Origin of the sequence: Pseudomonas sp. GV071 (assembly GCF_003050835.1) — a bacterium.
Taxonomy (GTDB): domain Bacteria; phylum Pseudomonadota; class Gammaproteobacteria; order Pseudomonadales; family Pseudomonadaceae; genus Aquipseudomonas.
The window spans coordinates 114,682-230,024 of record NZ_QAOJ01000001.1 but is presented as its reverse complement, the minus strand read 5'-3'; the positions used below and the strand labels follow the sequence as shown (position 1 = coordinate 230,024).

Sequence of the window (115,343 nt, the reverse complement as noted above, 5' to 3'; positions counted from 1 at the left end):
CCCGACTCCTCACTGACCCGATGCGGCACCTGCATGCGCTGCAACAGTTCGACAAAGCCGGCCAGGTTCACGCTCACCGGCAACCGCAACACTTCAACGGGATTCATCGCGCTATCACTCAATGGGCAGCTCCGGGCGCTCAACGTCCACCCAGGCAAATTTATTCGGGTCGATGCGGCTTTCCTGGTCCATCCGGTATGCCACCAGCCGACCGTACAGCACGGCGCTGTAGTCCAGGCACGCCAGGTTGGGGCGGATCGGCGCCGGGCGGCCTTTGCGCCAGTAGTGGCCGACGAACAGCGGCGGCTCTTTCGGGCCGTAGCGCAGCAGTTCGGTTTTCTCCCGCGGGGTCAGCGGCGTGCGCGCCACGGCGTCGGGCAAGGCGTCGGGCTGGAAGACGATATCGCCATAGGTCTGCGGATCTTCTTCCCAGAACTTGGTGCGAAAGAAGGCGCGGGTGTAGCCGTCGTCGCTGGTCAGGGTCAGGCCGTCCGGCAGGCGCATGTCGGTGCCGCGCAGCAGGCGGCTGAATACCCGGCTGGCGAAGCTGCCGGACACCGCGGCGTCCTGCACAAAGGCTTCGTCCACCCGGCCATCCGGGTGCAAGGTGCGCAGCGAGTCGATCAAGCCGGCATCCCAGCAGGCATGCACGACGCGGAAATGACCGGCGTCGATAAACAGCGGCAGCTCGTAGAACCAGCGCTGGAATTCGCGCCACTCGTGGGGGTAGGCATCGAATTGAGCCAGGCTCTGGGTAATCAGACGGGCGTTGCGCGGCGTGTGCTCGCGAACGAACTGGCGGCCACTGCCGGGCGGCGCCGGGGTGCTCCAGCCGAGCGCGTCGAATTCATGATTGCCCATGATGCACAGCGCCTGTCCGGCGTCGACCATGTCGTGGACGATGTGCAGCGCCTCGCGAATACGCGGGCCACGGTCGACGATATCGCCGAGGAAAATCGCCATCCGCCGCGGGTGGCGCCACACGCCGCCGCGGCGCTGGTAACCGAGGCCATCAAGCAGGCGCGCGAGGGTGTGCGCACAGCCGTGCACATCACCGATCAGGTCATAACCGCGCGCCGGGTCGAGTTCCATCAGTCGTTCCCGCCTCCGAGCCGACTGCCCCAACCCAGCTTGGTCCGGCAGACCTCGTAGTAGTTATGGTCGAGCGGGTGAATCAGGCGCAGCTTCTGCGGTTTCTTGCTGACGATCAGGGTGTCGCCAGGGGCGCAGGTGAAATGGTTCTGGCCGTCGCAGGACACCTGCGGATAAATCTGCATGTCCTTGGAGGCGACGATTTTCAGCTCGCTGTTGCCGTCGACCACAATCGGCCGACTGGACAGGGTGTGCGGGTACATCGGCACCACCACAATGGCGTCGAGCTTGGGGTGCATGATCGGCCCGCCGGCGGACAAGGCGTAGGCCGTGGAGCCGGTCGGGGTGGCGACGATCAGGCCGTCGGCTTTCTGACTGCAGACGAACTGGCCATCGATGTGCAACTCGAACTCGATCATCCGCGTCGACTTGCCGGGGTGCAGCACCACGTCGTTCAGCGCATCGCCCTGGCCTATCACTTCGGCATGGCGGCGTACTTCGGCTTGCAGCAGGAAGCGGTTCTCCACCAGGAACTGGCCATCGAGCACTTCGGCTACCTTCGTCTCCAACTCATCGGGGCGAATATCAGTGAGAAAGCCCAGGCTGCCGCGGTTGATCCCCAGCACCGGCACATTGAACTGCGCCAGGGCGCGGGCGGCGCCGAGCATGCTGCCGTCGCCGCCGACCACGATCACCAGATCACAGGCTTCGCCCAGGCTCTTGCGCGAGGAAGTCTGCAGGCCGTGGCCGGGCAACACTTCGGCAATGGTGTCCTCAAGGATCACGTGGAGCTGACGCTCGATAAGCAGTTTTTTCAGGCGGCGGATGGTGTCCAGCACCTGGGAACTGCCCAAGCGGCCGATGATGCCGATATTGCGAAATTGCTCCATGAGGCTCCTGGGAGACGCTGGCAGAAATAAGAAAAAGCGCTCTCGATGCAGAGAGGGCCAGACAGGCCGATTTCGGTGAACGGGGCAATTATGGGCGAAAGGCGCCAAGCAAACCAAGGCGCACATTGCCCGAGCTAACCGCTATGCTCGCAGAATGACGCTTTTTCCCACCCTCAGCGCCCTGCCCCAGCACCTGCATCAGCCGGCCGTACGTGATCTGGCGTGGGTGCTGTTGTCACCGCCCCTGCTCGACCCCGCAGTTTGCCCGCAGCGCCACCCGCTGACGGCCAGCGCCTGGGTAGCGGCCCCCGAGCAACTGGCCGACTGGCTGTACGCCCTCGACCGTGACCCGACCCCACTCAGCGCCTGGCTCGCGCAGCACAGCATTCGCCGCCTGGGTCTGTACTACGAACGCTTGTGGCAGTTCGCCCTGATGGCCGCACCCGGAGTGCAATTGCTGGCCGCCAACCTGGCAATTCGTCAGGGTGGGCACACCCTCGGCGAGCTGGATTTGCTGCTGCAAGACGATGACGGCGTGCACCACCAGGAGCTGGCGATCAAGCTCTACCTCGGCCCGCAGCAAGGCGATGGCAGCAACGCTCACGAGTGGCTGGGGCCCGGCAGCCAGGACCGCCTGGCGCGCAAGCTTGAGCATCTGTTGAACCACCAATTACCACTCTCGGCACGGCCCGAAGCGCAGGCTGCGTTGGCGCAGTTGGGTATCACGCAGGTGCAGCCGCAGCTGTGGTTGGCGGGCTATCTGTTTTATCCGTGGCCGGGATTTAGTCAGCCGCCGGCCGGCGCACTGAACGAGCATTTGCGCGGGCGTTGGCTGCATCGCAAAGACTGGCCGGCGTTGCAGAATGGCCGCGGGCACTGGCAGCCCATTCCCCGGCAAACCTGGCTGGCGCCGGCGCGGGAACAGGATCAGACGCTGTGGACGACTGAGCGTTTTACCCAGTGGCTGGATGAGCTGGAGCCCGATGCGCAGGCGCAATTGTTGGTGCGCTTTGAGCGAGACGAGGAAGGGGCGTGGCAGGAGGTAGAGCGGGTGTTTTTGGTGGCCGATGCCTGGCCGCAGTGGAATGGCCAACGGTATGCGTGACAGCTAAAACGCTGGACCGCCGCCTACGTGAGAAAGACGAGAGTAAACCTGAAAACCTCCGTCGTCCCAGCGCAGGCTGGGACCCAGAATAAGCCAGGAGAACGCATTTCCACCCGACATACTGAATTCCAGCCTGCGCTGGAATGACGGTGTCTGGTGCAGAAGTCTCCGTCGTCCGAGTGCAGGCGGCGGACCGACGATTCAGGATTCAGAATATCGGAACCGTCGCAGATCCGGTGCTATCGACTACGCTCGGTCCTCCCCCCCGACCGCGCCAAATACCCCGACCCACTCTCACACAACAGCCCATCGCGCATCACCGCCGGCAAGGCATTCAGGCCATCGCGCAAGGCGTAGGCGTTGTAGCCCAGCTGCGAGAGCAGAAACACCGCACTGGTGGCGCGGTTGCCGCTGTCGCAGTAGCACAGGTAGGTGCGGGTTTTATCCAGCAACCGCGCTTTGAGACGCAGCAGTTGCAGCGGCATGTTCAGCGATTGGAGGGCGTGGGCCCGCTCGTATTCTTCCTGCAAGCGCACGTCCAGCCATTGCGCGCCGCCGGACAGCAAACGCGCGGCTTCGCCAAACGACACCTCGTCAACAATCGGCGCCTTGAGCAAGGCGAAAAAGTCCTGGCGATCCAGGCGCAGCACCACGCCGTCTTCGAGCATGGTCACGGTGGCATTGCGCGGCTGGTCGGCCAGCAGTGCTTCCTCACCAAAACAGGCACCCACTTCCAGCTCGGCCAACACCTGACGGTCGCTGCCGGCGCTGCGGATCACTTCGGCACGCCCGCTGTTGAGGAAGAAGCAGCAATCGCCCGCCTCGCCTTCACTGAGCACGGTGCTGCCGGCTTTCAATTCGATGCGCTGCAGGCGGTCGAGCATGGCGCGCACGTTGGGGGACGGCACCTTGGCGAACAGCGGGTTTTCCAGCAGCCGCTCCAGCCATTCGACATCGCCGCCGCGCTGACCCAGTTCCAGCAACAGGTCCTGGTAGGCCAGGCGCCAGGTCAACAAGCGAGTCAGGGTGGCGCTGTCGAGAATCAGCAGGCTGATGTCGGTAAGCGCACGGGCTTCGTGCAGCCGCGGCAGGCTGGGTGACAACGGATGGCAGCTGGCTTCGCTGCCGGCCTGCAAGCGCGTTTGCTGCCCGTCGACGGTGGTCAGCAACAGCTCGCCGGCCAACAGGTAATAGGTCAGGCGCGCCTGATCGCCGGGGCGAAACAGCAACTGCCCGGCCAGCATCGGCTGCGGCACCAGTTGGCTGCGCAGTTCACGCCATTGCTGCTCGGACAACACATTGAGCGGCGTCAGACTGCGCAGTTGCTCAAGGTTAAGGGGGTCACTCATGGAAATGGTCAGACTCCAACGGCAAGCCCGGCGTCCCGCCAGGGTGCGCAATGTTCAGGTGAGTGGCCCGACGCCCCTGCAGACCGCCCGTATGGACGAACAGCAGGCGCGTGCCGCGAGCCACGTTACCGGCCACCACGTATAGGCGCAACGCCATTAGTGCCTTACCGGTATAAATCGCTTCAAGCGGCACCTCGCTGCCTACCTCCACCTGCTCGACAAACGTCGTCAGCGCTGTATCGACCTTAGCAAAACCACCACGGCTCGCCTCCAGCAAGCGATACCCCTGATCGTTTTCTCCAGCCAGCTCGAAGATCGCCCGCAGGTTATCTTCCACGCCATGCCCCGCCGGCACCGCCGCTGCCCCATAGACCAGCCGCCGCCCGGCCTCGGCCAGCACCAGCCCGGCCAGGGTGGTGCCGGTACCGACGGCCAGCCACCAGGCGTCGAAATCGTCCCAGCCGATGCTGGCCAATTGCGCCTCAGCCATCTCGCGCAACGCCATGCAACCGCGCGCTCCAGGCAAGCCGCCACCGCCCTCGGGCACAGGGTAGAAATTGGGATAACGCGCTAACCAGGGTTGCCAGAAATCAGCCTGGTGGCGCTGGCGATAGCCGCCATAGCCGAGCCAATGCAGCTGCATACCCCAAGCGTGCAGGTCGCGAACAGTGGGCGTGTCTTGCGGCTCGCCGCGCAGCAGGCCGACGGTGGCGAAGCCAAAGCGTTTACCGGCGGCGGCCAGGGCGTGCAGGTGATTGGAGTGGGCCCCGCCAAGGCTGATCACGCCGGCAGCGCAGGCCGCTTCGGCGGCGTGCAGGTGATGCTGCAACTTGAACCACTTGTTGCCACTGATCAGCGGGTCGATCAGGTCCAGGCGCAACACCGCCACCTCAACGCCGGTCTCCTCCAGCCAGGGCATTACCAGGCGCTGTAGAGGCGCCTGGGGAGACCAGGACGGCAGGCTGAGCGGCAAGGTTTAGCTGACGGTACGCAGGCGTGCGCCGGTTTTGTGCCGCGCGCAGCAGTTGGAGTCGCCAATGACAAAACGGCTAGGGGAATCGATACGATCCAGAGGAATGCCGCAACGGTCGCCATTAGGCAGGCTGGCATCGCAGCTGGGTTTTTCGTAATGGGCCAGCCACTGGCGGTACTGCGGCTCAGCGACAAAACACTTGGCGGCCGCGTAGGCCATGGGGTTGTCCTGGTAGCGGGCGATGTCTTGCAGCGGAATGGTCAGGTGCCCGGCGCCTGGGTGGTACACCACAAACACCACGCCGAGTTTCGACAGGCGCTCGAGAATCTGTTCGCCCCCCTGGCTGGCAAAGGCGTCGCGCTCCTGCTTGAGGCGCTCAACTTCCTGCTCAAGCTGGGTGTCCAGTTCATTGCGGTACGCCAGCTCGACATCACGAATGGCGATCTGCTCTTTGTACTCGACCACCGCGGAGGCGATGCGCGCCTGCAACTCGCTGTCGAACTGGGCGCGCAGAATGTCGGTTTCGGTGCGGCCGTGGCGTTCGATGGCGCGCAGTTGCTCGGTCATTTCTTCGCGGTTTTTCTGGAAGGTGTCGGCCTGGGCAGCGAGTTGGCCCTTGAGACTGACGTTCAGTTCTTCCTGTTGGCGCAGGGCCTGGTGCAGGGTCTGGATCTGCGCCAGCATTTTCTGCGTGTCTTCGGCGCCGGCCAGTTTGAGCTTGGCCAACTCCTCTTCGTATTGCTGGGTCTGGCTGCTGATGCGCAGGCGCTGCTGCTTGATCAGTTGGGCGGTTTTCAGCCGGTGTTCCTGCTCGATCTTTTCTGCCAGTTGCTCGGCGGCCTCTTTGCCTGGGTCCGGCGCGTGCCACTGGTCTTCCGGGGCCAACTGCAGGCGCTCGGTAGAAACACTCTGGCCGAGGTCATCTTCGACCAACAGGCCCAACTGGTTACGTTTGACGGTATCGCGCAGCAGCACCAGGTCGTTCTGGCCGGGCACCAGGCTTGGGTCCCACAGGTGCATCTGGTGCCAGGACACCGGGCACTGGCTGCGGCAAGCCAGGCGGATGGGACCGGCACCCAAGTCAGGGCCACGGCCGGAGCGTTCGGCGAGGTGACGCAGGGGAATGTTCCAGCCGCTATCAGGCGAGCCGCGTTCATCAAAATCGAGGAAGAAGAACACCGCCGCGCGCACTAGCAGACGGGGGTTGATCAGCACGTAGGCGACACGCATTTGCTGATCGCGAAATTCCGGCATATTGACCACGCCGTCGAGCAAGGCCTCGAACTCGGGAAACAGCATTTCCTTGCAGATACCGCGTTCACTGAAGAACACCACGGCCTCAACCATTTGCGGCTTGATCTGCATGCTCATCAACGAACCCCTAAGCCAAACACGGCGAGCTATCGCGCTTACGAATACGCTCGAATTTTTCTGCGCGCACAGCGAGAAAGTAGGCGTATTCCTACATTTGGCTCAAGTCTAGGGTAAAAAGGACCGACGGCAATGTGACTGGGTTGGCAGTCACCCGTGGTCAGCGCCCTGGAATCGGGCGCTGGGGTGAAACTGTGACGGAATTGGTACAACAGTCAACTTTTGTTATTCAGCCGGGAACTTTTGCAGTTCAGGCTGGCGCTTTGGCCAGAAATGGCGCCAACCGCTTGCCCATCTCCTCCCCGAGCGCCTGCAGGCCGCTCATGGGGCGAATCATCACTTCGAAGTCGACAATCTTGCCGTCGCTGTTGAACTGCACCATGTCGATGCCCTTGAGCTGACGGTCGCCCACTGTGGCACTGAACTCCAGCACCACGCTCTGGCCATCGGCGCTGACCAGTTGGCGGTGGTATTCGAAGTTCTCGAACACCTGAATCACCGTGTTCAGAATCAGATTGACCATTTGCGCGCCCTCATACGGTTTGTAGGCCATAGGCGAACGGAACACCGCTTTCGGGTCGAGCAACTCAGGCAAGGCCTTGAGGCTTTTGCTGCTGATCATCGAATGCCACTGCTCAAGGGTGGCGGTGACGGCGGGGTTGGAACTCAAAGCGGAACTGGTCATGGCAACTCCTTTGTTGTTGTTTTTGCCTTTATAAAACCGACAACTCGGTCGAGAGCTTCTGGGCTAAGGCCAGGCAAGGCGCCCCGGAGCTTTTAAGCGCAGCGTACTGCAGTACGCGAGCATTAAAAGCGAGGACGCAACGCCGCCTGGCCGACGACAAGGAGCTCGGTTAGTTACAGCGAAGCAGCCAGACGCGAACCTTGATTAATGGCGCGCTTGGCATCCAGTTCGGCCGCCACATCAGCACCACCAATCAGGTGCACCAATTGCCCAGCCGCTTCCAGACCTTCCTGCAACTCACGCAGCGGGTCCTGGCCGGCGCAGACGATGATGGTGTCCACCGGCAGCACTTGCGGCTCGCCTTCGCCGATGCGGATGTGCAGGCCGGCGTCGTCCACGCTGAGGTACTCGACGCTGTTGAGCATCTGCACGTTCTTGTTTTTCAGGCCGGTGCGGTGGATCCAGCCGGTGGTTTTACCCAGACCGTCGCCGACTTTGGATTTCTTGCGCTGCAGCAGGAACACCTGACGCGCCGGTGCATGTACTTCAGCCTTAATGCCAGCGATACCGCCACGGGCTTCCAGAGCCTTGTCGATGCCCCACTCTTTCCAGAACGCATCGCGGTCCTGGCTGGTGGCTTCGCCTTGGTGAACGACGAATTCCGACACGTCGAAACCGATACCGCCGGCGCCGATCACGGCCACGCTCTGGCCAACCGGTTTGCGCTGCAGAATGGCGTCCAGGTAGCTGATCACTTTCGGGTTGTCGATGCCCGGAATCGCCGGGGTACGCGGGGCGATACCGGTGGCCAGGATGATTTCGTCGAAGCCACCTTTAACCAGGTCATCCACGCTGACGCGGGTGTTCAGTTGCAGATCAACGCCGGTGGTTTGCAACTTGCGGCCAAAGTAGCGAATGGTTTCGTAGAACTCTTCTTTACCGGGCACACGCTTGGCGACGTTGAACTGGCCGCCGATTTCGCTGGCCGAGTCGAACAGGGTCACGCTGTGGCCACGCTCGGCGGCCACGGTGGCAGCCGACAGACCGGCAGGGCCGGCGCCGACCACGGCGATTTTCTTCACCGCGGTAGTCGGGATGTAGTTCAGCTCGGTTTCGTGGCAGGCGCGTGGGTTGACCAGGCAGCTGGTGAGTTTGCCGCCGAAGGTGTGGTCCAGGCAGGCCTGGTTGCAACCGATGCAGGTGTTGATTTCGTCGCTACGGCCTTCAGCAGCCTTGTTGACGAACTCCGGGTCGGCGAGGAACGGACGGGCCATCGAGACCATGTCGGCATCACCGTCGGCCAGCACTTGTTCCGCCACTTCCGGAGTATTGATGCGGTTGGTGGTGATCAGCGGAATGCTCACTTCGCCGCGCAGCTTGGCGGTGACCTTGGTGAACGCCGCACGTGGCACCTTGGTGGCGATGGTCGGGATCCGCGCTTCGTGCCAACCGATACCGGTGTTGATGATGGTGGCGCCGGCTTTTTCGATGGCTTTGGCCAGGGTGACGATTTCGTCCCAGGTGCTGCCGCCTTCCACCAGGTCGAGCATCGACAGGCGATAGATGATGATGAAGTTCGGACCTACCGCTTCACGCACTCGGCGGACAATTTCTACCGACAGGCGCATGCGGTTTTCGTAGCTGCCACCCCAGCGGTCGGTGCGCTGGTTGGTGTGGGCGGCGAGGAACTGGTTAATGAAGTAACCCTCGGAGCCCATGATTTCCACGCCGTCGTACTCGGCAACCTGCGCCAAGGATGAGCAGGTGACGAAGTCGGCGATCTGCTTTTCGATGCCCTCTTCGTCCAGCTCGTGCGGCTTGAACGGGTTGATCGGCGCCTGGATGGCGCTCGGCGCTACCGATTTCGGGCTGTAGGCATAACGGCCGGCGTGGAGGATCTGCATGCAGATCTTGCCGCCCGCCTCGTGCACAGCACGGGTGACGATGCGGTGGTTGTCGGCTTCTTCCTGGGTGCTCAGCTTGGCGGCACCGGCGTACACGCCGCCTTCCACGTTCGGGCCGATACCGCCGGTGACCATCAGGCCGACGCCACCCAGGGCGCGCTCGGCGAAGTAGGCGGCCATGCGTTCGAAGCCGCCCGGCTTCTCTTCCAGCCCGGTGTGCATGGAACCCATCAGGGTGCGGTTACGCAGGGTGGTGAAACCCAGGTCCAACGGGGCCAACAGGTGCGGGAATTGAGCGGCGGTCATAGATAGCTCCACATCGAACGGTTAATGCACGGAATGCCAGCCACCTCAAGCGGGTGGCGGTCAGTTATGGGCTGAACGATAAAGAGGGCGCCGCGCCCCCTCAATGATCCAAAGTGACAAGTTATTGATCCAACTGCGCAGCACGACTTGGCAAGCGATCATCGGCGCCCTACCCTTACACCCTCATTCCGCACTCCCATGACCATGCGCAGACTACTTGGCAACACCTTGGCCGCTATCGTCGTCATCCTGCTCGGCGCCTATGCGCTGTGGACCGACATCCCCACCGACGCCCATTACCTCTCCGACCTGCGCAGCCACGTGGCGCTCAACCAGGGCCAGCCTGGCGACAAGGGCAACCTGCTGGGCATCCAGCCGGAGATGTTTTCCGGCGACTACCACAGCACCGACCTGCTGCGTCTGAAGCTCGCCGCCTACCTGCACAAGGCCCGCGATGAAGGCCTGCTGAATGGCAAAACAGTGGCCGTACTGCCGGAACATATAGGTACCTGGCTGGTGATCAGCGGCGAAAAGGCCGAGGTCTATCAGGCGCAGACCATCGACAGCGCCATGGCTTGGTTGGCCGCCAGCAACCCGCTGAAACTGGGTCGCGCGCTGCTCTCGGCCAAGGGTGAAGACCGCCTGCAGGACGCCCTGCTGCGAATGAAAGGCGACGCCATGGCCCGCGACTACCAAGCGGTGTTCGGCGGCCTGGCCAAGGATTTCGGCATCACCCTGGTGGCCGGCTCCATCGTGCTGCCCGAGCCTCGGGTGGAGAACGGCCAGTTAGTGGTCGGCGATGGCCCGCTGTACAACGTCAGCCTGGTGTTCGGCAGCGATGGCGCACCGCTGGGCCAGCCGCAGCGCAAGGTCTATCCGATTCGCGATGAGCAGGTGTTTATCGCCGCCGCGCCAGCCAGCGCGCTGCAGGTGGTCGACACCCCGGCCGGGCGTCTGGGCGTGCTGATCTGCGCCGACAGCTGGTACCCCGCCGGCTATGCCGAACTGGGCAAACAGGGCGTGCAACTGCTCGTCGTGCCAGCCTTTCTTACCGGCAATGGCAACTGGTCGAAACCCTGGGGCGGCTATAACGGCGCGCCAACCCCGGACGATGTCGCCGTGCAACCCGGAGCGGTTACCGAAGGCCAGGCCTGGCAGCAGTTGGCAATGGCCAACCGCTTGCGCAGCAGTGGCGCGCAGGCTGGGCTGACGGTGTTTATGCGCGGGCAACTGTGGAACCTGGGCAGTGACGGGCAGAGCCTGTTGGCCACCGAGCAAAACGTCAGCCTGGTCAACGACGCCGGTGGTCATGGTGGCCGCCTGCTGAACATCTGGCTGTAACCGATGAAACCGGTGCGTGTACGGCTAGGCGACCTGTCGGTAGGTTTTGTGCATGGCCTGGACGACGCCCTACGCCACGCCGGGCAAGACCCCGAGCCGCTGCTGGAACAATACGGCCTGGACAGCGCCCGCCTGGCCGAGCCGCGGGCGCGCCTGTCGATTCCGCGCTATATGCGCCTGGGCCATGCCGCCATTCAACTCAGCGGCGAACCGGGACTGGGCCTGAGCATGGGGGTGTTTACCCGCCTCAGCCAGGTTGGCCTGGCCGGTGTCACCGCCGCCCAGGCACCCAATGTGCGCGAGGCGGCACGAGCACTGATTCGCTTCGAACCCCTGTACGCCTACAACTATCGCGGCCAGTCGAGTTTCCATGAAGACGCCCGTGGCGCCTGGCTGCGCTTCTATTCCATCAGCCCGTACAACGCCTACAACCGCTTTGTGGTCGACTCGGTGCTGGCTGGTTGGGCAGCGCAACTGGGAGCACTGGCCGGTCAGAAACTGGCAGTGGAAAAGGTCGACATCGAATTCCCCGCCACCAGCTACGCCGAACACTACAGCGCGCTTTTCGGCTGCCCGGTGGAGTTCGCCAGCAGCACTAACCAACTGCGCCTGAACCAGGCCACCCTCGCCCTGCGCAACCCCGAGCACTGCCCGAGCACCTGGCGCCACTTGCTGGAAATCTGCGAGCGCGAGCTAGACCAACTGACCCGCACCCGCAGCCTGCGCGAGCGCATCAGCCAATTGCTCGGCCCGCTGTTGAATGGCCGCGAACCCGACCTCGAAGAAGTCGCCGCGCGCCTGCAGCTGCCTACCTGGACCCTGCGGCGCAAACTCGCCGAAGAAGGCACCCAATACCGCGCCATCCTCAACGACACCCGCCGCGACCTGGCCATGGCCTATATCCGTGACACGGAATTGGCCTTTGGCGAGATTGCCTACTTGTTGGGGTTTGCCTCGGCAGAGGCGTTTCAGCGCGCGTTCAAGCGCTGGGCGGGCAAGACGCCAGGGGAGTTTCGGCGGGAACAGCGCAAGGCAGGATAAACCGCGGCGTGGCGACAAACAGGCTTTTAAGGCCTCTTCGGAGTTTCGTGGCTAGAGCCACGCAAGTCCACACTCACAGCTCGGTGGCGTCTTCGATCAGCTCTGCCGGCTCGTCTTGCTCCGCTGCGCGGTATTCCAGAAGCTCTTCCTGGTATTCGTCCATTTGCTTGTGCTCGCTCATGTGCTTGTCGTTTGGGTCTGCGGCCAAGCCTAAAACCCGCAGATGAACAACAGATGAACGAAGCACTCAGGCCACACTTTAAAAAGCGCAGGCAATAAAAAACCCTTGGTTCTTGCGAACCAAGGGTTTCGTATATGGCGCAGCGGACGGGACTCGAACCCGCGACCCCCGGCGTGACAGGCCGGTATTCTAACCGACTGAACTACCGCTGCGTGTCGGTGGACTTGCGTCCGGTACAGCATGAAACGTTCTAGCGTCTGACCTTCAAGCCCTGGTTGGCTTTCCGATCTCAGGCCCGACTAGGTCGTACCTGGCAAATAATGGCGCAGCGGACGGGACTCGAACCCGCGACCCCCGGCGTGACAGGCCGGTATTCTAACCGACTGAACTACCGCTGCGCGTCGGTGGACTTTCGTCCGGTTTCACAAGTGGTGGGTGATGACGGGATCGAACCGCCGACCCTCTGCTTGTAAGGCAGATGCTCTCCCAGCTGAGCTAATCACCCCTTGCTTGCGAGGCGCGAAATTTACGCGGGGGACACACCTAAGTCAACACCCCATATAGAAATTTTCTTAAATTAACGGTTTTTTCTGTTTGCCCGCTTCGCCAGGCTGAATGGCGATCGCTGTGGGGGGTTGCGCGTTTAAGTGAAAAAGCTCCGATTAGCCGCGATGCTTTTACTGCGCCACCCGCAAGGTCAACCGTGACGTCACCAGGCCTTCTTCATTACGGTCTAGCCCCGCTTCATCAATACGCACACCCTGCGCTTCCAGCTCATTGAACCAGCGCAGCAACAGGTTGAACGCCACCGGCTGCAGGCTGACCTGCAGGCTGCCATCGCCCTGATTGTCGATGCGCTCGATGGTCAGTTGCGCGGCAGCGGCGCTGGTGGTGACCAGGCCTTGCAGTTGCTCGGGAGCAATGCTGCTGGTCGGCCGTTCCACCAACGCCCGGGCCTGCGGCGCCTTGGCTTGCAGGTAGCCGCTGAGCTCCAGTTGCTGGGCCAGCGCTTCGCGGGCGTTGTGCAGACGGTGTTGAGCCGGTTGCCAGAAGCTGATGTACAGCAGCGCACCGACGATGCACAGCAGCATCAGGGCCAACGCCATTCGTTCGCGCGGCACCAGGGTGTTCCAGCGTCGCTGCAGCGGCGAGCGTTGCCAGCGTTCGAGCAACTGGCCTTTGAGCATTGTCGTGTTCATCCCTGCCCTCCTACGACTAAACGGGCGCTGACGCCGCTGTCTTCACGGCTGGCCGAGCCCAGTTGCACGGCCAGGCCTGCGTCTGCCAAGCGTTGGCGCAGGCGTTCCAGCGCGGCGAAGTCGGGCGCCTGCAGTTGCAGCGCCAGATCGCCGCGAATGTCGCTGAAGTCGAGCTGCTGCACGCGCACCAAGCCGCCATCGGCCTGCACGGCGGTACTGGCCAGCTCCATCAAAGCCAGGAGCCGGCTCTTGCCGCCCGCCGCCCCTTGGCTCAAGTGCTCGTCCAGCTGATGGCGCAGGTTGATCAACTTGCTGTCCTGGGGAAACAGCTCGCGGTACAGGTCATTGTTGGCAGCCGCGATGGCATCGCTTTTGTGTTGCAGCTGCCAGGCCTGGGCCAGGTTGAATCCCCATTGCAGCACCAGCCACAGGCCGACCAGGCCAAGCACCGGGCGCCAGCGTTTCAACCCCTGGCTTTCTTCGCGACTGGCCAACTCGCCCTGAGCCAGGTTGCAAGCGCCGGTCTGGCTGGCCAGCCACAGATAGGGATCGTCTTCGCGTTGCGCGGTTTCGATGCCTTCGGGCAGCACTTGGCCAGGTGGTGCCACGGCGTGCAGCGGCAACGGGCATTGCCCGGCCAGCGCCGGCCAATCGTCGGTGGCCATGGCCAGGCGCGTCGCCAGTTGGCCGCCGAGCAGCCAGCGCTCGCCCAGCCAGCACAGTTGCGTGCCCTGCTCCGGCAGCAGGTCGGCGTCGATCTGAATGCTCTCCGGCGGCATACCCGGGCACAGCGCCAACCAGCCTTGCAGCCAACTCTGGCGCACGGCATAGATGCGGTGGCGACCATCGGCCAGCGGCGAGCCCAAGGCCAGGTGGAACAGCTCCACCTCTTCGGCCAACAGCTCCTCAACCGCGAAGGGCAATGCCTGGCGCAACCAGCGCGCCTTTTGCGTCGGCAACTGTACGGCGCAGGCAGTGATCGCCTCCACCGGCACGATCAGCCGCCACGGCCCGTCCAACTCAGCCAGCGCATTAGCCAGCAGCGGCTGGTCATGTACGCCGCCGCGCACGCGGTCGACCACCAGGCTGTCGTCGACCGTCACGGCCGCCGCTGCAGGCAGAAATAGTGTTACCAGGCTCATGGTGCCTGCTCCTTGTTTGCCGTTCCTTGCCCGTACTGGACCCAACCCTCTTGCCCCAGGTCACGTGCCAACACCCTCACCCGCCCTTGCTCATCACGCTGTACATCACTGACCAGCACTTGCCGGCGATCGCCGATGCGCACTTCGCTGATCACTTGAAAATACTGGGTACCCACCGTCAATCCCTGCCCCTCTATACCGAAACCGGCCAGTGCCGGCTGGCTATTGAAGGCCTCCACCGTGGCAAAGCCCTTGGCGCCGCGCGCCTGAATAATGCCCTGGGCGAGATCCGGGGTCAGGCCATCCGCCAGGCAGGACAACACCATCGCCCCGGCCGTGTTGACGTTGAGGCCGACGTCCGCCGGCAACGCGCTGACGTAGGGCAGCAGACGCCGGTAATCGACCTCGGTCATGCCCAACAGTAACCGTAGCTCGGAGATGTCCTGCAGGCGTCGGTTGGCGGTGCGGTACGCCGGTTTGGCCAGCAAGTATTGATTGTCTTCGGCGCCATCGCCGCCCGTGGGTTCCTGATCGCTGTCGAGCCAGTCCACCAGCCGTTCGGCGTAGGGCTCGACGATACCCAGGCGCAGCAGCAAGCGGCGAAAGCGCGCCACCGCCTGGTCGTTGACCTGCTCCTGATTCACCAGGCTATTGAGGTTGAAGCGGCCGCTGGGGTCTTCAATGCGCACATTGAGCACCCCGCCTTCATCCAGGGTGAAGGGTTGCAGCGGTTTGGCCCAGGCTTCGCTGAGGTGGTCCACCGGCTGGCGCGGGTCACCGCGGCGCAGGTCTTGTTTGAGCAGGGCTTTGGCCAGAGTTTCGCCGCCCAGGGCGTAATGCCAGGCTTGGCGCACATCCAGCAGGTTGGCACTGCTGCGAATGGAAACTTGCTGACGGGCGATCATCCCGGCGCAGACCACGGTCACCACCGCCACCACCAGCAGCACGGTGATCAGGGCCACACCCTGCTGACGTCTCATTGCTGCACCTGCCCGGCGTTATCGCCGTTGTTCTGCCCGTCGCCCGATTCCGGTGTCTGGCCGTCGCCTGGCTTGCTGTCCTTGGCACCATCGGGCAAACGCAGCACACGCCGCAGTTGGCCATAACGGCGGTGTTCGAGCACCAGTTCGACGGCTCGGGGCAAGCGCTCAAAACGCTCTTTGGCGGTGCCATCGGTGGGCGGCCAACTGGCTAGCCATTGGCCTTGGCGGTCCATGTAACGCAAGGTGAATGAGGTCACTCCGTCGAGCACCGCTTGCACCTGCGGCTTACTGTCTTGGGCCTGGTCGAGCACGTTCCAGTAACGGCGCTGCCACTGCTCACCACTGAGTTTCCAGCGCACCCGCAGCAAACGCGAACGCGGCGCGCCCATGGGGTTGCGCCAGCCGCTGCGGGTGAACTCCAGGGCCGTGTCGTCGCCGTCTTCGCCGATCAATGCCGGGCGGTCCTCGCCAAAGGGGTCGCGGGTCGGGCGCGGTACCACCTGCAGCACGTCACGCTCGAACGCGGCCATGGCGCGCACCACTTCGCGCAGTTGCTGCTCGTGTTCACGGGTGGCGCCGTCGGCCTGCATCACGCTGCTGAGCATACGGTAGGTAGCCAGCGCCAACAGGGCGAAGATGGCCACGGCAATCAGCAACTCCAGCAAAGTAAAACCGCGCTGAGGCCTCATTGCTCGACCCCAAGCGGCTCGGTGCTGACAAAGCCGACCAGGGTGACCACCGCACGGTCTTTGATGGTGCCGCCACGACCACGCTCATCGCGCCCGGCCACCCAGACGGTGACGCGGCGCATGGTCGGCTCGCTGGTATTTTCCACCGTGCTCTGCCACTGCCATTGGCGGTTGGCGAAGTCCACCTGGCCCTGCTGATCGCCATCGCCAGGTGGGCTAGGCGCCAGCTGCATCTCACTCAATTGGTTGTCGGCAATCCACATCGCCAGGGTCTTGTCTTCCAGACGTGCGGCGGTCTGCAAGCTGCGGGCGCTGACGCCGAGCACACTGGCGGCGACCAGGGCGAAAATTGCCAGGGCCACCAGCACCTCCAGCAAGGTAAAGCCGCCCAGGCGCTTCATTTCACTGCCTGCTTGGCATCGGCGGCTTCCACTTTGGGCAGGCGAAAACCGTCACTGCTCATTTGCAACCGCGCGCCCTGTGGGCGTTTCTCGGCCAGTTGCAGCCGAAACGGGCTGAGCTCACCGCTGGACAGAATCAACAGTTGCGGGCTGCGCTGGGCGCCCTTCTGCCCTTCTTCCTCAGCGTCAGGGCTGGGCAACTTCAGCGCATTACCTTCCAGCTCCAAGGTCAGCACGGCCCAGGCCGGCAGCGCGTGGGGATTTTTGTCCAGCGCCTGCCAGCTGTTCTTCGCCGCGTCATAGCGCAGCACCTGGTAGGAGGTGGTATCGAACCACAGGCCATATTCGCGGTTATCCAGCACGGCCTCATCTGCCAGCACACCGATCAGCCCCGTCAGCCGCTCGGCTTCATTGCGCAGTTCCCGCGAGGGGCCGGCAATACCGCTGCTGAGCACGGCCAGGCCGATCACTACGCCGAGAATCACCAGCACCACCATGATTTCGATCAGGGTGAAGCCGGCTTGCGTTCGGGGCCGCACGCGTATCACTGATCCCAGTTACCGATATCGGCGTCGTTGTCGCTGCCGCCTTCCTTGCCGTCGGCGCCAAACGAGTACAAATCGAACGGGCCTTTGCTGCCCGGCGCCAGGTATTGATACGGGTTGCCCCACGGGTCGATCGGCAAACGCTTGAGGTAGCCGTCGGCGTTCCAGTTTTTAGCTGCCGGATTGCCGGTGGGCTTTTTCACCAGAGCTTCGAGACCCTGCTGGGTGTTGGGGTAGGTGTGGTTGTCGAGCTTGTACATGTCCAGGGCCGCGCTGATGCCTTTCACATCGCCCTTGGCCACGGTGATCTTGGCCTGGTCCGGACGGCTCATCACTTGCGGCACGATGAGCGCGGCGAGGATGCCGAGAATCACCACCACCACCATGATCTCAATCAGGGTGAAACCCGACTGTCGACGTCCTGTATTCATGGCTATCTGTTGCATGGTCATCACCCCACTAATTGGTTCAAGGACAGAATCGGTAGAAGAATCGCCAGCACGATGAGCAGCACCACAACGCCCATGAATACCAGCATGAAAGGTTCGAACAGGCCGACCATCAGCGCGATCTGCGCGGCCAGGTCGCCCTCCTGATTACGCGCGGTGCGGGCCAGCATCTGGTCCAGTTCGCCGGAGCGCTCACCGCTGGCGATCATGTGCAGCATCATCGGCGGGAACTGCCCGCTGGCCTCCAGCGCACGGGTCAGGCTGCCGCCCTCACGCACCTTCTGCGCGGCCAGCACCACGTCGGCGCGAATCACCCGGTTGGAAATCACCTGGGCGCCAATGCTCAGCGCCTCCACCAGCGGCACACCGCTGCGGGTGAGAATCGCCAGGGTCGAGGCAAACCGTGCGCAGTCGGTGGCGCGCACCAGGCGCCCAACCAGCGGTAGGCGCAATTGAAAGGCATGCCAGCGGCGTTTGACCTTGTCATCGCGCAACGCCCAGCGCGCGGTAAAACCACCGGCCACCGCCAGCAGTACAAACAACCAGCCCCAGTGTTTCACCCCATCACTCAACGCAATCAGGCCACGGGTGAGAGCCGGCAGGGTCTGCCCGGAATCAATGAACACGCGCACCACATCGGGCACCACGTAACCGAGCAAAAAGCCGACGATGATCAGCGAAGTGACCATCAGCACCAGCGGATACAGCAGCGCCAATTGCACCTTTTGCCGCGACTGTTGGCGCTGCTCGGTGTAATCGGCCAGTTGCTCCAGCACCGGCCCCAGATGCCCGGCGTGCTCACCGGCAGCGACCGTGGCGCGGTACAGTTCGGGAAATGCGGCGGGAAACTCCTTCAGCGCAGCGGCCAGGCTATGGCCTTCCAGCACCCTTGCGCGTACCGCCAGCAACATCGCTTGCACCCGCGGCGCCGAGGCCTGGGCGGCAGCCGCGCGTAAGGCTTCCTCAATCGGCAAAGCAGCCTGGATCAGGGTCGCCAGTTGCCGGGTAAGCATCGCCAGATCACGTGCCGACAGGCCGCGAACAAAGGTGAAGTGACCGTCATTGCTGGCTTGCTCGCGCGTGCGGGTGGCATTGACCTGCAGCGGCGCCAGCTGTTTGTCGCGCAGCATTTGCCGCACCTGACGGGCGCTGTCGGCCTCCATCACGCCTTTTTGCTGGCGCCCTGCTTGGTCCAGGGCAAGGTATTCGTAAGCCGCCATCAGAATGTGCCCAACGGTTTGACTGTGCGGACGGGCTCAAGCGCCATCAACGTCTGTCGCCCCTACGTTGGTGTTGAGTCGGCGAGGCCGAAGATAGTTCGCGCCGCTGAGCGCCCGTGCTCGGCGCTTCGTCTTCACGGGTCACGCGCAGCACTTCTTCCAGGCTGGTGATGCCCTCGAGCACCTTGCGCCGGCCATCGTCACGAATGCTCGGGCCGTTGCCGCGGGCATGACGGGTCATTTCCTGTTCACCGGCGCCGCTGTGCACCAGGGTGCGCATGTGGTCATCGAAGACCACCAACTCATAGATACCGGTACGGCCGCGATAGCCCTGCTGTTTGCATTCCGGGCAGCCACGGGCGTGGTGAATCACCGGCATCTCGCCGCTGCGCACGCCGAGCACCTGGGCCTCGGCTTCAGTCACCGGCAAACCTTCCTTGCAGTGCGGACACAGCACCCGCACCAGACGCTGGGCCAATACCCCGAGCAAAGAGGAAGACAGCAGGAACGGCTCGACGCCCATGTCGACCAGGCGGGTGACGGCGCCAATCGCACTGTTGGTGTGCAGAGTCGACAGTACCAAGTGCCCGGTCAGCGAGGCCTGCACGGCGATCTGCGCGGTTTCCGCGTCACGGATTTCGCCGACCATCACCACGTCCGGGTCTTGCCGCAGAATGGCGCGCAAGCCGCGGGCGAAGGTCATGTCGACCTTGGTGTTGACCTGGGTCTGGCCGATGCCCTCAAGGTGGTATTCGATCGGGTCTTCAACAGTAAGGATGTTGCGCGTGCGGTCATTGAGGCTGACCAGGCTGGCGTACAGAGTGGTGGTCTTGCCCGAACCGGTTGGCCCGGTGACCAGAATGATGCCGTGCGGCTTGCGCACGCTGGCTTCCATCATCTGGCAATCGCGGCTGGACATGCCCAGGTGCTGCAAGCTCAGGCGCCCTGCCTGCTTGTCGAGCAGTCGCAACACCACCCGTTCGCCGTTGGCTGAGGGCAAGGTGGACACCCGCACGTCCACCTCGCGGCCACCTACCCGCAGGGAAATACGGCCATCCTGGGGCACTCGTTTTTCGGCGATGTCCAGGCGCGCCATGACTTTGATCCGCGATACCAACAAGGCAGCCAGCTCGCGCTTGGGCTCCAGCACTTCACGCAATACGCCGTCGACGCGAAAGCGCACGACCAAACGTTTTTCAAAGGTTTCGAGGTGAATATCCGAGGCGTTTTCTTTGATCGACTCGCCGAGGATGGCATTGATCAGGCGAATGATCGGCGCATCATCTTCCTGCTCCATCAGGTCTTCGGTTTCCGGCACCTGGTCAGCCAGGGCGGCCAGGTCCAGGCGCCCGCCGATGTCTTCGGCCAGTTGCATGGAGGCCGAGTCATGTTGATAGGCCGAGGCCATGGCTTGGTCGAAGGCGGCGGGGGTGAGCGCGCGCAGCGGCAGGCGGCGGCCTACAAAACGTTGCGCTTCGGCCAACGCCACCATGTCCACGGCGGGGCGGAAGCCCAGGCACACCAGGTCCTGATCGAGCATCAGCACCACACCATTGCGCTTGGCATAGCTGAACGGCAAACGACGTGGCAGCGTTTCCACCGGAGACACATTCATCTGTAACCCAACCCTGGCATCGTAATGGCGCCTCATGTTCAAGATTAAGGATGACGATTGCACGCCATGCCGCTGTTTTTTTATTGTTTTTGCGCGTTACGGCTCGAAGAACCCGCAGCGGGCGCTATCTTTACCATACTGCCGAAAAAACACAGCGCCCCCCAGAAAAAACAGAATAGGACTACCGGGCAAAGTGGATGCTAAAAAACATGTGGCTGCTCTATGATCGGCCGCCAGCAAATCCGACAGTAGCGAGTAATTTCTTTGTCCGTGCCCGAGACCCTACGTAGGCTGCTACATAACGCCCCGACACTGCTGGGCGTGTTGTTGATCCTGCTAATCAGCCTGAGTTTCGCCACACAAACCATCGATTGGTTACAGCTCAATCGCAGCCACGCTACTGTTCCGGCCAGCGACACCAACGAATCGGCCGCCGCCCCGGCGCTGGACAGCATTCAAACCCTGTTCGGCCCCGCCCGCGTCAGCCAGAGCGCCGCCCCACCTGCTACCACCCTGCGCCTGACCTTGCGCGGCAGCTTCGTGCACAGCGATGCGAAGAGCTCCAGCGCGATCATTCAACGCGAGGGCAGCAAGCCATTACGCTTTGCCATCGGCAGTGAAATCGACAAAGGCATTCGCCTGCACGCGGTTTACCGCGACCGGGTGGAGATCGAGCGTAACGGCCGCCTGGAAACCTTGATGTTCAACAAGCGCAAAGGCAGCCCCGGCGGCAACCAGCCGATCAATGAAAGTGCGGTGGACGAGCTGTCCACCTTGCAACAACAGGATGAACAGCAATTGCGTGACCGCATGGAGGCGTTGCGCCAACAGATGGAAAGCGCTGGCGGCCAGCCCGAAGCCCCTACAGAACAGGAGCCGGTGTATGAAGCCGAGCCCCCGGCTGCGCCGCAATCAACCGACCCCCTTCCTACTGACCCGTCTACGGAAAGCGACTAAGCCGATGCCATCAACCCTTACACGCCTGAGCCTCGCCCTGCTCGCCTGCAGCCTGCTTGGCCTCAGCGTCACCGCCAGCGCGGCCATCACCCCGGCGCCCGCCAGTGCCGGGCAGGAGCAGCAGGACCAGGAGCGTTGGACGATCAACCTCAAGGATGCCGACATCGGCGAGTTCATCGACCAGATCGCCGATATCACCGGCGAAACCTTTGTGGTCGATCCGCGGGTGAAGGGCCAGGTCAATGTCGTTTCCAAGGCGCCGCTGTCGCTCAGCGAAATCTATCAGCTGTTCCTTTCGGTGATGGCCACCCACGGGTTCAGCGTGATTACCCAGGGCGACCAGGCACGCATCGTGCCCAATGCCGAGGCCAAGGCCGACGCCGACAGCGGCCGCTCAGCGCCGGACCGCTTGGAAACCCGCTTGATTCAGGTACAGCACGGCAACGTCGCCGAACTGATTCCGCTTATTCGCCCATTGATTCCGCAATACGGCCACCTGGCTGCAGTGACCTCGGCCAATGCCCTGATCATCAGTGACCGCAGCGCCAACATCGCCCGCATCGAGGACCTGATCCATCAACTGGACCAAAAAGGTGACAACGATTACAGCGTGGTCAATCTGCAGTACGCCTGGGTGACCGATGCGGCTGAAGCCATCAACGCCAGCCTCGCCCGTGGCGGCCAGGCCAAAGGCGCCTCCGGCGGCACCCAGGTGATCGCCGACACCCGCACCAACCGCCTGGTTCTGCTCGGCCCTCCAGCCGCCCGCGCACGCATGATCGGCCTGGCCAAATCCCTCGACACCCCGAGCAGCCGCTCCGCCAATACCCGAGTGATTCGCCTGCGCCACAACGATGCGAAAACCCTCGCCACCGTACTCGGGGAGATTTCCGAAGGCATCAAGAACCCAGCCGGCGGCACCGCCGAAGCCGGCGGTGGCAAGCCACAGAACATCCTGATTCGCGCCGACGAGAGCCTCAACGCCCTGGTGTTATTGGCTGAACCGGACACCGTGGCGATGCTTGAAGAGATCGTCCGTCAACTGGATGTGCCGCGTGCGCAGGTGATGGTGGAAGCCGCCATCGTCGAGATTTCCGGCGATATCACCGACGCCCTCGGTGTGCAGTGGGCGGTAGATGCGCGCGGCGACAGCGGCGGCCTGGGTGGGGTGAACTTCAACAACACCGGGCTTTCAGTCGGCTCGGTGTTGCAGGCGATTCAGGATGAAACCGTTCCGGAAAGCCTTCCCGACGGCGCCATCATCGGCATCGGCAGCAAGAACTTCGGCGCACTGATTACCGCGCTGTCGGCCAACAGCAAAAGCAACCTGCTATCGACCCCCAGCCTGCTGACCCTGGACAACCAGAAAGCGGAAATTCTGGTGGGCCAGAACGTACCGTTCCAGACCGGCTCCTACAGCACCAGTGGGACCACCAACGGCACCACCAACCCCTTTACCACCATTGAACGCAAAGATATCGGCGTAACCCTCAAGGTCACCCCACATATCAACGACGGCGCTTCATTGCGCCTTGAGATCGAACAGGAGATTTCCTCGATCGCGCCGAGTGCGACCATTTCCGCACAAGCGGTGGACCTGATCACCAATAAACGCTCGATCAAAAGCACCATCCTGGCCGAGGATGGCCAGGTCATCGTGCTGGGCGGCCTGATTCAGGACGACGTCACTATGACCGACTCCAAGGTGCCATTACTTGGCGACATTCCCTGGCTGGGCCGCTTGTTCCGCTCCACCAAGGAATCCCATACCAAACGCAATTTGATGGTATTTCTGCGCCCGAGCGTGATCCGCGACAGTGCCGGCCTGGCGGCTTTGTCCGGGAAAAAATACAGCGATATCCGCGTGCTCGGCGGCGCCGACGACAGCGCACGGCCAAGTATCCTGCCGCAGAAGCCGGGGCAGTTGTTTGATGGTCAGGGGGATTCGGCGATCGATTTGCGGCCGCAATAAAACGCACACCGCGCAGGGCGAACATCCGCTTGCGGATATCCGCCACGTGTCCAGCGAATCGGCGGATATCGCCAAGGCGATATTCGCCCTACGCGTAAATCATCTTTCTGGTCATACCGCCGTCAACAACGAACTCCTGACCGGTGATAAACCCGGCACTCGCCGACAACAACCAGGCCACTTGCGCCGCCACATCTTCCACGCTGCCCACCCGGCCTGCCGGGTGCTGGTCGTGGTCGGCGTCGCTCAGCGGTGCCGCGCGGCGCTCATTGGGATCACGCGAATCGATCCAGCCCGGGCTCACCGCATTGACGCGAATATCCGGGCCCAGGCTGACGGCCAGCGCATGGGTCAGTGACAGCAAACCGCCCTTGCTCGCCGAATAGGCTTCGGTATCGGGTTCGGCCTGGTGGGCACGGGTGGAGGTGATGTTGACGATCGCGCCGTAATGGGCACGCAGGTACGGCGCGCAATGCTTGGCCAGCAACAGCGGCCCTGTGAGGTTGACCGCCAGCACCCGGTTCCACTGCGCCAGATCGAGGCTGTCCAGCGGCGGGTTGTGCGCCTCGGCGATGGCAGCGTTGTTGATCAGCGCATCCAGCCGACCGAACTGCCCGAGCACCTGGGCGACACCTTCTACCACCTGGCTCTCCTGGCTGACATCCATGGCCACGAACCAGGCATTCTCACCCAGCGCCTTGGCCACTTTGCCGCCGCGCTCACGCTCGGTATCGGCCAGCACCACCTGCCAGCCCTCGGCGATCAGCCAGGCGGCGATGCCCAAGCCGATGCCGCGTGCGGCGCCCGTGACCAGGGCAACTTTGCCGTTGCTGGCCAGCGGGCGATCCACTTCAAGCTCAATCACAGCGCAGCGAGACCACGCGCCAGGTCGGCCTGGATGTCCTGCACTTCTTCCAGACCGACCGCGACGCGGATCAGGCTGTCGCGAATACCCGCCGAAGCCCGCTCAGCCGGGGTCAGACGACCATGGGAGGTGGTGCTCGGGTGGGTAATGGTCGACTTGCTGTCGCCCAGGTTGGCGGTGATCGACAGCAAGCGGGTGGCGTCGATAAAGCGCCAGGCACCCTCTTTGCCGCCCTTCACTTCGAAGCTCACCACCGCGCCGAATGCGCGCTGCTGACGCTTGGCCAGTTCATGCTGCGGGTGGCTGGGCAAACCGGCGTAGTGGACTTTCTCGATGCCCGGTTGCTGCTCCAGCCACTCAGCCAATTGCTGCGCGCTGGCACAGTGTGCCTGCATGCGGATACGCAGCGTTTCCAGGCCTTTGAGGAACACCCAGGCGTTGAACGGGCTCATGGTCGGGCCAACGGTGCGAACGAAACCGACGATCTCGTTCATCAGCACCGAACTGCCGGCTACCACGCCACCCAGGCAACGACCCTGGCCGTCGATGAATTTGGTCGCCGAGTGCACGACCACGTCGGCACCAAGGGCCAGCGGCTTTTGCAGCACCGGGGTGCAGAAGCAGTTGTCGACCACCAGCTTGGCGCCATGGGCGTGGGCCACTTGCGCCAACGCGGCGATGTCCACCAGTTCGGCCAACGGGTTGGACGGCGATTCAACGAAGAACAGCTTGGTGTTCGGCTTGCACGCCTCCCCCCAACCGGCGACGTTGGTCAGCTCGACATAGTCGACCTGCACACCGAAGCGCTTGAGGTATTTTTCGAACAGGCTGATGGTCGAGCCGAACACACTGCGCGACACCAATACATGGTCGCCGGCGCTGCAAAAGGCCATGACCACACCCATGATCGCCGACATGCCGGAAGCGGTAGCCACCGCCTGCTCGGCGCCTTCGAGGGCGGCCAGGCGCTCTTCGAAGGTACGCACGGTGGGGTTGGTGTAACGCGAATAGACGTTGCCCGGCACTTCACCCGAAAACCGCGCGGCGGCATCGGCAGCGGTGCGGAACACGTAGCTGGAGGTGAAGAACATCGCTTCGCCATGCTCGCCTTCTGGCGTGCGGTGCTGCCCGGCGCGTACCGCCAGGGTGTCGAAACCTACGCCTTCGAGGTCACTGTCCAGCCGGCCGGCATCCCATTCCTGCGTCATGCCCTTTCTCCATCAAATTCAGTAGCACTGGAAACGTTCAGCCCGCCGAAGCGGGCTGCAGTCATCAATCTAGCGTGATCAGTTGTTGTACAGGTCGATGATCGCGCTGACTACGTTGGTCTTCAGCTTCGACGAGTCGTTACGCGCCTGCTCGATCTTGTTCAGGTACGCCTCGTTGACGTCGCCAGTGACGTACTTGCCGTCGAACACCGCGCAGTCGAAGTTATCGATCTTGATCTTGCCGCCGCCGACCGCGTCGATCAGGTCGTTGAGGTCCTGGTACACCAGCCAGTCGGCGCCGATCAGCTCGGCCACTTCCTCGGTGGTGCGGTTGTGGGCGATCAGCTCGTGGGCGCTCGGCATGTCGATGCCATACACGTTCGGGTAACGCACGGCCGGTGCGGCCGAGCAGAAGTACACATTCTTCGCCCCGGCCTCGCGGGCCATCTGGATGATCTGCTTGCAGGTGGTGCCGCGCACGATGGAGTCGTCCACCAGCATCACGTTCTTGCCGCGGAACTCCAGCTCGATGGCGTTGAGCTTCTGCCGTACCGATTTTTTCCGGGCAGCCTGGCCAGGCATGATAAAGGTGCGACCGATGTAGCGGTTCTTGACGAAACCTTCGCGGAATTTCACGCCCAGGTGGTTGGCCAGTTCCAGCGCCGAGGTGCGGCTGGTGTCTGGAATCGGGATGACTACATCGATGTCGTGATCCGGGCGCTCGCGCAGAATCTTGTCAGCGAGCTTCTCACCCATGCGCAGGCGCGCTTTATAGACCGAGATGCCGTCCATGATCGAATCCGGACGTGCCAGGTACACGTGCTCGAAGATGCACGGAGCGTACTTCGGGTTGGTGGCGCACTGGCGGGTGGAGATCTTGCCTTCTTCGGTGATGTATACCGCTTCGCCTGGCGCCAGGTCGCGGATCAGGGTGAAGCCGAGCACGTCGAGCGAGACGCTTTCGGAGGCGATCATGTATTCCACGCCTTCATCGGTATGACGCTGGCCGAATACGATCGGACGGATGCCGTTAGGGTCACGGAAACCGACGATGCCGTAGCCAGTAACCATAGCGACTACCGCGTAACCACCGGAGCAGCGTTTGTGCACATCGGTGACCGCGGCGAACACGTCGTCTTCGGTGGGCTGCAGCTTGCCGCGTACCGCCAGCTCGTGGGCGAACACGTTGAGCAGCACTTCGGAATCGGAGTTGGTGTTGACGTGGCGCAGGTCAGACTCGTAGATCTCCTTGGCCAGCTGCTCGACGTTGGTCAGGTTGCCGTTGTGCGCCAGGGTGATGCCGTACGGCGAGTTGACGTAGAACGGCTGCGCCTCGGCGGAGGTGGAGCTGCCGGCAGTCGGGTAACGCACGTGGCCGATGCCCATGTGGCCGACCAGGCGCTGCATATGACGCTGGTGAAACACATCGCGCACCAGACCATTGTCTTTGCGCAGAAACAACCGGCCATCATGGCTGGTGACGATACCGGCAGCGTCCTGGCCGCGATGCTGGAGTACGGTAAGCGCGTCATACAGCGCCTGATTGACGTTCGACTTACCGACGATGCCGACGATGCCACACATGCGACCAACCCCTATCTAGTTAACTGCGGAAACTACTGCGCTCGGTTACGCCGCGTTGAAAGCAGATTCAAAATGCTCATTGGCTACAGCCAACTGCGCTTTTTCATCTGCTTTCGCCTTGCCTAACCTTCGCTCGCTACGTTTCTAAATTACGGACAACTACAACGACTTCGGCTGCAGAACGTTTTTAAACGACAACTCTGCCGGGCCACTCACACCGCTGGCCAGCCATTGGCTGGCCAGGGTCAGAATCATGTTTTTCGACCAGTCGGCGACGATCAGAAAATGCGGGACCAGCACCGACTGTTGCCACCAGGCGTCCTGGGTCACCGGGGCCAGGCTGAGCAGCCCGACCACCAACACCACCAGCAAACCGCCGCGAGCGGCACCAAAGACCATGCCCAGCACGCGATCAGTGCCCGATAGTCCGGTAACCCGCACCAACTCGCTAATAAGAAAATTAAATAGGGCACCCACTAATAATGTGGCTACGAAAAGAATGGCACAGCCGGCGATAACGCGAGCGGAGGGGGTGTCGATGTAATCCACCAGGTGCTGGGACAGCGCGCCGCCAAACATCCAGGCGACGACCCCAGCGATAATCCAGGTGACCAGCGACAGGGCCTCTTTGACGAAGCCGCGGCTCAAGCTGATCAAACTGGAAATCACGATAACGGCGATGATCGCCCAATCGACCCAGGTAAATGGCACGTTGCAGGCCTACCGACGGAAGAGGCGCGGGATTTTAGCAGAGCGTTCGGCAAGGAGTAACCCGCGATTTATCGAACTCGGGTTTATTCATGGCCGGCGGGCTGAAAAGCTTCGCGGCTGAAGCCGCTCCTACGAGATAGCACAATCCGTAGGAACGGCCGGGCGGCGCTCCGCTTTAGCCGCGATGCGTTCGACAGCCAATCAGCTGCTTTCCGGCTGGAAGCGCACCACAAACCCTTTGAGTTTCTGCTGCTTGGTCAACTGATCCCGCAGGCGGTCCGCTTCGGCACGTTCGATCAGTGGGCCGACAAACACCCGGTTCATGCCTTCGGCACTGCGGATATAGGCGTTGTAACCCTGGCTGCGCAGGGTTTTCTGCAAGGTTTCCGCGCTGGCGCGGCTGGACAGGCTGGCCAACTGAATCGACCAACTGATGGGCAGGCTGTTGGCGTCCAGGCGGCTTGCTGCAGCGGGTGCGGCAACCGGTGCAGCAGGCGTGGCAGCAGCGGCTGGCTTCGATGGCGTCGGTGCAATCGGCGTAGTCGGTGCAGCAGAGGCAATAGGTGCAGACGGCAGCGGCGCGGGCGTGGTGGCCGGTGTATCAACAGGCACCGGCTCTTCCGGAAGCAGTTCCGGCTCAGGAACCGACACCGGCTCCTGGCTCACTTCAGGCATCGCCGGCGCTTGCGGCATGGCCGGAGCGTCGACCACCACATGGCGGGACTCGTCCTGACGCGACAGCAGCATCGGCAAAAAGATGATCGCCAGAGCCAGCAGCACCAAGGCGCCGACAATCCGCTGCTTCAATCCTTTATCCAGCAAAGCCATTCCCCACTTCTCCCATGGCATGGCGGGCCAGCCATTCCAGGGCCTCGGCCACGCAGTAAAAAGATCCAAACAACAGAATTTCGTCATCTGCCGTCGCGCGTTCCAGCTGTGCCTCCAACGCTTCAGCGATATCGCCGTAGGCGTTGACGCTGGCGCCGTGGTTCAGCAATGCGGCCTGCAACTCGGCGGCTGGTCGGCTGCGCGGTGTCGGCAATGGTGCTACTGCCCATCCGGCCACCTGCCCCACCAGGGGCGCGAGCACACCGGGCAAGTCCTTGTCGGCCAACAAACCGAACACTGCCAAACGCTTGCCGGTCAGCGATTGGCTGGCCAGACGCTGCGCCAGGTATTCGGCGGCATGGGGATTATGCCCAACATCCAGCAGCAGCGTGAGTGCCTTGCCACGCCAATTTACCGCTCGTCGATCCAGGCGCCCGGCTACCCGGGTACGCTGCAACGCGGTGACCAACTGGTCAGCCTGCCAAGGCAGGTCGAGCAAGGCATAGGCTTGCAGCGCCAGGGCCGCGTTTTCCATCGGCAGATCAAGCAGCGGCAGGTCGTGCAGCGTCAGTGGCTCGCCGGCAGCATTGATGCCGCGCCAGTGCCAGGCGTGCTCGCCGAACGCCAGGTCATAATCTGGCCCGCGCAGCAACAATGGGCATGGCAACGATCGGACTTTGTCACGCAGCGGTGCGGGCGGGTTGAGGTCACCGCAGATAGCAGGTTTGCCAGCGCGGAAAATCCCGGCCTTTTCGAACGCTACCGACTCGCGGGTGTCGCCCAGGTAGTCAGCATGGTCCAGACCAATACTGGTGACCACGGCCACATCAGGGTCGATCAGATTGACTGTATCCAGACGCCCGCCCAGCCCCACTTCGAGCACCACCGCATCCAGGCCACTGCGCTGGAACAACCAGAACGCGGCCAGGGTGCCTACTTCAAAATAGGTCAGGGAAATTTCGCCGCGCGCCGCTTCAACCGCAGCGAAGGCCTCGCACAACTCGGCATCCGTGGCTTCGACGCCAGCAAGCTGCACACGCTCGTTATAGCGCAGCAGGTGCGGCGAGCTGTAGACGCCAACCTTGAGGCCCTGCTCAGCGAGTAGCGAAGCGAGAAAGGCGCAGGTTGAACCCTTGCCATTGGTGCCGGTAACGGTGATCACCCTGGCCGCCGGCCTCCCCAGACCGAGGCGGCTGGCCACCTCTCTGGAGCGATCCAGACCCATGTCGATGGCGACCGGGTGCAGTTGCTCCAGGTAGCTCAGCCACTCGGCCAGGTTGCGCTGGATCATGCGCTGATGGGGGTAGGCACAGCGACCGGAGTCGGCAAGTTTTGCATCTGGGCCAACAGGCGAGCCAGACGCGGACGCAGTTCCTCACGGGAAATGATCATGTCGATGGCGCCGTGGGCAAGGAGGAACTCGCTGCGCTGGAAGCCTTCCGGCAGTTTTTCACGCACGGTCTGCTCGATCACGCGGGGGCCGGCGAAGCCGATCAGCGCTTTTGGTTCGGCGACGATCACATCACCGAGCATGGCCAGGCTGGCGGAAACACCGCCGTACACCGGGTCGGTCAGCACGGAAATGAAAGGCACGCCCTCTTCGCGCAGACGAGCCAGCACGGCGGAGGTCTTGGCCATCTGCATCAGCGAAATCAGCGCTTCCTGCATACGCGCCCCACCGGAAGCGGCAAAGCACACCAGCGGGCAACGCTGTTCGAGGGCGACGTTGGCGGCACGCACGAAGCGCTCACCGACGATGGCGCCCATCGAGCCGCCCATAAAGGCGAACTCGAAAGCACAGGCAACGATAGGCATGTCTTGCAGGGTGCCGCGCATGGCGATCAGCGCATCTTTTTCGCCGGTCTGCTTCTGCGCCGCGGTGAGGCGGTCTTTGTACTTTTTGCCGTCGCGGAATTTCAGACGGTCTACCGGCTCCAGGTCAGCACCGATTTCTTCACGGCCGTCGCTGTCGAGGAAGATATCCAGACGGGCGCGGGCATCGATGCGCATGTGGTGGTTGCACTTGGGGCAAACATCCAGGGTCTTTTCCAGCTCAGGGCGGTAGAGCACCGCTTCGCAAGACGGGCATTTGTGCCACAAACCCTCGGGAACGGAGCTCTTTTTCACCTCGGATCGCATGATCGATGGGATCAGCTTGTCTACCAGCCAGTTACTCATGCACTCATTCTCCAAAGCTGTTGGCCTGTACAGGCGGCGTATTCCGCTACCTGTCGCAAAGCAAAAAATTCAGGTTGTGCGGCCCGGTCGTTGGCGTGTGTTGCCGGCCCCGGACGCGCTGTTGCCGCTAACCGCTGTAAGGGTTTAACCGCAAGCTGGCCGCGAAGTTCATCGCGCCGCTGCAGCGACAGGGTTATGGACGGCCCTTACTGGCCTGCCGTCACATGCCAGACCTATCCTGCCCAATCGCCCCCTAGGCGCCCTTTACTGCAGCAATAAAGGCGCGAACCTTTTCCGCACTCTTGATGCCTTTGCTCTGCTCTACCCCACCACTGACATCCACGGCATAGGGCTGCACCTGCTCGATGGCGGCACGCACATTCTCTGCAGTCAGACCACCGGCGAGAACGATCGGCTTGCTCGGCTGCTGCGGCACCAGACTCCAATCGAAAGCCTCACCCGTACCGCCCGGTACACCGGCAACAAAGGTGTCGAGCAGAATGCCTGAAGCCTCGGGATAAAGCGCGATCATTGCCGCCACCTCATCACCGGCCTGCACCCGCAGCGCCTTGATATAAGGACGCCCATAACCGCTACAGTCGGCGGCCGTTTCATCGCCATGGAACTGCAACAGGTCCAGCGGTACCTGCGCCAGCAGCTCGGTCAACTCGGAGCGCGGCATATTCACAAACAGGCCCACGGTGGTCACGAACGGCGGCAGCGCAGCGATGATCGCCCGCGCCTGCTCGACCGTCACCGCCCGCGGGCTTTTGGCGTAGAACACGAAACCAATGGCGTCAGCGCCCGCCTCGATCGCCACCAAGGCGTCCTCAAGACGGGTAATGCCACAGATTTTGCTGCGAACAAGGGACACGGCACGCACCTTAAAAACAGAAGCCAGGGATGGTAGCAAAGCCTATCGGCCGCCGTCAGCCAAGGTCCGGCAAGCCCGAAAGGAAATGCGGGCCGATATAGCGCTCAGGCAACACGAACTCCGCCGGGTACTCGACCTGCACCAGGTACAACCCAAACGGATGCGCGGTAACCCCGCCAGTGCGGCGAATCCGCGACTCCAGCACCTCTTTCATCCATTCCACCGGGCGCTCACCGGCACCGATGGTCATCAGCACACCCGCGATGTTGCGCACCATATGGTGCAGAAAGGCATTGGCGCGCAGATCAAGCACGATCATCTTGCCGTGCTGGGTCACTCGCAGGTGGTGCATCTTTTTGATCGGCGATTTGGCCTGGCACTGGCCGGCGCGGAAGGCGCTGAAGTCATGCTCGCCCACCAGGTACTGGGCCGCTTCGCGCATGCGCTCGACATCCAGCGGACGGTGGTTCCAGGTGATCTCTTCACCCAGATGCGCCGGACGGATCTGATCGTTATAGATCACATAGCGGTAGCGCCGAGCGATGGCTTTGAAGCGCGCATGGAAGTGCGCGGGCATCACCTTGGCCCAGGTCACGCTGATGTCGTGCGGCAGGTTGATATTGGCGCCCATCACCCAGGCTTTCAGCGTGCGCTCGGCCTGGGTATCGAAATGCACCACCTGGCCGCAGGCATGCACACCGGCATCGGTACGCCCGGCGCAGTTGAGCACGACCGGCGAATCAGCCACCCGCGACAGTGCTTTTTCCAGTTCTTCCTGGATAGTCGCCACGCCGGAGGCCTGGCGCTGCCAACCGCGGTAACGCGAGCCTTTGTATTCCACGCCGAGGGCGATTCTGGAAAAGCCAACGGCGGCCATTTCGGCCGCCGCTGTGGGTATTGCTTCAGTCATCTATCAGACGATACGGGCGATCAGCTCGCGCGCTTCCTGTTGTTGGGCGTCGGTACCCTCGCTGATCACTTCATCGAGGATGTCGCGGGCGCCTTCGCTGTCACCCATGTCGATGTAGGCGCGAGCCAGATCGAGCTTGGTGGCGGTTTCATCGGTACCGGAAAGGAAATCGAAGTCATCGTCGGCATCCAGGCTGGCAGCGGCTGGGCTGCTGGCTGGGGCGATCAGCGAGTCGAAGTCGTCTTCTTCCGGCAGGTCCAGTTTTTCACTCATCTGATCCAATTCGGCAGTCACTTCATCCAGTTTGGCCGCGAAGGTCTCGTTGGATACCGGCGCGCTTGGGGCGTCGTCAGACAGCGACAGGTCGAAGTCGGCCGGCAGTTCGTGCTCGGCATCCAGACCAGCGTCCAGTTCCGGGGTTGCATCCGGTTCCAGGCTGAGGTCGGCGAAGTCGTTGTTGCCGGTGCTGCTCAGGTCATCGTCCAGGCTCAGCAGGAAGTCGTCTTCGGCGCTGCTGGCGGCAGCCTTCGGCTCGTCCAGATCCAGACTGAAGTCAGCCAGGTCGTCGCTCAGGGCGGCGCTGCTGGTGGCGCTCGGGGTGTCGTCCAGGCTCAGGTCGAAGTCCAGGTCGCTGAGACCGCTGGCGGCCGGCGAGTTGGTGGAGCTCAGGTCAAGTTCGTCGTCCAGGCTGAGGTCGCCGAAATCGTTCAACGAGTCACTGCTGGCCGACGTCAGGTCGCGGTCCAGCTCGGCTTCGAGGTCGTCCAGGCTCAGGTCCATCTCGTCAACCGGGGCGGCAGCGGCTGGGGCTGGCTCGTCCAGGGTCAGGTCGTCGAGGCTGAAGTTGTCGGCATCGTTATCCAGTGCCGAAGCAGCAGCGGCGCCGGCAAAGCCTGCGAACGCAGCAGCAGCCATACCTGGGTAGCGCGATTTCAGTTGTTCGATTTCGCTCTGGGCGCCGCCGATTTCGCTCAGCTCGCGCTCCTGGCGAGCGAAGCCTTCCTGGTCGCCCAGTTCGGCCTGCACTTCCATCAGCTTCAGGCGCAGATCAGCGCGCTGCGGCTCGTTGTTGATAGCGTCTTGCAGCAGCTCGGCGGCCTGGGTGAAGCGGCCGTAGGCGATGTAGATATCCGCCTCGCCCAGCACGTCGCCGGTTTGCGCAGTCACGCGCTCTTCCTTGGCAGGCAGCACAGGCTCGTCGATGTCGCTGTCCAGACCGGCGAAGGTGGTGTCCGGCACGTCCAGGTCGTTATCGAACGGGCTCTGCTCGTCCTGGGCAGCCAGGTCGATGTGCAGTTGTGCTTCCTTCTGAGCGTTGCGGCGCGACAGCACCATCAGCCCCACCAACAGCAGCAACAGCGCGCCACCGCCGGCAATGCCGAGGAGCATCGGGTTGGCCATCAGGTCGTCGACGAAGCTGGTTTCTACCGGAGCCGGCTCAACCACTGGAGCGGGTTTCGGCTTGACTGGTTTTTCCACAACTGGGGCTGGAGCCGGGACCGGAGCTGCTTCTGGCACCTTGGCGGCTTCGGCAGCAGCGTCGCCAGCCGGTTTGGCGGCTTGTTCTTCGCTGTAGTTGTAGTCAGTAGCCGCTGGCTTGTCGCCGGCCGGTGCGCTGGTGGTAGGCGCTACGGCGGGTTTGGCCGGCTCGGCAGCTGGGGTGGCGCTGGCAACCGGGGCCACCGGCGTGGCCGGTTTAACGGCAGCGGTCGGGGTGGCCGAGGCAGCGGCAGCCGCAGGCGCGGCGGCAGTTGGCTGGTTACCCTTGGCAGCGATGTCCGCCTGCAGTTTGGCCATCTGGCTGTCTTTCAGTTGGATCAGGCGGTTGAGCTTGTCCAACTGGCTTTGCAGGTCGCCCATGCGGCTCTTCAGCTCGTCGTTTTCACGGCGAGTGGAGTCCAGGCTTTCTTTGGTGACTGCGAGCTTATCGTTGAGCGCTTTGGTGTCGCCGCTGGCGCCCTTCTCGGCACCTTTGGTGGCTTTACCGGCGTCGCCGGATACCAGCTTCAGGCTGTCTTTGTCGTCAGTCTTGGCCGGCGCATCACCCGCGGTGGCGCGTTTGGTGGCGTCCAGTTGACGAGCGCCGCTGGCAGCCACGCTACGGCCTTCACGCCAGGCAGTGTTCTGCGCAGCGACTTGGGCGATGGCGTCGCTTTGCGAGCGCGATTTGATCTGTTGATCGTCCGGCAGGCGCAGCACCTGGCCGCTTTTCAGACGGTTGATATTGCCGTCGACGAAGGCATCCGGGTTGAGGTCCTGGATCGCCAGCATGGCTTGGTGCACCGAACCCGTGGAGCGAGTGCGCTGGGCCACTTCCCACAGCGTATCGCTGGAGGTGGTTTTGTAGGCGTCGTCAGCCACTTTGCCAGCCGGTGCCGCGGCGCTTGGCGCAGGCGCTGCCGGACGGGCAGTCGGTGCTACTGGAGCAGGCTCGGCCGCAACCGGAGCCGCTGGGCGCGCAGTCGGTGCAACCGGCGCAGGCTTCACCGCAGGCTTGGCAACCGGAGCCGCGACTGGCGGTTTTGGCGCAGCTGCGGTGGCTACTTGTGGGGAGTACAGCGGCGGATCCAGCAGCACGGTGTATTCACGCAGCACACGACCGCTCGGCCACAGCACTTCCACCAGGAAGTTCAGGTAAGGCTCGCGGATAGGCTTGCTGGAAGTAACGCGGATAACGCTCTTGCCGTTGGGCTTGAGCACCGGGGTGAATTTGAGATCAGTGAGGAAGTACTGACGATCAATGCCGGCTTTATTGAATTCTTCAGGGGACGCCAGAGTCGGAATCACCTCGTTAGAAGCCAGATCTCGAACTTCGACCAATTCGATTTCTGCGTCCAATGGCTGATTCAGCGCCGACTTCAGGGTCACTTCCCCGAGCCCCAACGCGTGCGCCATACCGGACGTCAGCGCCGAAGCAGCCGCGATTGCCAGCACCAGTTTGCGAACCCGAGCCATAGCGATATCCCTTGTTTTATCTTTTTTCTCGACGCGCGAGAGGGTCTTAATACAGTTGCTGCCTGTTCCGCCGAATGGCGGCTCCCCAACCAACAACAGCTCAGCCCCCGGATGTACCAAGATAGGCCAAGCTAGAATGATTCTTCAAATTTCTAGGTAAGTATCTTTTACAGATAGTGTTTTATCAATAACTCAGCAATTTGCACAGCGTTCAGAGCAGCGCCTTTGCGCACATTATCAGACGCAATCCACAAATTGAGTTCGGACAAATCGTCGAATCCGACACGAACACGCCCTACGTAGATCACATCCTGGCCTACGGCATCGCCAACCACTGTCGGATAATCGCCCTCTTCCACCAGCTCGATCCCCTCGCCGGCCTCCAACGCCGCGTTTACCGCCGCCAGGTCAACCGGACCTGCGCATTGCAGGGAAACACTGAGGCTGTCGCCAAAAAACACCGGTGCCAGCACGCAGGTAGCCGACACTTTAAGGGTCGGCTCGGCGAGCACCAGCTTGAGCTCATCGACCAGGCGTTTTTCTACCCGGCTGTAGCCGCTGGCGTCTGGTTTACCCACCTGGGCCAGCACGTTGAAGGCGATCTGACGATCAAAGAAGCGCGGCTCCAGCGGGCGCACGTTCAACAGTTCCGCGGTTTGCCGCGCCAGTTCCGACACGCCCTCGCGACCGACACTAGACACCGCCAGACAGGCCGTCGCGTTCACCCGCCGAATACTGACAACCTCACGCAGCGGCGCCAGGGCGACGGCCAGGGCAATTGCACAGGGGCTTGGGCTGTTGATCTGGAACGGCGCCTTGAGGGTGGCCAGCACCCCGGCGTTGGCTTCCGGCACCAGCATTGGCGCCTGTTCGGCTGGCAAAGCGCCCGACAGATCGATCAGGTGGCATCCAGCCGCCTGAGCGCGCGGCGCAAAACTGTGGGTGACTGCTTCGGCCGCCGCGAAAAACACTATTTGCACCTGGCTGAAATCGAACTGTTCGACCTCACGCACCCGCACGTTCTTGCCACGAAACGGCACCGAGGCGCCGGCAGACTCGATGCTGGCCAGCAAATGCAGGGTACCAATCGGGAATTCGCGCTCTTCCAGCACTTGCACAAGGGTTTCGCCGACGGTGCCGGTGGCGCCAATGACGGCGATATCGAAGGTCTGGCTCATGCTGTTACCTCTGGAAAAAGCTGGGGGTGGAACGCGGGGAGCGGCACTGTACCCGTCCGGACATAAAAAAACAGCCTTGGAGTTTCGCCCCAAGGCTGTCTTTCAGCAGCGGCAGCGCCTTCGCTACAGAAGGCGCCACACCGATCAACGCTCCAGCAGAATCCGCAGCATGCGACGCAGCGGCTCGGCGGCGCCCCACAGCAGTTGGTCGCCAACGGTGAAGGCGCCCAGGTATTGCGAACCCATATTGAGTTTGCGCAGACGGCCGACCGGAACAGTCAGGGTGCCGGTCACGGCAGTCGGGGTCAGTTCCTTGATGCTCAGCTCGCGCTGGTTCGGCACCAGTTTCACCCACGGGTTGTGCTGGCTGATCAGGCCTTCGATGTCGCTCAACGGTACGTCTTTGTTCAGCTTCAGAGTCAGTGCCTGGCTGTGGCAACGCATGGCGCCGATGCGCACACAGATGCCATCAACCGGGATCGGGCTCTTGAAGCGACCAAGAATCTTGTTGGTCTCGGCCTGGCCTTTCCACTCTTCGCGGCTCTGGCCGTTCGGCAGTTCCTTGTCGATCCACGGGATCAGGCTGCCTGCCAAGGGCACGCCGAAGTTCTCGGTCGGGAAGGCATCGCTGCGCATGGCTTCAGCCACTTTGCGGTCGATGTCGAGGATCGCGCTGGCCGGATTGGCCAGTTCGTCCGCAACGGCCGCGTGGGTCGCGCCCATCTGCTTAATCAGCTCACGCATGTTCTGCGCGCCAGCACCGGAGGCCGCCTGGTAGGTCATGGCGTTCATCCACTCCACCAAGCCCGCTTCGAACAGACCGCCCAAGGCCATCAACATCAGGCTGACGGTGCAGTTGCCGCCGATGTAGTTCTTGGTGCCGGCGTCCAGCGCCTGGTCGATGACCTTGCGGTTGACCGGGTCGAGCACGATGACCGAGTTGTCGTCCATGCGCAGCGACGAGGCGGCGTCGATCCAGTAGCCGTTCCAGCCCGCCTCGCGCAGCTTGGGGAATACTTCGCTGGTGTAGTCGCCACCCTGGCAGGTCAGGATCACATCGAGGCTTTTCAGCTCATCAATGCTGTAAGCGTCTTTCAGCGGCGCAATGTCCTTGCCCACGGCAGGGCCTTGGCCACCGACGTTGGACGTGGTGAAGAACACCGGTTCGATCAAATCGAAATCCTGCTCTTCGAGCATCCGCTGCATGAGTACGGAACCGACCATCCCGCGCCAACCGATCAGACCTACACGCTTCATCGCAACTACACCTTAAGAAAACATGAATACGAACCCCCGCTTTCGAGGGGGCCGCAGAGAGTAACCGACTTGTTGTCGCCCTTGCGACCCCTGAAAGCGGTTGTTGCTTATAGCGCCTTCAGCGCCTGTACAACTGCGTCACCCATTTCACGGGTGCCGACTTTGGTATGGCCAGCCGACCAGATATCACCAGTGCGCAAGCCCTGATCCAGCACCACACTGACCGCCTTCTCAATGGCGTCAGCTGCGGCGCTCTGGTTGAAGCTGTAACGCAGCAACATCGACACCGACAGAATGGTCGCCAACGGGTTGGCAATGCCTTGGCCTGCGATATCGGGGGCCGAACCGTGGCACGGCTCGTACATGCCTTTGTTGTGGGCATCCAGCGAGGCGGACGGCAGCATGCCGATGGAACCGGTGAGCATGGAAGCCTCATCCGACAGAATGTCGCCGAACATGTTGTCGGTAACCATCACGTCGAACTGCTTGGGCGCACGCACCAGCTGCATGGCGGCGTTGTCGACGTACATATGGCTGAGTTCAACGTCCGGGTAGTCCTTGGCCACTTCCTCGACCACTTCGCGCCACAGTTGGCTGGACGCCAGCACGTTGGCCTTGTCCACCGAGCACAGCTTCTTGCCACGCACGCGAGCCATGTCGAAGCCGACACGGGCAATACGGCGGATTTCGCTTTCGCTGTACGGCAGGGTGTCGAAGGCGAAACGCTCGCCGTTCTCCAGTTCCTTGCTGCCACGCGGGGCGCCGAAGTAGATGCCGCCGGTCAGCTCACGGACGATCAGAATATCCAGGCCCGCCACCACTTCCGGCTTCAGCGATGAAGCGTCGGCCAGTTGCGGGTAGAGAATGGCCGGACGCAGGTTGGCGAACAGACCCAGGGCCGAACGGATTTTCAGCAGGCCGCGCTCAGGGCGAATGTCACGCTCGATCTTGTCCCATTTCGGGCCACCGACGGCGCCCAGCAGAATGGCGTCAGCGGCTTGCGCGCGAGCCAGGGTTTCGTCAGCCAGCGGCACGCCGTGCTTGTCGATGGCGGCGCCACCGATAACGTCTTCGCTCAGCTCGAAACCGAGCTGGAACTTGTCGTTGGCCAGCTCCAGCACCTTGACCGCTTCGGCCATGATTTCCGGACCAATGCCATCACCGGGAAGAATCAGAATCTGCTTGCTCATGCGTTCCTCAATTAACCAAGTGGGCGGACCGTGGGCGGACCGCCGTAATAAATTCAATCTGTCAGCGCGTTACTTCTCAGCCCACAGCACCAGCACATCGGTGCTGAAGGTGCCGTCGGCGCCAATCTCGAAATACTCGCGCACTTCCGCGCCCATGGCCTGCTGCAGTTCGCGAATCGCCACCCGCAGGTTTTCCGGGGTACGCATGCGCTCGACCCAGGAGCTGTACTCCAGCTGCAAACGCTGGCGGCTGTAGCTGCGGGTTGCCAGACCGGCGTCGCTGACAAAACGCAGCCACTCGCTGGCCGAATAGTCGCGCACATGGCTGGTGTCGCGCAGCACTTCCACGGTTTGCAAATAGGTATCCAGCAGCGGGCTGCCCGGCGACATCACGTCGATAAACGCCGCCACCCCACCCGGCTTCAGTACCCGACGCACTTCGCGCAAGGCCTGGCCGACATCGCTCCAGTGGTGCGCCGAATAACGGCTGAACACGAAGTCGAACTCGCCATCGGCAAACGGCAGGCACTCGGCGGCGCCGTGCCGGGTGCGAATATTAGCCAAACCACGTTCAGTGGCGGCAGCGCTGACCACGTCGAGCATCTGCTGCGACAGGTCATACGCCACCACTTCGCTTACCAGCGGCGCAACATGGAAACTCACGTGCCCGGCACCGCAACCCAGGTCCAACACCCGCGCCGCCTCATGGCCAGCCAACTCCGCCTGTAGCAGAGCGAATTCAGTACCTTGGGCGTGCACAGCACTGCTCAGGTAGGCGGCAGCCTGTTCACCGAATTGTTTCTGTACCACTTGGGCGTGGGCGTTGCTGGTCATGGTGACGTCCTTCTTGGGGTGGCCGAGCTGTTGTAGGAGCGGCTTCAGCCGCGATTGGCCGAGCCTGAAAACGCCAAAAGCATCGCGGCTGAAGCCGCTCCTACAAGGGTCCTCTCAATCGCGGAACAACCAGGGTTGGCTGGCGCGATGTTTGGTCTCGAAAGTGCTGATCGCCGCTGCGTCTTGCAGGGTCAGACCGATATCGTCGAGACCGTTCAACAGGCAGTGCTTGCGGAACGCATCCACATCAAAACCGATGACTTTGCCGTCAGCACGGGTCACGGTCTGCGCCGCCAGGTCAACACTCAGCTGGTAGCCAACATTGGCTTCCACCAGCTCAAACAGCTCGTCCACTTCCGCTTCCGGCAAGATGATCGGCAGCAAGCCGTTCTTGAAGCTGTTGTTGAAGAAGATGTCGGCGTAGCTCGGCGCGATGATGGCGCGGAAACCGTACTCTTCCAGCGCCCACGGCGCGTGCTCGCGACTGGAGCCGCAACCGAAGTTCTCGCGGGCCAGCAACACGCTGGCGCCTTGGTAGCGTGGGAAGTTCAGAACAAAATCGTGGTTCAGCGGACGCTTGGAGTTGTCCTGGTTGGGCTGCCCGACATCCAGGTAACGCCATTCGTCGAACAGGTTCGGACCAAAACCGGTGCGCTTGATCGATTTCAAGAACTGCTTGGGAATGATCTGGTCGGTGTCGACGTTGGCGCGATCAAGTACTGCGACCAGGCCGGTGTGTTGGGTAAACGCTTTCATCTACTTGTCCTCAGGCCTGGGTCAATTCACGCACGTCGATAAAACGGCCGGTCACCGCAGCAGCGGCAGCCATGGCCGGGCTCACCAGGTGGGTACGACCACCGGCGCCCTGACGGCCTTCGAAGTTACGGTTCGAAGTGGACGCGCAATGCTCGCCACTGCCGAGTTTGTCCGGGTTCATCGCCAGGCACATCGAGCAGCCCGGCTCGCGCCATTCAAAACCGGCTTCGAGGAAAATGGTGTGCAGGCCTTCTTTTTCGGCTTGCTCTTTGACCAGACCGGAGCCCGGCACCACCATCGCTTGCTTGATGGTCGAAGCCACTTTGCGGCCCTTGGCAACCACGGCAGCCGCGCGCAGGTCTTCGATCCGCGAGTTGGTGCAGGAGCCGATAAACACGCGGTCCAGTTGGATATCGGTGATCGCCTGGTTGGCGGCCAAGCCCATGTATTTCAGCGCGCGTTCGATGGAGTCTTTCTTCACCGGGTCGGCTTCTTTGCTCGGGTCCGGCACGTTGGCGTCGACCGGCAACACCATCTCCGGCGAGGTGCCCCAGGTTACTTGCGGTTGAATCTGCGCGGCGTCCAGTTCGACCACGGTGTCGAACACCGCATCGTCGTCGGAAACCAAGTCTTTCCAGGCTTCCACGGCGGCCACCCAATCGGCACCTTTCGGCGCGAACGGGCGACCTTCGATGTAGGCCACGGTTTTTTCATCGGCAGCCACCAGGCCAACGCGAGCACCGGCTTCGATGGACATGTTGCAGATGGTCATGCGGCCTTCAATGGACAGATCACGAATGGCGCTGCCGGCAAATTCCAGGGCATGGCCGTTACCGCCGGCGGTGCCGATCTTGCCGATCACAGCGAGCACGATGTCTTTGGCGGTTACGCCGAAGGGCAATTTGCCTTCCACGCGTACCTGCATGTTTTTCATTTTCTTGGCCACCAGGCACTGGGTGGCGAGCACGTGCTCGACTTCCGAGGTACCGATACCGTGGGCCAAGGCGCCAAACGCGCCGTGGGTGGAGGTGTGCGAGTCGCCGCAGACCACGGTCATGCCCGGCAAGGTGGCGCCCTGCTCCGGGCCGACCACGTGCACGATGCCCTGACGCACGTCGTTCATTTTGAATTCGAGGATGCCGAACTCGTCGCAGTTGTCGTCCAGGGTCTGCACCTGAATGCGCGACACTTCATCGGCGATAGCAGCGATGCCGCCCTTGCGCTCGGTCAAGGTGGTCGGCACGTTGTGGTCCGGGGTGGCGATGTTGGCGTCGATGCGCCATGGCTTGCGGCTGGCCAGACGCAGACCTTCGAACGCTTGTGGCGAGGTCACTTCATGGAGAATATGGCGGTCGATGTAGATCAGCGACGAACCGTCGTCGCGTCGCTTGACCTCGTGCGCTTCCCAGAGTTTGTCGTAGAGCGTCTTGCCAGCCATTTCAGTCATTCCTCATCAGGTTCTATGCGTTTGGGTCTTCTCGACTCAGGGCCTTTTAGCCCGCACCGAATAACCCTTCTGCTTATGGGGTTGGATGCTAAGGACTTGCATTAAATAACTCAAATTCATATTTTTCATACTTTGGATAACCAAGTGGAATCCCAGTATGGATCTGGCCAACCTCAACGCCTTTATCGCCATCGCTGAAACCGCCAGCTTTTCCGGCGCCGGCGAGCGCTTGCACCTCACGCAGCCAGCGATCAGCAAACGTATCGCCAGCCTTGAGCAGCAACTGAACATGCGCCTGTTCGACCGTTTGGGGCGCGAAGTGAGCCTGACCGAAGCCGGCCGTGCACTGCTGCCACGCGCCTATCAGATTCTCAATGTGCTGGATGATACGCGCCGCGCCCTCTCCAACCTCAACGGCGAGATCAGCGGCCGCCTGACCCTGGCCACCAGTCACCACATCGGCCTGCACCGCTTGCCGCCGTTGCTGCGCGCCTTTACCCGGGCGTATCCGCAGGTGGCGCTGGACATCCAGTTCCTCGACTCGGAAGTGGCCTATGAGGAAATTCTGCATGGCCGCGCCGAGCTGGCGGTGATCACCCTGGCACCACAAACCCACGCACCAGTGAGAGCGGTGACGGTGTGGGACGACCCACTGGATTTCGTCGCTGCCCCCGAACACCCGCTGGCACGCCTGAAAAAAATCGACCTGAAGGCCATTGCTCAGCACCCGGCGGTATTCCCCGGGGAAAATACCTTCACCAACCGCATCGTCAGCAAATTGTTCGCCGAACAGGGCCTGACGCCCAACATCGGCATGAGCACCAACTACCTGGAGACCATCAAGATGATGGTTTCCATCGGTCTGGCCTGGAGCGTTTTGCCACGCACCATGCTCGACGACCAAGTGGCGCGCCTGCCTATTCCGGGCATTCAGCTGCAGCGCGACCTGGGCTACATCCTGCATACCGAACGAACCCTGTCCAACGCGGCCAAAGCCTTCATGGCCCTGCTGGATGCACAGCGCAGCGTGATCCCTCCAGCCGATCAGTAGTGGCATCTTGCCTAAGCGGCCAGGCTGGCGCTAACGTGCTACACATAACGATAAGAAGGGCTAGCCGATGACCCCACCCCGCGTTCGCTGCACCCTGCCGTACCGCCTCATTGAATGGGCCCTCTATGCCCAAGCCATCTGATCACCTGCCTCCGCGCCCGCATATTCCAGCGCTCGACCCCGTGGAACGGGAGAAAGCCTGGCAAGACGCGCCGCGCCTGCTCGCCGCGCTCAATGGCGCACACCTGGGTGCCTGGCACTGGGAGCTGGACACCGGGCGGATCAACTGGTCACGTGGCGCCCAGGCGATTTTCGGCCTCGACCCCAACCGCCCGGTGCGCACTCAAGTCGATTATTTCTCGCTGATTCCAGACGAGGAGCGCGACGCAGTGATGCAACTGTTCCAGGAAGCCATCAGCGGCCTGCCGACCAACCGCGCCTTTCGCCACCGCATCCGCTGGCCGGACGGTAGCCTGCACTGGCTGGAGATCTCCGGCAGCCTGCAGCGCGATGAAAACGGCAAACAAAGCATCATGGGGGTGATCCGCGACGTCACCGAACAGCAGGAGCGCGAACACGCGCTGCGCGCTTCAGAACAACGCTTCGCCAGCCTGTTCCACTTGAGCCCCGACGTGATCCTGCTGGTGCGTTACGAAGACAACGTACTGATCGCCGCCAACCAGCATTTCGAAACCCTGTTCGGCTGGACCCCGAGCGAGTGCATCGGTCGCTCGGTGATCGACCTCAACCTGTGGGGCGACGCGGTCAGTCGCGAGCAATACCTGCTGGACCTGACCCAGACCGTCGAACCTGTGCTGCACGATGTGCAATTGCTCACCCGCGACGGCCAAGCCCTGGACGGCCGCTTGTCCAGCCAATTGATCGAGCTGGAAGAACAGAATTACATCCTCAGCACCTTTCTCGACCTCAGCGAACACAAGCGCCGCGAAGAAGCCCTGCGGGCCAACGAAGACAAATTCGCCAAGGCCTTTCGCAATACCCCGGACTCGGTGGTGATCACCGACTACCCGAGCGGCGAGCTGATCGAGGTCAACCCCGGTTTCGAAGCGCAATTTGGCTGGAGCGCCGCCGAAGCCCTGGGCCGAACATCCATTGAGTTGGGCCTGTGGCACAACGTCGACGACCGCCGACGCATGCTGGAAAACCTCGAGCTGCACGGCCGCATCGACCAGATGGAAGTGGTGCTGTACAACCGCGCCGGGCAGCAGAGCATCAATCTGATCTACGGCGGCAAGATCGAACTCGATGGCCGCGTGTGCCTGGTGCTGTCGATGCGCAACATCACCCAGCAGCGCGAGCAGGAACAGGAACTGCGCGACAGCCGCGAGCGCTTGTCGCTGGCCCTGGAGTCGGCCGAGCTGGGCACCTGGGACTGGCACATTCCAAGCAACATGCTCTACGGCTCGCCGCGCGCCTCGCAGCTGCACGGCATGGCCGCCGAGCCCTACCACGGCAGCTTTGCAGACTTTTTCAATAGCGTGCCCGAGGTTGAACAGATCGCCATGCGCCAGGCCTACCGCGATGTGGTGGAAGGCGAGCGCAAGGACTACCAGATCACCTACAGCTCGCAGTTCGCCAATGGCGAAGTGCACTACCTGGAAAGCACCGCCAAGCTCTACCGCGACAGCGACGACCGGCCACTGCGGATGGTCGGCATCCTCATGGACATCAGTGAGCGCGTGCATCGCGTACAGCGCCTGGCCGCCTCGGAGGAAAAATTCTCAACCCTGTTCCAGGCCAGCCCCGACCCCATCTGCGTGTCACGGGTGGCCGACGGTGTGTTTATCGAGGTCAACCCGAGTTTCTGCCGCACCTTCGGCTGGGCCGCCGCAGACATTACCGGCAAGAGCGCCAAGGAAGTCCGCTTCTGGGCCGACCTCGACCTGCGCGAGCGCCTGGGTGCGCAGTTGCGCCGCGACCACGAGCTGAACAACGCCGAAGCGCGCTATTACACCCAGGGCGGCGAAATGCTGACCTGCGTGGTGTCCAGCCGCTACATCACGGTCGACCACCAACGCTGCATCACCACCACCTTCCGCGATATCACTGAGCGCCAGCAGGCCCAGGCCGCGATCAAGGCCAGTGAGGAGAAATTCGCCAAGGCGTTCCACTCCAGCCCCGACGCCATCACCATTACCGAGCGCAAGGACGGCCGTTATATCGAGGTCAATGAAGGCTTCTGCCGTCTTACCGGCTTCCGCCCGGAAGAAGTGATCGGCCGCACGCCCGAAGATATTGCCGTATGGGCCAAGCCCAGCGAACGCGAACGCATGGTCGAAATAATGCAGCGCGAAGGCCGCGTGCATCACCTGGAAATGCTCGGCCGCCACCGCGATGGCACGCTGAAACAGGTTGAAGTGTCGGTCGAGCCTATTGAGCTCAACGGCCAGGACTGCCTGCTGCTGACCGCCCGCGACATCGACGAACTGAAAAAAGCCCACGCGCAGATCCAGCACCTGGCCTACCACGACCCGCTGACCAACCTGCCCAACCGCGCGTTGTTAATGGACCGGCTGACCCAGCAGATTGCCCTGCTCACCCGCCACGATTTGCGCGGCGCCCTGCTGTTTCTCGACCTCGACCACTTCAAGCACATCAACGATTCGCTCGGCCACCCGGTTGGCGACTCGGTGCTGAAAATGGTCACCGCACGCCTGGAGGCCAGCGTGCGCCAGGAAGATACGGTGGCGCGCCTGGGCGGTGACGAGTTCGTGGTGCTGCTCTCCGGCTTGGAAGGCAAACGCTCGGAAGTGATGCGCCAGGTGCGGCAGATCGCCGACAAACTGCGCAAGCTGCTGGCCGAACCGATGCTGCTGGACAACCACCGCCTGCAAGTGACGCCGAGCATGGGCATCGCCCTGATTCCCGACCACGGCAACACCCCGGCCGACCTGCTCAAGCGCGCGGATATCGCCCTGTACCGAGCCAAGGATTCCGGGCGCAATGCCATTCAGATGTTCCGCAAAAGCATGCAAGAAGCCGCCAGCGAACGCCTGCGCCTGGAAAACGACCTGCGCCAGGCGCTGATCCGCGGCGAGTTCGACCTGCACTTCCAACCTCAGGTCGACGCCCGCAGCGGCGCGATCATCGGCGCCGAGGCGCTGCTGCGCTGGTACCACCCCACCCTGGGGCCGCAGTCGCCGGCGCAGTTCATTCATGTACTGGAAGAGAGCGGATTAATTCTGGAAGTGGGCGGCTGGGTAATGGCCGAGGCCTGCCGCGTCTGCGCGCAACTGATCGAAGACGGTCTGATCTCTGCCGACAACTTCAGCCTGTGCGTGAACATCAGCCCGCTGCAGTTCCGCCAGAACAACTTTGTCGAACGGGTTTCCACCAGCCTGCGCGAGAGCCAGCTGCCCAACGCGATGCTCAAACTGGAGATCACCGAAGGCATCGTGATCCAGAACATCGACGACACCATCGCCAAGATGCTGCGCCTGAAAAAACTCGGCGTGACCTTCGCCATGGATGACTTCGGCACCGGCTACTCGTCGCTGACCTACCTCAAACGCCTGCCGGTGGACGTGCTGAAAATCGACCAATCGTTCGTGCGCGACGCCACCAACGACCCCAACGATGCCGAGATCATTCGCGCCATTGTCGCCATGGCCCGCAGCTTGGGGCTGGAGATGATTGCCGAAGGGGTGGAACAGCAGGACCAGCTGGATTTCCTGCTCAAAGAAGGCTGCCACTTCTACCAGGGCTACCTGTACAGCCGACCGGTGCCGCTGCCCGAGTTCCGCGCCCTGCTGGCGCATGCGGCGCAGCGGCCGCTGGTGTAAACGACAAAGGGCGCCCGACGGCGCCCTTTGTATTTACTACCGTCATCCCAGCGCAGGCTGGGATCCAGAATTGCACAACGAACTGCGTCACCTGAAAAACTCTGGGTCCCAGCCTGCGCTGGGACGACGGTGTTTGCTGCCTCAGCTATTGAGCACCGGGCGCGCACCATTGATTGGAATGCGCTTGGCCTTGGCTTCTTCCGGCACGATACGCACCAGGTCGATATTCAGCAGGCCGTTGGCCAGGGCTGCCGCCTTGACTTCGATATGGTCGGCCAGGCGGAACGACAGCTTGAACGCACGCTGGGCAATGCCCTGGTGCAGGAAGGTGACGTCTTTGCCAGCGTCAGCACGCTTGCCACCGGTCACGGTCAGCACGCCGCGCTCCACTTGCAGGTCGAGGTCTTCGTCCTGGAAACCGGCCGCCGCGACCACGATGCGGTACTGGTCATCGCCGTGCTTTTCAACGTTGTAGGGTGGGTAGGAGCTGCCCTGTTCATTGCGTGCAGCGGCTTCGAACAGATCGTTGAAACGATCGAAACCAACGGAGCTGCGGAACAGTGGTGCGAGGGAAAATGCAGTGCTCATGTGTCTCTCCTGAAAATCAGCAAGTAGTGACAGGCCTTGTGAAAACGTAGCGAGCGAAGGGTAGGCAAGGCAAAAACAGGTGAGTAAGCGGAGTTGGCTGTAGCCAATGAGCATTGCGAGCCTGTTTTTAACGCTGCCTAACCGAGCGCAGTAGTTTTCACATGGACTAAACGGGACCCGACTTCGGCATCCCGCAACCCCTAGATAAGGACGAGCCGATCCGTTTCAAGAGAGCCAAACAAAAAATTTGCGCCAATGACCTACGCGGTTTGCAGCTGACGCTCGGCCATCTGCGCACTGACCTGCAACAACGCATCGATACGCTCACAATCGCTTTCGCGGCGAACCTGATTGAACAGCTCCATGGCCTGCGGGTAGTTGCGGGTCAGTTGACCCAGCCACTGTTTGAGGCGACCCGGCGCATAGCGTGGTGACAGCTTGCCGCGTGCCTGCAGCCAGAATGATTGCAGCAGCGGCGTCAGTTCAGCCCAGGTCATCGGCACGATGTCTTGACCGGCGCGGGCCGCTGCGATCTGCCGCGCCAGGTCCGGCAAGGCCACCAGGCCGCGGCCCAGCATGATGTCTTCGGCACCACTGATTTCGCGGCAACGGCGCCAGTCATCAACGCTCCAGATTTCGCCGTTGGCATACACCGGCACATCGACCACCTCCTGAATCCGCGCAATCCACTCCCAATGCGCCGGCGGCTTGTAACCCTCGCGCTTGGTGCGCGCATGCACAACGATCTGCGCGGCCCCGCCAGCGGCCAGCGCGCGGGCGCAATCCATCGCGTAATCCGGCACTTCGTAGCCCAGGCGCATCTTGGCGGTGACAGGAATTGCCGCCGGAACGCTGCGGCGCACTTCGCTGACGATGGCGTGCAGCAGCTCCGGCTCCTTGAGCAGGATGGCGCCGCCACGGGACTTGTTGACGGTCTTGGCCGGGCAGCCGAAGTTGAGGTCCAGCACCGGCGCGCCGAGCTCGCAGGCCAGCGCCGCGTTATCGCCCAGGCACACCGGATCAGAGCCCAGCAACTGCACGCGCATGGGCACCCCGGCACGCGTGCGCGAGCCGTCCTGCAGTTCCGGCGCCATTTTGTGGAAGTGGCTGGCAGGCAGCAGACGCTCGCTGACACGGATGAATTCGGTCACGCACCAGTCGATGCCGCCAACCTGGGTCAGCACGTCACGGAGGATTTCGTCGACCAAGCCTTCCATGGGCGCCAGGGCGATCTGCATAACGGGAGTTCTCTTCAGAGCAGGCGAAAAAGGCGCCTAGTGTAGGGATCTGCGCCGGGCAAGGCGACGATTCAATGAATTCCAGCGGACAGCCTGCGGTCACAAACGGTAGAACCCGATGAAAGGAACCTGACAATGCGTGCCCTCTTCCGTCTTCTGGCCGTGGCCTGCCTGTTTTACCTGGGGCCGGCCTGCGCCGAATCTCTGGTGCCGCCAGCGGATGTACCGCTGACCACCGCCCCCGACAGCGAAGCCATGGCGCGCCTGGTGGTCAGCCGCGACAACATGGCACCGAACGCCTGCGCGGTGGATTTGTACGTACAGAATCAGCTGGTGGCGCAGTTGGCGCCCAAACAGTCGATTGCCGTGGATGTGCCGGCGGGCGAGGTATCGATCAGCGTGTCGCGGGGTGGCTCAGGCTATTGCGTGAGCGATATGCCGGCCAATGCACAGTCAGCGGTGTTTACCCCGGGCGAGACGCGCGAATTCAAGATTGTGGTCGACGACACCGGCGCGTTTCTTTCGCCGGCTGATACCCAGGCGCCATAACCCCTCATAGTAGGAGCGGCTTCAGCCGCGATTGGCCGGACCTGTAAACGAAGGCTGAAGCCGAAGAGCATCGCGGCTAAAGCCGCTCCTACAAGGGAGGGTGTTTAGCGGTTAAGCACCGCCGGACCATAACCGTCGAGAAATTCCTGCGGCATACGCTTGGGTTTACCGCTGCTCAGCTCAATGCACACAAAGGTGGTCTTGGCCCGCAGCAGGGTCACACCATCGGCTGGGCGAATCAGCTGGAAATGCCGACTCATGCGCAGCTTCTGGTCCGACTCGATAATCCAGGTCGCCACCTGCAGCTCATCCCCTTCATAGGCGCTGGCCAGGTAGTCCACCTCATGGCGCACCACCGCCATGGCGCGGTCCAGGCGGCGATATTCCACCAGATCCAGCCCCAGGCTTTGCGAATGGCGCCAGGCGCAGCGCTCCAGCCAACTGACGTAGACAGCGTTGTTGGCATGACCGAGGCCGTCGATATCGTCGGCGGCTACCGAAAGATCAATCACAAAAGGCGTTGGCAAATCCCAGTTCATACGTCTCTCCATGCGGCGAGGCGGCAGTTTAGCAACGTGGGAAACGACTGGGCGACGAGATAAGGGATATGAATGACGGAGAACGAACGTCCTTTGCCTCCCATCACTCGAGATCGAGCGAGAGCGAGGCAAGGCGAAAGTGGCTTTTCAAGCGCAGTGGGCTGTAGCCCATGAGCATTGAAAAGTCGCTTTCAACGCCGCATCGCCGACGCGCAGCCGATCGTTTAGCACCCCAGAAAAACAAAAGGGTTGCTCGTAAGAGCAACCCTTCAAAAGTCCGCAAAGCGGATAAATTGGCGTCCCCTAGGGGACTCGAACCCCTGTTACCGCCGTGAAAGGGCGGTGTCCTAGGCCACTAGACGAAGGGGACAAAACCTTCAAAAACAAGGCCAGCATTTAGCTGGCCCGTGGCACTCGTGAAGCGTAGTGCAAAATTGGTGGAGATAAACGGGATCGAACCGTTGACCTCTTGCATGCCATGCAAGCGCTCTCCCAGCTGAGCTATACCCCCAGATTTATCGCCTCACGGCTCACAGCGCCTTGCGGTGCTGCATTTTAAATCGTGGCGTCCCCTAGGGGACTCGAACCCCTGTTACCGCCGTGAAAGGGCGGTGTCCTAGGCCACTAGACGAAGGGGACGCAAAACCCTTCTAACAACTCAACCCGTTCGATGAACCGGTTGTGGCAAGCCTTTCGGCTTTAGAGATTGGTGGAGATAAACGGGATCGAACCGTTGACCTCTTGCATGCCATGCAAGCGCTCTCCCAGCTGAGCTATACCCCCATCTCGAGGACGGGGCGCATGTTAAATCTGAGCCCCGGACCTGTCAACACTATTTTTCCTACACGCTGATTTTTTATGCTGGCAGAACAACTACTTACCCTGCCCTCCCAGCATTTCCCAGGCGCCAACACCGCGAAAATCGCGGCTTAAGCGATGCTCGCCAGCAGCTTTTCCCACTCTTTGGTTTCTTTCTTCGACACGCCACCGAGCAGCTCGATGGCCTGACGCAGACGGAAACGGGTGAGGTCCGGGCCGAGAATTTCCATGGCATCGAGCACCGATACCGAGCTGGCCTGGCCGGTGATGGCGACGAACATCAACGGCATGGCATCGCGCAGTTTCAGCTCCAGGTGCTCGACCACCGCCTGAATGCAGGCAGTGATCTTGTCCTTTTCCCACTGACGCAGCGACTCGAGCTTCCACAGGATCAACTGCATCACCTGGCGTACCTGCTCCGGCGACAGCTTCTTGTGCTCGAACAACGCCGCATCCAGCGGCAAGGCGCCGGCAAAGAAGAAGTTGGCCAACGGCGCGACCTGGCTCAGGGTTTCCACCCGGCCTTGCACATGCGGGGCGATCTGCATCAGGTACTCGGGGTTGAGCGCCCACTTCTGCACCTGGGCGGGGAAGTCTTCGACGCTCAGTTCGCGAATCCACTGGCCGTTGAGCCAGGAGAGTTTTTCCAGGTCGAAGATCGGCCCGCCCAGCGACACGCGCTGAATGTCGAAGTGCTCGACCATCTCGTCCAGGGTGAATTTCTCGCGCTCGTCCGGCATCGACCAGCCCATACGACCGAGGTAGTTGAGCATCGCTTGCGGCAGGTAGCCCATGCGCTCATAGAAGGTGATCGAGGTGGGGTTCTTGCGCTTGGACAGCTTGCTCTTGTCCGGGTTACGCAGCAGCGGCATGTAGCACAGCTGCGGCTGTTCCCAGCCAAAGTACTCGTACAGCTTGATCAGCTTGGGCGCCGACGGCAGCCACTCTTCGCCGCGCAGCACGTGGGTGATGCCCATCAGGTGGTCGTCGACCACGTTGGCGAGGAAGTAGGTGGGCAGCCCGTCGGTTTTCATCAGGACCTGCATGTCCATGCGGTCCCACGGGATTTCCACGCTGCCACGGAGCATGTCCGGCACCACGCAGACGCCTTCGGTCGGCATCTTCATGCGGGTGACGTGCGGCTCGCCAGCGGCAATGCGCTGCGCTACTTCAGCGGCTGGCAGGTTCATGCACAGGCCGTCGTAACGCGGGGTTTCTTTCTTTTCGGTTTGCTCGGCGCGCAGTTTGTCCAGGCGCTCGGCGGTGCAGAAGCAGTGGAAGGCATGGCCTTTTTCCACCAGCTCGGCGTTGTACTTCTGGTAGATCGGGCCGCGCTCGCTCTGCCGGTACGGGCCGTGCGGGCCACCGACGTCCGGGCCTTCACTCCATTCGATGCCGAGCCAGCGCAGGGCGTCGTAGATCTGCTGCTCCGACTCACGGGTGGAGCGCAACTGGTCGGTGTCTTCGATACGCAGAATGAACTCACCACCGTGCTGACGGGCAAAGCACAGGTTGAACAGCGCGATATACGCGGTGCCAACGTGGGGGTCGCCGGTGGGCGATGGTGCGATACGGGTGCGTACTTTAGTCATGGACAGTCTCGAATCAGCAGAACGATTAAGGGCACTTCACCGCTGGCACAGCGGCCAGCGAGCGAGAAATCAGAAAGTGGGCGGCAATGTTACCAGCCGCACCACGGAAGGCTCCAGCAATGCGCCTTCTTCCAGACGCAGGCTGCGCATCAGAAAATCCAGAAAGGCTTTGACCTTCATCGCCTGGAAGCGCCGCGACGGGTACACGGCATACACCTCGCCAATCGGCAGGCGCACGTCCGGGAGCAATTCGACCAGTTCGCCGCGCACCACTTGGTCTTCACTGAGCATCAGCGGCAGCGCGGCAATCCCGGCGCCGGACAACGCGGCCTCGCGGGCAAAGGTCAGGTTGTTGCACGACAGTACGCGCTGGCAGGGAATGTTCTCGCCCAGCAGCGGCCAATAACGGATGGAGTCCTGCGGCAGCAAAATCGCCCGGTGGTTAGCCAGATCGCCCACCACCTGCGGCGTACCGTGGGCCGCCAGGTACACCGGGCTGGCACACAGACGCCGGCCGCTGGAAAACAGCTTGCGAGCGATCAGGGTGGAATCCTGCGGCTGGCCTATAAGGATGGCGATGTCGACGCCCTCCTCCAAGGGGTCCACGTGCCGCGAGGTGATTTCCACCTCGGCGGTGATCTGCGGGTACTGCAACATAAAGGCGCCCAGCACGCGGCCGAGGAACAACTGACCAAACTCGATTGGCGCGGTAATGCGCAGCAAACCGGACGGTTCCTGCTGCAACTGCATCACCGCCTGCTCGGCTTCGGCGAAGTCGAGCATGATCTGCCGGCAGCGCTCGTAGTACGCCTGCCCGACTTCGGTAAGGCGCAATTTGCGTGTGGTGCGGTTCAATAAACGCACGCCGAGGCGCTCTTCGAGCAAGGCGATGCGCCGGCTCACGGTCGACTTCTGCATCGCCAACGCGTGCGCCGCCTGGGTGAAACTGTGGCATTCCACGACGCGGGTGAAGATCAACGCATCATCCAGCCCCATTATTGTTCCCCATAAGCAACAAAGTTTCTGAATTGTATCGGCTACTTAGCTGCATGGAACACTGTTAGATTCGCTTACACTTTTGCCCGCCCTTCGAGCACCAGAATGCCTGCCAAATTGCAACGTCGCCTTTTCCTGTTTATCGCCATCATCGTCCTAATAGCCGGTGGCTTCTTTGCACAGTGGTTTTTTGTCGGCCGTTTTGTCGAAACCACTGACAACGCCTACGTCCAGGGCGAGATCACCCGCGTGTCCAGCCAACTGAGTGCGCGTATCGACCAGGTGCTGGTGCACGACAACCAGCACGTGGAAAAAGGCGAGCTGTTGGTGGTGCTGGATGCCGAAGACTTCCGCATTGCCGTCGACCGTGCCGAAGCCGCCCTCGCCACCCGCGAAGCCGAACTGGCGCAATCGCAAAGCAAATTGACCCAACAAAGCAGCATGATCGCCGCCAGCGCCGCCGACGTGACCTCCTCCGAAGCCACCCTCGGCCGCGTGCAGATGGACCTCTCCCGTGCGCAAACCCTGCGCAAGCCGGGTTATGTCTCAGAGGAACGCGTCACCACCCTGGCCGCCGACAACCGTGTAGCCCGCTCGCAAGTAAGCAAGGCCCAGGCCGACCTGGAAGCTCAGCGCCAACAGGTGAACTCGCTGAACGCCGATATCAAACGTCTGCAGGCACAGATCAAAAACGCCCGTACCGACCTCGAACAAGCCAAGCTCAACCTCAGCCGCAGCGAAATTCATGCGCCCATCAGCGGCATGATCGGCCAGCGCGCCGCGCGCAACGGTCAGTACGTCTCCGCCGGCGCTTACCTGATGTCGCTGGTGCCGGACGAAGACATCTGGGTACAGGCCAACTTCAAGGAAACCCAGATCGGTGAAATGCAGCCTGGGCAAAAAGCCGAGCTGGAATTCGACGCCTATCCCGGTAAATCCATCGAAGGCACCGTGCAGAGCCTGTTCGCCGCCTCGGGCGCGCAGTTCAGCTTGCTGCCCCCGGACAACGCCACCGGCAACTTCACCAAGGTGGTGCAGCGCATCCCGGTGAAACTGACCTTCGCCGCCGACAACCCGCTCAAGGGCAAAATTCGCCCAGGCATGTCGGTCACCGTGAAAGTCACCATCAAGGCGGACAACAGTGGTAGCTGATGCCCTGGTTCGCCCCGAAGGCGAACCCACGCGGCGGGACTGGATTGCGGTAATGAGCGCCATGCTCGGTGCGTTCATGGCCGTCCTGGATATCCAGATCACCAACTCCTCGCTGAAAGACATCCAGGGCGCGCTGTCGGCCACCCTGGAGGAAGGCTCGTGGATCTCCACCTCCTACCTGGTGGCGGAAATCATCATGATCCCGCTCACCGCCTGGCTGGTGCAGCTGCTCTCGGCGCGGCGGCTGTCGGTGTATGTCTCGATCGGCTTTCTGATCTCGTCCCTGCTCTGTTCTATGGCCTGGAACCTGGAGAGCATGATCGTCTTTCGCGCCATGCAGGGCTTTACCGGCGGCGCGCTGATTCCGCTGGCCTTCACCCTGGTGCTGATCAAGCTGCCGGAAAGCAAGCGCGCCATCGGCATGGCCATGTTCGCCATGACCGCCACCTTCGCCCCCTCCATCGGCCCCACCCTGGGTGGCTGGCTGACCGAGAACTGGGGCTGGGAATACATCTTCTATATCAACGTGCCGCCCGGCCTGTTGATGATCGCCGGCTTGCTCTATGGCCTGGAGAAAAAGGCGCCGCATTGGGAGCTGCTGAAAAGCACCGACTACGCCGGCATCCTCACCCTCGGCATCGGCCTGGGCTGCCTGCAGGTATTTCTTGAAGAAGGCCACCGCAAGGACTGGCTGGAGTCGGCGTTTATCGTCACCCTCGGCAGCATCGCGCTGATCAGTCTGATCAGCTTTGTGATCGTGCAGATGTCCAAGCCCAACCCGCTGATCAACCTGCGCATTCTCGGCAACCGCAACTTCGGCCTGTCGAGCATTTCCAGCCTGGGCATGGGTGTGGGCCTGTATGGCTCGATCTATTTGCTGCCGCTGTACCTGGCGCAGATCCAGGGCTACAACTCGATGCAGATCGGCGAAGTGATCATGTGGATGGGCGTGCCGCAGCTGTTCCTGATTCCCTTCGTGCCCAAGCTGATGAAGTTCATCTCGCCGAAATGGCTGTGCGCGGCGGGCTTTGGCCTGTTCGGCCTGGGCAGCTTCCTGTCCGGGGTGCTCAACCTGGATTTCGCCGGCCCGCAGTTCAACCATATCCAACTGCTGCGCGCCTTCGGCCAGCCGCTGATCATGGTGACCATTTCGCTGATCGCCACCGTGTACATCAGCGCACAAGATGCCGGCTCCGCCTCCAGCCTGTTCAACATCCTGCGCAACCTCGGCGGTGCCATCGGCATTGCCCTGCTCGCCACCCTGCTGGACGCACGCACCAAGATCTACTTCGACTACCTGCGCGAAGCCATTGTGCCGAGCAACCCGCAAGTGGCCGAGCGCCTGAACAGCCTGACGCAGACCCTGGGCAATGAAACCGCGGCACTGGCCAAACTCAGCGAGATCACCCATCAGCAGGCGATGATCATGGCCTACAATGACGCCTTCCATTTTGTCGGCCTGGCCCTGGCCATCAGCATGATCGCCGTGCTGCTGACCAAAGCCCTGCCTGCTGGCGCCACGGGCGGCGCGGCTCACTAACTCCACTTTGCATCGACGCGCCGGCGCCCTGCCGGCGCGCGTCATTTCAGGCTTGCCATGTCTTCCACGCTTTCTCCTCGCGCCCGCTCGCTGGTGCTGCTGCTGTCCTTTGCTGCGGTGTATATCGGCTGGGGCACCACGTACCTGGCCAACCACTTTCTGCTGCTGGAACTGCCGCCGTTTGTCATCGTCACCCTGCGCTTCTTCCTCGCCGGTAGCCTGGCGTTGCTCTGGGTATTTGTCAGCGGCCAGGCGCGCATTCAACGCAGCGACTGGGGCGGCGCCTTTATCGGCGGCCTGATGCTGATCACCGTCGGCCAGGGCGCCCTGCTCTACGCCAACCAATACCTGCCCACCGGCTTGCTGGCGATGCTCTACACCACGCTGCCGATCTGGAGCGTGGCGCTGGAATGGCTGCTGGGTGATCGCCCGCCGCTGTGGGTGTTGTGCGGCCTGACGCTGGCCTCCATCGGCATCGTACTGTTGATGAGCAACGGCTTGGGCCACGCCGCCAACGCTCAGCAGTGGTTTGCCGGCAGCCTGGTGGTCGCCGCCACGCTGATGTGGGCCGTCGGCGCCTGGCTGCTGCGCAGCCGCCCATCGTTCCGCTCGACCTGGCTAGGCATGAGCCTGCAAATGCTGATTGGCGCCTTGATGCTGGCGCTATTCGCCGCCTGGCGCGGCGAGTGGAGTGAGCTGCACCTGAGCCAGCTGTCGCTGCACGGCTGGTGGTGGCTGGCCTACCTGGTATTGCCGGTGAGCCTAGGCGTGTACCCCGCCTACTTCTGGCTGCTGCGCGAAGTGCGACCAAGCCTGGTCTCGACCTTCGCCTTTGTGAACCCGGTGATCGCCCTGTTGCTCGGCTATCTCCTGCTGGGCGAAAGCCTGGGGATGGCGGCGTTGGTGGCCTGCCTGGTGACTTTGGCCGGGGTGATGCTGATTATCTTCGGCCGTCGCTGATGCGCTTTTGCTTTTGTGGGAGGGGCTTCAGCCGCGAGCTTTTAAGATCAAGAGCTCGCGGCTGAAGCCCCTCCCACAAAAAGCAGCTCAGCGTTTACTTCCAGTCTTTAAGCGCCTGATCCGCCGCCTGGTTCAGTGGCTTGGCCATCAACCCGGTGGGCGACAGGCTGACGGCGTACACCGCGCCATCGGCCATCGGCAGGTAGGTCACCCGCAGCGCCTGCGGCTTGAACAGGAACAGGTCGTGCTGCCCCAGCCGCAGCCAGCGCCACAGGTCGATACCGTAGGGGCTGTGGGCCAGCGGCGCGTTGGCGTGTTGCGCCAGTTCTTGCTGCTCGATGGCGAGGAAACGTCCAGACAGTTTTTCCAGGCGGTAGCCCGGTTGCAGACCGATCAGCGCCGCCAGGCCCTTCCATTCGAACAGGCGCGCATCCAGTTGCCAGAGGTCGCCTTCGAGGTTGACGGTGCGCTCGTCCGCACCTTCCAGCAGGGTCACGCGGTAGCGTTGCGGACCGTCAGCCTGAAAGCTCAGGGTGACCATCGGTTTGTCCTGCGGCAGCGCGTCGTAACTCACCAGGTCGTAGGCGACTACGCCGATCAGCGCGGCCAGGGCCACGAACGCCAAGCCCACCGTGCCGCGCAGCCAGCCGAGAAACCAACTGCGATCAAGCAGAATCCGTGCGGCGACCAATACGGCCAGTAGTGCCAGCAGGGCGATGCCCCACGCCAGACCGTCATACTGCATAAAGCCAATTCCTTCTGCGGCAAATAGCCGGCATTATGCGCAGCCGCCCCGTCCACGGCCAGCCGGCATTCGGCGCAATCTGACACCAGTCGACCTTTTTTATGCCTTTCGAACTGCTTGTAGATCCGACCACCCTCGCCATTCTTGCCGGCGTCGCCTTTATCGCTGGCTTTATCGACGCCATCGCTGGCGGCGGCGGTCTGCTGACCATGCCTGCCCTGCTCACCGCCGGCATCCCGCCGCACCTGGCCCTGGGCACCAGCAAACTCTGCGCGACCTTCGGCTCGGCCACCGCCAGCCTGACCTTCTACCGGCGCAAGCTGTTCGACCCCACGGCCTGGCGCAACGCCCTGATCGCCACCGCCGTCGGCTCGGCCATTGGCGCCGCCATCGCCCACTGGCTGCCGGCCGAATGGCTGATGCAGATGCTGCCGGTGGTGGTGTTTGCCTGTGGCGTGTACCTGCTGTTCAGCCGCACCCCCACCGCACCGGTGAGCAGCGACGCGCCGATTCCGCGCCGTCGGCAATGGCCGCAAGGCTTCACCTTGGGCTTCTACGATGGGGTTGCCGGGCCTGGCACCGGCGCGTTCTGGACGGTCAGCTCGTTGCTGCTCTACCCGCTCGATTTGCTGCGCGCCAGCGGCGTGGCGCGGACGATGAACTTCGTCAGCAATATCACTGCGCTGGTGGTGTTTATCATTGGCGGGCAAGTGGCCTGGGTGCTCGGCCTGAGCATGGGCGTGGCACTGATGGCCGGGGCATTTCTGGGGGCGCGGACGGCGATTTCGGGCGGCTCGAAATTCATCCGCCCGGTGTTCATTCTTGTGGTCTTGGCGTTGACCGTGCGCCTAGCCTGGCAGCACTGGTTCGGGCTGGCCTGAACGGCGCGCCAGGTAGACCTCAATCAGGTAGCGGGCAATCGAGCGGTGGAACGGTAGCGGCGGCAAGTTATCCAGCTTGAACCACTGCGCGTCTTCGATTTCCTCTTCCTGCATGACGATCTCGCCACTGGCGTACTCGGCATGGAAACCGAGCATCAGCGAGTGCGGGAACGGCCAGCCCTGGCTTCCCAGGTACTGAATATTCTTGATCTCCACACCCACTTCTTCGCGCACTTCACGCGCCACGCAGTTTTCCACCGACTCGCCGGCTTCGACGAAGCCCGCCAGGGTGCTGTACATACCCGGCACATAGCGCGGCGAACGGGCCAGCAGAATCTCATCACCACGGGTCACCAGCACGATCATGCTCGGCGACAGCCGTGGGTAATGCGCCACCTCGCAGTTCGGGCAGGTAGCCGAACGATCGATCAATGAACGCTGCGTACGGGTGCCACAGCTGCCGCAGAAGCGATAGTTGTCAGCCCAGGTGGCAATTTGCGCGGCATAGCCGAGCAGGCGGAAGGTGTCGGCATCGCTCTGCATCATGAACTGACGCAGGCCCTGCAAGGTGCAGCCCGGCAGCTCTGGCGCCTGGGCGAAATCCAGCAGGTAGATGGCGTCGCCGTCAAAATGGCCCAGGCCATGCTCTTCAAACGCCGGCAGGTCCTGGCGCTTCAGCCAGTCGCGGGGGAACAGCACGCCGTTGCTGTCGGCGAGAAAACCCTGGCGAAAATGTGCCAGGGCCCAACCGCCCGCTTGCGTGGTATCGAGAACGCCCGGCAGCCAGCTTTTGCTCATCAGGCAGCCACCTGCAGGCCCAGGGCACGCACGCTTTCGGCGGCCAGGTCGAGCACGCTCGGCACGGTTTCCGGCCGCAACACGGCGCCGCCTTCAAGGTAGTACTCAAGGCTGGTCAGGGCATCGGCGAGGGTTTCCAGCATCTGCTCGGAGGGCATCTGCGCCGCTTCGAGCATTTGCGTCTGGATGTAGTCGGCACAGGCGCCGACCAGCAGCGCAGCACGCTCTTGATTGAGGAACCACAGACCGCCACGCACAGCCTGCAAGCTGAACGGCACGTTGGCCAGGTGCAGCTTGTCGCCATTGGATTCCAGGTACGAAGTGATCGCGCGTTTGGCCAGGGCCAGGCCCGCCTGCGACTCATCGACCACCACAATCCGCGCTTCGCTCAATTGGTGCTGGGCGAACGACGTCGCCTCGTCACCTGGCTGCACTTCCTGCGGCCGCGCATCACGGCGCTCACCGCTTTCCAGGCTGGCAACCATGCTTTCGACATACAGCACGGCGTCGGCAAGCTTGTGCAGCGCCGGCACTTCGATAGGCTCGGCATCGTTCCAGCCGGCCACCACTTGCAGCTGATTGCTCAGGGTCGCACCCGCCGAACTGAGGCCGACCATGCCGAGGGTTTTTGCCAGCTTGCCGAGCAGACCGTGCAGGGTTGCCAAGCGCTCGCTGTCGACAGTACCGCGCTCGATCAGGTCGAGCAGGTCTTTGACGCTGGCCAGTTCTTCACGAATGGCCGACGACAACGAACGCATCACCGCACGGCCGGGGCCGGCCAGGCGCTGCGACTCTTCTTCGAGCAGTTGATCGGTAAACGGCAAGGCGGTCAGGGCGAAAATCTCGCGCACCTGAGTGGCTTGCGGGCCATGGCTGTCCGCCAGGGCCACCAGATAGAGCAGTTCTTTGAGCAGATTGCGCGGCGCTTCGTAGCTGGCATTGCCGAGCAGTTGCTTGAGCTCGCGGTCGATGCGGGCGAACAGCTGCTTGCGCGATTTGCGTGGCAGCAGTTGGCCGTCAACCTGGGCTTCCAGCGCCGCCGCACCGATCCAGCACAGGCGACCACGGCCTTGGCCAGCGAACAGGTTGTCCAGACGCGTGAGCGCGCGCCCCATCAGCTTCAATCCCGCTTGCGGACCGTCTTCGCGGATAAAACCGAGCAAGCCCACCTGGTACATCTGCCGCAGACGGCGCAGATCCGCCGCATGCGCAGCAACGTCGACCGCTGCGCCAGTTTCCGGACGATTCTGGTCCAGGCGTGCGCTGAAGAAGAAGCTCTCCGGCAGCGGCGGCTGGCCGCCCGCGGCGCGCAGGTCGTTGATTGCCGGCAGCAGCAGCTCAGGCAATTCCTGGCGGTGCATCTCGACGTTTTCCAGGTAGCGGCGCAGCACGTGCAGGGCGTTGTTCAACGCCGACAGCTGCACGTCGCGCTCTTCACCGGCGCCTTCGGGAATATCGGTGGCCTGTTCGAGAACTTCCTGGGCCAGCAATTCGGCGCCAGCCAGTTCGATCAGGTTGAGCGTGCCGCGAATTTGCTGCAGGTACTCCACCGCTTGTTGCAGCAGGCTGCCGTTGTTGCGTTCGGCAATAAACTGCTCAAGGCTCAGTTCCGCCTCTTCCATGGTGGCGAACAGCTCGTCGCGCACCAGACTCAGGGATGTGGCTCCAGAAACCATGGCCTACTGCGCCTCCCGCGCCAGTGAGAAATTCGCGCGCATCAGTCTGCGAATTCCGGCTTTTGCTTGCTCATGTGGGCCGTCATCGCAATGCGCAAATCGGGCGACTGCAACATGTTGGCGTTCCACACGGCAACGTATTCCAGGCCATCGTCAACGCGGTGATCACGCATGTAGCCAATCATTTTCTTGGTTCCACGAATGGCAATCGGCGACTTGCTGGCGATCTCGCGGGCAATGCCGAACACGCCATCGAGCAACGCCGCCTCGTCAACGAAGGTGCGGTTGACCAGGCCGATGCTGCGCGCTTCTTCGCCGCCAATGGTGCGCCCGGTATAGGCCAGCTCGCGCATCATGCCGTCGCCGATGATACGTGGCAGACGCTGCAGGGTGCCGACGTCAGCTGCCATGCCCATGTCGATTTCTTTGATCGAGAACTGCGCATCGAGGGTCGAGTAACGCATGTCGCAGGCGCTGATCAGGTCGATGGCGCCGCCCAGGCAGTAGCCCTGAATGGCCGCCAGTACCGGCTTGCGGCAGGCGTCCACGGCATTGAACGAAGCTTGAAGTTCGAGAATCTTGCGGCGCAGCACGTCGGCGTTGCGGCCGGGGTCTTTGCCCAGCTGGTTGCCAACCTGGGCCAGCATCATCAGGTCGATGCCCGAGGAGAAATGCTTGCCGGCGCCAGAAATGACCACCACCCGCACTTCGTCGTTGCTGTCGATCCAGTTGAAGATTTCCACGATTTCGGTCCAGAAGTCTGCGCTCATGGCGTTGACTTTTTCTGGACGGTTGATCACCACATGGGCGATCTTGTCGGCCAGTTCTACACGGAACGCTTTGTAGGCGGACATCTTGGCCTTCCTCACTTCTGCTGCACGCGCGTGCATAGAATGTTGTTATGAATAAAACCGGCCAACTATAACAAGCACGCGACAAAAGTCGATGCCGGCGGTGTGACGCAGACCACGCTGCCGGTCTTCACACCCTGCTTGAGTAAAGCCGATAAGCACTTGATCTGTCTGGCATCTTGCCGGCGCCCAAAACTCCATTCGAATAAGGTCTACCGCGTCATGACAACCTCACTTGCCCATGCCTTTGGCAGAAACTTTTTGGGCCACTCACCGCGCTGGTACAAGCTCTGCATCATCGCCTTCCTGGTGCTAAACCCTCTGGCCCTGTGGACGGTTGGCCCGGTGGTAGCCGGCTGGATGCTGGTGGCCGAGTTCATTTTCACCCTGGGCATGGCCCTCAAGTGCTACCCGCTGCAGCCCGGCGGCCTGTTGGTGCTGGAGGCGCTGCTGCTGAACATGGCCACTCCGCAGGCGCTGTACGAAGAGTTAGCGCACAACTTCCCGGTGATTTTGCTGCTGATGTTTATGGTCGCCGGCATCTACTTCATGAAGGACCTGCTGCTGTTGGTGTTCTCCAAGCTGCTGCTGGGAGTGAAATCCAAAGCACTGCTGGGCCTGACCTTCTGCTTGCTGGCCGCCTTTCTTTCAGCTTTCCTCGACGCCCTCACCGTAATCGCGGTGGTGATCACCGTGTGCCTGGGCTTCTACCAGGTGTTCCACCGCTTCGCCTCCAAGCAGAGCAACCACGACGACGCCAGCGATGACGGCGATATCGCCGAGCAGCAGCGCCAGGAACTCGACCAGTTCCGCGCCTTTCTGCGCAGCCTACTGATGCACGGCGCGGTCGGCACGGCGCTGGGCGGCGTATGCACCCTGGTGGGCGAACCGCAGAACCTGCTGATTGGCCATGAAGTGGGCTGGGACTTTGTCACCTTCTTCAAACACGTCGCGCCGGTATCGATGCCGGTGCTGTTCGCCGGCCTGGTCACCTGCGTGCTGCTGGAGAAGCTGCGCTGGTTCGGTTACGGCACCGAGCTGCCAGCCTCGGTGCGCAGCGTGCTGGCTGAACACGCCGCCCGCGAAGCACAGACGCGCACCGTGGGCGACACTGCCGGGCTGATCGTGCAGGGCCTGGCCGCAGTAATTCTGATTGGCTGCCTGGCCTTCCACGTCGCTGAAGTGGGCTTGATCGGCTTGCTGGTGATCGTGCTGATCACCGCCTTCAGCGGCATCACCGACGAACACCGGATCGGCAACGCCTTCAAAGACGCACTGCCCTTCACGGCCCTACTGGTGGTGTTTTTTGCCGTGGTGGCAGTGATCCATGAACAGCAGCTGTTCACCCCGATCATCCAGGCGGTGCTGGCACTGCCCACCGACCAGCAACCGACCATGCTGTTTATCGCCAACGGCCTGCTCTCGGCGATCAGCGACAACGTGTTCGTCGCCACCATCTACATCACCGAAGTGAAACGCGAATTCGCCGCCGGCAACATGAGCCGCGAGCATTTCGAAACCCTGGCGGTGGCGATCAACACCGGCACCAACCTGCCGAGCGTGGCGACCCCCAATGGCCAGGCAGCGTTTCTGTTTTTGCTGACCTCATCCTTGGCGCCGCTGGTGCGCTTGTCGTACGGGCGTATGGCGTGGATGGCGTTGCCGTACACCATCGTCATGAGCCTGCTCGGTTGGTGGGCGGTGGCGCATTGGTTGTAAGGCTTTAGATCAATCGCGGCTGAAGCCGCTCCTACGAATTGTGCAGTTCTGTAGGAACGGCTTCAGCCGCGATGCACTTAAAGGGTGGCGACGCCATGCACGCGGTTGCGCCACTGCCGCCAGGTGTACAGCGGAATCCCTGCCATCAGCACCAGGAACCCCCAAAAGATCGCCTGTTGCCCGGTGCCATACAGCGCCCACATCGAGTAGATGAAGCCGACGCTGCCAATCACCACCATCAACCCCCGCTCGCGCGGTTTGAACGCCTCCGGTTTCACCGCCAGGAATTGCAACAGCGCTGCCGTGCAGAAGGCGTAGGGCACCACGCCAGTCATGGTGCCGAGCAGGATGATCACGTTGAACACTTCGACCAAGTCGCCCTGGCCATCGATCAGCACCAGCAAGGTCACCAGCACCCCGGACACCAGCAGGCCGTTGGCCGGCACGTTGTGTTTGTTGACCTTGGCCAGTGACTCCGGCAGCAAGCCATCGCGCGCCGTGGCCATGGGAATCTGCCCTTGCAGCAACACCCAGCCGTTCAGCGCACCGAGGCAGGCGACCACCGCACCACCGGCAACAAAGTAATAACCCCAGGGCCCTAGCAGCACCTGCGCGGCGTCGGCAAACGGTGCGGTGGAACGCATCAGCACATCCGGCGGCAACACCCCCTGCACGGCAGTGATGGAAAGGATGTACACCGCCGCCGCCACCAGCGTGCCGAAGATAGTGGCGCGGGGAATGGTGCGTTTCGGGTCTTTGACGTGCTCGGCCGGCACCGTCGCCGACTCCAGACCAATGAACGACCACAGGGTCAGTGCCGCTGTGGTGGCAATCGCCGTGGCATAACCGCCGCCACCGGGCAGCGACTCCACCGGCGGAATGCTCAGGTATTCAGGGTGAAAGGAAAACCAGCCGAGGATGCCGATCAGCAACAACGGGATCAGCTTCAGCGCAGTCAGAATGTTCTGCACCACACCGAAGGCGCCAATGCCGCGCAGGTTGATCAGAGTGCACAGCCAGATGGCGGCGATGGCAGTGCCAATCGCCAACGCCGGGTCACGCAGGGCGGGAATGAACACTTGCAGGTAACCCACCAAGGTCACCGAGATCGCCGCATTGCCGATCCACGCCGCCTTCCAATAGGTCCAGGCGCACAGGTAACCGGCAAAGGCGCCGAAACCGTCACGGGTGTAGGCGTAAGGGCCACCGGCCGAGGGGTTGAGGCGCGACAGGCGAGCGAAGGTCAATGCCAGAACCACCGCGCCGATGCTCGAAATCAGCCAGCCGTACAGACTCAGGCCGCCATACGCGGCCAGGGCCGAGGGCAACAGAAACACCCCCGAGCCAACCATGTTGCCTACCACCAGCGCCGAGCAGGTCCAGAACCCCATACTCCCTGTGTCATTGAGTGCTGCGTTCTGCTGCGCTTCGCTCATGTATCCCCCGAGGCTGAATTACTCCTTGATGCAGTCAACTGTATAGCAGCGCCCTTGCGGGCTGTCTTCGTGCTGCAGGCCGTGCACATCGGTATCGAAACCGGGGAAGCTGCGGTCGAAGGTCCGCGCGAAGGCCAGGTAGTCGATGATCGAGCGGGTGGCTTCGGTGAAGCGCTCGCCCGGCATGATCAGCGGGATGCCTGGCGGGTACGGCACCAACATCACCGCCGCGATGCGCCCGATCAGTTGGTCGATCGGCACCGCCTCCACTTCGCCACGCACCAGGTGGTTGTAGGCATCGGCCGGTTTGATCGCCACTTCCGGCAGCACTGTGTACATGCGCTTCAGCGCCTTCGGCGTGGCGTTGTCGCGGTAGCAGCTGTGCAGCGCGTCGCACAGATCGCGCAGGCCCATGTTCTGGTAACGGGCGTCTTCGCGCACGATCGAGGGCAGGCAATTGCTCAGCAACACGTTGGCATCGTAACTACGCTTGAACTCCAGCAGCTCGGTGAGCAGCGTGCTCCACTTGCCCTTGGTGATGCCCATGGAGAACAGCACCAAGAAGGAATACAGGCCGGTTTTTTCCACCACCAGGCCCCGTTCCCAGAGGAACTTGCTGACCACCGCCGCCGGAATACCGCGCTCGCTCAACGCGCCGCCCGCGGTCAGGCCCGGGGTGACCAGGGTGACCTTGATCGGGTCGAGCAATACATAGTCGTCGGCCACATCGCCAAAGCCATGCCAATCGGCCTGCGGCTGCAGCACCCAATCGGCGGTGCTGACGTGATCGGCACCTTCAGCCAACGGCGGCTGCCAGATGCTGAACCACCAGTCTTCGGCACTCAGGTTCTGGCGCAGATTGGCCAGGGCGCGACGGAAGCTCAGCGCCTCATCAAAGGTTTCCTGAATCAGCGAACGCCCGGCCGGGCCTTCCATCATCGCCGAGGCCACATCGAGGGAGGCGATGATGCCGTACTGCGGCGAGGTGGAGATATGCATCATGAACGCTTCGTTGAAGCGGTCACGGTCCAGCTGGCGCGCGCCGCCGTCCTGCACATGAATCATCGAGGCCTGGCTGAACGCCGCCAGCAACTTGTGGGTGGAATGGGTGGTGAACACCAGCGGGCCGTCGTCGGTGCGCGAGGTGCCCATGCCGTAACGGCCGGCGTAGAACTCATGGAAGGCGGCGTAGGCGTACCAGGCCTCATCGAAATGCACCACTTCGACGCTGTCGCCGATGGTCTTTTTGATCAGCTCGGCGTTGTAGCACAGGCCGTCATAGGTGGAGTTGGTTACCACCACCAGCTTGACCTTCGGCTCACGACCGCGAGCCAGCGGGCTGGCGTCGATCTTGGCCTGGATCGACTCACGGGTGAACTCGCTCAGCGGAATCGGCCCGATGATGCCCAGCTCGTTGCGCTCCGGGCTGAGGTACAGCGGGATAGCGCCGGTCATGATGATCGAATGCAGAATCGACTTGTGGCAGTTGCGGTCCACCAGCACCAGGTCGTCACGGCCAACCATCGAGTGCCAGACGATCTTGTTGGCGGTCGAGGTGCCATTGATCACGAAATAGGTATGGTCAGCGCCAAAATTGCGCGCCGCCCGGGCCTCGGCTTCCGCCAGCGGGCCGGTGTGATCGAGCAAAGAGCCCAGCTCCGGCACTGACACCGAGAGGTCGGAACGCAGCGTGTTCTCGCCAAAAAACTGGTGAAACGCCTGGCCCACCGGGCTCTTGCGATAGGCCACTCCACCGCCATGCCCCGGCGTGTGCCAGGAATAGTTGGATTCAGCGGTGTGCTGCACCAGCGCCTTGAAGAACGGCGGCAGCAAGCCATCCAGATAAATCCGCGCGGCGCGCGCCACCTGACGGGCCAGGAACGGCACGGTGTCCTCGAACAGATAAAGCAGACCACGCAACTGATTGAGATCAGCCATGGCCTCGGCCGGCGCGTTCTCGATGGTCACTTGCTCGCCGAGGGCAAAGATCGGCAACTGCGGCGCCCGCACCCGCGCGGCACGGATCAGCTCGATCACATCGTGCAGCAGACGCTGGTTCTCCCCTGCCCCCTCGGCGGCCACCAGAATGCAGGCCAGGCCGTGGTGGGTCGACGCGACAATGCGGCCCTCGGTTGAGCTCGCGGTCGAAATAATGGTGAAGCCTTCCAGCTCCAGCTCACGGGCAATCTCCCGCACCCGGTCACCGGCCACGGTGTCGGCCTTGATGTCGCGGTGCACGATGAGAACGGGAAACTTGAGGTCTTTATACATGCTGTTAGCGCCTGAAGAGTAACCGGGCCTGGCCCGTGCAGCCCTCAGGGTAGAGGCTCACCCGAACGGGCGTAACCCCCTGAGGCGGGGGCTGTACGAAAACGTCGCACGCGGATAACTCGGCTACACCCCGGTGCTGCGCAGAAGATCAAAAACATCGCGGCTGAAGCCCCTCCCACAGGGACCGGTGATCTCCTGTGGGACAGGCTTCGGCTGCGGATAGATAGCCGGGACGCCGGCCTGTGCTGACGATCAAAAACATCGCGGCTGAAGCCGCTCCTACAGGGACCGGTGATCTCCTGTGGGAGGGGCTTCAGCCGCGATTGGCCGGGCCTGCAAACACAGCAGCCCCGGCCCAGTAAGCAGCCTGACTAGCCTGGGCCGTTACTGCCCATTCACCGCAATTGCCGTCGACAACTGCGCCAGGTAGTTCTCCGACTGGCTGAACTCCCCCGCCGCGGGCGGCGCGAACGAGGCCATGGCGTCCACCAGGTTTTGCACCTGGCTGTCGAGCAGGGTTTTGCCATCGTAGGTCTGGATCTGCTCGATACGCGCGAACTCCGAGGCATACCAGTCCTTGATGGTCACCTTGTCCTGGGTGCCGATCACTGCGATATCCAGGTCTTCACCGTTGCGGGTGAACCACAGGTCTTCGCTGTTGACGTCGAGATACAACACATCGACCGCATTGGGGGTGCTGGCGGTCTCGACAATGGTGTCCTGTCCTCCCGCGGCAAAGAACATGTAGGTATCGCTGTTGGCGCTGCCATACAGGGTGTCATTGCCCAGACCACCATCCAGCGTGTTGTCCGCCGCGTTGGTGTCGACCAGCACGGTGTCGTTACCGGCGCCGCCGAAGATAAAATTGCTGCCACCACCAGCATCGATAAAATCGTCGCCGCCGCCGGCCTCGATCAAATCGTTGCCTGCCCAGCCGATCATGGTATCGGCTTGGTCTGTGCCCTCGATCCCCATCCGCCCCAGCAGCTCTTCAACGCCCCAAATGGTGCCGTTAGCGAAGACGATCCTTTCAATAAGAGAGGACGCGACCACCTGCGCCGACGAACTGGTGTCGGTGAAGCAATTCTTGATCGTGACCCGATCTAGGCCGTTGACGTGGGCAAATACCAGATCGGTGCCCTCTCTACGCACCCGAATATCGTAAGGCGAGATATCGAAGCCAAAGCCCAACTCGTCCGCGCCGCCCAGATTGGCAGACTCGACGATCACGTCCTGACCATCGCCCAGGCTGAACACATAAGTGTCGCCGTTGGCGCTGCCCGTAATGGTGTCGTTGCCGCGACCACCTACCAGCAGGTTGTCGTGCGCGTTGCCGGCGACCATCAAGGTGTCATCGCCCGCATCGCCAAACAGATGGTTCATCCCGCTGCCGCCGTCCAGCAAATCGTCACCACCACCGGCATGGATAAAGTCATCGCCCATCCAGCCAAGCAACACATCGGCCTGCTCGGTACCCTGCACCCCGAAATTGTTTTGCAGGGTGTTCACATCCCAAACGGTGCCATCGTCAAACCGCACCCACTCAATACGCGAAACCTCCACTACGTCAGCATTCAGCCCGGCGCTATCAAACCAATTCTTGATAGTCACCTGATCGCTGCCATTGCTGTGGGCCAGCACCAAGTCCGCGCCAACGCGCTGCACCTGGATGTCATAGGGTGAAATGCCACCGAACGACAAGGTGTCCATCGCAACGCTATCGCTGGCGATCTCGAAAAGGGTGTCCTGACCATCGCCCAGGCTGAACACATAGGTGTCGCCGTTGGCGCTGCCAGTAAGGGTGTCATTGCCGCGACCACCCACCAGCAGGTTGTCGTGCGCGTTGCCGGCGACAATCAAGGTGTCATCGCCCGCATCGCCAAACAAATGGTTCATCCCGCTGCCGCCGTCCAGCAGATCGTCACCGCCACCGGCATGGATAAAGTCATCACCCATCCAGCCAAGCAACACATCGGCGCGATCGGTTCCCTGCATGCCGAAATTGCTTTGCAGGGTGTTCACATCCCAAACGGTGCCATCGTCAAACCGCACCCACTCAATACGCGAAACCCCCACTACGTCAGCATTCAGCCCCGCGCTATCAAACCAATTCTTGATAGTCACCTGATCGCTGCCATTGCTGTGGGCCAGCACCAAGTCCGCGCCAACGCGCTGTATCTGGATGTCATAGGGTGAAATGCCACCGAACGACAAGGTGTCCATCGCGCCGCTATCGCTGGCGATCTCGAAAATGGTGTCCTGCCCATCGCCCAAACTGAACGCATAGGTGTCGCTGTTGGCGCCTCCGATGAGGGTGTCGTTGCCACGACCACCGACCAGGAAGTTGTCGTGCGAGGTGTCGGCGACAATCAAGGTGTCATCGCCCGCATCGCCAAACAAATGGTTCATCCCGCTGCCGCCGTCCATCAGATCATCGCCGCCACCGGCATGGATAAAGTCATCCCCTGCCCAGCCAAACAACGTATCGGCCCGCTCGGTACCTTGCACCCCGATCTGGCCTTGCAGAGTGTTCACATCCCAGATGGTGCCATCGTCAAACCGCACCCACTCGATGCGTGAGGACGCCACTGCATTCGCATCCGGCCCAATGCTCTCGAACCAGTTTTTGATGGCCACCTGATCGCTGCCATTGCTGTGCACCAACACAAGATCAGCGCCGACCTTGCGTATCTGAATATCGTTAGCCTCAATCCCCGCACCAAAGCTCAGCGTATCCATAGCTTCGTCGCCGATAGCCACTTCACTGATGCTGTCTTGGCCATCGCCCAGGTTGAACAGGTAGGTGTCGTTGTAGAACCCGCCAAACAGCGCGTCGTTGCCAAGTCCGCCACTCAGTACGTTGTTATCCGAGGTGTCGCTCACCACGATGATGTCGCGGCCGGCCTGGCCGTTGAGGGTGTTGCTCAGGCTGCCGCCAGCAGTCAGGGTCCAGACCGTGCCGTCACCAAACTGGATGCTCTGCACGGGCACGGAGCGGCTGCCGTCAGTGGTCGAGTAGAAGACGTCTTCGAGGATGATGGTGTCGCTGGAGCCGGCGAAACTCAGCACCAGGGTCGCATCGCGACGCGCCAGGCTCACTTCGTCCGGGCTGATCGCTTCAAGCTGCAAGACGTTTTTCTTGCCCACCGTGCCATCGGCAAAGCTGCGAATGGTGTCGCTGCCATCGCCCTTTCGATACAGGTAGGTGTTGTTGCCGGTACCGCCACTTAAGGTGTCATTGCCAGCGCCGCCGACCAGGGTGTCGTTGCCGGCGCCACCGTCCAGCGTGTTGTTGGCGCTGTTGCCGGTGAGGCGGTTGTTGAGGCTGTTGCCGGTGGCGTTGATGGCGGCGCTGCCGGTCAGGGTCAGGTGCTCGACGTTGGCGCCCAGGCCAAAGCTGATGCTGGCCTCCACCGTGTCGACACCGGCGTTGCCGAGTTCAGTCACCAGATCGCCGCTCGACTCGACCACATAGGTGTCATCGCCCGTGCCGCCTTCCAGGGTGTCGGCGCCGCTGCCGCCGTCCAGGCGGTCGTTGCCCGAGTCGCCGAACAGGTAGTCGTCGCCCGCGCCGCCTTCCAGCAGGTCGTAGCCGCTGCCACCGTCGAGCCAGTCGTTGCCGGCGCCACCGCGCAGGGTGTCGTTGCCGGCACCGGCGGCGAGCACGTTGGCCGCGTCGTTGCCGGTGAGGATATTCACTGAAGCGTTGCCGGTGCCATTGATGGCGGCGTTGCCGGTCAGGGTGAGGTGTTCGACGTTGGCGCCGAGGGTCAGGCTTATGCTCGACTCGATCAGGTCATTGCTACCCTCACCGACATTTTCCACCACCACATCGTCCAGCGAATCGACCACATAGGTGTCGTTGCCGTAGCCACCGATCATCGAGTCGGCGCCGCCGCCGCCATCCAGACGGTCGTTACCCTCGCCTGCGCTGAGGGTGTCGTTGCCCGCGCCGCCGTTGAGCACGTTGGCGACCCAGTTGCCGACAATCAGGTTATCCAGGCTGTTGCCGGCGCCATCGATCAGGCTGCCACCGGTAAGGGTGAGGTTCTCGACGTTGGCGCCGAGGCTGTAGCTGACGCTGGCCTGCACGGTGTCGGTGCCCTCGCCGGCATTCTCGATCACCAAATCGCCGGCGCTATCCACCAGATAGGTGTCGTTACCGGCGCCACCGAGCAGAGTGTCGTTGCCGGCACCGCCGTTGAGGACGTTGGCCGCGCTGTTGCCGGTGAGCTGGTTGGCCAGGCTGTTGCCGGTGCCATTGATCGCCTCGCTGCCAGTGAGCAGCAGGTTCTCGACGTTGGCCGCCAGCAGCAGGCTGATGCTGGTTTCCACGGTGTCGATGCCGCCATCCAGCGCCTCGATGACTACATCGGTGCTGCTGTCGAGCACATAGCTGTCATCGCCGCTGCCGCCGACCAGGGTGTCCTTGCCCACCCCGCCATTGAGGCGGTCATTGCCGGCGCCGCCGCGCAGGCTGTCGTTGCCGTCGCCGCCAAACAGACTGTTCGCCGCACTGTTACCGGTAATCACGTTGTTCAGCGCATTGCCGTAAGCGTCGATGGCCTGCTCGCCGACCAGGGTCAGGTTCTCAAAGTTGTCGCCCAGGCTATAGGTGGCGCTGGCCTCAACCAGATCGGTGCCCTCGCCCGCCAGCTCGACGAGCACATCGCTGCTGGAGTCCACCGCATAGGTGTCGTTGCCCACACCGCCCACTAGCAGGTCGTCGCCCGCGCCGCCATCCAAGCGATCATTGCCAGCGCCGCCGTACAGCGTGTCGCTACCCTCGCCACCGCTGAGGCTGTTGCTGGCCGCGTTGCCGGTGAGCACATTGTTCAGCCCATTGCCGGTGCCGGCGCTGGCAGCGGAGCCGGTAAGGGTGAGATTTTCGAGGTGATCGCCGAGGGTAAAACTGACCGAAGACTCGACCGTATCGCTGCCTTCATCCGCCAGTTCGGTAACCACGTCAGTGGCGATATTGACCACATAGGTGTCGTCCCCGGCGCCGCCAAACAGCGTGTCCGCACCGCTGCCGCCATCGAGGCGATCATTGCCCAAACCGCCGTACAGGGTATTGGCGCCGGCGTTGCCAATCAGGACATTGTCCAGCTCGTTGCCAGTGCCCGTGAGCAACCCGGTGCCGGTGAGCGTGAGGTTTTCCAGATGGGCCGCCAAGGCGTAACTGACACTGGCCTGCACCGTGTCGATGCCCTCATTGGCGTTCTCGATCACCACATCGGCAAGCGCATCCACCACATAAGTGTCGTTGCCATCGCCACCGATCAGCGTGTCGATACCGGTGCCGCCATTCAACACATTCGCAGCACTGTTGCCGACCAGGCGATTGGCCGAGGTATTGCCCGTGCCATTCAGCGCCTCGGTGCCGGTGAGCAGCAGGTTTTCAACATAGGTGGCCAGCGTCAGGCTGATGCTCGACTCCACCGTATCGATCCCCGAATTGGCCAACTCACTGACCACATCGGTGATGGCATCCACCACATACGTGTCATCCCCCGCACCGCCCACCAGCGTGTCGCTCCCCGTGCCGCCATCCAGACGGTCATTGCCTGCGCCACCGAGCACACTGTCATTGCCCTCGCCGCCCAACAACAGGTCATCACCGGCGCCGCCGTCGAGGGTGTCGTTGCCGCCACCGCCAATCAACGTGTCGCTGGCGGTAGTGCCAATAAAGTGGTCATTGCTGTCGCTGGCAGCGGTGGTAGCACTGGTAGAAAGTCCATTTACAGGAGCGGTCATGTAATCCATCCATTAGTGATTTTCAGAGAGTGAAAACGAACATCCGTGATTCGGAACGTCTTATCGATATTTACAGCAAAGCGGGGAAATTTATTTTAGTTACTCTAAATGCCGAAAAACTTCATAAAATTAGAGTAGCTAAAATGAATCTAACTCCTTTCTCCATACTTATCCCCCAACCACCACCTCGGTAGACTTATATATATTCAAATAAAGTTCATGCCACCTTCCCAGCGCGCTCTCATCAAATTGCGCGGTAACGACCCAACCATTTCCCAAATCCAAGTCTAGAGAGCATGTAGGCCCAACACAAAAAAACACCAAGGGGTTACCCAATCTGGTTGTACTCTCTCTATGCGCCTCAGGAATCCAGACGATGACTGGCGCACCAGATAACTCGTACCGCAGCAAACCCGAATAGGGTGACTGAGAGGAACCCACCTTGTAGAGAGCTATCCTCTTTGCCAACTCCACCTGTTCGTAATACCTAAAGTAAGGCGTTTTACCTTTGAAATCTCTATGATACTCGAACGGCAATACATACCTCGAAGCAGCCTCGAGTCGCGGAGGAACGCTTCCATCCAAGAAATAGTGGTAGCCAACTTGAACTATATATTTTCTGGCCTGCGCCGAATTGCAACCCCCCACTAGCAACGGCTTAAAATCGGGAAGACAATAGTGCAAAAATACCGAACTCCCGGCCGGAGATCCATTTATAGGGGCAGACCTAGAATCAATATTAAGGACTGGTTTATTTACAATTTCAAGCTCGGCAGAACGCACGTAGTCGGGAGCAACAAAAAGTACCGAACATAGAGCTATCGCGCCCCTAGCCTTTAACAGATCCATCTACTACTCCTCACAAACCTTAGCCAAGCCTTACTTTTGCCACTATAAACCACCACAAGAAACTATTTAACTCAGCGGAAAAAGAGCGGAAAAAAGGGACGGATTTATTTTTCGTACTCTAAACGCCTATTTACTAGTGAATTAGAGTAGTAAAAATAAATCCGTCCCCTTTTGACCTCGGAGCGGTCATGTAATCCATCCATTAGTGATTTTCAGAGAGTGAAAACGAACATCCGTGATTCGGAACGTCTTATCGATATTTACAGCAAAGCGGGGAAATTTATTTTAGTTACTCTAATCACCGACAACTTTCATAAAATTAGGGTAGTTAAAATGAATCTTCAATCTTTTATCTTAAAAACGTTTCAAACCATCGCTACAGCAACGCATTTGTTTGCGATGACATCTCAATAACGACCCCAAAAACCTACAGCAGCAGCCCACCCAAACAGCCCCATCACTCCCAAACCAACAATAAAAACCAACGGAACAACAAACACAGAAAGTGCAAACCTCAATCTCAAAATAATAGAAAACTAAATTGCCCAACTCAGATTTACAGCCAAATATAGATAAAGCGCCAAACTACTTATCGGCCTAAACCCAGGAGCAATTAATTGATCTTCGAACCAGGCCAGCCCAGCATAAGCATATGCCCCCCAAGCCGGAATAAATGCAAACAACGCCCACCACACATACCTTCCACCACATCGGATTCTCTTAACACTCAACCAAGACATATAAACAAGAAAAAAGGGCAACAGAAACAACGCACCGGAAACGATCAACGCTAAAACCTTAATCATGACCTTTCAACCTCTCACCCGGCCCCAAAGAGACAGTTTTATTTACTACTACTGCAACAAAGGCAACAAAGGGGACGGATTATCAGATCCTCTGAAGTGAGCGCGAGCATATATAAACCAGGCCATCGCGCTGCACCTCGGTAATTAAATACCCATAATAACCTTCAAATGTAAAAAACTCTCTATTACCAGAAGACCACGATGAAATATGGCTCCTAGCATCTTCAACTATCAAATTATCTGGAACATGCCCTAAGCGACGGACCGCCTCCTCAGCCTCAAGTCTAATATTGTAGCTTGCCGTTCGACCATTACCTTCAACATCCACATTTATTAAACGGGAGTCAAAAGCAAAAATACTTTCGTACACATCTCTGCCATCAATGGAAAGCATAAGCTTGTACAAATATAATTTTTGTTCACCTACTTCCGAACTCGCCTCAAACACCTTTCCATAGTACGAAGAGTCAATAATCCTCCCATCTTCTACGACATCCCACTTGTTAATTAAAGACTCTGGCAACGCCTGCCACTTTTCCGAGGAGCAATAATTACTTTCTTTATAATCAACCTCTGAAGTTGAGCCAATTTCCTCACTGGAGTTTGCTTTATACCCCACAGCAACGAGCAGAAACGCACAAAAAAATTCTTTATAAAACCTAAGAAACCCCATATTTAGCCCTACCCAAGAAAACAACTGCAAACAGCTAAACCACAAAGGGGACAGATTTATTTAACTACTCTAAAACTTAACAAGACTCATAAAATTAGAGCAACTAAATAAATCTGTCCCCTTTTTCAATCTGAGGAGCTCCTTTAATCGTTGCGTAGGCTTCATAATCAAAATGAAGCTCCCCCAGCCGCTCAATTGACGTCACCATAAACTTACTCCTTCAAGTTAAAAATAAAAAACTATCGACGCCAAACAATCGGAGATATTACGCACTGTAAAATTGCTGGATCATTTTTCCTAGGCGAAAACACCAAATACTCGGGACGAGCGAACTCTGCAGTCGGTGCAGATACAACAACGACCCCGGATTTCAACTTATAGAGATCCCAAACCCCACCAGAGTTTGCAGCAACATTTCGTACGGGAGTATTTCTACTCTTCGGAAATATTATTTTTCGAGACTGTCCGTCGCTAGTTGCCACATACGACATGTCAGACGCGGATTGCCACTCACCTTTCCGGCCACCTGAATCTTTATTCAAAAAAATTCGTAGCTTTTCAACTTGTTCTCTACACAGAGAAGAATTGATATCTGGCTTACATGCTTTATTGACGGCATCACCATCAATTTCCTCCGGCAACTGAGCGAGGCTAAATATCGATATTTCTTGATAAGTCCGGCTGCTAAGCAACTCTCCTTTCCTATACACCCGCTCAACAACCCCATCGCCATCAACGTCGACATCCATATATTCGAGGCCAAGATTGAACGAAGGGCTGTTCGACTGCGGAATATCCTGCCTAGTTTCCAGCACATTCCAACTCAACAATGCAGAGTTCTCTAGACCCCAGTAAACTCTATCTTCACCGCTATAGCTTCCTGACTCATTGAAAGAATCAATTAGCTCACGGCACAACTTACGCTCCTTACCTGCAATCAAATCAAAACTTCCGGCAGGGCGTGGCACAGTTGATGCGACTAGAACCTTCCTATCTCCACCCGGCATGAAATCCGGGGCAACTTCCGAGTAATAGATTGTGTCTTTACCCTGTAACTTCTTCTGCCCCTCCGCTTCCACATTGCTGATTTGGCAAAACATAGGGACTAGGGCCCATAAAAATCGTCCCCCCCTCATAACTTCCCCCTCAAAAATCGAATATTCAAAATAAACCTATCTGCATTAACCAGAGTAGACGACTAACCTACTACTTCTGCAACTACACCAACCAACTGTCTTTCTATAGTTCCCTGATATCCAACCACCCCCTCCCTCATCGAATACCCCCTCGCCTCACTAAAAGCCAACCGCCGATACTCGCCCGCCTCTTCCCCCATTCCCAACCCCTTCACCACCGCCCGCACCACTTCATCCTTATCAAAAAACCCCACCAACACCCCATTCGCCCCATCCCGAATAACCTCCCTCACCGGCGCCGTATCCGAGCCGACAATCAAACACCCCGTCGCCATCGCCTCCAGCAACGACCAGGACAATACAAACGGGTACGTCAGGTACACATGCACAGCCGACACCTGCAGTACCTTCTTGTAGGTGTCGTAGGGCACCTTGCCTAGAAAGTGCACGCGGCTGAGATCCACGGGATTCTCTTGCAGCAGTTTACTTCGCCAGTTGGGTGCGTCTTTGGGGGCGCTGCCGTAGCTGACGCCGTCGCCGCCGACTATCACTACCTGGCAGGTGGGGTGTTGTTTGAGCAGGTCGGGCAAGGCGCGCATGAAGGTGTGGAAGCCGCGGTAGGGTTCCAGGTTGCGCGCGACGTAGGTGACGATGGGCATGCCGGCTTTGAGCACGTTGCCGTTGGGTAGGGTGAGTTCGGCGTTCGGGTCGGGTTTGAGGTTGTCGGTGTCGATGCCTTCGTGGATCACCTGGATTTTGTCGCGGTAGGCGGCGGGGTGCAGGCTGTGTTGCCACTTTGTGGGGGTGACGGCGAGGTCGCAGTTTTCCAGGTTGAGCAGGTGCAGGGCGTTGCGGGTGCGGATGCGCGCGGCGCCGTTGATGTCGAGGGGGAATTCGGGGTCGAAGTTCGCGTCGGCGCCGTGCGAGTGGTAGTAGTACTCGCAGAAGTGAATGAGCTTGGCGTGGGGAAAGGCGTCTTTGGCGTAGAGGGTTTCGCCCCAGCCGGGGTGGGCGACGATCACGTCGGGCCGGTAGCCTTTGCCTTTCAGGTCGAGCAGCAGGCGCAGCACTTGCTGGCCGTGCAGTACGGCTTCTTCCATGGTGCGCACGTAAGGGTGGGTGGCCTGGTCGGCGCCGCGGTGCGGTTTGTAGCGCAGCAGGCGCACGCCCGGCAGGCCGGGTGCGGTGTCGCGGCCGATGGCCAATACCTCGACACCGGGCTGTTGCGCCAGGTGCGCGGCGATGTGGCGGAATTGCCCGGGGAAGTTCTGGTGTACGAACAGCACTCTCATCCTGATGCCTCGACGTCCTTGTTGGGGGGCTGTTATCGCTCTTGCAGGCTCTCGCTGCTGTATTCCTTGAGGGGGCTCAGGAAGTAGTCGATGACTTTGCGTTTGTCGGTTTTCACTTCGGCGCGCACCGCCATGCCGGGCGACAGGGCCACCTGTTTGCCGGCCACTTCAATGGTGTTGGTGTTTAGCTGAATACGGGTGCTGTAGAGCAGCCCGCGTTTTTCGTCGTCGATGGCGTCATTGGAGATGCTTTGCACCACGCCGTGCACCACGCCGTATTTGGTGAAGGTGAAGGTCTCCACCTTGATCTCCACTTCCTGGCCGGGGCGGACAAAGCCGATGTCTTTGTTTTCCAGCATGGCTTCCACTTCCAGCGGCTGGTCGCTGGGCACGATCACCATCAAGGGTTGTGCTTCGGTAACCACGCCACCGTCGGTGTGAATCGCCAGTTGCTGCACGGTGCCATCCACCGGTGCGGTCAGGCGCGTCAGGCGGTTGCGTTGTTGGGCTTTTTTCAGTTCCTGTGCGAGGGCGGCGCTGCGTTGGTCGGCTTCGTGCTGCAGGTCGAGCATGGCGCGACGGGTTTGTGCCAGCACACTTTTTTGCCGCTGTTCGGCGGCTTTTTTCGCGGCTTGCAGTTCGATCACTCGCGCCTGCTGCACTTCCAGTTCGCGTTCCTGGCTGATGCGCGCTTGCTCTTTTTCCAGCCACGAGTGTTTGCCGATGATGGCTTTGTCCAGCAGGCGTTTGTAGTCGACGGACAGTTGCTGGGTGATCGGCAGGCTCTCTTTCAAGGACGCCACCGAGGCTTTGGCAGCCTGGATCTCGGCCACTTGCTGCTCGATTTCCGCGTCGCCCTGGTCGAGGCTGCTGCGTAGTTCCAGGTATTGGCCTTGCACCCAACGCTGGGCCGCTTGCTGTTGTTCGCGGCTGGCAGTGGGGATCAGGTTGGCCAGCGAGGCCGGTTCGCCTTTGTTCTGGATTGCATCGAGCAAGGCGTTGGCACGGGCGCTGTCGACCTGGGCGGCGAGCAGGTCGCTGTTCAGGCGCTCGACTTCGGCGCCGGTGATCTGCCCGTCGAGCTCCACCAGCAGGTCGCCGGTTTTCACCGTTTGCCCGTCGTAGACGTGAATGGCTTTGACCACCGCCACTTCGCTGGGCTGGATCACTTTGCTTTTGCCGCTGGGCACGATCTTGCCGCTGGCGGTGGCGACCACGTCGATTTCGCCGACGCAGGCCCACACCAATGCCAGCGCCGAAAACGCCAGAATCGCCCACAGCACGTAACGCGGCGCCGGGTGTACTGGCTGTTCCTGCAGGGCCAGGGCGGCGGGCAGAAACTGCACTTCGTGGCTCAGGCGTTTGGGTGGGTCCATGGCTTTGCGTTGCGCCCAGGAATGGCGCCAGGCGCTGCGGTAGCGGTTGAGCAACTCACGTTTGGCCGAAGGCTGGCTCATGCGGCGTCCCCCTGCTGCAAACGGTGCAGGCGCGAATAGTGCCCGGCCTGATGGGCCAGCAGTTCGGCGTGGGTGCCCTGCTCGACGATCTGGCCGCGGTCCATCACCACAATGCGGTTGGCGTCGCGCACAGCGCTCAGGCGGTGGGCAATGATGATCACCGTGCGGCCTTTGCAGATGGTCTGCATGTTCTGCTGAATCACTCGCTCGGACTCGTAGTCCAGAGCACTAGTGGCTTCGTCGAAAATCAAAATGCGTGGGTTACCCATCAAGGCGCGGGCGATGGCCACGCGCTGGCGTTGGCCGCCGGACAACGAGGCGCCGTGTTCGCCGACCACGGTGTCGTAGCCCTCTGGCAGCTCAAGGATGAACTCGTGGGCGCCGGCCATTTTCGCCGCCTGAATCACCGCTTCAATCGGCGCACCCGGCTCAGTCAGGGCGATGTTTTCGCGGATGCTGCGGGCGAACAGCATGTTGTCTTGCAGCACCACGCCGATCTGCCGACGCAGGGATGAGACGTCGGCCAGGGCCAGGTCCATGCCGTCTACCAATACGCGGCCGCGCTCAGGCACATACAGGCGTTGCAGCAACCGTGTGAGGGTGCTTTTGCCGGAGCCGGAGCGGCCGACGATGCCGATCACTTCTCCCGGCTGAATCGCCAGGCTGACGCTGCGCAGCACTTCAGAGCCATCAGGGCGATAGCGAAATTGCACCTGGTCGAACTCGATCGCGCCCTTCAGCGCCGGCAGCGCGCTGCGGGTGGCTTGGGACAGCTCGGTGCGGCTGTTGAGGATGTCGCCGAGGCGCTGCACCGACACGCCGGTTTGCTGGAAGTTGGTCCACAGCTGGGCCAAGCGCATGATCGGCTGCGAGACGCGGCCGGCGAGCATGTTGAAGGCGATCAGCTGGCCCATCGACAGGTCGCCCTCGATCACCAGGCGCGCGCCCATCCACAGGGTGGCGACGGTGACCAGTTTGCCGATCAGGCCGACGCTTTCGTTGGCGATGGCCGAGAGGGTCTGGGTTTTGAAACCGGCGGCGACGTAGCCGGCCAGTTGGTTGTCCCACTTGCGGGTAATCTGCGGCTCGACTGCCATCGATTTCAGGGTGTCGATGCCGTTGACGGTCTCCACCAGAAACGCCTGGTTCTCGGCACCACGGGCGAAGCTTTCGTTCAAACGCGCACGCAATACCGGCGTGATCAGGAACGAGACCAGGAAATACAGCGGCAAGGACAGCAGCACGATCAGCGTCAGCCAGCCGCTGTAGACAAACATCACCGCGATAAACACCACAGAGAACAGCACGTCGAGCACCACGGTGATGGCGTTGCCGGTGAGGAAGCTGCGGATGTTTTCCAGCTCGCGCACCCGGGCCACCGAGTCGCCCACCCGCCTTGCCTGGAAGTAGGCCAGCGGCAAGGTCACCAGGTGGCGGAACAGCCGTGAGCCGAGCTCGACGTCGATGCGGCTGGCGGTGTGGGCGAATACATAAGTGCGCAGGCCGCTGAGGGCGGTTTCGAACAGCATGATGCCGAGCAGGCCGATGGCGATCACGTCGAGGGTCGATAGGCCGCGGTGCACCAGTACCTTGTCCATCACCACCTGGAAAAACAGCGGCGTCAGCAGGGCAAAAATCTGCAGCACAAACGACACCAGTAGTACTTCGCCGAGCAGCTTGCGGTACTTGACCACGGCGGGAATGAACCAGGTGAAGTCGAACTTGCTCAGCTCGGTAGCCAGCGAGGCCTGGGAGCGGAACAACAGCAGGTCGCCGCCCCAGCGCGCGTTGAGGTCGGTAACGCTGATGACTTCCGGGCGCGCGGAACGCGGGTCGTGAATCAGCACCTTATCGCCGTCGACCCGGGCAATGATAAAAAAGCGCCCGTCGTTGGCCACCGCAATCGCCGGCAACGGCACGTGCGCCAAGCGCTCGGGGTTGCTGCGCACCGCGTTGGCTTTAAGGCCCAACTGCTTGGCCGCCAGCAACAACTCGGCCCGGCCGAACTGGCCGCCGCTGTCGAGGTATTCATGGGTGAGTTGTTCGGGGGATGCCGCCACATTGTGGAAGCGGGCCAGCATGACTAAGCAGGCAAGGCCGGTATCTGGCTCAGCTTGAACAGCCGCTCCCTGGTGTTCTTCTGACATCTGCTTTCCTTGGCAGAACTACGCCCGATGGTGCTACGGGTATTGAGTGAAGCTTGATATCCGGGCGGCCGGGTATTGGCAATAGGCCATATTGGCCAGGCTGGAAGAGTGATAACAGCGTCACAAAAGCAGATCGATAAGCTGCCAGATGGGCAATCGGGAGGCCCTAAAAGCATCGCGGCTGAAGCCGCTCCTACAAGAGATCGAGTATTCCCGTAGGAGCGGCTTCAGCCGCGATTGGCCGGGCCTGCAAACAACAGAATCAAGCCGTTTCGGCGGGTTCCGTTGCTGCAGCCGGCGCATCCATTTGCACCCACAATGGCAACGCACCGGAGGCTTTTTCCAGCAGGCCCATGCGCACGGCGTGGGCAGCCAGGTCTTCTTCGCTGGCGCGGACCACGCGGGTACGTGGGCGGTCGGCCGGCAGGCGGCGGATTTCGCTGGCCTGGTTGGCGCCGCCGTTGCCGCCGTTGCCATCGGAGGCGTTGCCGGCCAGGGACAGGCTGGTCTGGCCGCCGGTCATGCTCAGGTAGACGTCGGCGAGAATCTCGGCGTCGAGCAAGGCGCCGTGCAGTTCACGGCCGGAGTTGTCGACGCCATACCGTTTGCACAGGGCGTCGAGGTTGTTGCGCTGCCCCGGGTGGCGTTCGCGGGCCATCATCAGGGTGTCGAGCACGCTGCAGTGCTCGGTGATGTCGGCGCGGTCGTCCTGGCCCAGCAGGGCAAATTCGTTGTTGATAAAGCCGATGTCGAACGCGGCGTTATGGATGATCAGCTGCGCGTCTTTGATGAACTCGAAGAACTCGTCGGCCACTTCCTTGAAGCGCGGTTTGTCGGCGAGGAACTCATCGGTAATGCCGTGAACGGCGATGGCGCCTTCGTCGCTCTGGCGATCCGGCTGCAGGTACACGTGGAAATGCCGGCCAGTGAGGCGGCGGCCGATCAGTTCAACGCAACCGATCTCGATCACCCGGTGGCCATCGGTGACCGGCATACCGGTGGTTTCGGTATCGAGTACTACCGACCGTTCAGCATTGTTTTTGAAAGTTGTCATCGCACATCCGCCGTGAAAAACGCGCCGAATCGTACCATGCCTCACCCCGACCGTCGTAGCGGCCGGCGATCAGCTGTCGCCTGCGCCTAGACGCTGCGCCCGCGCAACAAGCCCTTCTGGCGCTGGGCCGGGGCACTCACCGGAAACACTGCCTCGGTGGGGATATAACGGGCCAGCAGCCCGGCCGCCACCTGACGCTGACGTTGATTGGCGCTGCTCAAGGCCCGCACACAGGCGCCTTCGCTGAAGGGCTCGCCGAGCAGGTACGCGCTGCCGGTTTGCAGGCTGGCGCTGTGCTTGTTCAGCCACCCTTGCACCAGGGTCGGCTCTGGCCAGGGCAGGCTTTCGTCCGGATCCATGGCCACATTGCCGTCCTGCGGGTCATCGCTGGGCCCGGCGTCGAAGTCCGGGCTGTCGCGCCGTTCCAGGTCATGCAAGGCCAGATCGACGCCAGTGATCAGGCTGAACGCCTCCCCCGCCGCCCGCGCCATCGGCAGGTCGTGCATTTGCTGCAGCAGCCAGGGCAAGGCCACCGGGTCACCGAACAGGCCGGTGGCCTTGATGGCGATACGACGCTGTTGCGGCACTTGGGTCATGCGGCGGATCCAGGCCATGCTGGTCTCCCGTGGCAGCCAGGCGAGCGCCACGTGCAGCGCGCGCTCCTGATAGCGGCCAGGCTGTTCGGCAAACTGTTGCAGCACCGGCAACGCTTGTTCATCGCCCATCTGCGCGGTGGCCCAGTTGCTCCAGAAACGCAGCGCGTCATCGCTGTGCAGACGGTGCAAACGAATCGGCTGCATCAGGTCGCGACGGCGCAGTTCGCCCGCCGTTCTGGCGGCACGGGCGAGCACGCTGGGGTCGCTGTTGCCCAGTGCCGAGAGCAAGGCCGGGCCCGGGTCGTGGCGGTGCATCCCGCAGGCAGCCAGGCCCAGACGGCGAAACAGCGGTTCGGGCGATGCCAGCAAGCGCTCTACCCACGGCTGTACCACGGCCCAGTCGAGCCAACCGAGGGCGGCGGCAAAATACCGCTCGCCCTCCTCACTGGTGCGCAGGTGTTCGCCGAGGCTCGACAGCGCCGGGCTATTGCCCATGCGAAAGGCCAGCACGGTGGCGGCGAATACTTCGCCACTGGCCGCCGGGCGCAGCTGTTCGAGCAGTAGATTGAGGCCCTTGAGGCCAGCGACCTGCAGGCCGTCGAGGTGCGCGTCGATGCGGTTGTCGAGGGTGGCCAGGTGAGAGAGGTCGTAGTTCGGCGCGCCCACGGCGTAGTCGCGCAGAATCGCGAGGAAGCTGGCTTCTTCGGCGTGTTGCTCGAGAACCAGTGCGATCATCCGTCGATCCGCGTCCAGGTGCTGCCGTCGAAGGCGACGATGGCTTTGCTGGCAATGCTCCACAAGGCGCCATCGGCCGCACTCAGGTGGAAGCACGATGACGGTTGGGCATCGCCAAAGTCGACCAGCTCCAGCTGGTCGTTCACCAAGCGATACACCGCCAGCATGCTTGAGGCATACAGGGCGCCGTCGAACCAGGCCAGGCTCCACAGGTCTTCGTCCACGCCTTCTTGTTCCAGCACTTCCCAGGTGGCGTTGCGCCCGCGCAGCAGGGTGCCGCCTTGGCCGGCGATGTACACGAAGCCGTCTTCGGCGCAGCACAGGGCGGTGAGAATCAGATTGGTGGGGCTGTCGCGCTGCACCCAGCGCTTACCGCCGAACTCCCAGATTTCGCCATTCCAGCCAGCGGCGTAGATTTCTTTGCTGGTAAAACCGCCGATGGTTTCGAAGCCGACGATTTCTTCGTCCTCGGCGGGCGGGCGAGCACCGGTATCCAGGGCGCGCCAGTCGTTTTCATCGTGACGACGGTACACCTGGCGGTCCATGCCACAGGCATAGGCGACGCCTTCGACGGCGCAAACGCCGCGCAGGTTGCCCCGCCCGGAAATGCCGGTTTCTTCGTCGTCAGGAATCTGTTCTTCATGGGTATCGCCCGAGCCCAGCACCAGCACATTGCCGCGCGCGCCGAGAAACAACGCCTGCTCGAGTGGCGTGTGCACCAGGGTGGCGGCGACCACATCCCAGGGCAGCAAATCATCGTCATCATCGCCGACCCGCCAGGTGCCGGCATCCCATTCGGTGACATAGGAATGGGTCACGCGGTTGTCGCGCATTTCATCGGACACCGAGGCCACGTAGGCCAGGTCGTTGTAGCGCACCACGCCAGTGACGTAAGAAAACAGGTCGGTCCATTGGCTAGTCATAACAGGCTTCCTCAAACTGAATTAACGCCCGCCTCGACCGCGGGCAGCAGCCAGCCGCGCATTGCGGGCAGCGATGGAACGGTTGGCGGCGGTGACGTCGGTCTGCCCGGTCTCCACGGCCTTGATCGGGGTGCGGTCATTGATGCCGCATTGCTTGTGGTAATGGTCCAGCTGCGCTTCGGTGCAGGCTTTGGAGCATTTGGACTGCGGAAACACCTTGGCCATCGCGGTCATGGCCTGGGTTTTGGCGGTCTTGTAGGTGGTTTTTTTCGCGGTGAATTTGGCGCCCTTGCTGGTGGTCAGCTCGCCTTTTCGCGCCCGCGACGAGGAGGCGCTCTGGAAGGTGTGCATCAAGCCGTGGGTGCCAACGTTCTGGTTGACCCCTTCGGCGCACACGCACGGCGCTTTGTTCTCGTTGTAGTTGGAAATGCCTTTGAGCGGGGTCGAGCCCTTGCCGCCGCGGCCGACGTCGTGCAAGGCGCTGGCCTCCACCAGGTGGTGCGCGGTTTGCTGCGGGCAGCAGCCGCTGGGCTTGTAGGGTTGCAGGGCACAGCGGCGGGCCGACAGACAGCTACTTGCCGCCGATTTGTCTGCCACCCGATCAGCTTCCGGGCTGCTCTTTTTGCCAGACGGTTTCACTTTCGGGCCGAGCGCCGAGCAGGCGTCTTTAGTGCCTGCCGGCTTGAACTCTTTGCAGGCGTTTTGCTCTTTTTTGATTTCTTTCGAACAGGCCGAGGTGCCCGCGTCCACGGCCGCTTTATCGAGGTACGGCCAGGGCGGTGTATTGGGCCCTTGCGAGGCATGGTTGTGGGTGGTGAGGTCGAAGTTGCGCACCACGTTTTCGCCTTCGAACTTGACGTTCATCGACCACGCGGTGAAGTACACCTTGCCCTTGATCTTGCTGGTGATGATGCCTTTTTTCGGCGCGCAGCCAGCCTCGTCGCCATAGCTGGTCTTGAAGTAGCTCTTGTCCTTGAGCATCACTTCCTTGCCGGTGATTTTTACCGTGCGAGTGCCGCTGGTGGTGTCGCTGGCCATGCCGGTGTTGGGATACGGAATCGGCACGCCCATGGGCGTTGGCGGTGCTTGCGGCGGGGTGAAACACACGTCCGGAAAGCTCGCCACCGACTTGCCATTGGCCGACTTGCAGGAGATCTCCATGCTGTTGGCATAGACTTCGTTGGCCATCAGGCAGCCCTCACTGTCTGGTAGCTGAGCAGCACGGCGGCGCGCTCACCGGCGTCGTTACCCAAGTGGCAAAACACATTAGGCCCATCGCCATAGCCCTTGCGACTGGCAGCCAACGCCACGGCAAGCATGGCCGGGCCAATGGCGGCGCCGCACTCGCCGATGCAATCGGCCGGGTGCCAGAGGTGGAAGTCCGCTTTGCGCACCCGCAAGGTGCGGCTCAACGCCAAGGCAGCTTCCTTGAAGTAATACTGTTCGCCGGAAATATCGGTAAGCCGGTAATCCATGGCTTCCAGGCCGCAGCCCGCCTCGGCCAGGGCTCCGCGAATGGCCTGTGCCAGGCCGTCGGCGCGCAGCGGCATGTCCTCGGCTTCCACCGTGGCTTTTTCCATGCCGAAGCCCAGGCCGACACACAGCAGCTGCGGCTGCGAGTCATGCACCGGCGCGGCGATCACCACGGCAGCGGCGCCCTCGCCCGGAATAAAACCGTTGGAGTTCTCGCTGGTCAGCAAGCGCTCGCGCCGTTCATAGGCGCTCAGGGTGTTGGCGTTGAGAAAGGTATCGACTCCGGCGATCAGCACATGCCGATGACCGCCACCATGGATCAGCTTGCGTGCGTTCAGCAGCGCCACCGCGCCACTGACCCGCCCCCGGGCGATCACGCTGGAAGCGGGGTGAAATCGCACGCCCAGTTCCTGCTCCACATCCTGCAGCAGGCTCATATCCAGATCGGCCAAACGACCGGGGCGCTCCAGTTCGGACACCCCCAGCAGCAGCGGTGTGTCTTGCACCTTGATACCGGGCACTTGCTGCAGGGCTTCGCCAATGGCCCGAGCGGCCATCTTCACCAGTTTCTCGCGGCCCCGGCAGGCCAGTTCCAACGGCACCGTGGCTGCCAGTTGCCACTCACCGCCCTGGTCCATAAAGCGGGTTTCCTGGAAGTTATCGATGGCGCAGCGAATCGCCGCACAGCTGGACGGTGCATCCAGCCCGACGGCGCTGACCATGCCGCTGCCGACAATACAAATAGCCGACATCAGTTATCGTCCTCGGTGGCGCGGCCGGCATGGGCCAGCGAGGGCAAATGCTCCTTGCCCAGCTCGCGGGCTCGCCACCAGCCACGGGACATTTCGCCCACCAGCACATCGCCGATCTCGAACAGGTTTTTCTTCAGCGCCCTGCTCGCCCGCCACGTCACTTCCACAGTGCCGGCATCGGTATCAATCACCAGCGTGTCGATCACCGCCTGCACGGTTTCATGCCCGCCTTTTTTCAGAAAGAAGGTCACCGGCACCTGCTGGGTTGGCACCTTGAACCCCGCCCGCTCCTGGCGGGTCAGGCACAGCAGCAACACATCCTCACCGCCTTTGAGGTGCTGGGTCTGCTGGTCCAGTGGCGCGGCCTGGTAGTAGCGGTTGTCGAAATCGGCCGGCAAAAACGGAAAGCAGTCGGCCAGCCAGGCGTCGTCGTAGGTGCCGGCAAAACCGATGCGCGGAGGCCAGCTGCGGCCTATGGGACCGAGGGCCATCGGGGTGAAGTCGCCGTGGGGCGAGTCCACCGGTTGGCCGAGCATTTCGGTATTGGGCATGGGCATGCCGACGATGTCGGCGGTGCCGCTGCTTTTCGGAAACCAGCCGCGCCCGCAGGTGTTGGCCGGGTAGCCGTCATTCAGTTCGGGGTTGTTGGCCACCGGCACGCTGCCGCCAAAGGCATGGCTGTAGCCGATGTCTTGTTCGGTGAACGGCTGGGCCACGCCGGCCCCCGCGCCGATCAAACCCGGCTGCCATTGGCGCGGGCCGTACACGGTGAATGCCTTGCTCACCCGCCCCACTCGAATGCCGGCCGTGAGCTGCGTCACCGGCCGCCCTTCAGGGGCATAGGCCTTGCCAATCACCAGCACATCGCAAAACGGTTTGATCGGGGCGAAGTCCATTTCCCGCAGCGGTGCCGACAGGCCGGGCTCACCGACGTATTCGTCGGCCATCAGCAACGGCCGTTGCACCGTGGCCAAGGTGGCTTCGCGGCCATCCAGCGGCAACTCGAAGGTGCCCTTGGCGATGACCACCAGCGACTCGCGGCCATCCGGGGCCAGGCCTTGGGTGTAGGCAGCGACCAATGGGGTCGCGTTAAGCAGTTCCATGACGGGCTCTTCTAGTTGATCTGCACCGAACCGCCTTTGATGCGGTTCACGCCCGAGGAGCGGCTGGACAGGTAGGTGCCGCGCATAATCACTTTGCCCTCGCGGGTCAGGGTGATGCTGGCTTTGCCGCAGCGCAGGACGATTTCCTTCTCGGCGGTGAACTCCAGGCGCTCGCCATCAATATGGGCAACAGCCACCGCTGGCGCGGCTTGCGGCAGGCGCTGGATACGGCCGATCACCAGCGGCTGAGTCGGGTCGCCGCCAACGAACATCAGCGCCACCTGGGTGCCGATGTCGTCGCGGCTGAGCTGGGTGGTGGTGGTCGCGGCGATGCCGGTTTCACTCGGGCAGCCGGCAAACGCCACCACGGGCGAGGCGGCTTGCGGCACGTCGAGCAAAATGCCAATCACCACGCCATCCAGGCGCGTAGCAACGGCTGGGGTGAACTGCTGGACCGTCATGGGTGTACTCCGTCCGAGCCTGGGCTCAGTTCTGCAAAATTTTCTGACCTTTGACCACCACGTTCTTGCTGGCCTTGATGTTGATTGCGCCAGAGCCGTCGATGGTGATGTTCTTGCCGCTGATGACGATGGTGCCGTCCTTTTTCATGCTGATGCTGGCAGCGCCGGTGGTCAGGGTGATGGAGTCGCCGGCATCCAGGCTGAAGTGCTTGCCGACCTGCACGCTGTCGTCCTTGCCGACATCGGTGCTGCGGCTCTGGCCCACGCTGCGGCTTTCGTCTTTGCCGATGCTGGTGGTCTGGTTGCTGCCGATACTGATCTCTTCGTTGGAGCCGACGTTTTCGGTGCGGTTGGCGCCAATGGTGATCTTCTCGTTGCTGCCGACATCTTCGGTGCGGTTGCTGCCGATGCTGATGGTCTCGTTACTGCCGACCTTCTCCGTGCGGTTGCTGCCGATGCTGATGTCTTCGTTGGCGCCGACGCTCTCGGTGCGGTTGGCACCGATGGTGATCTTTTCGTTGCTGCCGACCTCTTCGGTGCGGTTGACGCCGATGGTGATGGTTTCGTTGTTGCCGACCTTCTCCGTGCGGTTCACCCCGATGGTGATGGTCTCGTTGTTGTCGACGGTTTCGGTGCGGTCGTGTTTGACGTGCACGGTCTCGTCATGGTCGATGGTTTTGGTGCGGTCGTGGCCTACCCAGTGGGTCTCGTCGTTCTCGACTTCGATGTCCTGGTTTTTTTCCGCGTGGATAAACAGCTGCTCGCTGCCCTTTTTATCTTCCATGCGAATTTCATTGAAGTTGGCCGGCGAGCCGCCTTTGCTCGACCGGCTTTTGGTACCGCTCTGGGTGGCGTTGGCGGGCAGTTCGTAGGGCACTGTCTGCTCGGCGTTGTAGACCCGGCCGGTGATGATAGGCCGGTCGGGGTCACCTTCGAGAAAGCCGACTATCACTTCCTGGCCAATCCGTGGAATCTGGATCGAGCCCCAATTCTTGCCGGCCCAGGACTGCGACACGCGCATCCAGCACGAGCTGTTTTCGTTGGACTGGTCGTGGCGGTCCCAATAGAAATGCACCTTCACCCGGCCGTACTGGTCGGTCCAGATTTCCTCGCCCTTGGGCCCGACCACCATCGCCGTTTGCGGCCCCTGGACGATGGGCCGCACGGTGATCGGTTGCGGGCGAAACGCCTGGCTGGCGTCCATGCAATCGAGGTGGCTGACGAACTGCTGCTCGGCATCCTCGAAACCGGTTTCGTAATGCTCCTGCACCACCTTGTAACGGGCGCCGACCACCAGGTATTCGCGGTTCTGGTCGCCACGCGGGTAGCGGGTCAGGCTGAACAGATGGCCGGAGCCGATGCCGCGCGCCGTGCCGCGCAATTGCACGCGCTCGTATTGGGTCTGGATCGCTTCGATGCGGGTGCGTGCGTAGTGCTCGCCGTCGCCGCTCTGCACGTATTCGCCGGGGTAGTCGTACAGCGGAAACTCGCTGGCGGTGTGCGGCCGGCTGATCACCGAGCGCACTTCCAGGCGCGCGCTGGGGCGCTGGAAGTCGTAGTCATTGAGCGCCAGGGAACCGGGCTGCACTTCGTGGCTCAGGTGCCAGTCATCAATATGGTCGAGCTCGCGCTGCTCCGCCGTGGGCGGGTAGAACGGCACGCTCTCGTAACCGGCCGCTTTGCTGTGGGCGCCGTAAGCGTCGGCGAGCACCAGCACATGGCGACCTTTTTCGTGGCGGAAGAAGTAGTAGATACCCTCCTGCTCCATCAACCGGCTGACAAAGTCGAAGCTGGTTTCGCGGTACTGCACGCAGTATTCCCACTCGCGGTAGGAGCGGCTGAGGCTGTCTTCGAAGTCGGAAAACCCCAGGTCGCGGAACACCTGCTTGATGATGTCCGGCACCGTGCGGTTCTGGAAAATCTTGCAGTCCGAGGTGCGCGACATCAGCCACAGCCACGGTTTCAGCGTGACCCGGTAGACGGCGAACTGGCCGATGCCGGCGCCCTGGCTGGCCCGCGCGACAATGCCATGGAAGTGGCGCTTGCTGCCGTCCTGCAATTCCATGGTCACACCCATGGGTTTGCCCAGCAGGCTGTTGAGGGCCAGCGAGGTGTTTTCCGAGACCAGGTTCAACTCGTAGTCGAACACCCGCCCCAGCTCCTCGATGCCATCCAGCTGGCGCAGCACCAGGACGTCGCTGCCCAGTGGGCTGTCGACCTGCACCAGGCGCGTGTTTGTGGTTAATGCCATATGCGTTTCTCGCCGGCCAACGGGTTACACCGCCGCGCCGAAGTCGTATTTGAAATCACTGCCCTCACGGCTGATGCGCACCGCTTGCAACGGCTTGCCTTCGAGCAGGCGGGTGAGGAATTCACGGCTCATGTCCGGCAGCAAGGTGTTGGTCAGAATGGTGTCGATCATCCGCCCGCCGCTTTCAGTCTCGGTGCAGCGCTCGGCAATCAGCGCGATCACGCCGTCGTCGTAGTCGAACGGCACCTTGTGGGTGGCTTCCACGCGCTTCTTCACCCGTTCCAGTTGCAGGCGGGCGATGGCTTTGATCATGTCGTCGCTGAGCGGGTAGTAGGGAATGGTCACCAGACGGCCGAGCAAGGCCGGCGGGAAAATCTTCAGCAGCGGCTCGCGCAAGGCCTTGGCGATGGCGTCGGGCTCGGGCATCAGTTCCGGGTCGTTGCACAGGCTGGAAATCAACTCGGTGCCGGCGTTGGTGGTGAGCAGAATCAGGGTGTTCTTGAAGTCGATCACCCGGCCCTCGCCGTCTTCCATCACGCCCTTGTCGAACACTTGGAAGAAGATCTCGTGCACGTCGGGGTGGGCTTTTTCCACTTCGTCGAGCAGCACCACGCTGTAGGGTTTACGCCGCACCGCTTCGGTCAGCACACCGCCTTCGCCGTAACCGATATAGCCCGGTGGCGCGCCCTTGAGGGTGGACACCGTGTGCGCTTCCTGGAACTCGCTCATGTTGATGGTGATGACGTTCTGCTCACCGCCATACATGGCTTCGGCCAGCGCCAGCGCAGTTTCGGTTTTGCCCACGCCGGAAGTGCCGGCAAGCATGAACACGCCAATCGGCTTGCTCGGGTTGTCGAGGCCGGCGCGCGAGGTCTGAATACGCTTGGCGATCATCTCCAGGGCATGGTCCTGGCCGATGATGCGTTTTTTCAGGTATTGGGCCAGGTTGAGCACGGTTTCCAGTTCGTTGCGCGCCATGCGTCCCACCGGAATACCGGTCCAGTCGGCTACCACCGAGGCCACGGCCTGGTAGTCGACAATCGGCAGAATCAACGGCGACTCACCTTGCAGCGCGGCCAGGCGAGTTTGCACATCCTGCAGGCGGCTGTGCAGCTCGGCATTCGGTTCGACAGGTGCCGGCTCGCTGCTGGTGGCGTCTACCGCTTCGGCAGCGGCGCGCAGTTGGGCGCGGATGTCGAGCAGTTCATCCACCAGGGCTTTTTCATCGGCCCAGCGGCTTTCCAGGCCGCTCAGGCGCTCGCGTTCTTCGCCGAGCAACGCTTGCACGTTGTTCAGGCGCTCGCCGATCACCACGCCAATCGCCTGCTCGCGGCCGATGATCGCCAGCTCGGTTTCCAGCGCTTCGATACGCCGGCGGCTGTCGTCCACCTCCGCCGGCACGGCGTGCAGGCTGATGGCGGTACGGGCGCAGGCGGTGTCCAGCAGGCTGACGGATTTGTCCGGCAGCTGACGCGCCGGAATATAGCGGTGCGAGAGTTTCACCGAGGCTTCCAGGGCTTCGTCGAGAATCTGCACCTGGTGGTGTTTTTCCATGGTCGAGGCCACGCCACGCATCATCAGAATGGCTTTGTGCTCGGACGGTTCCTCCACCTGCACCACTTGGAAACGACGGGTCAGGGCCGGGTCTTTTTCGATGTGTTTTTTGTACTCGGCCCAGGTGGTGGCGGCCACCGTGCGCAAGGTGCCACGGGCCAGGGCCGGTTTCAGCAGGTTGGCGGCGTCACCCGTACCGGCGGCGCCACCGGCACCCACCAGGGTGTGGGCTTCGTCGATAAACAGAATGATCGGCTTGGCCGAGCTTTGTACGTCTTCGATCACCGAGCGCAGGCGCTGTTCGAACTCGCCTTTCATGCTCGCGCCGGCCTGCAGCAGGCCGACGTCGAGGGCGCGCAGCTCGACATCCTTCAAGGCCGGCGGCACATCGCCGGCGACAATGCGCAGGGCGAAACCTTCGACCACCGCGGTTTTACCCACGCCGGCTTCACCGGTGAGAATCGGGTTGTTCTGGCGGCGGCGCATCAGCACGTCCACCAGTTGGCGGATCTCGTCGTCACGGCCCACGATGGGGTCGAGTTTGCCGCTACGGGCCTGTTCGGTGAGGTCAACGGTGAATTTTTTCAGCGCTTCCTGCTTGCCCATGGCGCCGGGGGCGATGGCGCCGCTGGCCTCGCCCGGTGCCGCGCCGGCATTAAAGCCGTCACTGGCGCTGAGGGCGTTTTCCGGCGAGTTGCCGACATACTCGGCAAACCGTTCGGTGAGGGCTTCGATCTTGATCTTGTCGAACTCGGCCGACAGCGCCAGCAAGCCATGGCGCAGGCTCGGCGTCTTCAATACGCCGACGATGATGTAGCCGGTGCGCACCTGGCTTTCGCCGAACATCAGGCTGCCGTAGACCCAGGCGCGCTCCACTGCTTCTTCGACATTGGAGGACAGGTCGGTGATCGAGGTCGAGCCGCGCGGCAGGCGGTCGAGGGCCTCGGTCAGGTCACGGGCAAGGCGCGCCGGGTCGAGGTTGAACTGGCGCACCAACTGATGCAGGTCGGAGTCCTGCAGCTGCAGAATCTGGTGAAACCAGTGGGCCATCTCCACGTACGGGTTACCGCGCAACTTGCAGAAAACGGTGGCCGCCTCAATGGCTTTGTAGGCAAGGCTGTTCAGCTTGCCGAACAGTGCAACCCGGCTGATCTCACTCATGTTCCATCTCCTTGTTCGGGCGTTGCAGCAGCCGGTCTCCGGCGTACTGGCTAGCCAGCAGTAAATCCTTGGCATCCCCGCCGGGGTGACCCAGCCAGGCGTTGAAACCCAGCCGCGCACCGCCGGCCAGGTTCAGAGGGGGTATTTCGTCGTGGCTGAGCACCAGGTTGACGTCCCAGTCCAGCTCCTGGCCCAGGTACTCACCGACCCAGGCCGCCAGTTGCCGGAACAGCTCGCCACCGGGCAACAGGCGCTCGTATTTGGCCAGCGGCATCGGCCCTAAGCGCAGGCGGAATTTATGCTGGCGATCCCACACATGGGTGCCCAGGCACAGGTCCTGACCGAGGGTGCTGGCCTGCGCGCCGAGGCGACTGCGCTCGGGCAGTTCCAGCCATTGGCCGACGTACTCTTGCACCGCCACCGGCAGCTCGAAGTACTCGCCGAGAATCACCTTGAGGCCGTCCGGATACCGGGTCGGCGCCGACAGATGCCCGGTGTAGTAGTAACGCGCCTGATCGGGAATCGGCCCCTGGCCCAGCAGGCTGTCCATGCCGCGCCCGGACAATGCCGCCAGGCGTGCCGACCAGTAGTCATCATCCGGCCGGTCGTGGCTGACCGATGGCCGTGCCTCCGCCCACGCCCGGTAGAACAGGGTCAGCAGGCGGTGGTGGAAAATATCCATAAAGCGTTTGAAGCCGGGGTCGTTCTCGTTGCGCTGGCGCTCACGGGCGTATTCGGTGAGGTGCAGCGGCAGCGGTCCGTTGGGCCCGGTGAGGCCGAAGAAGAACTGCTCGACCCGTGGCGGCACGCCATCGCTGGCCGGTTCCACCACCGACAGGGTCGAGGGCGCAAAACCGCAATCCGGGGTTTGCCCCAGGCGCAGCGGATCATCGGCCAGGCGCACCGAATGGCCGAGCCGGGGTTTGTCCCGGGCTTCCGCTTCGATACGGCGCAACGCCTGGAAGAAATCATGCTCCCAGGGTGCGGCCGCCATCGCGGCGAGCGTGTTCAGAGGTTCGGTCGGCATCCGGGTTTCGCCTGCCAACGCATGATCTCGCCGCGCTCGGTGGTGCGCAGCACGGTTTCGGTAAAGCTGTTCACCGACACATAGCGGGTGAGGAAACGCTCGAACACCGCACCCAGCAGGTACACGCCGGTACCGCGGAAGGCGTTTTCGTCGAACTCCAGGCTGATCTCCAGGCCACGGCCAAACACGATCGGCCCGGGCATCGGCAGGCGCCGGGTGCACGGTTTGGCGCTGACCTCACGCAAGCCTTCGATCTGCAACTGCAACGCCGAATCAGTCGGGTCGCCATACAGGCGCAGCAGCTCACGCAAGGCGGCGGCGCCCTGCCCCTGTTCGGACAACGACAGGTAGTTCAACGACAGCTGGCTGATCAGGCGCCAGGCGCTGGCGTCATGGGCGCGACTGGCACGTGGGCGGCTGGGGCCGGCCAGGCAACGCACGTCGAGCACCGGCGCGCTGTCTTCCAGGCTGAAATCGCTTTTGCTGGTGCCCACCGGAATGAACAACGCCAGGTCGCGGTTGGTGCACAGCGCGGTGATGCCCAATTGGCGCAGGTCGTGGCGGTACGGTGCCTGGTTGGCATCCACCAGCGAGACAAAGGTTTCACTGCCCACATAGGTGGAGCGCGGGCCACTGCGCCGCTGCGTGCTGGACAGCCGACGCGGTTCCCGGCGAACGATGTAATAGGCCTGCTCGCGGCCATAACGCGACGGATCACGCACCGCATAAAACGGCTGGAACGGTTGCTCGGGGCCGGTGCCATGGCCGGTGACGCCGGTCAGCGAATGGATTTCGAAATCCATCGGCCGGGTGCGGTCGGCAATCACCTGGTGTTCGTTGACCCGCTCGCTCAAGTGGATGCGGTCGGCGCGGCGCGGGAACAGGTTGATCGCCGGGGTGCAGAACGGCACGAACTGCTCGGCACTGACGGTGCCCTCCAGCGTGGCGTCGTGCTTGTTGAACAGAATGATCAGGTCCAGCTCATTGCCGGCGCAGCGTTGTACCGAGCGCTTCAGTTCGGCGAATTCGACGAACAGAAAACGGTTCGGCAGGGCGAAATATTCCTGCAGCAGGCGGTAGCCCTGGAAGGCCCGTGGCACCACTGGCAGCAGCGCGTCTTCGTCATCGAAACCGCGCGAACGCAGGGCACCGGGCGGCAGGCGTTCGACCCAGTCGCTACCCGGAGCCTGGGCAAACACCGCACAGGCGTTGCCGAGCAGTTGTTCATACAGGCGGAACGGCTGCTCGTCGGCACCGTGCAGGTACAGCGGCAGGCTTTCCAGGCTGAGGCTGTTGAGCGGCAGACCGGCGCCACTGCGCAGGCGAATGCGCAGCCCGGCCTTGGCCTTCGGCTCGCTGGCAGCCAGGCGGCCAAGCACGGCTGCCGGGTTGCCAAAGTAGTCGGCACTGGCCACTTCCAGCGGCCAAAGGGTGACGGCATGGGCGGTGCGGTATTCGCAGGCAGTCTGCTCTTCGCGGCCGAGCACACCACGCAACGGCGCATTGCGCTCGATGGTGAAACCGCTGCTCAGCGAACCTTCATTGGGGTCGGCGCGCAGTTGCACCACGGTCATCGATGGCGTTGGCGCCAGGTAATGCGGGTAGGCGATTTCCAGCAGGTTGTGGGTGAAGGTCGGGTATTCGGCGTCCAGCTTCAGGTGCACCCGCGCCGTCAGGTAGGCGAAGCCTTCGAGCAAACGCTCGACATAAGGGTCGGCGCAGTCGACACCCGACAGCGTCAGGCGGCTGGCGATCTTGGGAAATTCGCTGGCGAACTCGGCGGCACTTTCGCGGATATGCGCCAGTTCCAGGTTGTAGTACTCGAGCATGCGTGGGTTCATGGCCGTCTCCGCTGCTCATTGGGCACGATGCGCACGTGGCCGGTTTCCAGGTCGAGGTTGGTGGTCAGCAGCAGGCGCAACGGCACCGGCAGTGCCCACAGGTCGCCTTCGATTTCGAAGGCCAGGGCGTTGTGGTCCATGCCCTCCTCCAGCAGCCGCGCTTTCACCTGCAAGGTGGAACGCAGAATGCGCGGTTCGAAGGTGGCGATGGTTTGTGCAATCAGGCTTTCGATGGCATGCACGTCGATATTCGACAGGCTGCGCCCGGCCAGGGCCGGCAAGCCGTAGTTGATCACCGAGCTGCCGGCAGGTATCGCCGCAGCGGTTTCCACGTCGAGCAGTGAGGTGGTGTTGAACAGCCAGGTCAGGTCGCGCAGCACCGAGGCCTTCAGTTGGCTCATCGACAGCACGCGCTTGTCGGCGCTCTCGGTGGGATTGCCCCGGTCGTTGTCTTCCAGGCGATCCAGCAGCGAGGGTTGCAGGCGCTCCTGCAGCGGCGGGCTGGCCATGGTCAGGCGCGCTCGGCGGCCGCGTCGAAGTGCAGCGTGCGTAAATCGAACAGCGCGGTGTCGCCTTCATCGCTGGCAAACAGGCGCTGGCCGAGCGGCACGCCGCTGTCGAGGAATTCGGTTTTGCGCGCCAGGCGCGCGGCGTCATCGCCGGCTGCCAGGGTGTCGGGGTACCGGCTGGGCAGCAAGGCCACCAGGGTGCCGCCGTTGATCAGGGTCAGCTCGGCCGGTAGCCACACCAGGTCACGCAGGTCGCTCGGCGCTTCCACCGTCAGGCTGCTGAGGTTGCTCATTGGCAGCCAGGCATAACGACCGTTGACGATCACTTCCAGCACCGGGCCCAAACGGGGGTCGGCATCGGCGAACCAGGCGAAGGGGCTGCCATTCACCTGGCCCGCGGTGGCCGGTGCGGCTTCAAAGGCTTGCTCGCGCAGTTGCTGGGCGGCGGCGGTATGGCCGTCGGCGTCGAGCTTCAGGGCCTGGATCAGCGGCGCGATCCACTCGGCTGGCTCGCCGAGAATCACCGGCGTCACCCGCCCGGCAAACACCTCGGCACGCAGGGCTTCGCACTCCAGCGCGGTGCGGTAGGTTTGCACCATCGGCAAGGCAGCGGCATCCAGTTCGCCGACCACTTTCAGCTGGTTTTGCGCGCGGCTCCACTGACCGAGAACGGCCAGCAGTTGAAAAAGAAAAATCCGCAGGGTGGCGTTGGCGGGAGCGCCGCGAACCTGGTCTTGCAGGGCCTTGAGTGCATCATCGAGGCGTCCGGCACGCAGCAGTTCATCGGCAGTCATAACAGCACTTCCCTGAGATTGGATGGAGCACATAAAAAATTGTGGGAGGGGGTAGGTTGGGTTGAGCCAAAGGCGAAGCCCAACAGGGAGCCCAAAGGGCTCCGCGTATCGGTCCCTTTTGAAACCGATACGCACCGTCCTGTGGACGGTTTGTTGGGCTTCGCTACGCTCAACCCAACCTACGCCTCTCCCACAAACTGCAATCAGATCTTGACGTTCTGACGGATGTTCCAGCCGTACTTGATCGGACCGCCCTCTTTCGAGCCGTCTTCTTTCTGACCTTGGTAATCCACTTGCACCTGGGCGAAGTTCAGACCGATGGTTTCGGTCAGACGGTCTTCGCCGCCGCTGCCACCGGTGGTCACCGAGGAGATCAGCACTTCTTTCATGGTGATCACCAGGTATTCCACCTGGCTGTCACCACCGGCCTTGCGCACGGTGAGCTTGGCTTCGGGGTAATGCTTGCCCGAGGAGCAGGCCATCATCAGGTTCGGCGTCGCCTTGTCCAGGTACTTGGTCAACGTCAGGTCCTGCACGTTGACTTTGCCGGCGCCGCCGCCAGTGCCCAGGTGCATGTTGCCGTTCTGCGACATGCCCCAGCTCCAGGCCAGCACGTCAACTTCGTCGGCGTGGGCCTTGTCCTTGGATTCGCCCTTGATGTCACCGATCTTGATGAACATATCAACAGCCATGATTCCTCCTGTGTGGCCGCAGCCACTTCATTGGGTCGGGCCCGCCACCATGGCAGGCCGTGTTGAGAGTTGCCTCAGGCGCTCTTGGCCGAAGGCAGTTTGGATACGAGACGCAGAGAGACGGTCAGCCCTTCCAGCTGGTAGTGCGGACGCAGGAAAAACTTCGAGTTGTAGTAGCCCGGGTTGCCCTCGACTTCTTCCACCACCACCTCGGCAGCGGCCAGCGGGTGCTGGGCCTTGGTGGTTTCGGTGGAGTGCGCCGGGTCACCGTCGACGTAGTTGAGAATCCAGTCCTGCAGCCAGCGCTGCATATCGTCCTTCTCTTTGAACGAGCCGATCTTGTCGCGCACGATGCACTTCAGGTAATGGGCGAAGCGGCAGGTGGCGAACAGGTACGGCAGGCGCGCGGCCAGGTTGGCGTTGGCGGTGGCGTCCGGGTCGTCGTATTCGGCCGGTTTCTGCAGCGACTGGGCACCGATGAAGGCCGCAAAGTCGGTGTTCTTTTTGTGCAGCAGCGGCATAAAACCGTTCTTCGCCAACTCGGCCTCGCGGCGGTCGGAAATGGCGATTTCGGTCGGGCACTTCATGTCCACGCCACCGTCGTCGGTGGGGAACGTGTGGGCCGGCAGGCCTTCCACTTCACCGCCCGATTCGATGCCGCGAATCCGCGAGCACCAGCCGTACAGTTTGAACGAGCGGTTGATGTTCACCGCCATGGCGTAGGCCGAGTTGGCCCAGGTGTATTTGCTGCTGTCGGCGCCGGTGGTTTCTTCTTCGAAGGCGAAGGCTTCAACCGGGTCGGTCTTGGCGCCGTAAGGCAAGCGCGCCAGGAAACGCGGCATGGTCAGGCCGATGTAGCGCGAGTCGTCGGACTCACGCAGCGAGCGCCAGCCGGCGTATTCCGGGGTGGTGAAGATCTTGGTCAGGTCGCGCGGGTTCGACAGTTCCTGCCATGAGCCCATGCCCATTACGGTCGGCGATGCGGCAGCAATGAACGGGGCGTGCATGGCCGCGGAAATCTTGGCCATTTCGCCGAGCAGTTCGACATCCGGTGGCGACTGGTCGAAGTAGTAGTCGCCCACCAGGCAGCCATACGGCTCGCCGCCGAACTGACCGTATTCCTCTTCGTACATCTTCTTGAAGATCGGGCTCTGGTCCCAGGTGGTGCCCTTGAATTTCTTCAGGGTCTTGTGCAGTTCCGGCTTGGAGATGTTGAGCACGCGAATCTTCAGTTGCTCATCGGTCTCGGTGTTGTTGACCAGGTAATGCAGGCCACGCCAGGCGCTTTCCAGTTGCTGGAAATCCGGGTGGTGCATGATCAGGTTGACCTGCTCGGTGAGCTTGGCGTCGATGGCGGCAATGATCGATTCAATCGACTTGATGGCGTCGTTGGAGATCAGGTTGGTCTGTGCCAGCGCATGTTCGGCCAGGGTGCGCACAGCGGTTTCCACCGCCTCGCGGGCACGCTCGGTCTTGGGTTTGAATTCTTGCAGCAGGAGGTTGGCGAACTCACTGGTCTGCTCGGTCGTTGCCTGGGGCAACGCCTGGGTGTCGGTGCTCAATTCAGCCATGCTGATCGTCCTCTTAAGCCTTCGGCTCGTCGTTGGGCTTCGGTGCGCTGGCCAGCGCTTGCAACAGAGCCGGGTCCTGGATTGCTTTCATGATCATGTCTTCGGCGCCGGTCTTGCCGTCCATATAGGTCAGCAGGTTGGCCAGTTGGGTGCGGGCATCGAGCAGCTTGCTCAACGAGTCGACCTTGCGCGCGATGTTGGCCGGGCTGAAGTCCTCCATGCTTTCGAAGGTCACATCCAGGCTCAGGTTGCCTTCGCCGGTCAGGGCGTTGGGCACGTTGAAGGCCACACGTGGCTTCATGGCCTTGAGGCGCGAGTCGAAGTTGTCGACGTCGATTTCCAGAAACTTGCGGTCGGCAACCGCTGCCAACGGCTCGGCAGGTTTGCCGGCGAGGTCAGCCATGACGCCCATGACGAAGGGCAGCTGGATTTTTTTCTCCGCACCGTAGAGCTCCACGTCGTACTCGATCTGCACACGGGGCGCGCGGTTGCGGGCGATGAATTTCTGGCTACTGGTGACCATGTTGCTCCTCCGTCGCCGTGGGGCGATTGAACAGTGAAATCAGCGGCTAAGGCGTGCAACCGATGATTGGATTGCGGCTTGCGGGCGAGGCCCGCAGAGTCATTCGGAATCGGGGCCGCGCAGTGCTTCGAACTGCGACATGCCATCGGGAATCAGGTTGCGCACGATGGCGGCGAAGTCGGCGGTGACCAGGGTTTTGGCGCGGCTGAGCAGCACCGGCACCGGGCTCGAGGGTTCGTGCCGAGCGTAGTAGTCAAGCAGGCGATCGAGCAGACGCAAGACGTCGTCACGGTTAGCAATCTCGCCGCTGACGCGCGGTACCGCCGCTGCGCTTACTGTGCTGCCCGACTCGCCGTCAGCGCCGCTCTGGCTGGTCTCTTCGCTGGCCCCGCCCTCACCCGCCTGGGCACTGCTGCCGAGGGTTTGCGCGGCCTGGCGCAACAGCTGTTTCAGCGGGCCGAGATCGACACCCTGATCGGAGCCGACCTGCTCGCTGACCTGGCTTTCAATCGCGCCCATGGCGGTCAGCGCCTGGGCCACGGCATCGCGGGTGGCGAGCACGGCGTCGGCATCGCCGTCGCGCAGGGCGCCGGCCACTTGCTCCTGACTGAGTGTCTCGCTGGCGAAACGCTGCAAGCCGTAAGCACTCACTGCAGCACGCAAGGTGACGGGGCCAACGGTGCGCGAACGCACCAGCAGGCTCTCCCACAGCAGACGAATATTTTCGTCGGCATTCAGGCCGGTCAGCGCGTTGATGCGCGAGGTGGGGTCGTTGTCGTCGGGGTCCAGGCGCGGGTGCAAATCAGCCCAGTACTGGTTGAGCAATTCGCTGATCAGCAACAGGCTTTGAGCGAAGCCGGCGAGCCCGGAAATGGCCAACGAACTGCGCAGCAAAATGCTCGCAATGCGCAGGTCTTTGCTACGGGAAAAAAGTTCGATGGCGTGCTGTTGAACGCGGGGCCACTCGGGCGGTTCCGCCGGTAAAACGGCGTCACCCATCTGACGTTCCGGTTGACCTTGCGCAATGCGCTCCAGCTCAAGAAAAGCTGCATCGTATTCAAGGTCATCGCCGCAGGTAGAGTCGGCGCTAATCGGGGCCAGCAGAGCAGGTACATCCAACACTCGAGCGATCTCCATATCTGGCTGACGGGGCAGCCTTCGATCAGATTGGGTGCCTACGCAAACCGATTCCTTCGGCTTACGTGGTGGCCAAACCATGGCGCAGAAAAAACGGCGCATGGCGGGGCGACGGGCATTCTTAGAGCAGGTCCGAGCGTTGTCAAGGCACCGTTCGGCTGGCGCTGAGCAGAAGCTAGCCTAGAAGAATAATCTGTGAAGCGCGTCCTTTTTATCCTCGATTTTCCGATGAAAGACGGAACTCTCCGGCGTCCACGCTGTAGTATTCGCGCAAGAAAAATTACGTCGAGTAGGACTCGGCGATGGCGGTTGCAGCTGCTGCACCGCCGGAGGGTAACGCCGCAAGGCGTCTGCAAGGAGTAGCAATGCCACTGCGTTTGACCATCACCAGCTACCACAAACTGACCCCTGGCCAAGCCACCGAGCGCCAGTTGGATCAGGGTGTGCTGACCATCGGCCGTGGCCCCGAAAACGATTGGGTGCTGCCCGATCCCGAACGCCTGGTTTCCAGCCTGCACTGCACCATCCAATTCAAGGACGGTGCCTACTACCTGACCGACAACAGCACCAATGGCGTGCTCCTGGTAAACGCCGGTTTGCGCCTGCGCCGCGGTTCCAGCGAACGCTTGCAGGACGGTGAACTGATCCGCCTCGGCGAGTACGACATCCTGGTGCAACTCGATGCCCTCGCCGGCTTCACCAGCAGCACGGCTGCCTCGGGAATCGCCACCGACCCGTCCACCAGTTTCGATGCGTTATTGAGCCGCCAGGTCGGCGCCGTCGCCCCGGCCGCCACCCCCATGCCACAGGCCTACGCGCAGCCGACCAGCCATGCGGCAGCGGCACATTTCCAGGGCAACTCGCCGCTGGATACCAAACCCGATCTATTCGATTTTCTCGCCGCACCGGCGGCAGGCTCAGCACCGATTCCCGACCATGTGCCGGCTGAGCGTCACGACTTCCGCCCGCCTACGCCACAGCCTCAGCAACAAACACCGATCATTCCATTGCCACCGGTAACCCCGGCCAGCGGCGGCTCGATGATTCCTGCCGACTGGGACCCGTTCGCCGACCTCAGCGCGCCCGCCCAGCCGGCAGTGCCCGATCCGTTTGCCGAGCCGCCAGCCGTGCCCGTCAATGCGCAGCCGACAGCGCTACCGCCCGTGCAACAACCAGCTCCCGCCGTGGATGATCCGTGGGCCGGCATTGTCACCCCGAGCAGCGAGCCGCCGGCTGTGGTGGTCACTGTGGAAGTCAGCGCGCCTGCCGCCGCACCACCACAACCAACCCCGGTTCAGCCACAGACGCCGATTCAACCCCTGCCCGCCCAGACCGCCAGCGGCGATCTGCTCCAGGCTTTTCTGCGTGGCGCCGGAGTAGCGCAGTTGCGCCTCGACCCGGCCCAGGCCGAAGCGCAGATGGAAGCCATCGGCCGCAGCTACCGACAGATGGTCGAAGGCATGATCGAGGTATTGCGTGCGCGCAGTAGCCTCAAGGGCGAGTTCCGCATGCAGCAGACCACCATTCAGCCGGTGCAGAACAACCCGCTGAAATTTGCCCCCAATGTCGATGAAGCGCTGCTGCTGTTGCTGCGTCATGGCAACCAGGCGTTCCTGGCGCCTGACCAGGCTATCGAAGACGGCTTCGATGACATCAAGGCACACCAGATGGCAGTGATGGCCGGCGTGCAGGCGGCGATTCACCACCTGCTGCAACGTTTCGAACCGAGCGCGCTGGAAAACCGTTTCGAGAAACCCAGCGGCTTTTCCGCCTTGCTGCCGGGCGCGCGCCACGCGCAATTGTGGGAGAGCTTCAGCGCCCTCTACGCCAGTATTCAACGCGAAGCCGAAGACGATTTTCAGGACCTGTTTGGCCGTGAATTCAGTCGTGCCTATGAGGAGCACAGCGCCCGTCTGCGCCGCCGCTGACCACCCAGCTAATCTCTTTTAAAACACGGAAGCGTGGCCCTTCAGCGGGCGGCGCAAGTCAGGCAATTTTTTCAAGGACCCAGAGAATGCCAAGGATTTTTTCACTGCTGCAGGGCGTGATGCTCGCGTCACTGCTCAGCGCTTGCGCGTCGGAACCGCCGCCCCCGCCGCCGCCCACCGTATTGCAACTACACTTCCTCGGCTCCAGCGAACTGAACCCCTCCCCGGCTGGCGATCCGGCGCCGGTGCGCATTCGCGTGTACGAGCTGAAGAACGCGGCGAACTTTTCCCGCGCCGACTTTTTTACCCTGATCGATAAACCCGAAAGCGCCCTGGGCGCCGACCTGGTCAATCAGGACCAACTGCTGCTGCGCCCCAGCGAGCAATTGCTGGTTGAGCGCACCCTGGATGAGCAGACCAAACAGTTCGCCATTGTCGTGGCCTACCGCGACCTGGATACCGCCCAGTGGCGCCAGGTGATCGCCGTACAGCCGCAGCAAACCCGTAGTTACGACGTGATGGTTGGCCAGCATGCCATTGCCGTCACCCCTCGTTCAGCCCAGTAGCAGGAGCCGTCATGTCTTGGAATAACCGCGTGGTGTGGTCGGAAGGAATGTTCCTGCGCCCACAACATTTCCAGCAACACGACCGCTATCTGGAAACCCTGCTAGAGGGCCGCTGCCGCCCCCTGCTGGCCGGCGGCTGGGGCTTCTCCGAATTGCAGATTGATGAAGCGTTGCTGGCCCAGGGCAAGCTCGCGATTGTCTCGGCCAAGGGCCTGTTGCCCGACGGCACACCGTTCAATATTCCCGCCGACGATAACGCGCCGGTGCCGCTGAGCGTCGACGACAACGCCCGTGACGCGATCATTCACTTGGCCCTGCCGCTGCGCCGCGCCGGCACCCGCGACACCGTCGACGAAGGCGAAGCCCTCGGCGGTGCGCGCTACCAGAGCCAGGTACGCGAGGTGCGCGACGACAACGCCGCGTTCGAAAGCCGCGCTCCCGTGGCCATCGGCGGCCAGGCACTGCGCCTGCTCACCGACAAGGATGGCCTCGGCGAATACGCCAGCATTGGCGTGGTGCGGGTGCGCGAGAAACGCGCCGACCGCTCCCTGGTGCTCGACCCCGAATACGTGCCGCCGCTGCTCAACATTGCCGCCAGCACACCACTGGCCGGCTTCTGTAATGAACTGGTGGGCTTGCTGCATCAACGCGGTGAAGCCCTCGCCGGCCGGGTGGTCGCCTCCAGCGCTGGCGGTGCGTCGGAGATCGCCGACTTCCTGCTGCTGCAACTGATCAACCGCGCCGAAGCGCTGGCCAGCCACCTGGCCCGCCTCAACCCGTTGCACCCTGAGCGCCTGTACACCGAACTGGTGGCGCTGGCCGGCGAACTGTCGACCTTCACCACCAGCGAACGGCGCCCGGCCGAGTACCCGCAGTACAGCCATGACGACCTGGCCGGCAGTTTTGCCCCGGTGTTCCTGGCCCTGCGCCAGGCACTGGCAACGGTGATCGACAGCAAAGCGGTGGCGATCCCGATTGTGGAGAAATCCTACGGCGTGCACGTGGCGATGCTGGCGGACAAAACCCTGATCGACAACGCCGCCTTCATTCTGGTGGTGCGCGCCGATGTGCCAGGGGAAACCCTGCGCGGGCATTTCCCGCAGCAGGCCAAGGTCGGTTCGGTGGAGCACATTCGCGACCTGGTCAATCTGCAGCTACCGGGTATCGGCTTGCTGCCGATGCCGGTGGCGCCACGGCAGCTGCCGTACCACGCCGGCTCGACCTATTTCGAGCTGGACCGCGGCAGCGCGCACTGGAAGCAACTGCCCAATTCCGGCGGCTTTGCCTTCCATATTGCCGGGCAGTTCCCGGGGCTGAATCTGGCCTTCTGGGCCATTCGAGGATAAAGCGCCATGCACCCGATCGATGATCCGTTTGGCAGCCCTCCACCCGGCACCGGCTCCACCAATAGCAACGGTGGCGGCGGCAACGGCCAGCGTCCGGCCGACGACCGCACCATGATCATGCCGCGCCCCGGTGGCCGCGCCCCGGACCCGGCGCCCGCCCGTGGCCCGAGCCCGCAGCCGGCGCCCATGGCCGCCGCACCGCTGCCGACCAATCGCGACCAAGGCTTGAATCCCTTGGAACAAGCCGCCGGGCCGCTGCTGGCCTTGCTCACCCGCCTGCGCAACACCATTGCCCACCCGGCACCGGCCAGCCTGCGCGCGCAGATGCTCGGTTACCTGCGTCAGTTCGAAGACCAGGTGCGCCAGGCCGGCGTCGCCCAGGATGAAATGATGCTGGCGCGCTACGTGCTATGCACCGCCCTCGACGAAGCCGTGCTGAGTACGCCATGGGGCAGCAGCAGTGAGTGGGGCAAACAGAGTTTGCTGATCACCCTGCACAACGAAGCCTGGGGTGGCGAAAAAGTCTTCCAGTTGCTCGACCACTGCTTGCAGAACCCGCGTGATCGTCTGCATCTGTTGGAGCTCTTGTACCTGTGCATCAGCCTCGGTTTCGAAGGCCGCTACCGGGTGATGAACGACGGCCGCAGCCAACTCGAGGCCCTGCGTGAACGCACCGCGGCGACCATTCGTTCGGTGCGCGGCGAGCGTGAACGCGAACTGTCGCCACACTGGCGCGGCCTGACCGTGGTGCGTGATCGCCTGTCGCAGTACCTGCCGCCCTGGGTCGGCATTGCCATCGGCCTGGCGCTGTTGCTGCTGCTGGTATTCGGTTTGCGGATGAAACTGGCCGCCGATGCCGAGCCGGTGTTCAAGAAGATTCATGCCCTGGGTGAAATCCCGGTGCAGGCCATCGACCGTCCGGTGATGCAGCCGAAAATCATCGAACGCCCACGCCTGGCCGGCTTCCTCGCCGAAGACATCAAAGCCCAGCGGGTCGCCGTGGAAGATGCCGTCGACCGCTCCGTGGTGACCATCCGTGGCGACGAGCTGTTCGGCTCGGGCAGCGCCAGCATCGACGCCGATTTGCAGCCGCTGCTGATGCGCATCGCCGATGCGGTGAAAAAGGTCAAAGGCAATGTGCTGGTGACCGGCCACAGCGACAACCGGCCGATTGCCACCCTGCGTTTCCCCTCCAACTGGAAACTGTCGCAAGCCCGCGCCCAGGAAGTGGCCGAGTTGCTCGCGGCGAAAACCGGTGAACCGACGCGCTTCAAAGCTGAAGGTCGCAGCGACACCGAGCCGGTGGCCTCCAATGCCACCAACGAAGGCCGCGCGCGTAACCGCCGGGTCGAAATCACTGTGTTTGCGGAGGGCGTCGAGTGAAGTCGTTTTTCAACTTTTTCGCCCGCTGGGTCATGCCGGTTCTCGGCCTGCTCGCCCTCAGCCTGATCATCTGGTTTGTCGGCCCGCTGCTGAGCATTGGCGAGCATGAACCACTGGCCTCGGCGACCAGCCGCTGGCTGCTGATTGGCTTGCTGTTCCTGATCTGGATCGCCTACCGGGTAGCGCGTGTGCTGCAGGCCCGACGTAACGCCGCCAAGGTCATGAGCGGCCTGGCCGCCGTGACCGCGCCGGATGCCGCCAGCGTGGCCTCCGCCGAAGAGCTGGCAACCCTCAAGCAGCGCATGGACGAAGCCTTGGCGCTGCTCAAACGCGCCAAGCTCGGCGGTGATGAACGCCGCAGCCTGTACGAGCTGCCGTGGTACGTGATCATCGGCCCGCCCGGTTCCGGCAAGACCACCGCGCTGATGAACTCCGGCCTCAACTTCCCGCTGGCCGGCGAATTGGGTGCCGGTGCCATTCGTGGCGTGGGCGGTACGCGCAACTGCGATTGGTGGTTTACCGACGAAGCCGTGCTGCTCGACACCGCCGGCCGCTACACCACCCAGGACAGCCATGCCGCCGTCGACAAAGCCGCCTGGCTGGGCTTTCTCGACCTGCTGAAAACCCAGCGCAAACGCCGGCCTATCGATGGCGCGTTTATCGCCATCAGCCTGTCCGATTTGCTGCTGGGTAGCGAGGCTGAACGCCTGGCCCATGCCCGCGCCATTCGTGCACGGATTCAGGAGTTGTACACCCAGCTCGGCGTGCGTTTCCCGATTTACGTGATGCTCACCAAGCTCGACCTGGTGCCGGGCTTTATGGAGTTTTTCGACAACCTGAGCAAGGAAGACCGCGCCCAGGTGTGGGGCATGACCTTTGCCCTGGACGACGGCAAGAGCGCCGAAGGCCCGCTGGCGGTGTTTGCCAGTGAGTTCGCCGGCCTCGAACAGCGCCTCAACCAGGGCCTGGTGGAGCGCTTGCAACAGGAACGCGACCCGGCGCGGCGCGACCTGATCTACGGTTTCCCGCAACAGGTGTCGGCGCTCAAGGACAACCTTGGCAGCTTCCTCGACGGCGTGTTCAAACCCACCGCCTTCGAGCAACGCGTGTTGCTGCGCGGCCTGTACCTGACCAGCGGCACCCAGGAAGGCACGCCGATCGATCGCCTGATCGGCTCCATGGCGCAGTCGATGAACCTCGACCGCCAGCACCTGGCGCGGCAGAACGGCACTGGCCGCAGCTACTTTATCGAGCGGTTGTTCCGCACCGTGGCCTTTGGTGAACGAGGCCTGGTTGGCGCCGATGCAAAAGTGGAACAGCGGCGCAAATGGCTGGCCCGTGGTGCACTGGCTGCCACCGTATTGGTGGTGTTGGCCGTGGCCGGCGTGTGGCTGGCCAGCTACCGCGCCAACCAGGCTTATATCGCTGCCGTGGAACAACGCGTTCAGCCGTTGCCGGCCGCCCTGGAAAACCTCAGCCCGGCGCAACGCGACGTGCTCGCGGTGTTGCCACTGCTCAGTGCAGTGAAAAACCTGGCTGGCGACCCACCGGGTTGGGCCGAAGGTTATGGCCTTTATCAGGGCGACATGCTCGGCGAGGAATCCTCCAGCGTGTACCGCAAGTTGCTGATCGCGGTGTTCGCCCCAAGGCTGGTCACCCGCATGGAAGAACAGCTACGCAGCGGCGGCAGTTCGGACTTCCTTTATGAAGGCCTCAAGGCCTACCTGATGCTCGGCAACCCCGACCACTACGACGGCGACTTCGTCAAAGCCTGGATCACCCTCGACTGGGACCGTGCCCTGCCCCGCGACCTCGCCCCGGAACAGCGCCAGGCCCTGCTCGAACACCTCGATGCGCTGTTGTCGCCACGCCCGCCGAGTGCGCGCCTGGACGACAACCTGGTGGAAGACCTGCGCCGGCAACTGCAACGCCTGCCGGTGGCGCAACGGGTGTACGACCGGGTCAAACGCCAGAAGCTGCCGCAAGGCCTGCCGGACTTTCGCGTCAGTGAAGCCGCCGGCCGCGATGCGCCGCTGGTGTTTATCCGCAAAAGTGGCAAGCCGTTGAGCGAACCTTTGAGCGGCTTCTTCACCTACCGCGGCTACCGCGAAGTGTTCCTCACCGCCAGCCTCAGCCAGGCCGGCACCATTGCCGAGGAACAGTGGGTACTGGGCCGCACCCTGGACGATGTTCAGGGCGTCACGGGCCTGGCCTCCGAGGTGCGCAAGCTGTACTTCGAAGACTACCTGCGCCAATGGGAAGGCCTGCTGAGCGACCTCGACGTGGTGCCGATCAGCAACGTCGCGCAAGCAGCCGATGTGCTGCGGGTGCTGTCCGGGCCGAACTCGCCGTTCAAGAAACTGCTGGTGGCGGTGGCCAAGGAAACCGACCTGCAACAGGCTGACCGCCTGCTGGCCGAACAAGGCAAAAAAGTCGACGGCACGGTGGACAAGCTCAAGCAGCAGCTGGGCTCCCTGGTCGGTGACGAACAAGCCACGCAAAGTGCCGCGCCGGCCGATGTCGACCCGATTACCGCACGGTTTGCCGAACTCAACGGCCTGGTCGCCAGTAACGGCAGCGAACCACCGCCCATCGACACCCTGCTGGGCGATATGAACGCGCTGTATGTGCAGGTCAGCGGCATGGTCGGCGCCACTGGCGAAGCCTTGCTCGGCGAAAGCAAAAACCAGGTAGCGGCAGCTGCCTCACGGGTAGCCCTCACCGCCGAACGCCAGCCGCCGATGGTCCAGGGGCTGGTCAAGTCGGTGGTCAATTCCACCACCAACAGCATGATGGGCGGCGTGCGTAACCAATTGAACGGCGCCTGGGTCAGCGAAGTGGTCAGCGTGTACCGCCAATCGATTGCAGATCGCTACCCGGTCAACCCCAACAGCGCCCGCGACGTGACCCTGGAAGACTTCGGTCTGTTCTTCGGCACCGGCGGGGTGATGGACAACTACTTCCGCAAATACCTGCAGCCCTACGTCGACACCTCGGCAGCCACCTGGCGCTGGCAACCGGGTGCGGCGCAGAAGCTGGGCATCAACCCCAATGTGCTGGCCACCTTCCAGCGCGCGGCGGCGATTCGTGATGCCTACTTCCGGGCTGGCGGCACCCAGCCCGCGGTGCGTTTCGAGCTGAAACCGGTGGCAATGGATGCCAGCATCGAACAGTTCATGCTCGACCTCGACGGCCAGCAACTGACCTACGACCACGGCCCAAGCCGCCCGGTGGCCATGCAGTGGCCGAGCCCCAACAGCGTCGGTGTGGTGCGCGTGACCATCTCGCCGGCACCGGTCAATGGCCGCTCCGGCCTGACCCTGGACGGGCCGTGGGCCTGGTTCCGCCTGCTGGAGCAAGCAGACCTGGAACGCGGCAATGCGCCGGACCGCTTCACCCTGCGCCTGCATGTGGACGGCGCCAGCATTTCTTGTGAACTGCGCGCCAGCAGCGCCTTCAACCCGTTCAAGAGCCGTGTGCTGTCGGGCTTCAGCCTGCCGGAGCGGCTGTAAATGAGTGCCGGTTTTTACGGCAAGCTGGCCGGGCGTGGCGACTTCCTCAGCCGCGACCTGCCACCGAGTTTCATCGAAGCCTGGGACGCCTGGCTGGCCGCCGGCATGGCCGCCAGCCAGACCGAACTGGGCGATGCCTGGCTGGATGCGTATCTGGTCAGCCCGCTTTGGCGCTTTGCGGTGCCGGCCAACCTGCTGGGTAGCCAGCCGGTGGTGGGGGTGATGATGCCGAGCATCGACCGGGTCGGCCGCTACTTCCCGCTGACCATTGCCAGCTTGTTGCCTGCCGATACCGATATCGCCAGCGTGGTCGGCGGCGACGAGCGCTGGTTCGAACAGGCCGAGGCCTTGCTGCTCTCGACCCTGGAACCGGAAGCTGACGTCGACCGTTTCGAGCAAGGCGTGCAAGCCCTGGGCGCACCGCCGGCCTCCCCACGCGTGCCAGTCGGCAGCCTCGGCACCTTGCTGCGCAGCAGCGCCACCAACCCACAAGCGCGCACTGCCCTGTTAGCGCAATTGGCCTGCGAAGGTGCCAGCTGCTGGTGGGGCCACGGCTCCAATCAGGTTGCCGCCGGCATGCTGCGTTGCCAGGGCCTGCCGGCGCTGCAGGATTTTGCCCGTTTGCTGATTGGTGACAGCCTGGCCGGGGTGAGGGATTAGCCATGAGCCAAGGCCACGTAAAGCAGTACCAATCGGCCAGTTACAGCCATGTCGGCATGGTCCGTCAGGTGAATGAGGACGCCTGCCTGGAGCTCGCTGACCGCGGCCTGTGGGTGGTGGCCGATGGCATGGGTGGGCATGCCGCGGGTGACTATGTCAGCAGCCTGATCGTCGATTCGCTGCGGCGGATTCCGGCAGCCAACTCGTTGCAGGCCTACGTCGGTGCGCTGCGCACCGGCCTCGCCCACGTCAACGAGGAAGTGCTGCAGGAAACCGCTCGCCGTGGTGTGACCATGATGGGCAGCACCGTGGTGCTGTTGGCCGCACGCGGTGATCAGGCCGTGTGTCTGTGGGCCGGCGACAGCCGTTTATACCGTTTGCGCGGTGGCCGCCTGGAGATGATTTCCCGCGACCACAGCTATGTGCAGGACCTGATCGACAACGCCATGCTCAGTGAAGAAGAAGCCCGCGTACACCCACGGGCCAATGTGGTGACCCGCGCCGTCGGCGTGTTCGAACACCTGGACCTGGCCGAAGTGACGCTGCAGGTGCAGCCCGGCGACAACTTTCTGCTGTGCAGCGACGGCCTCAACAAGACCGCTGAGGACAGCGAACTGGGGGATGTACTCAGCCACTCTGACCCCTACGCGATTGTGCGCAGCCTGGTGCATTTGGGCCTGACCCGCGGAGCGCCGGACAACATTACGGCGGTGGCGATTCACACGATTTAATAGGAAATGCGCTCCCCGTAGGAGCGGCTTCAGCCGCGATGCTCTTGATCAAACGCATCGCGGCTGAAGCCGCTCCTACAAGTACAAAGCAACTGCCGCCCGATAACGCCTTTAGAAGAGCAGTACAGGCATGGACATAGAGATTCCCGGTTACGACATAGAACGCGGGCTTGGCGAAGGCGCCATGGCCACGGTCTATCTGGCCACCCAGCGTTCGTTGCAACGCAAGGTGGCGCTCAAGGTGATGGCCAGCGCATTGGCGGCCGACCCGAGCTTTTGCGAACGCTTTCTGCGCGAGGGGCGCATGCTCGCGCGCCTGTCGCAGCCCAATACCGTGACCATCCACGACATCGGCAACGCCGGGCCCTGGTACTACATGGCCATGGAATACCTGGCCAACGGCACCCTGAAAGAACGCATCGAACAAGGCCTGAGTGCCGAACAGGGCTTGGCGATTCTGCGCCAGGTGGCCTCGGCCCTGGGGTATGCCCACTCGCAAGGCCTGGTGCACCGCGATGTAAAACCGGCCAACATTCTGTTTCGCGCCGACGGCACGGCGGTGCTGTCGGACTTCGGCATCGCCAAGTCCATCGAAGAAAGCACTCAGTTCACCCAGGTCGGTTTTGCCATCGGCACGCCGAGCTATATGAGCCCGGAACAGGCCCGTGGTTTGCAGATCGACGGCCGTGCCGACCTCTATGCGCTGGGCGTAGTGCTGTATGAAATCCTCACCGGACGCCTGCCTTATATCGGTACCGACTCGCTCTCCACCGCCCTCGCCCACCTCACCGAACCGCTGCCGGAACTGCCGATCAACCACGGCCGTTACCAGGACATTCTGCGCAAGCTGTTGGCGAAAAACCCGGACGAGCGTTTCCCCACCGCCGGCGCCTTTATCGCCGCCCTTGATCACCTGGCGCCCAGCGCCATCGACAGCACGCAGATCCGCCCGCTGAATTTGCCGCCGACCGCGCAAACCGAAGCACCGACCACCGCCACCCCGGTGTTAGCACCGGATACCGGCGGCCTGACCCCGGTGTCCATCGAGATGCCGCCACTGCAACAGCCGGCCTCGGGCGCCACCTTGCCACCGCCCGCGCCCACCTACACGCCGCCCGCTGCGGAAAAAACCGGCGGCAGCAAAGTGCCGCTGATGGCCGGTGCCGGTGTGCTGTTGCTGCTGATTCTGGGCGGCGGTGGTTACTTTCTGTTTGCCGGTTCACCGAAAGCCGACAAGCCGACCACGGCCGTGGTGGCGCCGGAAAAACCCACGCAACCGCCTGCCACCACAACCACCGCCAACAGCGGCGCGCTGACCCCGGCCGCCAACCAGGATGGCGGCGACAAACCGCTGCTGATGGCCGGCAAAAAAACCCTGTTCCAACGGGTATTGAGCAAGCCCGGCGCGCAGTTGGCCGCAGATGCCGGTGGCACGCCGGGCAGCACTGCCCTGCCAGCGTTCTCGGTGCTCTATGTGTATGCGCGCCAGCAGGTCAACGGCGCGCCGTGGGTAAAAGTCGGCGCCTCCAGCGATGGCCATAGCGAAGGCTGGTTGCCGGCCGAACAGGTCAGCGACTGGAAGCAGAGCCTGGTGTTGAAGTTCACCGAACGCTCCGGCCGTGGCCCGGTGATGTTCCTGCGCAAACCCGAGGACGTTGAACGCCTGTTGGCCGACACCACGGCGGCGCGCAATGAAATGACCAAGGCCCAGCGCGACGACGGTTCCAGCCAGCAAGTGCTGGCCATCGAGCCGCAGGACAACGCCATTCCCCAGGACCAGTTCTACCTGTTGCCGATTTTCGAATCGCGCGAAAGCTTCGATGCCGAAGGCCAACCGGCGCAGTTGCTGAATGTCGCCTCCATCGACCCGGGCAATACGCCGCAGGTCAACGGCGCGGGTGCCAAGCTGGGCGGCAAGCCGGATGCGTTTCGCACCGGCATCGTGCTGGTGGTGGATACCTCGGTGTCGATGCAGCCCTATATCGACCAGGTCAACGACGTGGTCAAAGGCCTGCAGGAGCAGATCAGCGCCCGTGGCGAACTGGACAAGGTCAGCTTCGGCATGGTCGGGTTTCGCAACAACACCGACAAAACCCCCGGCCTGGAATACGTCAGCAAAACCCTGGTGCCGTTGCAGCCGGACAACGACCCGCAGCGCTTTGTCGAACTGGCGCGTGGGGTCAAGGCCACCACCGTGTCCAGCCACTCGTTCAACGAAGACGCTTTCGCCGGGGTGATGGATGCGGTCGACAACATGGACTGGTCGCCCTACGCCGGGCGCGTGATTCTGTTGGTCACCGATGCCGGCGCCCTGCGCAAGAACGACCCGCTGGGGCGCACCCAGATGAACGAAGCCCAGGTGCGCGAAGCAGCGCTGCGCAAGCAGATCAAGATTTACGCCCTGCACCTGCGCACCCCGGCCGGCAAGAACAACCACGGTTACGCCGAGCAGCAGTACCGCAGCCTGACCGCCGACGCCAACCCGAAGATCGGCGACCTGTACATTTCCGTGGCCGGTGGCGACGTCGGCAAGTTCGGCAGCACGGTCAACGAGATCGGCTCGGTGTTCGCTGACCTGGTGCATAACGCCGGCCAGCAAAAAAGTCAGCCCGCCCCCCTGGTGCAAAGCGGCCTGAGCCTAGCGGCAAAAACTGCGGCCATCGGTTACGCCATGCACATGGATTTTCTCGGCCAGCGCAACGCCGCCCATGCGCCGCAACTGGTCACCGCCTGGACCACCGACCGCGACCTGACCAACCCAACCCTGCCGGCGTTTCAGGTGTGCGTGCTGCTGAGCAAATTGCAGCTCAATGACCTGCAGCAATCGCTCAAGCTGATCGTCGATGCGGCGCGGCGCACGCAGAGTTCGTCGAAGGATTTCTTCGATGAAATCGCCTCGGCCAGCGCCTATATGAGCCGCGACCCGTCCAAGCTGGTGAAAGGCAGCAACCTGGCCGAGAGCGGCATTCTCGGCGAGTACCTGGAAGGTCTGCCGTACCGCAGCAAATCGCTGAACATGACCCAGGAGTTGTGGCTGTCGCTGAGCGTGGCCGAGCAGGAAGATTTCATCGACGAACTGGACTCGAAAATCCGTCTGTACGAAACCTTCCACAACGACGTCGCCAACTGGGTGCGCTTCGGCGACGCCGAGCCAGGCGATGCCTTGTACCGCGTTCCGTTGTCGACTTTGCCCTGATGCTGCGCCTGCGCGATATCCATAAAACCCGCGGCGCGGGCAGCCAGCGTTACAGCCTGAGCATTCCGCGGCTGGACCTGGCGCCCGGCCAGCAGATCGCCGTGGTCGGCCCCAGCGGTTGCGGCAAAAGCACCCTGCTGGATCTGCTCGCCCTGGTGCTCTCGCCGGATGCCAGCGGCGAGTTCAGCGTCGACCTGGATGGCGGCCGTTTTGATATCGCCGCGTTGTGGCGCGGTCATCAACACGACGCCCTGGCGCGCCTGCGCCGCAAGGCCTGCGGCTACGTGCTGCAAACCGGCGGGCTGCTGGAGTTTCTCGATGTGCGCGGCAATATCGAGCTGCCCCGTCGGCTGCTGCA

Annotated in this window: 89 protein-coding genes and 7 tRNA genes (2 of these 96 only partly in view); 22 read left to right on the top strand and 74 right to left on the bottom strand. The window is 62.2% G+C overall.

The features are described 5' to 3' along the window. The 3 genes in view from C8K61_RS00960 to C8K61_RS00950 are tightly spaced (at most 7 nt apart) and all read right to left on the bottom strand, a layout consistent with a single transcriptional unit that may run on beyond the window. Positions 1 to 107, bottom strand: partial view of a rhomboid family intramembrane serine protease gene (locus C8K61_RS00960; RefSeq protein ID WP_108094281.1) — the 5' end (the start) only. It extends 757 nt beyond the left edge of the window; the window shows 107 of its 864 coding nt (coding positions 1-107); its start codon is at positions 105 to 107; its stop codon lies off the left edge, out of view. 7 nt (positions 108 to 114) lie between these two features. Next, on the bottom strand, positions 115 to 1,092 hold the full coding sequence (locus tag C8K61_RS00955) for a metallophosphoesterase (protein WP_108094279.1): 978 nt from the start codon (positions 1,090 to 1,092) through the stop codon (positions 115 to 117). Continuing rightward, on the bottom strand, positions 1,092 to 1,982 hold the full coding sequence (locus C8K61_RS00950) for an NAD(+) kinase (protein WP_108094277.1): 891 nt from the start codon (positions 1,980 to 1,982) through the stop codon (positions 1,092 to 1,094). Before C8K61_RS00950 ends, C8K61_RS00955 begins: the two co-directional genes overlap by 1 nt. Before the next feature lie 154 nt (positions 1,983 to 2,136). Here C8K61_RS00950 and C8K61_RS00945 point away from each other — a divergent pair, with 154 nt between their 5' ends. Then, a complete protein-coding gene (locus C8K61_RS00945) occupies positions 2,137 to 3,087 on the top strand; it encodes a DUF1853 family protein (protein ID WP_108094274.1) in 951 nt (316 codons plus the stop codon). 239 nt (positions 3,088 to 3,326) lie between these two features. On the opposite strand, the gene C8K61_RS00940 is transcribed toward C8K61_RS00945, so the two are convergent. From C8K61_RS00940 to C8K61_RS00920, 5 genes are all read right to left on the bottom strand, one after another. Then, positions 3,327 to 4,436, bottom strand: a complete 1,110-nt coding sequence (locus C8K61_RS00940) for a cyclic nucleotide-binding domain-containing protein (protein ID WP_108094272.1) — start codon at positions 4,434 to 4,436, stop codon at positions 3,327 to 3,329. Further along, positions 4,429 to 5,355 (bottom strand): 1-aminocyclopropane-1-carboxylate deaminase/D-cysteine desulfhydrase, encoded by a 927-nt coding sequence (locus tag C8K61_RS00935; RefSeq protein WP_108094270.1) that lies wholly within the window; start codon positions 5,353 to 5,355, stop codon positions 4,429 to 4,431. The genes C8K61_RS00940 and C8K61_RS00935 overlap by 8 nt, the downstream gene beginning before the upstream one ends. 57 nt (positions 5,356 to 5,412) lie before the next feature. Beyond that, positions 5,413 to 6,780 (bottom strand): chromosome partitioning protein ParA, encoded by a 1,368-nt coding sequence (locus C8K61_RS00930; protein ID WP_108094268.1) that lies wholly within the window; start codon positions 6,778 to 6,780, stop codon positions 5,413 to 5,415. Between the two features lie 250 nt (positions 6,781 to 7,030). Beyond that, a complete protein-coding gene (locus C8K61_RS00925) occupies positions 7,031 to 7,465 on the bottom strand; it encodes a nuclear transport factor 2 family protein (RefSeq protein ID WP_108094266.1) in 435 nt (144 codons plus the stop codon). A gap of 173 nt (positions 7,466 to 7,638) precedes the next feature. Next, on the bottom strand, positions 7,639 to 9,675 hold the full coding sequence (locus C8K61_RS00920) for an NADPH-dependent 2,4-dienoyl-CoA reductase (RefSeq protein WP_108094264.1): 2,037 nt from the start codon (positions 9,673 to 9,675) through the stop codon (positions 7,639 to 7,641). A gap of 204 nt (positions 9,676 to 9,879) precedes the next feature. Here C8K61_RS00920 and C8K61_RS00915 point away from each other — a divergent pair, with 204 nt between their 5' ends. Together C8K61_RS00915 and C8K61_RS00910 are read left to right on the top strand one after the other, a co-directional pair. Beyond that, entirely contained in the window at positions 9,880 to 11,016 is a 1,137-nt protein-coding gene (locus C8K61_RS00915) for a carbon-nitrogen hydrolase family protein (protein ID WP_108094871.1), read from the top strand. Positions 11,017 to 11,019: 3 nt separating this feature from the next. After that, positions 11,020 to 12,057: an AraC family transcriptional regulator gene (locus C8K61_RS00910; protein WP_108094263.1), complete on the top strand. Its 1,038-nt coding sequence runs from the start codon at positions 11,020 to 11,022 to the stop codon at positions 12,055 to 12,057. 316 nt (positions 12,058 to 12,373) lie between these two features. Here C8K61_RS00910 and C8K61_RS00905 read toward each other — a convergent pair. The 12 genes from C8K61_RS00905 to gspE all read right to left on the bottom strand — a co-directional run bounded on the left by C8K61_RS00905 (position 12,374) and on the right by gspE (position 20,481). Beyond that, positions 12,374 to 12,450 (bottom strand) — tRNA-Asp (locus tag C8K61_RS00905). 109 nt (positions 12,451 to 12,559) lie between these two features. Further along, positions 12,560 to 12,636, bottom strand: a tRNA-Asp gene (locus C8K61_RS00900). 31 nt (positions 12,637 to 12,667) lie between these two features. Then, positions 12,668 to 12,743: transfer RNA gene (locus C8K61_RS00895), tRNA-Val, on the bottom strand. 172 nt (positions 12,744 to 12,915) lie between these two features. Continuing rightward, complete coding sequence (locus C8K61_RS00890) at positions 12,916 to 13,437, bottom strand: type II secretion system protein M (protein ID WP_108094261.1); 522 nt, start codon at positions 13,435 to 13,437, stop codon at positions 12,916 to 12,918. Then, positions 13,434 to 14,579 carry a type II secretion system protein GspL gene (gene gspL, locus C8K61_RS00885; RefSeq protein WP_108094260.1) on the bottom strand — a complete coding sequence of 382 codons (1,146 nt, stop codon included), beginning with the start codon at positions 14,577 to 14,579 and terminating at the stop codon, positions 13,434 to 13,436. Before gspL ends, C8K61_RS00890 begins: the two co-directional genes overlap by 4 nt. Then, positions 14,576 to 15,559: a type II secretion system minor pseudopilin GspK gene (gene gspK / locus C8K61_RS00880; protein ID WP_108094258.1), complete on the bottom strand. Its 984-nt coding sequence runs from the start codon at positions 15,557 to 15,559 to the stop codon at positions 14,576 to 14,578. The genes gspL and gspK overlap by 4 nt, the downstream gene beginning before the upstream one ends. Further along, positions 15,556 to 16,251 carry a type II secretion system minor pseudopilin GspJ gene (gene gspJ / locus C8K61_RS00875; protein ID WP_108094257.1) on the bottom strand — a complete coding sequence of 232 codons (696 nt, stop codon included), beginning with the start codon at positions 16,249 to 16,251 and terminating at the stop codon, positions 15,556 to 15,558. The genes gspK and gspJ overlap by 4 nt, the downstream gene beginning before the upstream one ends. Continuing rightward, entirely contained in the window at positions 16,248 to 16,652 is a 405-nt protein-coding gene (gene gspI, locus C8K61_RS00870; RefSeq protein WP_108094255.1) for a type II secretion system minor pseudopilin GspI, read from the bottom strand. The genes gspJ and gspI overlap by 4 nt, the downstream gene beginning before the upstream one ends. Further along, entirely contained in the window at positions 16,649 to 17,191 is a 543-nt protein-coding gene (gspH, locus tag C8K61_RS00865) for a type II secretion system minor pseudopilin GspH (RefSeq protein WP_156684107.1), read from the bottom strand. Before gspH ends, gspI begins: the two co-directional genes overlap by 4 nt. Positions 17,192 to 17,196: 5 nt before the next feature. Further along, positions 17,197 to 17,628 carry a type II secretion system major pseudopilin GspG gene (gene gspG, locus C8K61_RS00860; RefSeq protein ID WP_108094869.1) on the bottom strand — a complete coding sequence of 144 codons (432 nt, stop codon included), beginning with the start codon at positions 17,626 to 17,628 and terminating at the stop codon, positions 17,197 to 17,199. A gap of 20 nt (positions 17,629 to 17,648) precedes the next feature. Then, positions 17,649 to 18,866, bottom strand: a complete 1,218-nt coding sequence (gene xcpS, locus C8K61_RS00855; protein WP_108094253.1) for a GspF family T2SS innner membrane protein variant XcpS — start codon at positions 18,864 to 18,866, stop codon at positions 17,649 to 17,651. A gap of 46 nt (positions 18,867 to 18,912) precedes the next feature. Then, on the bottom strand, positions 18,913 to 20,481 hold the full coding sequence (gspE, locus tag C8K61_RS00850) for a type II secretion system ATPase GspE (protein ID WP_108094251.1): 1,569 nt from the start codon (positions 20,479 to 20,481) through the stop codon (positions 18,913 to 18,915). Positions 20,482 to 20,805: 324 nt separating this feature from the next. Here gspE and C8K61_RS00845 point away from each other — a divergent pair, with 324 nt between their 5' ends. After that, the gene (locus C8K61_RS00845; RefSeq protein WP_371919956.1) at positions 20,806 to 21,438 is read left to right on the top strand and encodes a type II secretion system protein N; all 633 of its coding nucleotides are present in this window, start codon (positions 20,806 to 20,808) and stop codon (positions 21,436 to 21,438) included. A gap of 4 nt (positions 21,439 to 21,442) precedes the next feature. Further along, positions 21,443 to 23,410, top strand: coding sequence for a type II secretion system secretin GspD (gene gspD / locus C8K61_RS00840; protein WP_108094249.1), 1,968 nt, complete (start codon positions 21,443 to 21,445; stop codon positions 23,408 to 23,410). A gap of 88 nt (positions 23,411 to 23,498) precedes the next feature. Here gspD and C8K61_RS00835 read toward each other — a convergent pair whose 3' ends face one another. The 16 genes from C8K61_RS00835 to leuC all read right to left on the bottom strand — a co-directional run bounded on the left by C8K61_RS00835 (position 23,499) and on the right by leuC (position 42,176). Further along, positions 23,499 to 24,260 carry an SDR family oxidoreductase gene (locus tag C8K61_RS00835; protein ID WP_178086402.1) on the bottom strand — a complete coding sequence of 254 codons (762 nt, stop codon included), beginning with the start codon at positions 24,258 to 24,260 and terminating at the stop codon, positions 23,499 to 23,501. Between the two features lie 11 nt (positions 24,261 to 24,271). Beyond that, positions 24,272 to 25,483 carry an O-succinylhomoserine sulfhydrylase gene (locus tag C8K61_RS00830; protein ID WP_108094245.1) on the bottom strand — a complete coding sequence of 404 codons (1,212 nt, stop codon included), beginning with the start codon at positions 25,481 to 25,483 and terminating at the stop codon, positions 24,272 to 24,274. A 78-nt stretch (positions 25,484 to 25,561) separates the two neighbouring features. Then, the gene (gene purF, locus C8K61_RS00825; protein WP_108094243.1) at positions 25,562 to 27,067 is read right to left on the bottom strand and encodes an amidophosphoribosyltransferase; all 1,506 of its coding nucleotides are present in this window, start codon (positions 27,065 to 27,067) and stop codon (positions 25,562 to 25,564) included. A gap of 159 nt (positions 27,068 to 27,226) precedes the next feature. Then, positions 27,227 to 27,778 (bottom strand): CvpA family protein, encoded by a 552-nt coding sequence (locus tag C8K61_RS00820; RefSeq protein ID WP_108094241.1) that lies wholly within the window; start codon positions 27,776 to 27,778, stop codon positions 27,227 to 27,229. Positions 27,779 to 27,979: 201 nt separating this feature from the next. Beyond that, positions 27,980 to 28,606: an SPOR domain-containing protein gene (locus C8K61_RS00815; RefSeq protein ID WP_108094239.1), complete on the bottom strand. Its 627-nt coding sequence runs from the start codon at positions 28,604 to 28,606 to the stop codon at positions 27,980 to 27,982. Beyond that, the gene (gene folC, locus C8K61_RS00810) at positions 28,590 to 29,897 is read right to left on the bottom strand and encodes a bifunctional tetrahydrofolate synthase/dihydrofolate synthase (RefSeq protein WP_108094237.1); all 1,308 of its coding nucleotides are present in this window, start codon (positions 29,895 to 29,897) and stop codon (positions 28,590 to 28,592) included. The genes C8K61_RS00815 and folC overlap by 17 nt, the downstream gene beginning before the upstream one ends. After that, the gene (accD, locus tag C8K61_RS00805) at positions 29,894 to 30,784 is read right to left on the bottom strand and encodes an acetyl-CoA carboxylase, carboxyltransferase subunit beta (RefSeq protein WP_108094235.1); all 891 of its coding nucleotides are present in this window, start codon (positions 30,782 to 30,784) and stop codon (positions 29,894 to 29,896) included. The genes folC and accD overlap by 4 nt, the downstream gene beginning before the upstream one ends. A gap of 253 nt (positions 30,785 to 31,037) precedes the next feature. After that, positions 31,038 to 31,658, bottom strand: coding sequence for a phosphoribosylanthranilate isomerase (locus C8K61_RS00800; protein ID WP_108094233.1), 621 nt, complete (start codon positions 31,656 to 31,658; stop codon positions 31,038 to 31,040). 55 nt (positions 31,659 to 31,713) lie between these two features. Beyond that, positions 31,714 to 32,535 carry a tRNA pseudouridine(38-40) synthase TruA gene (gene truA, locus C8K61_RS00795; RefSeq protein ID WP_108094231.1) on the bottom strand — a complete coding sequence of 274 codons (822 nt, stop codon included), beginning with the start codon at positions 32,533 to 32,535 and terminating at the stop codon, positions 31,714 to 31,716. Between the two features lie 36 nt (positions 32,536 to 32,571). Next, positions 32,572 to 35,523, bottom strand: coding sequence for a FimV/HubP family polar landmark protein (locus tag C8K61_RS00790; RefSeq protein WP_108094229.1), 2,952 nt, complete (start codon positions 35,521 to 35,523; stop codon positions 32,572 to 32,574). Between the two features lie 167 nt (positions 35,524 to 35,690). Next, positions 35,691 to 36,701 carry an aspartate-semialdehyde dehydrogenase gene (locus C8K61_RS00785; RefSeq protein ID WP_108094227.1) on the bottom strand — a complete coding sequence of 337 codons (1,011 nt, stop codon included), beginning with the start codon at positions 36,699 to 36,701 and terminating at the stop codon, positions 35,691 to 35,693. 144 nt (positions 36,702 to 36,845) lie between these two features. Continuing rightward, entirely contained in the window at positions 36,846 to 37,958 is a 1,113-nt protein-coding gene (gene asd, locus C8K61_RS00780) for an aspartate-semialdehyde dehydrogenase (RefSeq protein WP_108094225.1), read from the bottom strand. 107 nt (positions 37,959 to 38,065) lie between these two features. Then, positions 38,066 to 39,148, bottom strand: a complete 1,083-nt coding sequence (leuB, locus tag C8K61_RS00775; protein WP_108094223.1) for a 3-isopropylmalate dehydrogenase — start codon at positions 39,146 to 39,148, stop codon at positions 38,066 to 38,068. 69 nt (positions 39,149 to 39,217) lie between these two features. Continuing rightward, complete coding sequence (locus C8K61_RS00770) at positions 39,218 to 39,982, bottom strand: class I SAM-dependent methyltransferase (RefSeq protein WP_108094221.1); 765 nt, start codon at positions 39,980 to 39,982, stop codon at positions 39,218 to 39,220. A 114-nt stretch (positions 39,983 to 40,096) separates the two neighbouring features. Then, positions 40,097 to 40,738 (bottom strand): 3-isopropylmalate dehydratase small subunit, encoded by a 642-nt coding sequence (gene leuD, locus C8K61_RS00765; protein ID WP_108094219.1) that lies wholly within the window; start codon positions 40,736 to 40,738, stop codon positions 40,097 to 40,099. A gap of 10 nt (positions 40,739 to 40,748) precedes the next feature. After that, positions 40,749 to 42,176: a 3-isopropylmalate dehydratase large subunit gene (gene leuC / locus C8K61_RS00760; protein ID WP_108094217.1), complete on the bottom strand. Its 1,428-nt coding sequence runs from the start codon at positions 42,174 to 42,176 to the stop codon at positions 40,749 to 40,751. 166 nt (positions 42,177 to 42,342) lie between these two features. Here leuC and C8K61_RS00755 point away from each other — a divergent pair, with 166 nt between their 5' ends. Both C8K61_RS00755 and C8K61_RS00750 read left to right on the top strand, forming a co-directional pair. Then, entirely contained in the window at positions 42,343 to 43,236 is an 894-nt protein-coding gene (locus C8K61_RS00755) for a LysR family transcriptional regulator (protein WP_108094215.1), read from the top strand. A 125-nt stretch (positions 43,237 to 43,361) separates the two neighbouring features. Next, the gene (locus tag C8K61_RS00750; RefSeq protein WP_108094214.1) at positions 43,362 to 47,039 is read left to right on the top strand and encodes a PAS domain S-box protein; all 3,678 of its coding nucleotides are present in this window, start codon (positions 43,362 to 43,364) and stop codon (positions 47,037 to 47,039) included. 141 nt (positions 47,040 to 47,180) lie between these two features. Here C8K61_RS00750 and C8K61_RS00745 read toward each other — a convergent pair whose 3' ends face one another. Both C8K61_RS00745 and C8K61_RS00740 read right to left on the bottom strand, forming a co-directional pair. Beyond that, entirely contained in the window at positions 47,181 to 47,627 is a 447-nt protein-coding gene (locus tag C8K61_RS00745) for an Hsp20 family protein (protein ID WP_108094212.1), read from the bottom strand. A 260-nt stretch (positions 47,628 to 47,887) separates the two neighbouring features. Continuing rightward, the gene (locus C8K61_RS00740) at positions 47,888 to 48,865 is read right to left on the bottom strand and encodes a tRNA-dihydrouridine synthase (RefSeq protein WP_108094210.1); all 978 of its coding nucleotides are present in this window, start codon (positions 48,863 to 48,865) and stop codon (positions 47,888 to 47,890) included. A gap of 135 nt (positions 48,866 to 49,000) precedes the next feature. Here C8K61_RS00740 and C8K61_RS00735 point away from each other — a divergent pair, with 135 nt between their 5' ends. Continuing rightward, positions 49,001 to 49,414: a hypothetical protein gene (locus C8K61_RS00735; RefSeq protein WP_108094208.1), complete on the top strand. Its 414-nt coding sequence runs from the start codon at positions 49,001 to 49,003 to the stop codon at positions 49,412 to 49,414. Positions 49,415 to 49,518: 104 nt separating this feature from the next. Here C8K61_RS00735 and C8K61_RS00730 read toward each other — a convergent pair whose 3' ends face one another. The 7 genes from C8K61_RS00730 to C8K61_RS00700 form a co-directional block, all read right to left on the bottom strand. Next, positions 49,519 to 49,953, bottom strand: a complete 435-nt coding sequence (locus C8K61_RS00730; protein ID WP_108094206.1) for a thioesterase family protein — start codon at positions 49,951 to 49,953, stop codon at positions 49,519 to 49,521. A 294-nt stretch (positions 49,954 to 50,247) separates the two neighbouring features. Beyond that, positions 50,248 to 50,323, bottom strand: a tRNA-Glu gene (locus C8K61_RS00725). 65 nt (positions 50,324 to 50,388) lie between these two features. Continuing rightward, positions 50,389 to 50,464 (bottom strand) — tRNA-Ala (locus C8K61_RS00720). A 52-nt stretch (positions 50,465 to 50,516) separates the two neighbouring features. After that, positions 50,517 to 50,592 (bottom strand) — tRNA-Glu (locus C8K61_RS00715). Positions 50,593 to 50,660: 68 nt separating this feature from the next. Then, positions 50,661 to 50,736, bottom strand: a tRNA-Ala gene (locus tag C8K61_RS00710). Positions 50,737 to 50,882: 146 nt separating this feature from the next. Beyond that, positions 50,883 to 52,364: a glutamate--tRNA ligase gene (gene gltX, locus C8K61_RS00705; RefSeq protein ID WP_108194996.1), complete on the bottom strand. Its 1,482-nt coding sequence runs from the start codon at positions 52,362 to 52,364 to the stop codon at positions 50,883 to 50,885. A 69-nt stretch (positions 52,365 to 52,433) separates the two neighbouring features. Then, positions 52,434 to 53,360 carry a LysR family transcriptional regulator gene (locus tag C8K61_RS00700; RefSeq protein WP_108094202.1) on the bottom strand — a complete coding sequence of 309 codons (927 nt, stop codon included), beginning with the start codon at positions 53,358 to 53,360 and terminating at the stop codon, positions 52,434 to 52,436. Between the two features lie 105 nt (positions 53,361 to 53,465). Between C8K61_RS00700 and C8K61_RS00695 the strand changes: the two genes are divergently transcribed. The 3 genes from C8K61_RS00695 to C8K61_RS00685 are packed head-to-tail and all read left to right on the top strand — an operon-like array spanning position 53,466 to position 57,012. Further along, positions 53,466 to 54,512, top strand: a complete 1,047-nt coding sequence (locus C8K61_RS00695) for an HlyD family secretion protein (RefSeq protein ID WP_108094200.1) — start codon at positions 53,466 to 53,468, stop codon at positions 54,510 to 54,512. 52 nt (positions 54,513 to 54,564) lie between these two features. Beyond that, on the top strand, positions 54,565 to 56,052 hold the full coding sequence (locus C8K61_RS00690; protein WP_178086415.1) for an MDR family MFS transporter: 1,488 nt from the start codon (positions 54,565 to 54,567) through the stop codon (positions 56,050 to 56,052). A gap of 57 nt (positions 56,053 to 56,109) precedes the next feature. Beyond that, the gene (locus C8K61_RS00685) at positions 56,110 to 57,012 is read left to right on the top strand and encodes an EamA family transporter (RefSeq protein WP_108094196.1); all 903 of its coding nucleotides are present in this window, start codon (positions 56,110 to 56,112) and stop codon (positions 57,010 to 57,012) included. A 94-nt stretch (positions 57,013 to 57,106) separates the two neighbouring features. On the opposite strand, the gene C8K61_RS00680 is transcribed toward C8K61_RS00685, so the two are convergent. Beyond that, positions 57,107 to 57,757 carry a hypothetical protein gene (locus tag C8K61_RS00680; protein WP_108094194.1) on the bottom strand — a complete coding sequence of 217 codons (651 nt, stop codon included), beginning with the start codon at positions 57,755 to 57,757 and terminating at the stop codon, positions 57,107 to 57,109. 101 nt (positions 57,758 to 57,858) lie between these two features. Here C8K61_RS00680 and C8K61_RS00675 point away from each other — a divergent pair, with 101 nt between their 5' ends. After that, positions 57,859 to 58,638: a TSUP family transporter gene (locus C8K61_RS00675; protein WP_108094192.1), complete on the top strand. Its 780-nt coding sequence runs from the start codon at positions 57,859 to 57,861 to the stop codon at positions 58,636 to 58,638. On the opposite strand, the gene nudC is transcribed toward C8K61_RS00675, so the two are convergent. The 3 genes from nudC to C8K61_RS00660 are packed head-to-tail and all read right to left on the bottom strand — an operon-like array spanning position 58,606 to position 61,966. Then, a complete protein-coding gene (nudC, locus tag C8K61_RS00670; RefSeq protein WP_108094190.1) occupies positions 58,606 to 59,436 on the bottom strand; it encodes an NAD(+) diphosphatase in 831 nt (276 codons plus the stop codon). The two genes, C8K61_RS00675 and nudC, sit on opposite strands and share 33 nt — an antisense overlap. After that, a complete protein-coding gene (locus C8K61_RS00665) occupies positions 59,436 to 61,112 on the bottom strand; it encodes a ferrous iron transporter B (RefSeq protein ID WP_108094188.1) in 1,677 nt (558 codons plus the stop codon). The genes nudC and C8K61_RS00665 overlap by 1 nt, the downstream gene beginning before the upstream one ends. A gap of 41 nt (positions 61,113 to 61,153) precedes the next feature. Next, positions 61,154 to 61,966 (bottom strand): crotonase/enoyl-CoA hydratase family protein, encoded by an 813-nt coding sequence (locus tag C8K61_RS00660; protein ID WP_108094186.1) that lies wholly within the window; start codon positions 61,964 to 61,966, stop codon positions 61,154 to 61,156. A gap of 219 nt (positions 61,967 to 62,185) precedes the next feature. Here C8K61_RS00660 and nhaB point away from each other — a divergent pair, with 219 nt between their 5' ends. Continuing rightward, positions 62,186 to 63,682, top strand: a complete 1,497-nt coding sequence (gene nhaB / locus C8K61_RS00655; protein ID WP_108094184.1) for a sodium/proton antiporter NhaB — start codon at positions 62,186 to 62,188, stop codon at positions 63,680 to 63,682. A gap of 77 nt (positions 63,683 to 63,759) precedes the next feature. Here nhaB and C8K61_RS00650 read toward each other — a convergent pair whose 3' ends face one another. From C8K61_RS00650 to tssA, 25 genes are all read right to left on the bottom strand, one after another. Further along, positions 63,760 to 65,073, bottom strand: a complete 1,314-nt coding sequence (locus C8K61_RS00650) for an amino acid permease (protein ID WP_178086400.1) — start codon at positions 65,071 to 65,073, stop codon at positions 63,760 to 63,762. A 63-nt stretch (positions 65,074 to 65,136) separates the two neighbouring features. After that, positions 65,137 to 67,389 carry an Orn/Lys/Arg decarboxylase N-terminal domain-containing protein gene (locus C8K61_RS00645; RefSeq protein WP_108094180.1) on the bottom strand — a complete coding sequence of 751 codons (2,253 nt, stop codon included), beginning with the start codon at positions 67,387 to 67,389 and terminating at the stop codon, positions 65,137 to 65,139. A gap of 384 nt (positions 67,390 to 67,773) precedes the next feature. Next, on the bottom strand, positions 67,774 to 73,146 hold the full coding sequence (locus C8K61_RS00640; protein WP_158272489.1) for a calcium-binding protein: 5,373 nt from the start codon (positions 73,144 to 73,146) through the stop codon (positions 67,774 to 67,776). Positions 73,147 to 74,883: 1,737 nt separating this feature from the next. Beyond that, positions 74,884 to 75,504 carry a hypothetical protein gene (locus tag C8K61_RS26600; RefSeq protein ID WP_146174261.1) on the bottom strand — a complete coding sequence of 207 codons (621 nt, stop codon included), beginning with the start codon at positions 75,502 to 75,504 and terminating at the stop codon, positions 74,884 to 74,886. Between the two features lie 209 nt (positions 75,505 to 75,713). Then, positions 75,714 to 76,574 (bottom strand): hypothetical protein, encoded by an 861-nt coding sequence (locus C8K61_RS26595; protein WP_146174260.1) that lies wholly within the window; start codon positions 76,572 to 76,574, stop codon positions 75,714 to 75,716. Between the two features lie 98 nt (positions 76,575 to 76,672). Beyond that, entirely contained in the window at positions 76,673 to 77,902 is a 1,230-nt protein-coding gene (locus C8K61_RS00635) for a glycosyltransferase family 4 protein (RefSeq protein WP_108094176.1), read from the bottom strand. 32 nt (positions 77,903 to 77,934) lie between these two features. Next, the gene (locus tag C8K61_RS00630; RefSeq protein WP_108094174.1) at positions 77,935 to 79,359 is read right to left on the bottom strand and encodes an HlyD family type I secretion periplasmic adaptor subunit; all 1,425 of its coding nucleotides are present in this window, start codon (positions 79,357 to 79,359) and stop codon (positions 77,935 to 77,937) included. Then, positions 79,356 to 81,506, bottom strand: a complete 2,151-nt coding sequence (locus C8K61_RS00625) for a type I secretion system permease/ATPase (RefSeq protein ID WP_108094172.1) — start codon at positions 81,504 to 81,506, stop codon at positions 79,356 to 79,358. Before C8K61_RS00625 ends, C8K61_RS00630 begins: the two co-directional genes overlap by 4 nt. Before the next feature lie 262 nt (positions 81,507 to 81,768). Continuing rightward, complete coding sequence (dnaQ, locus tag C8K61_RS00620) at positions 81,769 to 82,560, bottom strand: DNA polymerase III subunit epsilon (protein ID WP_108094170.1); 792 nt, start codon at positions 82,558 to 82,560, stop codon at positions 81,769 to 81,771. An 86-nt stretch (positions 82,561 to 82,646) separates the two neighbouring features. Next, entirely contained in the window at positions 82,647 to 83,891 is a 1,245-nt protein-coding gene (locus C8K61_RS00615) for a TIGR02270 family protein (RefSeq protein WP_108094168.1), read from the bottom strand. Next, complete coding sequence (locus tag C8K61_RS00610; RefSeq protein WP_108094166.1) at positions 83,888 to 84,814, bottom strand: hypothetical protein; 927 nt, start codon at positions 84,812 to 84,814, stop codon at positions 83,888 to 83,890. Before C8K61_RS00610 ends, C8K61_RS00615 begins: the two co-directional genes overlap by 4 nt. A gap of 21 nt (positions 84,815 to 84,835) precedes the next feature. Next, on the bottom strand, positions 84,836 to 86,002 hold the full coding sequence (locus C8K61_RS00605; protein WP_108094164.1) for an HNH/endonuclease VII fold toxin-2 domain-containing protein: 1,167 nt from the start codon (positions 86,000 to 86,002) through the stop codon (positions 84,836 to 84,838). Next, positions 86,002 to 87,039 carry a hypothetical protein gene (locus C8K61_RS00600; RefSeq protein WP_371919955.1) on the bottom strand — a complete coding sequence of 346 codons (1,038 nt, stop codon included), beginning with the start codon at positions 87,037 to 87,039 and terminating at the stop codon, positions 86,002 to 86,004. The genes C8K61_RS00605 and C8K61_RS00600 overlap by 1 nt, the downstream gene beginning before the upstream one ends. Continuing rightward, positions 87,039 to 88,142, bottom strand: coding sequence for a DUF2169 domain-containing protein (locus tag C8K61_RS00595; protein WP_108094161.1), 1,104 nt, complete (start codon positions 88,140 to 88,142; stop codon positions 87,039 to 87,041). Before C8K61_RS00595 ends, C8K61_RS00600 begins: the two co-directional genes overlap by 1 nt. A gap of 11 nt (positions 88,143 to 88,153) precedes the next feature. Beyond that, the gene (locus C8K61_RS00590; RefSeq protein WP_108094159.1) at positions 88,154 to 88,603 is read right to left on the bottom strand and encodes a DUF6484 domain-containing protein; all 450 of its coding nucleotides are present in this window, start codon (positions 88,601 to 88,603) and stop codon (positions 88,154 to 88,156) included. A 25-nt stretch (positions 88,604 to 88,628) separates the two neighbouring features. Next, positions 88,629 to 90,854 carry a type VI secretion system Vgr family protein gene (locus tag C8K61_RS00585; protein WP_108094157.1) on the bottom strand — a complete coding sequence of 742 codons (2,226 nt, stop codon included), beginning with the start codon at positions 90,852 to 90,854 and terminating at the stop codon, positions 88,629 to 88,631. A 24-nt stretch (positions 90,855 to 90,878) separates the two neighbouring features. Further along, positions 90,879 to 93,569: a type VI secretion system ATPase TssH gene (gene tssH, locus C8K61_RS00580; RefSeq protein WP_108094155.1), complete on the bottom strand. Its 2,691-nt coding sequence runs from the start codon at positions 93,567 to 93,569 to the stop codon at positions 90,879 to 90,881. Then, positions 93,562 to 94,614, bottom strand: a complete 1,053-nt coding sequence (gene tssG / locus C8K61_RS00575; RefSeq protein ID WP_108094153.1) for a type VI secretion system baseplate subunit TssG — start codon at positions 94,612 to 94,614, stop codon at positions 93,562 to 93,564. The genes tssH and tssG overlap by 8 nt, the downstream gene beginning before the upstream one ends. Then, entirely contained in the window at positions 94,578 to 96,437 is a 1,860-nt protein-coding gene (tssF, locus tag C8K61_RS00570; RefSeq protein WP_108094151.1) for a type VI secretion system baseplate subunit TssF, read from the bottom strand. The genes tssG and tssF overlap by 37 nt, the downstream gene beginning before the upstream one ends. Further along, complete coding sequence (tssE, locus tag C8K61_RS00565) at positions 96,434 to 96,946, bottom strand: type VI secretion system baseplate subunit TssE (RefSeq protein ID WP_108094149.1); 513 nt, start codon at positions 96,944 to 96,946, stop codon at positions 96,434 to 96,436. The genes tssF and tssE overlap by 4 nt, the downstream gene beginning before the upstream one ends. Positions 96,947 to 96,948: 2 nt before the next feature. After that, positions 96,949 to 97,773: a type VI secretion system accessory protein TagJ gene (locus C8K61_RS00560; RefSeq protein ID WP_256589326.1), complete on the bottom strand. Its 825-nt coding sequence runs from the start codon at positions 97,771 to 97,773 to the stop codon at positions 96,949 to 96,951. Positions 97,774 to 97,943: 170 nt separating this feature from the next. After that, positions 97,944 to 98,432: a type VI secretion system tube protein Hcp gene (locus C8K61_RS00555; protein WP_108094145.1), complete on the bottom strand. Its 489-nt coding sequence runs from the start codon at positions 98,430 to 98,432 to the stop codon at positions 97,944 to 97,946. A gap of 74 nt (positions 98,433 to 98,506) precedes the next feature. Continuing rightward, a complete protein-coding gene (tssC, locus tag C8K61_RS00550; RefSeq protein ID WP_108094143.1) occupies positions 98,507 to 100,003 on the bottom strand; it encodes a type VI secretion system contractile sheath large subunit in 1,497 nt (498 codons plus the stop codon). A gap of 13 nt (positions 100,004 to 100,016) precedes the next feature. Beyond that, on the bottom strand, positions 100,017 to 100,526 hold the full coding sequence (gene tssB / locus C8K61_RS00545; RefSeq protein ID WP_108094141.1) for a type VI secretion system contractile sheath small subunit: 510 nt from the start codon (positions 100,524 to 100,526) through the stop codon (positions 100,017 to 100,019). Positions 100,527 to 100,625: 99 nt separating this feature from the next. Next, positions 100,626 to 101,648, bottom strand: a complete 1,023-nt coding sequence (gene tssA, locus C8K61_RS00540; protein WP_256589325.1) for a type VI secretion system protein TssA — start codon at positions 101,646 to 101,648, stop codon at positions 100,626 to 100,628. Between the two features lie 380 nt (positions 101,649 to 102,028). On the opposite strand from tssA, the gene tagH reads away from it, so the two are divergent. The 9 genes from tagH to C8K61_RS00495 form a co-directional block, all read left to right on the top strand. Then, the gene (gene tagH / locus C8K61_RS00535) at positions 102,029 to 103,591 is read left to right on the top strand and encodes a type VI secretion system-associated FHA domain protein TagH (RefSeq protein ID WP_108094137.1); all 1,563 of its coding nucleotides are present in this window, start codon (positions 102,029 to 102,031) and stop codon (positions 103,589 to 103,591) included. An 86-nt stretch (positions 103,592 to 103,677) separates the two neighbouring features. Beyond that, positions 103,678 to 104,157: a type VI secretion system lipoprotein TssJ gene (gene tssJ / locus C8K61_RS00530; protein ID WP_108094135.1), complete on the top strand. Its 480-nt coding sequence runs from the start codon at positions 103,678 to 103,680 to the stop codon at positions 104,155 to 104,157. Between the two features lie 11 nt (positions 104,158 to 104,168). Further along, positions 104,169 to 105,503, top strand: coding sequence for a type VI secretion system baseplate subunit TssK (gene tssK / locus C8K61_RS00525; protein ID WP_108094133.1), 1,335 nt, complete (start codon positions 104,169 to 104,171; stop codon positions 105,501 to 105,503). Positions 105,504 to 105,509: 6 nt separating this feature from the next. Further along, on the top strand, positions 105,510 to 106,886 hold the full coding sequence (locus C8K61_RS00520; protein WP_108094131.1) for a DotU family type VI secretion system protein: 1,377 nt from the start codon (positions 105,510 to 105,512) through the stop codon (positions 106,884 to 106,886). Next, positions 106,883 to 110,398, top strand: coding sequence for a type VI secretion system membrane subunit TssM (tssM, locus tag C8K61_RS00515; RefSeq protein ID WP_178086399.1), 3,516 nt, complete (start codon positions 106,883 to 106,885; stop codon positions 110,396 to 110,398). Before C8K61_RS00520 ends, tssM begins: the two co-directional genes overlap by 4 nt. Continuing rightward, positions 110,399 to 111,058: a type VI secretion system-associated protein TagF gene (gene tagF, locus C8K61_RS00510; RefSeq protein ID WP_108094129.1), complete on the top strand. Its 660-nt coding sequence runs from the start codon at positions 110,399 to 110,401 to the stop codon at positions 111,056 to 111,058. Between the two features lie 2 nt (positions 111,059 to 111,060). Further along, complete coding sequence (locus tag C8K61_RS00505) at positions 111,061 to 111,789, top strand: PP2C family serine/threonine-protein phosphatase (protein WP_108094127.1); 729 nt, start codon at positions 111,061 to 111,063, stop codon at positions 111,787 to 111,789. Positions 111,790 to 111,919: 130 nt separating this feature from the next. Next, positions 111,920 to 114,985 carry a serine/threonine-protein kinase gene (locus C8K61_RS00500; protein WP_108094125.1) on the top strand — a complete coding sequence of 1,022 codons (3,066 nt, stop codon included), beginning with the start codon at positions 111,920 to 111,922 and terminating at the stop codon, positions 114,983 to 114,985. Then, a protein-coding gene (locus C8K61_RS00495; RefSeq protein ID WP_108094123.1) for an ABC transporter ATP-binding protein crosses the window boundary here: on the top strand, positions 114,985 to 115,343 show its 5' portion. It continues 358 nt past the right edge of the window; only the first 359 of its 717 coding nucleotides appear in the window; it begins with the start codon at positions 114,985 to 114,987; its stop codon lies off the right edge, out of view. Before C8K61_RS00500 ends, C8K61_RS00495 begins: the two co-directional genes overlap by 1 nt.

Bases quoted from the DNA above. Each gene is read 5' to 3' on its own strand.
- C8K61_RS00955 (WP_108094279.1), bottom strand. From the start codon at position 1,092: ATGGAACTCGACCCGGCGCGCGGTTATGACCTGATCGGTGATGTGCAC.
- C8K61_RS00950 (WP_108094277.1), bottom strand. From the start codon at position 1,982: ATGGAGCAATTTCGCAATATCGGCATCATCGGCCGCTTGGGCAGTTCC.
- C8K61_RS00945 (WP_108094274.1), top strand. From the start codon at position 2,137: ATGACGCTTTTTCCCACCCTCAGCGCCCTGCCCCAGCACCTGCATCAG.
- C8K61_RS00940 (WP_108094272.1), bottom strand. From the start codon at position 4,436: ATGAGTGACCCCCTTAACCTTGAGCAACTGCGCAGTCTGACGCCGCTC.
- C8K61_RS00935 (WP_108094270.1), bottom strand. From the start codon at position 5,355: ATGCCCTGGCTGGAGGAGACCGGCGTTGAGGTGGCGGTGTTGCGCCTG.
- C8K61_RS00930 (WP_108094268.1), bottom strand. From the start codon at position 6,780: ATGAGCATGCAGATCAAGCCGCAAATGGTTGAGGCCGTGGTGTTCTTC.
- C8K61_RS00925 (WP_108094266.1), bottom strand. From the start codon at position 7,465: ATGACCAGTTCCGCTTTGAGTTCCAACCCCGCCGTCACCGCCACCCTT.
- C8K61_RS00920 (WP_108094264.1), bottom strand. From the start codon at position 9,675: ATGACCGCCGCTCAATTCCCGCACCTGTTGGCCCCGTTGGACCTGGGT.
- C8K61_RS00915 (WP_108094871.1), top strand. From the start codon at position 9,880: ATGCGCAGACTACTTGGCAACACCTTGGCCGCTATCGTCGTCATCCTG.
- C8K61_RS00910 (WP_108094263.1), top strand. From the start codon at position 11,020: ATGAAACCGGTGCGTGTACGGCTAGGCGACCTGTCGGTAGGTTTTGTG.
- C8K61_RS00890 (WP_108094261.1), bottom strand. From the start codon at position 13,437: ATGAACACGACAATGCTCAAAGGCCAGTTGCTCGAACGCTGGCAACGC.
- gspL (WP_108094260.1), bottom strand. From the start codon at position 14,579: ATGAGCCTGGTAACACTATTTCTGCCTGCAGCGGCGGCCGTGACGGTC.
- gspK (WP_108094258.1), bottom strand. From the start codon at position 15,559: ATGAGACGTCAGCAGGGTGTGGCCCTGATCACCGTGCTGCTGGTGGTG.
- gspJ (WP_108094257.1), bottom strand. From the start codon at position 16,251: ATGAGGCCTCAGCGCGGTTTTACTTTGCTGGAGTTGCTGATTGCCGTG.
- gspI (WP_108094255.1), bottom strand. From the start codon at position 16,652: ATGAAGCGCCTGGGCGGCTTTACCTTGCTGGAGGTGCTGGTGGCCCTG.
- gspG (WP_108094869.1), bottom strand. From the start codon at position 17,628: ATGAATACAGGACGTCGACAGTCGGGTTTCACCCTGATTGAGATCATG.
- xcpS (WP_108094253.1), bottom strand. From the start codon at position 18,866: ATGGCGGCTTACGAATACCTTGCCCTGGACCAAGCAGGGCGCCAGCAA.
- gspE (WP_108094251.1), bottom strand. From the start codon at position 20,481: ATGAATGTGTCTCCGGTGGAAACGCTGCCACGTCGTTTGCCGTTCAGC.
- gspD (WP_108094249.1), top strand. From the start codon at position 21,443: ATGCCATCAACCCTTACACGCCTGAGCCTCGCCCTGCTCGCCTGCAGC.
- C8K61_RS00830 (WP_108094245.1), bottom strand. From the start codon at position 25,483: ATGACGCAGGAATGGGATGCCGGCCGGCTGGACAGTGACCTCGAAGGC.
- purF (WP_108094243.1), bottom strand. From the start codon at position 27,067: ATGTGTGGCATCGTCGGCATCGTCGGTAAGTCGAACGTCAATCAGGCG.
- C8K61_RS00815 (WP_108094239.1), bottom strand. From the start codon at position 28,606: ATGGCTTTGCTGGATAAAGGATTGAAGCAGCGGATTGTCGGCGCCTTG.
- folC (WP_108094237.1), bottom strand. From the start codon at position 29,897: ATGATCCAGCGCAACCTGGCCGAGTGGCTGAGCTACCTGGAGCAACTG.
- accD (WP_108094235.1), bottom strand. From the start codon at position 30,784: ATGAGTAACTGGCTGGTAGACAAGCTGATCCCATCGATCATGCGATCC.
- truA (WP_108094231.1), bottom strand. From the start codon at position 32,535: ATGGCCGCCGTTGGCTTTTCCAGAATCGCCCTCGGCGTGGAATACAAA.
- C8K61_RS00790 (WP_108094229.1), bottom strand. From the start codon at position 35,523: ATGGCTCGGGTTCGCAAACTGGTGCTGGCAATCGCGGCTGCTTCGGCG.
- C8K61_RS00785 (WP_108094227.1), bottom strand. From the start codon at position 36,701: ATGAGCCAGACCTTCGATATCGCCGTCATTGGCGCCACCGGCACCGTC.
- asd (WP_108094225.1), bottom strand. From the start codon at position 37,958: ATGAAGCGTGTAGGTCTGATCGGTTGGCGCGGGATGGTCGGTTCCGTA.
- leuB (WP_108094223.1), bottom strand. From the start codon at position 39,148: ATGAGCAAGCAGATTCTGATTCTTCCCGGTGATGGCATTGGTCCGGAA.
- C8K61_RS00770 (WP_108094221.1), bottom strand. From the start codon at position 39,982: ATGACCAGCAACGCCCACGCCCAAGTGGTACAGAAACAATTCGGTGAA.
- leuD (WP_108094219.1), bottom strand. From the start codon at position 40,738: ATGAAAGCGTTTACCCAACACACCGGCCTGGTCGCAGTACTTGATCGC.
- leuC (WP_108094217.1), bottom strand. From the start codon at position 42,176: ATGGCTGGCAAGACGCTCTACGACAAACTCTGGGAAGCGCACGAGGTC.
- C8K61_RS00755 (WP_108094215.1), top strand. From the start codon at position 42,343: ATGGATCTGGCCAACCTCAACGCCTTTATCGCCATCGCTGAAACCGCC.
- C8K61_RS00750 (WP_108094214.1), top strand. From the start codon at position 43,362: ATGCCCAAGCCATCTGATCACCTGCCTCCGCGCCCGCATATTCCAGCG.
- C8K61_RS00745 (WP_108094212.1), bottom strand. From the start codon at position 47,627: ATGAGCACTGCATTTTCCCTCGCACCACTGTTCCGCAGCTCCGTTGGT.
- C8K61_RS00740 (WP_108094210.1), bottom strand. From the start codon at position 48,865: ATGCAGATCGCCCTGGCGCCCATGGAAGGCTTGGTCGACGAAATCCTC.
- C8K61_RS00735 (WP_108094208.1), top strand. From the start codon at position 49,001: ATGCGTGCCCTCTTCCGTCTTCTGGCCGTGGCCTGCCTGTTTTACCTG.
- C8K61_RS00730 (WP_108094206.1), bottom strand. From the start codon at position 49,953: ATGAACTGGGATTTGCCAACGCCTTTTGTGATTGATCTTTCGGTAGCC.
- gltX (WP_108194996.1), bottom strand. From the start codon at position 52,364: ATGACTAAAGTACGCACCCGTATCGCACCATCGCCCACCGGCGACCCC.
- C8K61_RS00700 (WP_108094202.1), bottom strand. From the start codon at position 53,360: ATGGGGCTGGATGATGCGTTGATCTTCACCCGCGTCGTGGAATGCCAC.
- C8K61_RS00695 (WP_108094200.1), top strand. From the start codon at position 53,466: ATGCCTGCCAAATTGCAACGTCGCCTTTTCCTGTTTATCGCCATCATC.
- C8K61_RS00690 (WP_178086415.1), top strand. From the start codon at position 54,565: ATGAGCGCCATGCTCGGTGCGTTCATGGCCGTCCTGGATATCCAGATC.
- C8K61_RS00685 (WP_108094196.1), top strand. From the start codon at position 56,110: ATGTCTTCCACGCTTTCTCCTCGCGCCCGCTCGCTGGTGCTGCTGCTG.
- C8K61_RS00680 (WP_108094194.1), bottom strand. From the start codon at position 57,757: ATGCAGTATGACGGTCTGGCGTGGGGCATCGCCCTGCTGGCACTACTG.
- C8K61_RS00675 (WP_108094192.1), top strand. From the start codon at position 57,859: ATGCCTTTCGAACTGCTTGTAGATCCGACCACCCTCGCCATTCTTGCC.
- nudC (WP_108094190.1), bottom strand. From the start codon at position 59,436: ATGAGCAAAAGCTGGCTGCCGGGCGTTCTCGATACCACGCAAGCGGGC.
- C8K61_RS00665 (WP_108094188.1), bottom strand. From the start codon at position 61,112: ATGGTTTCTGGAGCCACATCCCTGAGTCTGGTGCGCGACGAGCTGTTC.
- C8K61_RS00660 (WP_108094186.1), bottom strand. From the start codon at position 61,966: ATGTCCGCCTACAAAGCGTTCCGTGTAGAACTGGCCGACAAGATCGCC.
- nhaB (WP_108094184.1), top strand. From the start codon at position 62,186: ATGACAACCTCACTTGCCCATGCCTTTGGCAGAAACTTTTTGGGCCAC.
- C8K61_RS00650 (WP_178086400.1), bottom strand. From the start codon at position 65,073: ATGGGGTTCTGGACCTGCTCGGCGCTGGTGGTAGGCAACATGGTTGGC.
- C8K61_RS00645 (WP_108094180.1), bottom strand. From the start codon at position 67,389: ATGTATAAAGACCTCAAGTTTCCCGTTCTCATCGTGCACCGCGACATC.
- C8K61_RS00640 (WP_158272489.1), bottom strand. From the start codon at position 73,146: ATGACCGCTCCTGTAAATGGACTTTCTACCAGTGCTACCACCGCTGCC.
- C8K61_RS26595 (WP_146174260.1), bottom strand. From the start codon at position 76,574: ATGTTTTGCCAAATCAGCAATGTGGAAGCGGAGGGGCAGAAGAAGTTA.
- C8K61_RS00635 (WP_108094176.1), bottom strand. From the start codon at position 77,902: ATGAGAGTGCTGTTCGTACACCAGAACTTCCCCGGGCAATTCCGCCAC.
- C8K61_RS00630 (WP_108094174.1), bottom strand. From the start codon at position 79,359: ATGAGCCAGCCTTCGGCCAAACGTGAGTTGCTCAACCGCTACCGCAGC.
- C8K61_RS00625 (WP_108094172.1), bottom strand. From the start codon at position 81,506: ATGTCAGAAGAACACCAGGGAGCGGCTGTTCAAGCTGAGCCAGATACC.
- dnaQ (WP_108094170.1), bottom strand. From the start codon at position 82,560: ATGACAACTTTCAAAAACAATGCTGAACGGTCGGTAGTACTCGATACC.
- C8K61_RS00615 (WP_108094168.1), bottom strand. From the start codon at position 83,891: ATGATCGCACTGGTTCTCGAGCAACACGCCGAAGAAGCCAGCTTCCTC.
- C8K61_RS00610 (WP_108094166.1), bottom strand. From the start codon at position 84,814: ATGACTAGCCAATGGACCGACCTGTTTTCTTACGTCACTGGCGTGGTG.
- C8K61_RS00605 (WP_108094164.1), bottom strand. From the start codon at position 86,002: ATGGCCAACGAAGTCTATGCCAACAGCATGGAGATCTCCTGCAAGTCG.
- C8K61_RS00600 (WP_371919955.1), bottom strand. From the start codon at position 87,039: ATGTCGGCTATTTGTATTGTCGGCAGCGGCATGGTCAGCGCCGTCGGG.
- C8K61_RS00595 (WP_108094161.1), bottom strand. From the start codon at position 88,142: ATGGAACTGCTTAACGCGACCCCATTGGTCGCTGCCTACACCCAAGGC.
- C8K61_RS00590 (WP_108094159.1), bottom strand. From the start codon at position 88,603: ATGACGGTCCAGCAGTTCACCCCAGCCGTTGCTACGCGCCTGGATGGC.
- C8K61_RS00585 (WP_108094157.1), bottom strand. From the start codon at position 90,854: ATGGCATTAACCACAAACACGCGCCTGGTGCAGGTCGACAGCCCACTG.
- tssH (WP_108094155.1), bottom strand. From the start codon at position 93,569: ATGAGTGAGATCAGCCGGGTTGCACTGTTCGGCAAGCTGAACAGCCTT.
- tssF (WP_108094151.1), bottom strand. From the start codon at position 96,437: ATGAACCCACGCATGCTCGAGTACTACAACCTGGAACTGGCGCATATC.
- tssE (WP_108094149.1), bottom strand. From the start codon at position 96,946: ATGGCCAGCCCGCCGCTGCAGGAGCGCCTGCAACCCTCGCTGCTGGAT.
- C8K61_RS00560 (WP_256589326.1), bottom strand. From the start codon at position 97,773: ATGTGCTCCATCCAATCTCAGGGAAGTGCTGTTATGACTGCCGATGAA.
- C8K61_RS00555 (WP_108094145.1), bottom strand. From the start codon at position 98,432: ATGGCTGTTGATATGTTCATCAAGATCGGTGACATCAAGGGCGAATCC.
- tssC (WP_108094143.1), bottom strand. From the start codon at position 100,003: ATGGCTGAATTGAGCACCGACACCCAGGCGTTGCCCCAGGCAACGACC.
- tssB (WP_108094141.1), bottom strand. From the start codon at position 100,526: ATGGTCACCAGTAGCCAGAAATTCATCGCCCGCAACCGCGCGCCCCGT.
- tagH (WP_108094137.1), top strand. From the start codon at position 102,029: ATGCCACTGCGTTTGACCATCACCAGCTACCACAAACTGACCCCTGGC.
- tssJ (WP_108094135.1), top strand. From the start codon at position 103,678: ATGCCAAGGATTTTTTCACTGCTGCAGGGCGTGATGCTCGCGTCACTG.
- tssK (WP_108094133.1), top strand. From the start codon at position 104,169: ATGTCTTGGAATAACCGCGTGGTGTGGTCGGAAGGAATGTTCCTGCGC.
- C8K61_RS00520 (WP_108094131.1), top strand. From the start codon at position 105,510: ATGCACCCGATCGATGATCCGTTTGGCAGCCCTCCACCCGGCACCGGC.
- tagF (WP_108094129.1), top strand. From the start codon at position 110,399: ATGAGTGCCGGTTTTTACGGCAAGCTGGCCGGGCGTGGCGACTTCCTC.
- C8K61_RS00505 (WP_108094127.1), top strand. From the start codon at position 111,061: ATGAGCCAAGGCCACGTAAAGCAGTACCAATCGGCCAGTTACAGCCAT.
- C8K61_RS00500 (WP_108094125.1), top strand. From the start codon at position 111,920: ATGGACATAGAGATTCCCGGTTACGACATAGAACGCGGGCTTGGCGAA.